This is a genomic window from Eubacterium sp. SB2, assembly GCF_001244405.1.
Taxonomy (GTDB): Bacteria; Bacillota; Clostridia; order Lachnospirales; family Lachnospiraceae; genus Faecalicatena; species Faecalicatena contortus_B.
Genome location: NZ_LN865149.1, coordinates 1 through 115,343, shown reverse-complemented (window position 1 = coordinate 115,343; position 115,343 = coordinate 1). Strand labels below are relative to the sequence as shown.

The 115,343-nt window shown below is 45.4% G+C and carries 111 protein-coding genes, 2 tRNA genes and 1 pseudogene; 98 read left to right on the top strand and 16 right to left on the bottom strand.

All coding sequences use genetic code 11. The annotated features are described in order from the left end of the window. Nucleotides 1-421: 421 nt before the first annotated feature. Entirely contained in the window at nucleotides 422-1,048 is a 627-nt protein-coding gene (locus BN1938_RS02405) for a helix-turn-helix domain-containing protein (protein ID WP_050639072.1), read from the bottom strand. Nucleotides 1,049-1,186: 138 nt separating this feature from the next. Between BN1938_RS02405 and BN1938_RS02400 the strand changes: the two genes are divergently transcribed. The 8 genes from BN1938_RS02400 (at nucleotide 1,187) to BN1938_RS23810 (ending at nucleotide 7,369) form a co-directional block, all read left to right on the top strand. Then, entirely contained in the window at nucleotides 1,187-1,390 is a 204-nt protein-coding gene (locus tag BN1938_RS02400; RefSeq protein ID WP_050639071.1) for a hypothetical protein, read from the top strand. A gap of 3 nt (nucleotides 1,391-1,393) precedes the next feature. Then, nucleotides 1,394-1,768 carry a hypothetical protein gene (locus tag BN1938_RS02395; protein ID WP_050639070.1) on the top strand — a complete coding sequence of 125 codons (375 nt, stop codon included), beginning with the start codon at nucleotides 1,394-1,396 and terminating at the stop codon, nucleotides 1,766-1,768. Then, nucleotides 1,769-3,610 (top strand): bifunctional DNA primase/polymerase, encoded by a 1,842-nt coding sequence (locus BN1938_RS02390; RefSeq protein ID WP_050639069.1) that lies wholly within the window; start codon nucleotides 1,769-1,771, stop codon nucleotides 3,608-3,610. A 192-nt stretch (nucleotides 3,611-3,802) separates the two neighbouring features. Beyond that, nucleotides 3,803-4,165 carry a hypothetical protein gene (locus BN1938_RS02385; protein WP_050639068.1) on the top strand — a complete coding sequence of 121 codons (363 nt, stop codon included), beginning with the start codon at nucleotides 3,803-3,805 and terminating at the stop codon, nucleotides 4,163-4,165. After that, nucleotides 4,134-4,484: a PDDEXK family nuclease gene (locus BN1938_RS02380; RefSeq protein ID WP_050639067.1), complete on the top strand. Its 351-nt coding sequence runs from the start codon at nucleotides 4,134-4,136 to the stop codon at nucleotides 4,482-4,484. The genes BN1938_RS02385 and BN1938_RS02380 overlap by 32 nt, the downstream gene beginning before the upstream one ends. Nucleotides 4,485-4,555: 71 nt before the next feature. Continuing rightward, nucleotides 4,556-5,656 (top strand): sigma-70 family RNA polymerase sigma factor, encoded by a 1,101-nt coding sequence (locus BN1938_RS02375; RefSeq protein ID WP_242843789.1) that lies wholly within the window; start codon nucleotides 4,556-4,558, stop codon nucleotides 5,654-5,656. Between the two features lie 427 nt (nucleotides 5,657-6,083). After that, complete coding sequence (locus BN1938_RS02370) at nucleotides 6,084-6,734, top strand: hypothetical protein (protein WP_050639066.1); 651 nt, start codon at nucleotides 6,084-6,086, stop codon at nucleotides 6,732-6,734. Between the two features lie 149 nt (nucleotides 6,735-6,883). Next, the gene (locus BN1938_RS23810; protein WP_242843788.1) at nucleotides 6,884-7,369 is read left to right on the top strand and encodes a hypothetical protein; all 486 of its coding nucleotides are present in this window, start codon (nucleotides 6,884-6,886) and stop codon (nucleotides 7,367-7,369) included. Between the two features lie 344 nt (nucleotides 7,370-7,713). On the opposite strand, the gene BN1938_RS02360 is transcribed toward BN1938_RS23810, so the two are convergent. Beyond that, complete coding sequence (locus BN1938_RS02360; protein ID WP_050639065.1) at nucleotides 7,714-8,259, bottom strand: Uma2 family endonuclease; 546 nt, start codon at nucleotides 8,257-8,259, stop codon at nucleotides 7,714-7,716. Between the two features lie 102 nt (nucleotides 8,260-8,361). Next, nucleotides 8,362-8,541, bottom strand: coding sequence for a hypothetical protein (locus tag BN1938_RS02355; RefSeq protein WP_148487109.1), 180 nt, complete (start codon nucleotides 8,539-8,541; stop codon nucleotides 8,362-8,364). Nucleotides 8,542-8,974: 433 nt separating this feature from the next. On the opposite strand from BN1938_RS02355, the gene BN1938_RS02350 reads away from it, so the two are divergent. From BN1938_RS02350 to BN1938_RS02120, 47 genes are all read left to right on the top strand, one after another. After that, entirely contained in the window at nucleotides 8,975-9,250 is a 276-nt protein-coding gene (locus tag BN1938_RS02350) for a hypothetical protein (RefSeq protein ID WP_050639063.1), read from the top strand. Nucleotides 9,251-9,361: 111 nt separating this feature from the next. Next, entirely contained in the window at nucleotides 9,362-9,601 is a 240-nt protein-coding gene (locus BN1938_RS02345; RefSeq protein WP_050639062.1) for a hypothetical protein, read from the top strand. Between the two features lie 177 nt (nucleotides 9,602-9,778). Continuing rightward, a complete protein-coding gene (locus BN1938_RS02340; RefSeq protein ID WP_050639061.1) occupies nucleotides 9,779-10,084 on the top strand; it encodes a hypothetical protein in 306 nt (101 codons plus the stop codon). A gap of 23 nt (nucleotides 10,085-10,107) precedes the next feature. Beyond that, nucleotides 10,108-10,479, top strand: a complete 372-nt coding sequence (locus tag BN1938_RS02335) for a hypothetical protein (protein ID WP_050639060.1) — start codon at nucleotides 10,108-10,110, stop codon at nucleotides 10,477-10,479. A gap of 84 nt (nucleotides 10,480-10,563) precedes the next feature. Continuing rightward, nucleotides 10,564-10,830, top strand: coding sequence for a hypothetical protein (locus tag BN1938_RS02330; RefSeq protein ID WP_050639059.1), 267 nt, complete (start codon nucleotides 10,564-10,566; stop codon nucleotides 10,828-10,830). Between the two features lie 164 nt (nucleotides 10,831-10,994). After that, nucleotides 10,995-11,240, top strand: a complete 246-nt coding sequence (locus tag BN1938_RS02325; RefSeq protein ID WP_050639058.1) for a hypothetical protein — start codon at nucleotides 10,995-10,997, stop codon at nucleotides 11,238-11,240. An 11-nt stretch (nucleotides 11,241-11,251) separates the two neighbouring features. After that, on the top strand, nucleotides 11,252-12,373 hold the full coding sequence (locus BN1938_RS02320) for a tyrosine-type recombinase/integrase (protein WP_050639057.1): 1,122 nt from the start codon (nucleotides 11,252-11,254) through the stop codon (nucleotides 12,371-12,373). A 461-nt stretch (nucleotides 12,374-12,834) separates the two neighbouring features. Further along, nucleotides 12,835-13,812 carry a Gfo/Idh/MocA family protein gene (locus BN1938_RS02315; protein ID WP_050639056.1) on the top strand — a complete coding sequence of 326 codons (978 nt, stop codon included), beginning with the start codon at nucleotides 12,835-12,837 and terminating at the stop codon, nucleotides 13,810-13,812. 53 nt (nucleotides 13,813-13,865) lie between these two features. After that, nucleotides 13,866-15,257 (top strand): asparagine--tRNA ligase, encoded by a 1,392-nt coding sequence (gene asnS, locus BN1938_RS02310; RefSeq protein ID WP_050639055.1) that lies wholly within the window; start codon nucleotides 13,866-13,868, stop codon nucleotides 15,255-15,257. A gap of 177 nt (nucleotides 15,258-15,434) precedes the next feature. Next, nucleotides 15,435-16,487 carry a metallophosphoesterase family protein gene (locus BN1938_RS02305; RefSeq protein ID WP_050639054.1) on the top strand — a complete coding sequence of 351 codons (1,053 nt, stop codon included), beginning with the start codon at nucleotides 15,435-15,437 and terminating at the stop codon, nucleotides 16,485-16,487. Between the two features lie 20 nt (nucleotides 16,488-16,507). Further along, nucleotides 16,508-18,157 carry an ATP-binding protein gene (locus BN1938_RS02300; RefSeq protein ID WP_050639053.1) on the top strand — a complete coding sequence of 550 codons (1,650 nt, stop codon included), beginning with the start codon at nucleotides 16,508-16,510 and terminating at the stop codon, nucleotides 18,155-18,157. A 45-nt stretch (nucleotides 18,158-18,202) separates the two neighbouring features. After that, the gene (locus tag BN1938_RS02295) at nucleotides 18,203-19,537 is read left to right on the top strand and encodes a CCA tRNA nucleotidyltransferase (RefSeq protein WP_050639052.1); all 1,335 of its coding nucleotides are present in this window, start codon (nucleotides 18,203-18,205) and stop codon (nucleotides 19,535-19,537) included. Between the two features lie 63 nt (nucleotides 19,538-19,600). Further along, complete coding sequence (locus BN1938_RS02290; protein WP_050639051.1) at nucleotides 19,601-20,611, top strand: CotS family spore coat protein; 1,011 nt, start codon at nucleotides 19,601-19,603, stop codon at nucleotides 20,609-20,611. Between the two features lie 48 nt (nucleotides 20,612-20,659). Beyond that, nucleotides 20,660-22,390, top strand: a complete 1,731-nt coding sequence (locus tag BN1938_RS02285) for a phospho-sugar mutase (RefSeq protein WP_050639050.1) — start codon at nucleotides 20,660-20,662, stop codon at nucleotides 22,388-22,390. A 229-nt stretch (nucleotides 22,391-22,619) separates the two neighbouring features. Beyond that, complete coding sequence (locus BN1938_RS02280) at nucleotides 22,620-22,895, top strand: HU family DNA-binding protein (protein WP_009004621.1); 276 nt, start codon at nucleotides 22,620-22,622, stop codon at nucleotides 22,893-22,895. Between the two features lie 157 nt (nucleotides 22,896-23,052). Continuing rightward, nucleotides 23,053-23,292 carry an RNA-binding S4 domain-containing protein gene (locus BN1938_RS02275; protein WP_050639049.1) on the top strand — a complete coding sequence of 80 codons (240 nt, stop codon included), beginning with the start codon at nucleotides 23,053-23,055 and terminating at the stop codon, nucleotides 23,290-23,292. 116 nt (nucleotides 23,293-23,408) lie between these two features. Next, the gene (gene yabP / locus BN1938_RS02270; RefSeq protein ID WP_025653684.1) at nucleotides 23,409-23,693 is read left to right on the top strand and encodes a sporulation protein YabP; all 285 of its coding nucleotides are present in this window, start codon (nucleotides 23,409-23,411) and stop codon (nucleotides 23,691-23,693) included. An 8-nt stretch (nucleotides 23,694-23,701) separates the two neighbouring features. After that, complete coding sequence (gene yabQ, locus BN1938_RS02265) at nucleotides 23,702-24,034, top strand: spore cortex biosynthesis protein YabQ (protein WP_025653683.1); 333 nt, start codon at nucleotides 23,702-23,704, stop codon at nucleotides 24,032-24,034. 150 nt (nucleotides 24,035-24,184) lie between these two features. Then, nucleotides 24,185-24,427 carry an FtsB family cell division protein gene (locus BN1938_RS02260; RefSeq protein ID WP_330377552.1) on the top strand — a complete coding sequence of 81 codons (243 nt, stop codon included), beginning with the start codon at nucleotides 24,185-24,187 and terminating at the stop codon, nucleotides 24,425-24,427. A 194-nt stretch (nucleotides 24,428-24,621) separates the two neighbouring features. Then, nucleotides 24,622-26,022, top strand: a complete 1,401-nt coding sequence (locus tag BN1938_RS02255) for a SpoIIE family protein phosphatase (RefSeq protein WP_025653681.1) — start codon at nucleotides 24,622-24,624, stop codon at nucleotides 26,020-26,022. A gap of 841 nt (nucleotides 26,023-26,863) precedes the next feature. Then, the gene (gene tilS / locus BN1938_RS02250) at nucleotides 26,864-28,267 is read left to right on the top strand and encodes a tRNA lysidine(34) synthetase TilS (protein WP_242843787.1); all 1,404 of its coding nucleotides are present in this window, start codon (nucleotides 26,864-26,866) and stop codon (nucleotides 28,265-28,267) included. Further along, nucleotides 28,224-28,751, top strand: a complete 528-nt coding sequence (gene hpt, locus BN1938_RS02245) for a hypoxanthine phosphoribosyltransferase (protein WP_050639046.1) — start codon at nucleotides 28,224-28,226, stop codon at nucleotides 28,749-28,751. Before tilS ends, hpt begins: the two co-directional genes overlap by 44 nt. 40 nt (nucleotides 28,752-28,791) lie before the next feature. Then, nucleotides 28,792-30,588 (top strand): ATP-dependent zinc metalloprotease FtsH, encoded by a 1,797-nt coding sequence (gene ftsH / locus BN1938_RS02240; protein WP_173020082.1) that lies wholly within the window; start codon nucleotides 28,792-28,794, stop codon nucleotides 30,586-30,588. Between the two features lie 59 nt (nucleotides 30,589-30,647). Next, nucleotides 30,648-32,693 (top strand): glycoside hydrolase family 13 protein, encoded by a 2,046-nt coding sequence (locus tag BN1938_RS02235; protein WP_050639044.1) that lies wholly within the window; start codon nucleotides 30,648-30,650, stop codon nucleotides 32,691-32,693. Between the two features lie 15 nt (nucleotides 32,694-32,708). Continuing rightward, on the top strand, nucleotides 32,709-34,517 hold the full coding sequence (locus BN1938_RS02230; RefSeq protein WP_050639043.1) for a glycoside hydrolase family 2 protein: 1,809 nt from the start codon (nucleotides 32,709-32,711) through the stop codon (nucleotides 34,515-34,517). A 498-nt stretch (nucleotides 34,518-35,015) separates the two neighbouring features. After that, the gene (locus BN1938_RS02225; RefSeq protein ID WP_050639042.1) at nucleotides 35,016-36,335 is read left to right on the top strand and encodes an ABC transporter substrate-binding protein; all 1,320 of its coding nucleotides are present in this window, start codon (nucleotides 35,016-35,018) and stop codon (nucleotides 36,333-36,335) included. A 132-nt stretch (nucleotides 36,336-36,467) separates the two neighbouring features. Beyond that, nucleotides 36,468-37,349, top strand: a complete 882-nt coding sequence (locus BN1938_RS02220; protein WP_050639041.1) for a carbohydrate ABC transporter permease — start codon at nucleotides 36,468-36,470, stop codon at nucleotides 37,347-37,349. Between the two features lie 3 nt (nucleotides 37,350-37,352). Then, entirely contained in the window at nucleotides 37,353-38,189 is an 837-nt protein-coding gene (locus BN1938_RS02215; protein ID WP_050639040.1) for a carbohydrate ABC transporter permease, read from the top strand. 48 nt (nucleotides 38,190-38,237) lie between these two features. Then, nucleotides 38,238-39,098 carry a ketose-bisphosphate aldolase gene (locus tag BN1938_RS02210; protein WP_050639039.1) on the top strand — a complete coding sequence of 287 codons (861 nt, stop codon included), beginning with the start codon at nucleotides 38,238-38,240 and terminating at the stop codon, nucleotides 39,096-39,098. Nucleotides 39,099-39,162: 64 nt separating this feature from the next. Next, nucleotides 39,163-40,374, top strand: coding sequence for an ADP-dependent glucokinase/phosphofructokinase (locus BN1938_RS02205; protein WP_050639229.1), 1,212 nt, complete (start codon nucleotides 39,163-39,165; stop codon nucleotides 40,372-40,374). Between the two features lie 24 nt (nucleotides 40,375-40,398). Then, a complete protein-coding gene (locus BN1938_RS02200; RefSeq protein ID WP_050639038.1) occupies nucleotides 40,399-41,253 on the top strand; it encodes a class II fructose-bisphosphate aldolase in 855 nt (284 codons plus the stop codon). 236 nt (nucleotides 41,254-41,489) lie between these two features. Then, nucleotides 41,490-42,338 carry a MurR/RpiR family transcriptional regulator gene (locus BN1938_RS02195; protein WP_050639037.1) on the top strand — a complete coding sequence of 283 codons (849 nt, stop codon included), beginning with the start codon at nucleotides 41,490-41,492 and terminating at the stop codon, nucleotides 42,336-42,338. A 75-nt stretch (nucleotides 42,339-42,413) separates the two neighbouring features. Beyond that, nucleotides 42,414-43,097 (top strand): D-lyxose/D-mannose family sugar isomerase, encoded by a 684-nt coding sequence (locus BN1938_RS02190; RefSeq protein ID WP_050639036.1) that lies wholly within the window; start codon nucleotides 42,414-42,416, stop codon nucleotides 43,095-43,097. 492 nt (nucleotides 43,098-43,589) lie between these two features. Then, nucleotides 43,590-44,456, top strand: coding sequence for a pyridoxamine kinase (locus tag BN1938_RS02185; protein ID WP_050639035.1), 867 nt, complete (start codon nucleotides 43,590-43,592; stop codon nucleotides 44,454-44,456). Nucleotides 44,457-44,527: 71 nt separating this feature from the next. Then, entirely contained in the window at nucleotides 44,528-45,046 is a 519-nt protein-coding gene (locus BN1938_RS02180) for a TIGR04002 family protein (protein WP_050639034.1), read from the top strand. 52 nt (nucleotides 45,047-45,098) lie between these two features. Further along, nucleotides 45,099-45,695 carry a TIGR04100 family radical SAM protein gene (locus BN1938_RS02175; RefSeq protein WP_050639033.1) on the top strand — a complete coding sequence of 199 codons (597 nt, stop codon included), beginning with the start codon at nucleotides 45,099-45,101 and terminating at the stop codon, nucleotides 45,693-45,695. 252 nt (nucleotides 45,696-45,947) lie between these two features. After that, nucleotides 45,948-46,688 (top strand): RraA family protein, encoded by a 741-nt coding sequence (locus BN1938_RS02170; RefSeq protein ID WP_173020080.1) that lies wholly within the window; start codon nucleotides 45,948-45,950, stop codon nucleotides 46,686-46,688. Between the two features lie 22 nt (nucleotides 46,689-46,710). Further along, on the top strand, nucleotides 46,711-48,117 hold the full coding sequence (locus BN1938_RS02165; RefSeq protein ID WP_050639031.1) for an ABC transporter substrate-binding protein: 1,407 nt from the start codon (nucleotides 46,711-46,713) through the stop codon (nucleotides 48,115-48,117). Further along, nucleotides 48,081-49,046 (top strand): carbohydrate ABC transporter permease, encoded by a 966-nt coding sequence (locus BN1938_RS02160; RefSeq protein ID WP_050639030.1) that lies wholly within the window; start codon nucleotides 48,081-48,083, stop codon nucleotides 49,044-49,046. Before BN1938_RS02165 ends, BN1938_RS02160 begins: the two co-directional genes overlap by 37 nt. A 10-nt stretch (nucleotides 49,047-49,056) precedes the next feature. Further along, the gene (locus tag BN1938_RS02155; protein ID WP_050639029.1) at nucleotides 49,057-49,893 is read left to right on the top strand and encodes a carbohydrate ABC transporter permease; all 837 of its coding nucleotides are present in this window, start codon (nucleotides 49,057-49,059) and stop codon (nucleotides 49,891-49,893) included. A 19-nt stretch (nucleotides 49,894-49,912) separates the two neighbouring features. After that, entirely contained in the window at nucleotides 49,913-50,971 is a 1,059-nt protein-coding gene (locus BN1938_RS02150; RefSeq protein WP_050639028.1) for a Gfo/Idh/MocA family protein, read from the top strand. Nucleotides 50,972-50,981: 10 nt separating this feature from the next. After that, nucleotides 50,982-51,872 carry an amidohydrolase family protein gene (locus tag BN1938_RS02145; protein ID WP_050639027.1) on the top strand — a complete coding sequence of 297 codons (891 nt, stop codon included), beginning with the start codon at nucleotides 50,982-50,984 and terminating at the stop codon, nucleotides 51,870-51,872. A 10-nt stretch (nucleotides 51,873-51,882) separates the two neighbouring features. Next, nucleotides 51,883-53,157: an ABC transporter substrate-binding protein gene (locus BN1938_RS02140; RefSeq protein WP_050639026.1), complete on the top strand. Its 1,275-nt coding sequence runs from the start codon at nucleotides 51,883-51,885 to the stop codon at nucleotides 53,155-53,157. Then, nucleotides 53,150-53,785, top strand: a complete 636-nt coding sequence (locus BN1938_RS02135; protein WP_050639025.1) for a bifunctional 4-hydroxy-2-oxoglutarate aldolase/2-dehydro-3-deoxy-phosphogluconate aldolase — start codon at nucleotides 53,150-53,152, stop codon at nucleotides 53,783-53,785. The genes BN1938_RS02140 and BN1938_RS02135 overlap by 8 nt, the downstream gene beginning before the upstream one ends. A gap of 1 nt (nucleotide 53,786) precedes the next feature. After that, complete coding sequence (locus BN1938_RS02130; RefSeq protein ID WP_050639024.1) at nucleotides 53,787-54,767, top strand: 2-dehydro-3-deoxygalactonokinase; 981 nt, start codon at nucleotides 53,787-53,789, stop codon at nucleotides 54,765-54,767. A gap of 292 nt (nucleotides 54,768-55,059) precedes the next feature. Then, nucleotides 55,060-55,965, top strand: coding sequence for a sensor histidine kinase (locus BN1938_RS02125; RefSeq protein WP_187376279.1), 906 nt, complete (start codon nucleotides 55,060-55,062; stop codon nucleotides 55,963-55,965). Then, entirely contained in the window at nucleotides 55,962-56,633 is a 672-nt protein-coding gene (locus BN1938_RS02120; protein ID WP_050639022.1) for a response regulator transcription factor, read from the top strand. Before BN1938_RS02125 ends, BN1938_RS02120 begins: the two co-directional genes overlap by 4 nt. 166 nt (nucleotides 56,634-56,799) lie before the next feature. Here the strand turns inward: BN1938_RS02120 and BN1938_RS02115 are convergent, their stop codons facing one another. Next, entirely contained in the window at nucleotides 56,800-57,663 is an 864-nt protein-coding gene (locus BN1938_RS02115; protein WP_050639021.1) for a methionyl aminopeptidase, read from the bottom strand. A gap of 47 nt (nucleotides 57,664-57,710) precedes the next feature. Then, complete coding sequence (locus tag BN1938_RS02110) at nucleotides 57,711-58,955, bottom strand: DUF1015 domain-containing protein (RefSeq protein WP_050639020.1); 1,245 nt, start codon at nucleotides 58,953-58,955, stop codon at nucleotides 57,711-57,713. Nucleotides 58,956-59,674: 719 nt separating this feature from the next. Between BN1938_RS02110 and BN1938_RS02105 the strand changes: the two genes are divergently transcribed. The 10 genes and pseudogenes from BN1938_RS02105 to BN1938_RS02065 all read left to right on the top strand — a co-directional run bounded on the left by BN1938_RS02105 (nucleotide 59,675) and on the right by BN1938_RS02065 (nucleotide 70,672). Further along, the gene (locus BN1938_RS02105) at nucleotides 59,675-60,295 is read left to right on the top strand and encodes a TetR/AcrR family transcriptional regulator (RefSeq protein ID WP_050639019.1); all 621 of its coding nucleotides are present in this window, start codon (nucleotides 59,675-59,677) and stop codon (nucleotides 60,293-60,295) included. 157 nt (nucleotides 60,296-60,452) lie between these two features. Then, complete coding sequence (locus tag BN1938_RS02100; RefSeq protein WP_050639018.1) at nucleotides 60,453-62,243, top strand: ABC transporter ATP-binding protein; 1,791 nt, start codon at nucleotides 60,453-60,455, stop codon at nucleotides 62,241-62,243. After that, nucleotides 62,240-63,970, top strand: coding sequence for an ABC transporter ATP-binding protein (locus BN1938_RS02095; protein WP_050639017.1), 1,731 nt, complete (start codon nucleotides 62,240-62,242; stop codon nucleotides 63,968-63,970). Before BN1938_RS02100 ends, BN1938_RS02095 begins: the two co-directional genes overlap by 4 nt. A gap of 1 nt (nucleotide 63,971) precedes the next feature. Continuing rightward, a pseudogene (locus BN1938_RS23805) lies at nucleotides 63,972-64,109 on the top strand (cysteine-rich KTR domain-containing protein); the annotation flags it as partial. Nucleotides 64,110-64,427: 318 nt separating this feature from the next. Continuing rightward, nucleotides 64,428-64,727, top strand: a complete 300-nt coding sequence (locus tag BN1938_RS02090) for a hypothetical protein (RefSeq protein WP_050639016.1) — start codon at nucleotides 64,428-64,430, stop codon at nucleotides 64,725-64,727. Between the two features lie 73 nt (nucleotides 64,728-64,800). Further along, nucleotides 64,801-65,793: a radical SAM protein gene (locus BN1938_RS02085; protein WP_050639015.1), complete on the top strand. Its 993-nt coding sequence runs from the start codon at nucleotides 64,801-64,803 to the stop codon at nucleotides 65,791-65,793. Between the two features lie 35 nt (nucleotides 65,794-65,828). Continuing rightward, nucleotides 65,829-66,854: an ABC transporter substrate-binding protein gene (locus BN1938_RS02080; protein ID WP_173020142.1), complete on the top strand. Its 1,026-nt coding sequence runs from the start codon at nucleotides 65,829-65,831 to the stop codon at nucleotides 66,852-66,854. Then, nucleotides 66,851-67,660, top strand: coding sequence for an ABC transporter permease (locus BN1938_RS02075; RefSeq protein ID WP_050639014.1), 810 nt, complete (start codon nucleotides 66,851-66,853; stop codon nucleotides 67,658-67,660). The genes BN1938_RS02080 and BN1938_RS02075 overlap by 4 nt, the downstream gene beginning before the upstream one ends. Then, a complete protein-coding gene (locus BN1938_RS02070) occupies nucleotides 67,657-68,421 on the top strand; it encodes an ABC transporter ATP-binding protein (RefSeq protein ID WP_050639013.1) in 765 nt (254 codons plus the stop codon). Before BN1938_RS02075 ends, BN1938_RS02070 begins: the two co-directional genes overlap by 4 nt. 1,168 nt (nucleotides 68,422-69,589) lie before the next feature. Further along, nucleotides 69,590-70,672 carry a PD-(D/E)XK nuclease family transposase gene (locus BN1938_RS02065; protein ID WP_050639012.1) on the top strand — a complete coding sequence of 361 codons (1,083 nt, stop codon included), beginning with the start codon at nucleotides 69,590-69,592 and terminating at the stop codon, nucleotides 70,670-70,672. Between the two features lie 370 nt (nucleotides 70,673-71,042). Here the strand turns inward: BN1938_RS02065 and BN1938_RS02060 are convergent, their stop codons facing one another. Both BN1938_RS02060 and BN1938_RS02055 read right to left on the bottom strand, forming a co-directional pair. Further along, nucleotides 71,043-72,347 carry a sensor histidine kinase gene (locus tag BN1938_RS02060; protein ID WP_050639011.1) on the bottom strand — a complete coding sequence of 435 codons (1,305 nt, stop codon included), beginning with the start codon at nucleotides 72,345-72,347 and terminating at the stop codon, nucleotides 71,043-71,045. Between the two features lie 128 nt (nucleotides 72,348-72,475). Beyond that, nucleotides 72,476-73,177 carry a response regulator transcription factor gene (locus BN1938_RS02055; protein ID WP_330581532.1) on the bottom strand — a complete coding sequence of 234 codons (702 nt, stop codon included), beginning with the start codon at nucleotides 73,175-73,177 and terminating at the stop codon, nucleotides 72,476-72,478. Between the two features lie 215 nt (nucleotides 73,178-73,392). Between BN1938_RS02055 and BN1938_RS02050 the strand changes: the two genes are divergently transcribed. From BN1938_RS02050 to BN1938_RS02005, 10 genes are all read left to right on the top strand, one after another. Then, the gene (locus tag BN1938_RS02050) at nucleotides 73,393-75,600 is read left to right on the top strand and encodes an ABC transporter substrate-binding protein (RefSeq protein WP_050639009.1); all 2,208 of its coding nucleotides are present in this window, start codon (nucleotides 73,393-73,395) and stop codon (nucleotides 75,598-75,600) included. Further along, the gene (locus BN1938_RS02045) at nucleotides 75,542-76,465 is read left to right on the top strand and encodes a carbohydrate ABC transporter permease (protein ID WP_050639008.1); all 924 of its coding nucleotides are present in this window, start codon (nucleotides 75,542-75,544) and stop codon (nucleotides 76,463-76,465) included. The genes BN1938_RS02050 and BN1938_RS02045 overlap by 59 nt, the downstream gene beginning before the upstream one ends. Further along, nucleotides 76,407-77,315 (top strand): carbohydrate ABC transporter permease, encoded by a 909-nt coding sequence (locus tag BN1938_RS02040; protein WP_330377700.1) that lies wholly within the window; start codon nucleotides 76,407-76,409, stop codon nucleotides 77,313-77,315. The genes BN1938_RS02045 and BN1938_RS02040 overlap by 59 nt, the downstream gene beginning before the upstream one ends. Nucleotides 77,316-77,322: 7 nt before the next feature. Next, a complete protein-coding gene (locus tag BN1938_RS02035) occupies nucleotides 77,323-78,762 on the top strand; it encodes an RND family efflux transporter (protein ID WP_050639007.1) in 1,440 nt (479 codons plus the stop codon). A 113-nt stretch (nucleotides 78,763-78,875) separates the two neighbouring features. Beyond that, on the top strand, nucleotides 78,876-79,793 hold the full coding sequence (locus BN1938_RS02030) for an ABC transporter permease (protein ID WP_148487107.1): 918 nt from the start codon (nucleotides 78,876-78,878) through the stop codon (nucleotides 79,791-79,793). A gap of 212 nt (nucleotides 79,794-80,005) precedes the next feature. After that, nucleotides 80,006-81,106 carry a TFIIB-type zinc ribbon-containing protein gene (locus BN1938_RS02025; protein WP_050639005.1) on the top strand — a complete coding sequence of 367 codons (1,101 nt, stop codon included), beginning with the start codon at nucleotides 80,006-80,008 and terminating at the stop codon, nucleotides 81,104-81,106. A 62-nt stretch (nucleotides 81,107-81,168) separates the two neighbouring features. Then, nucleotides 81,169-81,963 carry a TPM domain-containing protein gene (locus tag BN1938_RS02020; protein WP_050639004.1) on the top strand — a complete coding sequence of 265 codons (795 nt, stop codon included), beginning with the start codon at nucleotides 81,169-81,171 and terminating at the stop codon, nucleotides 81,961-81,963. A 99-nt stretch (nucleotides 81,964-82,062) separates the two neighbouring features. Then, nucleotides 82,063-83,160 (top strand): TFIIB-type zinc ribbon-containing protein, encoded by a 1,098-nt coding sequence (locus tag BN1938_RS02015; protein ID WP_050639003.1) that lies wholly within the window; start codon nucleotides 82,063-82,065, stop codon nucleotides 83,158-83,160. A 61-nt stretch (nucleotides 83,161-83,221) separates the two neighbouring features. Further along, the gene (locus tag BN1938_RS02010) at nucleotides 83,222-84,229 is read left to right on the top strand and encodes a TPM domain-containing protein (protein ID WP_050639002.1); all 1,008 of its coding nucleotides are present in this window, start codon (nucleotides 83,222-83,224) and stop codon (nucleotides 84,227-84,229) included. Between the two features lie 55 nt (nucleotides 84,230-84,284). Further along, complete coding sequence (locus tag BN1938_RS02005) at nucleotides 84,285-85,640, top strand: SPFH domain-containing protein (protein WP_050639001.1); 1,356 nt, start codon at nucleotides 84,285-84,287, stop codon at nucleotides 85,638-85,640. A gap of 166 nt (nucleotides 85,641-85,806) precedes the next feature. Here the strand turns inward: BN1938_RS02005 and glgD are convergent, their stop codons facing one another. Then, complete coding sequence (gene glgD / locus BN1938_RS02000) at nucleotides 85,807-86,922, bottom strand: glucose-1-phosphate adenylyltransferase subunit GlgD (protein WP_050639000.1); 1,116 nt, start codon at nucleotides 86,920-86,922, stop codon at nucleotides 85,807-85,809. A 1-nt stretch (nucleotide 86,923) separates the two neighbouring features. Then, nucleotides 86,924-88,063, bottom strand: coding sequence for a glucose-1-phosphate adenylyltransferase (locus tag BN1938_RS01995; RefSeq protein ID WP_050638999.1), 1,140 nt, complete (start codon nucleotides 88,061-88,063; stop codon nucleotides 86,924-86,926). A 378-nt stretch (nucleotides 88,064-88,441) separates the two neighbouring features. Between BN1938_RS01995 and BN1938_RS01990 the strand changes: the two genes are divergently transcribed. The 8 genes from BN1938_RS01990 to BN1938_RS01955 all read left to right on the top strand — a co-directional run bounded on the left by BN1938_RS01990 (nucleotide 88,442) and on the right by BN1938_RS01955 (nucleotide 96,093). Further along, nucleotides 88,442-89,527, top strand: coding sequence for a 6-phosphofructokinase (locus tag BN1938_RS01990; protein ID WP_050638998.1), 1,086 nt, complete (start codon nucleotides 88,442-88,444; stop codon nucleotides 89,525-89,527). A gap of 61 nt (nucleotides 89,528-89,588) precedes the next feature. Beyond that, nucleotides 89,589-91,166: a DNA polymerase III subunit gamma/tau gene (gene dnaX, locus BN1938_RS01985; RefSeq protein WP_050638997.1), complete on the top strand. Its 1,578-nt coding sequence runs from the start codon at nucleotides 89,589-89,591 to the stop codon at nucleotides 91,164-91,166. Between the two features lie 2 nt (nucleotides 91,167-91,168). Further along, nucleotides 91,169-91,522: a YbaB/EbfC family nucleoid-associated protein gene (locus BN1938_RS01980; RefSeq protein ID WP_050638996.1), complete on the top strand. Its 354-nt coding sequence runs from the start codon at nucleotides 91,169-91,171 to the stop codon at nucleotides 91,520-91,522. Between the two features lie 106 nt (nucleotides 91,523-91,628). Next, on the top strand, nucleotides 91,629-92,225 hold the full coding sequence (gene recR / locus BN1938_RS01975) for a recombination mediator RecR (RefSeq protein ID WP_050638995.1): 597 nt from the start codon (nucleotides 91,629-91,631) through the stop codon (nucleotides 92,223-92,225). Nucleotides 92,226-92,254: 29 nt separating this feature from the next. Beyond that, nucleotides 92,255-93,358: a LacI family DNA-binding transcriptional regulator gene (locus BN1938_RS01970; RefSeq protein ID WP_330377698.1), complete on the top strand. Its 1,104-nt coding sequence runs from the start codon at nucleotides 92,255-92,257 to the stop codon at nucleotides 93,356-93,358. 264 nt (nucleotides 93,359-93,622) lie between these two features. Then, nucleotides 93,623-94,276, top strand: coding sequence for a fructose-6-phosphate aldolase (fsa, locus tag BN1938_RS01965; protein ID WP_050638993.1), 654 nt, complete (start codon nucleotides 93,623-93,625; stop codon nucleotides 94,274-94,276). Between the two features lie 54 nt (nucleotides 94,277-94,330). Further along, nucleotides 94,331-95,167: a transketolase gene (locus BN1938_RS01960; RefSeq protein WP_050638992.1), complete on the top strand. Its 837-nt coding sequence runs from the start codon at nucleotides 94,331-94,333 to the stop codon at nucleotides 95,165-95,167. After that, nucleotides 95,155-96,093: a transketolase family protein gene (locus tag BN1938_RS01955; protein WP_050638991.1), complete on the top strand. Its 939-nt coding sequence runs from the start codon at nucleotides 95,155-95,157 to the stop codon at nucleotides 96,091-96,093. Before BN1938_RS01960 ends, BN1938_RS01955 begins: the two co-directional genes overlap by 13 nt. 65 nt (nucleotides 96,094-96,158) lie before the next feature. On the opposite strand, the gene BN1938_RS01950 is transcribed toward BN1938_RS01955, so the two are convergent. Beyond that, a complete protein-coding gene (locus BN1938_RS01950) occupies nucleotides 96,159-96,671 on the bottom strand; it encodes an HD domain-containing protein (protein WP_050638990.1) in 513 nt (170 codons plus the stop codon). Between the two features lie 315 nt (nucleotides 96,672-96,986). Between BN1938_RS01950 and BN1938_RS01945 the strand changes: the two genes are divergently transcribed. The 5 genes from BN1938_RS01945 to BN1938_RS01925 all read left to right on the top strand — a co-directional run bounded on the left by BN1938_RS01945 (nucleotide 96,987) and on the right by BN1938_RS01925 (nucleotide 101,989). Further along, nucleotides 96,987-97,778, top strand: a complete 792-nt coding sequence (locus BN1938_RS01945; protein ID WP_050638989.1) for a transposase — start codon at nucleotides 96,987-96,989, stop codon at nucleotides 97,776-97,778. Nucleotides 97,779-97,847: 69 nt separating this feature from the next. Continuing rightward, nucleotides 97,848-99,005, top strand: coding sequence for a LysM peptidoglycan-binding domain-containing protein (locus BN1938_RS01940; RefSeq protein ID WP_050638988.1), 1,158 nt, complete (start codon nucleotides 97,848-97,850; stop codon nucleotides 99,003-99,005). A gap of 52 nt (nucleotides 99,006-99,057) precedes the next feature. Beyond that, nucleotides 99,058-100,251, top strand: a complete 1,194-nt coding sequence (locus BN1938_RS01935) for a DUF5711 family protein (protein ID WP_050638987.1) — start codon at nucleotides 99,058-99,060, stop codon at nucleotides 100,249-100,251. Nucleotides 100,252-100,259: 8 nt separating this feature from the next. Next, entirely contained in the window at nucleotides 100,260-101,078 is an 819-nt protein-coding gene (locus tag BN1938_RS01930) for a CvpA family protein (RefSeq protein WP_050638986.1), read from the top strand. A gap of 293 nt (nucleotides 101,079-101,371) precedes the next feature. Beyond that, nucleotides 101,372-101,989: a class I SAM-dependent methyltransferase gene (locus tag BN1938_RS01925; RefSeq protein ID WP_050638985.1), complete on the top strand. Its 618-nt coding sequence runs from the start codon at nucleotides 101,372-101,374 to the stop codon at nucleotides 101,987-101,989. A gap of 59 nt (nucleotides 101,990-102,048) precedes the next feature. Here BN1938_RS01925 and BN1938_RS01920 read toward each other — a convergent pair whose 3' ends face one another. From BN1938_RS01920 to moaC, 5 genes are all read right to left on the bottom strand, one after another. Further along, the gene (locus BN1938_RS01920) at nucleotides 102,049-102,528 is read right to left on the bottom strand and encodes a GNAT family N-acetyltransferase (protein WP_050638984.1); all 480 of its coding nucleotides are present in this window, start codon (nucleotides 102,526-102,528) and stop codon (nucleotides 102,049-102,051) included. 103 nt (nucleotides 102,529-102,631) lie between these two features. Further along, nucleotides 102,632-102,703 (bottom strand) — tRNA-Asn (locus tag BN1938_RS01915). A gap of 43 nt (nucleotides 102,704-102,746) precedes the next feature. Continuing rightward, nucleotides 102,747-102,819, bottom strand: a tRNA-Ala gene (locus tag BN1938_RS01910). Nucleotides 102,820-102,984: 165 nt separating this feature from the next. Beyond that, nucleotides 102,985-104,034, bottom strand: coding sequence for a sulfate/molybdate ABC transporter ATP-binding protein (locus BN1938_RS01905; RefSeq protein ID WP_050638983.1), 1,050 nt, complete (start codon nucleotides 104,032-104,034; stop codon nucleotides 102,985-102,987). 1 nt (nucleotide 104,035) lies between these two features. Next, entirely contained in the window at nucleotides 104,036-104,524 is a 489-nt protein-coding gene (gene moaC / locus BN1938_RS01900; protein ID WP_050638982.1) for a cyclic pyranopterin monophosphate synthase MoaC, read from the bottom strand. 468 nt (nucleotides 104,525-104,992) lie between these two features. Between moaC and BN1938_RS01895 the strand changes: the two genes are divergently transcribed. The 8 genes from BN1938_RS01895 (at nucleotide 104,993) to BN1938_RS01860 (ending at nucleotide 113,047) form a co-directional block, all read left to right on the top strand. Beyond that, on the top strand, nucleotides 104,993-107,731 hold the full coding sequence (locus BN1938_RS01895; RefSeq protein ID WP_050638981.1) for a sigma 54-interacting transcriptional regulator: 2,739 nt from the start codon (nucleotides 104,993-104,995) through the stop codon (nucleotides 107,729-107,731). Between the two features lie 83 nt (nucleotides 107,732-107,814). Then, nucleotides 107,815-108,234, top strand: a complete 420-nt coding sequence (locus BN1938_RS01890; protein ID WP_050638980.1) for a PTS sugar transporter subunit IIA — start codon at nucleotides 107,815-107,817, stop codon at nucleotides 108,232-108,234. A 4-nt stretch (nucleotides 108,235-108,238) separates the two neighbouring features. After that, nucleotides 108,239-109,093, top strand: a complete 855-nt coding sequence (locus BN1938_RS01885; protein WP_129879030.1) for a sugar phosphate isomerase/epimerase family protein — start codon at nucleotides 108,239-108,241, stop codon at nucleotides 109,091-109,093. Further along, nucleotides 109,086-109,562, top strand: coding sequence for a PTS sugar transporter subunit IIB (locus BN1938_RS01880; RefSeq protein WP_050638978.1), 477 nt, complete (start codon nucleotides 109,086-109,088; stop codon nucleotides 109,560-109,562). Before BN1938_RS01885 ends, BN1938_RS01880 begins: the two co-directional genes overlap by 8 nt. A 17-nt stretch (nucleotides 109,563-109,579) precedes the next feature. Next, entirely contained in the window at nucleotides 109,580-110,356 is a 777-nt protein-coding gene (locus BN1938_RS01875; RefSeq protein WP_025653611.1) for a PTS mannose/fructose/sorbose/N-acetylgalactosamine transporter subunit IIC, read from the top strand. Next, nucleotides 110,337-111,158, top strand: a complete 822-nt coding sequence (locus tag BN1938_RS01870) for a PTS system mannose/fructose/sorbose family transporter subunit IID (protein WP_081732957.1) — start codon at nucleotides 110,337-110,339, stop codon at nucleotides 111,156-111,158. Before BN1938_RS01875 ends, BN1938_RS01870 begins: the two co-directional genes overlap by 20 nt. Nucleotides 111,159-111,182: 24 nt before the next feature. Next, nucleotides 111,183-111,878 carry a transaldolase family protein gene (locus tag BN1938_RS01865; RefSeq protein ID WP_050638977.1) on the top strand — a complete coding sequence of 232 codons (696 nt, stop codon included), beginning with the start codon at nucleotides 111,183-111,185 and terminating at the stop codon, nucleotides 111,876-111,878. 35 nt (nucleotides 111,879-111,913) lie between these two features. Then, nucleotides 111,914-113,047 (top strand): glycerol dehydrogenase, encoded by a 1,134-nt coding sequence (locus BN1938_RS01860; protein ID WP_050638976.1) that lies wholly within the window; start codon nucleotides 111,914-111,916, stop codon nucleotides 113,045-113,047. An 84-nt stretch (nucleotides 113,048-113,131) separates the two neighbouring features. Here the strand turns inward: BN1938_RS01860 and BN1938_RS01855 are convergent, their stop codons facing one another. Further along, the gene (locus BN1938_RS01855; protein WP_050638975.1) at nucleotides 113,132-114,031 is read right to left on the bottom strand and encodes an AraC family transcriptional regulator; all 900 of its coding nucleotides are present in this window, start codon (nucleotides 114,029-114,031) and stop codon (nucleotides 113,132-113,134) included. Between the two features lie 186 nt (nucleotides 114,032-114,217). Here BN1938_RS01855 and BN1938_RS23290 point away from each other — a divergent pair, with 186 nt between their 5' ends. Further along, on the top strand, nucleotides 114,218-114,370 hold the full coding sequence (locus BN1938_RS23290; RefSeq protein ID WP_156320694.1) for a hypothetical protein: 153 nt from the start codon (nucleotides 114,218-114,220) through the stop codon (nucleotides 114,368-114,370). Between the two features lie 341 nt (nucleotides 114,371-114,711). After that, on the top strand, nucleotides 114,712-115,290 hold the full coding sequence (locus BN1938_RS01845; protein ID WP_242843786.1) for an amidohydrolase family protein: 579 nt from the start codon (nucleotides 114,712-114,714) through the stop codon (nucleotides 115,288-115,290). Nucleotides 115,291-115,343: the final 53 nt, after the last annotated feature.

Here is a 115,343-nt window from a genome sequence, read left to right as displayed (position 1 = left end):
TTACGAGTGGAAGGTCTCGAACACTCGGTTTGAATCAGCCCATAAGACCTTATTTTTCAGGGCTTTGGAACGATTAGTAGTATAACATGGGAGGAGGGGAAAATCAAGCTGTACCCACAATTTACCCACAATGGAGAATGCAGCAGGAAATTATAAAATTAGTGCCGGGTAGTCGCTTATGTGGCTCCCGGCATGTATTATGATAAAGTTTACTTGATTTTGGTATGTTTATAGAGTATTATGGAGCCCCATTTTGCGGGCTTTTTTTCATGTTTTCTGTTTATCTGGTGTTACCTCTGATTATAAAATGTGGTGTAAAAGTGGTGCATGGACTTATTGGGAAAAGGGTTAACTCTATTTTAAATGCAGCGGCATGAAACCGCTGCAAATCCAGTTTTACGAGTGGGAGGGAATTTAAGTTCTATTTTGAGGGAGATTTTTGAGATTGGTAGTAGTTATAATTCCCATTTTTGGTGATTGTTCTACAAAGATGGTCTGCATAATCATCAAGAAAATATAAAGTATGAAAAAACAAATTTGTATCAATTAAAACTTCTTTATCTCCAGCCCCCTCTTTTGCATAGATCTTCATTTCTATAATATTTTCTTCTCTATTATTAAATAATTTTTTCCCTAAAAAGTTAGGATTTAAAGTATGATGATGAGCAAATAATGTAATAGGATCAATGCTAAACTCATTTCCCTCTTCCGATATTAAAATCACTTTAGTGATACAACAACCATGCATAGTCCAGTATGAGTGTTCTATTATGGAATCCTCCTGCACCTTATCTAAATAAAGTTTGTGCCCTTCATCTCTAGTTTTATAACTTCGTCTACCTAATAAGTATGACGGATAGACACCTAAAATATCCCCAAAAGTATCAGCAGCTTCATTGGACATGTTCCGCTTCCCTTGAACTATATTATTTATATGCTGTGGTGTATATCCTGTTAATTCAGCAAAATCTTTCTGAGACAAATTTGCTTCCTTTAAACATTCTATTAATCTTTTGCCTTGCTCTGGGTTTAATTCTTTTTTTCTCATAGCTTATTTCCTCCTTTATTTTAGCACTAATTAACATCAAAAATATATAACTGATGTTTGATTTTTAATATATCATAATGTTAACATTGGTTCAAGGAAAATAACAAATCATATCAAACAACGAAGGGAGAAATTAAAATGAGAAACAGGACAGTTACAGCAGAAGCAGGGAAAGCCAGAATGATGGACACTGAGGAATTGAGGGCATACACCAATCTCGGAAGGAACAGCGCCATGAAACTTGGTGAGGAGATCGGTGCAAAAGTCCAGATTGGACGTAGGGTTCTATGGGACAGGCGAAAGGTAGACGAGTATTTCAATTCACTAACGGGGGTAAAATAGGGGATGCAGAAAAATGAGCATAACAGAGTACATACAGGGAATCAGCCCGGCAAGGCAGAGTTTCCTATAACAAGTCTTCTTCCAATAGGAAAGGAAAATGCTATTCCCACGCAGGAGCTTGTGAAGCTGGCAGGATGCAAAACGTCACGGGAATTACAGCAGTATATTGCATTGGAGCGTAAAGCCGGGGCGGTTATATGCTCTTCCACTACAGGGGGCTATTTCATTCCTGCGAACCATGCGGAGATCGCGGAATTCTGTAAGTCACTGGAAAACAGGGCCAGCAATACGTTTGTAGCGATCCAGAGCGCAAGGCGGGCATTGCAGATGCCAGAGGGGCAGCAGGATTTTATAAGAGGACAAGGGGCGGGTGAGTAAATGGCAGAAACAATGAAGGACTGGGCCTTAAAGTATGCTGATATAGGGCTGGCAGTATTCCCGCTGAAGCCAAAGGATAAGCGCCCAGCAACAGAGAACGGATGTAAGGCGGCTACTACTGATAGTCGGCAAATCGAAACCTGGTGGAGCCGCTGGCCAAATGCAAACATCGGAATAGCAACGGGGAGTGTTTCAGGCGGCTTGGTGGTAATTGACTTGGATGTGGACAAGGACAAGGGCATTAATGGATATGAGAGCCTGGCTATCTGGCAGAAGGAAAACGGAGAACTGCCGGAAACCTGGACAAGCATCACTGGGCGGGGTGGGTACCACTACATTTATATAGATGGAGCCACTAATCGGAACAGAGCAGGGCTTTATGATGGCATCGACATTAGGGGAGAAGGCGGCTATATAGTAGCACCACCCAGCATACACCCAAATGGGCGTCAGTATGAATGGGAGCAGGGGCCGGGAGATTGTGAGATCGCTCAGGCAGACAATAGAGTTATGAACTTCCTTATGGGGCCTGTACCGGAGAGGTGGGAAAAGCAGACTTTCCAAGAACCGGAGATGATACCGGCTGGAGAGCGGACAAGCACTATGATACGGCTGAGTGGAAGCCTGAAAGCAAAAGGACTTGACGATGAAGCCATCAAAGCAGCGGTCAGAGCAGAGAATGAAAAGAAGTGCATCCCACCGCTCACCGATCAGGAGCTTGAAAAAACAGTATTTCCGGCATTAAAAAGAGGATGGAGAACAGAGAAACCTTATACAGCGGTACATGATACCGGGAAATTCCGTCAGCAGAAGAATCATAGCCTTGAAATGTTAACAATGGAAGAAGTAGAAGAGAAAAGCCCAGAGTGGTTGATTACAGATTACATACCGAGATATCAGATCACTACGCTTGCCGGAGATGGTGGCGCAGGAAAGACAACTATATGGTGCGACATAGCGGCAGCGGTTAGTAGCGGAAATCCTTGTTTTCTTGAGGCCGGAATCCCGGAAGACTTTTCCAAGGCAGATCCGGGAACAGTTCTTTTCTTTTCATCAGAAGATTCGGCAGAGTATACGTTGCGTAGCAGGCTGAGAAAGGCTGGGGCCGCATTGGAGAATATACATTCCATCAGCCTGAAAGATGAACGGTTTTCTGATGTAAAGTTCGATAGCCCGTTCCTGGAAAGACTGATTGAACATTATCGTCCAAAGTTGGTAATATTTGATCCGATTCAAAGTTTTATACCGCCAGACATCCAGATGGGACAAAGAAATGCCATGAGATCATGTTTAAACCCTTTGATTGGTTTGGGCGAAAAATACGGGACTACTTTACTTGTGATTGTTCATGCAAATAAACAGAGCGGTGTTTATGGTCGAAAAAGGATAGCTGATAGTGCTGATATCTGGGATATATCCAGAAGTGTATTAATGGTGGGAGATACCCCGGAAAAGGGTGTTCGCTATCTGTCACATGAGAAGTGTAATTATGGCATGACGGGTGATACGGTACTTTTCTCCATTGAAAATGGCAGTATTATAAACAAAGGATATACAGAGAAGAAAGACCGGGAGTTTGTGAGCGAGAATTCTTTTATTGTCCAGCAGAGGCCGCAAAAGGAAGAGGCGAAAGAGTTTATATTGTCATTCCTGGGTGATGGAGAAAAAGAGGTTGCGGAACTGGATGAGATGGCAGCGGCGCAAAGTATAACCAAGAATTCATTGAAAAATGCCAAAGCCGAATTAAGGAAAGAAGGTAAGATAAAATACCGTAATTTTGGCTATGGGAGTGACCGTAAATATTACATTTCTCTTATACCCAGTGAAAAAGTCAACGAGTAAATAAAAAACATAGTATTTATAAGGGTTTGAGATACTAGAGGGGGGTCAACGAGTAAAGCGAGTAAAGGCTATTTACTGGAGGGGGGCCTCTAGTAAATGGAGCCCTTGTAAACAGGGCGTTTGCCCTTTACTGGTTGACCGGTGGCCCGGGTATATGAGAATCAACGAGTAAGGAGAGGAGCCAACGAGTAAGTGAGCGTGAACATATTAGCAGATTTTAAGGAGAATGGTATTGATAAAAATGAGCCACATATTGTGCTGTATACAGATAATGAGTATGAGGCAGGCATGATTATAAAGGCGAAACTGGAGGAGAGAGGCTGTAAGGTTGAATCTCTGATTGTGGTTGAAGGAAAATGGACGCTGGTGCAACTTCATGATATGGCTAATTATGGTACTGGAATAGAAAAGGTACATCCCCGGCTGTTGTATGTGTCTGGCGACATGTTGCAGTATCTGAACGGATTAAGAAACAGGCCGGAAGAAGTGGCACAACTAAAAAATGAAATCAGGAGAAGGGCAAATGGACAGAAAGGAAACAGGGAAGCGCAGTAGGAATAAAGGTAAAGCAGGAGAACGCGAGCTGGCAGGAGTATTAAGGGATTATGGATATGATTGCAGGAGAGGGCAGCAGTTTTGCGGCAGCAATGGGGACGCTGATGTCGTTGGTCTTCCTGGAATACATATCGAATGTAAGCGGACGGAGCGGTTAAGCCTGTATGATGCAATGGGACAGGCTGAAAGGGATTCACGTAGAGAAGAGATACCAGTAGTTATGCATCGTAGAAACCATTGTGAATGGCTTGCGATCCTTCCTCTTGATAACTTCATGGAGATTTACAGAGAGTGGGAGGCAGGACAGATACAAAAATAAAAGAGCCTGCCACAAAGGACAAGCCCACAGCCTTAAAAACCTAACATTTATTGTAAAGGAGTGGGCCGTACATGTCAAATGAACACCGGGTGAACCCCGGCAATTTTCAAAACGAACTACGGAGGAACAACGGGGAATTTCAAAATAAGCAGAGAGGAAGCAGTGAGAACTTTCCAGTTGAACCATTGGTGAACAACACAAAATTACAGATTGAACCGCGGGGGAACGGCGAGAATATTCAGGTTGAACCCCGAACGTACCCCAGGAGTGGCGTAGCTGCGTGTACAGCGGAAAATTCCGTTGTACTATCCAACGAAATGATTGTAGAACAGCTTCAGAGGGGGATTAATGAGAATGATAATATGCTACAGCTATGGCAGCAGAACCAACGGTTCGTAAAAATGATGGCAGTGAAGTTTACGGGCCGTGCTGAATTGGAGGATCTGATGCAGGAGGGATATATTGCTTTGTGTGAAGCTGTTCGACACTATGACCCGGAGAAGGGAGTTGCATTTATCACTTATGCTGCGTTCTGGATCAGACAAGGTATGCAACGGTATATTGAGAATTGTGGCAATGTGGTGCGTATTCCTACACATGCCCGGGAATGGATGCACAAATATAAGAGGATGGAAGCAGAGTACCGGAAATATTATGGCGCGGTTCCAACAGATCAGGTATTGTGTGCGCTCCTGGGGATCAGCCAGGAGAAGCTAAAGTCCATCAGAGAAAGTATAGGAATGGGGCAGATTCGCAGCCTGAATGAACCTTTAGGGGATGAAGAAGGCGAACTGACTGTAGAGGACTCTGTTGGATCAGGTGAGGAGCTGGAAGGGGATATAATCGGCCGACTGGACTACCAAGGCATGAAGAAACAGCTCTGGGAAGCGGTGGACAGCCTGCCAGGGATACAATCGGATGTAATACGCTGCCGGTTCCTGGACAGCAAAACTCTACAGGAAATAGGAGAGAAGCATAATCTTTCACGGGAGGCAGCGCGGAGCTATCAGGACAAAGCCATGAGGGAATTAAGAAAGCCCAGCAGGAGCCGGAAGTTCAGAGGGTACTATGAAGAATATATTGCGGCTGCATCAATCCATCATATAGGACTTAAATCTTTCCGGCGTACATGGACAAGTGAGGTTGAGAGGGATGCCATTGGAATATGGTGACGTTCCGAACGTTCGCAAAACGACGAATGCGAATGGCATTTATTTGCTGGGATCTGGCAGCAGGCTACATTTTGTTGAATCCCCCCTAAAATAAAATGCAGGAAAGCCTATAGTAGGCCGGTTGTGGGGATTCAGATAATGCACGGGTCGCATATATGGGGGTGTGGTATCGAGGACGCAGAGAAGCCCCCCGACCCTTCCAGCACCGATTTAAACGTGATAGGAACCGGAGTGGGTAACTGTTTCCAATAGTGCAGCACTCTGAAAATATTTTTTCCATCTCAATCTAAGAATAAATATGAATACTATTTGAGGTGTTGCAATAATAGATTGGGGACAGGATCAAGACATTCGAGATCCCCTAAAAGGAACGTTACAATGTTGTATACTTAGTATTTCGTATATTTACAAAACAAAGGAGCGGAGAATGAGAAGCTATATTGATGTAAAGGATTGCATAAAGCTGGGCGCGAGGAACATGACTGCCGCCATAGCAAAGATAAACGGAAAAGAGTACAACATACAGTTCACGAAGCAGAGGACAGGATATGGTGAAAAGCTGTTTCTTGTTTGCCCGAAGTGTGGCAGCAGGCGTACAAAGCTGTATCTGTATGGAGATGGGCTTCTGTGCCGGGAATGCTATCCGTTTCCGGTTTATGACAGTATTAAGAATGTATCTATCGGCAGCTATAACTATATTTCCTACAGGATGCTCGGGCTTGTAAGACGTGAACGAATTCCGATTAAGTTCCCGTTCCATTATCTTGAGTATGAGAAACCAAAATATAAGCAATTTGATAAATGGCACATGACAATTACAAAGCTACAGGCATTGGAGAACATGAGGAACCAGGCTATATTTTTCGGTAAGAAGTATTCACGGGCGACCATTAACAGCATCTTTGAAGAACGGAACCTATATCTGTATGTTTGTGATCTGTACGATCTGGATTTGTATTTCTATGATTGGGATGTTGGTTTCTTGAAATATCCGGGAAATGAGCCAGAGGTCAAGCCAACCGGTGTAATGAGTCAGGCAAGTAAATACCAGAGAGCGGTGTTAGGACGGCATCGTTAAGCTGGATAGAGGTAATTCGGACATGGTTACGTTCATGTGGAAATAAATCACTTTTAGGTGAGGTTTTGGTGAGGTATGTGGAAGTGATCATCGTTATCACATAATATGAGCTGATATGGTATGGCTATGTCTGCATAAAGGAGGAAAACATGAGATTAAATGTGAATAGATATAAAGAACTATTGGAAAGTAAGAATTTGGATGAACTGGACATTGAGAGGAAAACAGGACTTTCTATGAGTACAATTAACTGGATATTTGAAAATGAGTATCTGGAGATAAGCGCATTGGAGCGGCTGGCTTCTGTTGTAAAGTGTGGTACAAAGGAGATTGCTCTGCCAGATCATAACAACATTGAGAATGTCATTGAATGGCAGCGAGACAGTAAGATCGCAACGGTGAGCCTTACCCAGGGTAGAACCATTACAAGGGTGATGAGACTGGCAGAGAGCCGCCCGGAGGAATGCCGGATCATTGCAGAGAATAAAGATGGCAGCATTTGTGCCAGGGTTCCGGTAGGATGGATAAGAATAAACCCGGGAATGAACTTGAATGAGGAACAGAGAGAAAAACGGGCTGATCGGATGCGCTGCAATATTTTGAACAACGATTATAATCGTGGCGAAACGGGATAAAATCAATTTAAATGCCTTTAGGGGAGAAATATAAGGGGAAAGGTTTAAAAAGGCTTTTTAATAAGAATTGCATGGAGTAGTGTTGGACATTAACAATTTACATATTAGTGGGATATGAAAGGCTGTTATATACTTGGTGGAACAGCGGCGGGATGCTTCCGCTTTTCATATCTTAAAAACATCCTTCATTTTCTGAGTCCCTAAAAAGGTTCTGGCTATTTTGGATACCCTAAAAAGAGTATCCCGACAAATGCGACACCCTAAAAAGGCTATGCGGACATTTCGGACATCCTAAAAGGAAAAATAATACCGCCCTCAATCCTGATGGATGGGGCGGCAGTGGGTTAAATATTCAGTTGTCCGAAGTCAATTGACAGGTCTTCATAGATGCCTGCTTTTACAGAATCGGAGAAAGTGTATTCGATAGTGTCTTCTGATTCAAAGTTATATACCATAATACGGTTTTTATCAGGGTCAACTATCCAATATTCCCGTACCCCGGCAGTGCGGTATTTGAATAATTTGGTGTAGTAGTCCATGCGTCTGCTGCCCGGGGAAACAATTTCAATGATCCAGTCCGGTGCACCAACACAACCTTTATCATTGAGCTTGTTTGGATCGCATATAACGCTTATATCAGGTTCCACATAGGTTTTATCATCCTCATTAAGGAAGACGGCGAATGGGGCAACATAGGGTTTACATGGGCCATCCTTTGATTTGATGTAGTTATTAATAATGGTTAATAGCTCAACAGCTATTTCCTGATGCCTCCTGTTTGGTGGGGCCATGTAATATATCTGCCCGTCAATTAGCTCGGCATGTTCCCCATCAGGCAGAGAATAAATAAAGTCAGTAGTGTATTCTTTCTTTTGGTTTGGTAATGACATGGTAACACATCCTCTCATGAAATAGTATTGACGGAGTGGCAGTGGTTATTCAGAGATTTCCGAGGCCCTAAAAAGGAATCTGGTTTCGCTCACTTTTGAGCTTTATTCAGTATCGCGTTCCATTCGTTCATCAACAGCCTTTTTAATGTAACCGTTGACTGATTCCCCTGTCATATCTGCATGTTGGCGCACTGTTTCTTTGTAACCTTTTGGGACAACGAGATTAATTCTTTCTCTATTTTCAGACTGCCATTTATTTTTATAGTCTGTTTTTCCTGCCAAAACTATCACCTTCTTTCATGGGGGCGCTCTGATAATGGAGACACCTTTTCTATTATGGTTAGATTATAACATTAATTTCAATCGTGCACAAGATACAAAATGGCCAAATCTTGCACACGATATTTGTGTATAATGTCAATTGAAATAATATCGTGTACACGATATAATATAATCAAGATAAAGGTAAGGCAAACGAACAGCCCGAAAAGCTGTGAAGCTGAAAACCATATACTGATGACCAAGCCAGGAAGAGCAGCGGAATAGTTCAGAAGATGATTCAGCCGGATGCCAGACCAGTATCAACAATAAATAAAAGCAATCGGGGAAGTCGAAAGCCCCCACAAACTTTGAGCCATATACTTGTGAACGGTCTGGAGACGCGGTAATAGTCAAGAAGATGCTCAAGGGATTGCACTGGAAAGGAGATTTTACAATGACAGAGAGAATGATTGTCAACCGCGTAAGAAAGCTGAAAGAGCTGGAAGCGCAGCAGAAGGAGATTGAGGAACAGATCGAGGCACTGAAAGCTGAGATCAAAGCAGACATGCAGAGGAAGGATTTGGAGGAGCAGAAGGCCGGGGATTACACGGTAAGGTTTACAACGGTTATCTCAAACAGATTCGATGGTAAAGCATTCAAAGCGGATCACTCAAAGCTGTATGACCAGTACATGAGGGCAACGGAGAGCAGAAGATTCTCCATCGCTTAAAGAAATAGCCCTTGCCAGTGCCGCAAACACTGACAGGGGCGGCATAGCCGGAGCTACACTATAAAACCAAATACATAGTAGCATAATCCCGACGGAAAGATCAAGAGTGCAATGGAAGAAAGATTCACTGATATAAGCAACCAAGTGTTAGAAATGGAAGTCCTGGCTGAAAGAATTCGTGTCCTTAGTAATGATTTAGATCAGGAATATTTTGGTCGGTGTATAGGAAAGGAGGAGTTGTGGAAAATCGCAGGGCATTACTATGAGCATGCAGGAATAAAGATGGACATGATATTATCGATGACTTGCGATATATGTAATATGTTGGGGGCATTACAAGAATCATTATAGCGGCCCTTGGGGGTTCGGCATCGATGCCGAAAGTGGCAACGTTGCTGTACGGTGGTCTAGAATGAACGTGACCATCCTTTAGGCAATATAATTGAAAGCATTTAAGGACATGGTAACTGATTTTCCCCTTGTTGGAAAAATGTTGTTACAGATTTAGCGGAAAGAAGGTATAGAAGTATGAAAAATGAAGGATATAGGCAATGTATAGTACAAATGCTTTATCTGATGGATAGTGAGGAGGATAACGAGGTTCTGAAAGAGATATATACCATTGCACGCTACAATTATATTAAAATGGCTCCTGATAGAAGGAAGCAAATTGATAAGTGTAGAGGTAAAGTATTCAGGATCATAGCCGGAATGGATAGAGAGCGCGTCAGGGAATTATATAACTTATTAGTTGGACATTACAGATTTTCAGGGGAACGGTGCGGCAACACCTGCCCCCTGGGAAGTAACAGCCATAAATTAAATTATGATTGATAAGTTGGTTGGAGGATTAATCTATGGTTAAATATATAAAACTTAAACCCGGCGAAGAGCTGCGGAAGGCTGAAATTCTGAATGAACAATTACTTTTTGAAATGCTGACTGATGAGCAATTTTCTGAGATTGAAGATGGTAAGTGCTTGGAATTGAAGGGCGAGTACTACATGCAGAAACAGCCATTATACGGAATATCCCCCCAGATAGACTTTGAAAAGAACATGCCCTATATAGAATTGATAGAGAGCTTTGATGCAAATTATCTTATGCAGGAAAGGGGGTGCGAAGCTGTCTTTAACAGCATTGATTATGCTGTTCAGGTTGTTGACATACATAAGATGATAGGGCGGTTTAACTCCCACATAGAAATTGTAAAAAAGATTAGTGGATAGGAGGGCGGGGAGTAATTCAGAAGAGCAATTTCTTACAATGGGAGTACGTAGAGCCCAATACATTAGAGAAAGAAGGTGAATTCTATGAAAGCGGATATTATCGAACAAATATACCGGTATTATGTACAGATGCCGCGCTATAAGGAGTTGCGGGAGATTTATGATTATGATATTCCTGCAGCCCGGTGTGATGATCTGGAAAACAGCATGGGAGCAGAAAACTATTCGAAAGCCCAGGAGATAGCCTTATCTATATCTGGCCAGGCTGAAAGGGTGGGATTCATACTTGGCTTCCAGATTGGGACAAAGCTCATGTGCGAGTCCATAGGAGAATGGGGGGTGGGCGAATGACCGGAAAAGCAAAAACCCCAAGGGTGCGGCAACACCGATGGGGCAAAAAATAAGCATAACCCAATACACACAGTACGGGCTATATTGATTATATACCGTCATATAGCCCAATTGCAAGACAAGATTACCTGCTGCCAGACAGCGGTGAGAGAAAGGACGGTTATATGTCAAGAATAGGAAATATATATACAGAATCATACAGTAAATCATCGGCTGCCATATCAGCGGATGGCGAATTGTCCGAAAGGATCCATGAAGAAATCATGGACATGATCGAGGAGCCTGCCAGCATGACAAAGGAATCCGTAGCAGATTTAATTTATGCCGGGAGCAGCTATGGACAGAAAGCAGGCTTTGAGAGCGGCTTTAACTATGCAATAGCCCTGATATTTGAAAGCCTAATGAGTTAGGCGGTGGTTACATGGCAGTCGATAAGAACGGGAAAAAGTTGCCACCAGGGATAAGGCAAAGGGCGAATGGTCGATATGAAGGCCGTATTAAGTATCAGTATAAAAGCTATTCTGTATATGCGGATACTATTACCGATACAAAAAAGAAAATGAATGATTTAAAGTATAAGCTGCAGCACGGTTTATATGTAGAAAGCAGCAAAACCACCCTGGATGAATGGTTTGAAACCTGGCTGAATGTGTATAAGAAGAACAAACTTAAAAAAGGAACTATTTCGACATATAAGAAACAATATAGTTACATGGTGAAGGGCAAAATAGGCAAAAAGTATATTACCGATATCAGAGGTGAGCACATTCAAACTCTTTACAATGATTTGGTTGAAGAAGATTATGCAGTCTCCAGCATCAAGATAATAGCGGCTATATTAAGTGGATGTTTTAAACAGGCATTCAAAAACGGTCTTATTGAACGTAACCCTGTTAAGCTGGCAGAGGTACCAAGTGAAAAGGACAAGAATGCTAGAAAAGCAATGACCAAGGAAGAACAGCACGTGTTTATGGAATACGCAAAAGACAGCTATCTTTTTAATTTCTATTCAGTGTTGCTGAGAACTGGATTGCGTAACGGGGAAATACGGGGACTCAAGTTTTCTGACATCGACAAGAAAAAAAGAGTGATTCACATTCGCAGGACATTAAAATATGAGGAGGGAGAAGGATATTATGAGGATACGCCAAAAACCAAGTCTTCCCGGAGGGACATTCCTTTAACACAGGATGTTGAAAAACTATTAGATGCACAAAAGCACTACTGGGGAGAGAAGATCGTAAATATAAGCAGGTATGTATTTTGTACATCAGATGGGAAGCCATTAAGCCGGGATCGGGTGCAGTATGAAATTGACCGCATTATAAAGCAGATCAACCAAAGCGGAAAGGAGTTTGAGCGTATAACACCGCATGTATTCCGACACACATTTGCAACACGTGCCATCGAGTCGGGAATGAAGCCGCAGACGCTCAAGGCGATCATGGGACACAGCTCACTGGCAATGACAATGGATTTGTACAGTCATGTAATGCCAGACACCAAGGCAACAGAAATGGAATTGATAGCGGTGGCATTTTAGGGCAGGAGAAATCCTGCTCTTTTATTTGTTTATGTACCCACTCTGTACCCACAATGGGGTAACAATTAATAAACTGTGATAAAAAATAACCCCGCACAAACCAGCGTTTTTGCGGGGAAATAAACAACGATAAACCTATATAAATAGGTAGCTTTATAAGTTTTGTTTTACGAGTGGAAGGTCTCGAACACTCGGTTTGAATCAGCCCATAAGACCTTATTTTTCAGGGCTTTGGAACGAGTAGTAGTATACCACATGGCATGGAGAAAATCAAGAAATACCCAGGACGAAAACCTGCTAGCACAATTTCGTACAACAGTGATTGATAATGCCGCATATATTTGCTACAATTTCATTGGTAGAACATGCAGAAAAAAGAATTAAATATATTGTGCTCATGCATGAAGCAGCAGGATCACTAACAGTAAAGACTTAAAGCAGGATTAGTAGGAGGCGGCATTATGAAATTAGGAATAGTAGGAAGCAATTTTATCAGCGACTGGCTGATTGAGGCAGCCGGACAGGTACCGGAGGCGGAGATTTGTGCGGTATACTCAAGGAAGCAGGAGACCGGGGATGCATTTGCAGGCAGGCACGGGATACCAAATGTATATACAGATTACGATAAATTTTTGGAATCGGAGATTGACGCTGTGTATATCGCCACACCAACGTATGCACATTGCGGGCAGGCTATTGAGGCGATGAAGCACAAAAAGCATGTCCTGTGCGAAAAGATTCTGGCTGTTAATGAGAGAGAAGCAGCGGCAATGTTTACCTGTGCAGAGGAAAACGGAGTCGTCCTTCTGGAGGCGATGCGCCCGGATTTTGACCCGGCTTATAACCTGATCAGGGAACATCTTCCGAAGATCGGAAAGCTGCGCAGGGTGACGGCAGAATACTGCCAGTACTCTTCTCGTTATGATAAGTTCAGGCAGGGAGAGGTTCTGAATGCCTTTAACCCGGAGCTGTCAAACGCGGCGATTATGGATATTGGGGTATACTGTATTCACACACTGGTCAGAATGCTGGGAATGCCGAAAGAAATAAAAGCGATTTCCACCAAATTAGAAAATGGCTTTGAGGGGAGCGGTATTGTCCTTATGCAGTACGATGACATGATGGCTGAGGCTGTTTATTCAAAGATTACCGATTCTGTGAATCCTGGTATATTCCAGGGAGAAGAGGGAAGTATTCTTATATATGGCATTGCGATGCCGCAGTCTATGGAAATTGTATACAGAGACGGGAAAAGGGAAGCGATTCCCTACACACCGGCTCCAAACAATATGGTATATGAAGTCAGGGAATTTGTAAGGCTTGCGCAGGAAAAATGCAGCGGGCATCCTTATCGAAAGTATTCACTGGATACACTGTGTGTTACGGATGAAGCCAGAAGACAGAACGGGATTGTATTTCATGCGGATTCAGTGTTATAATAGTACCAGTGTGTAATAAAAGGAAAAATTTGATGGAATAAGGAGTATTTGGTATGGATTTAGTTACAATTCGGGAATTATTTAAAAACAAAGAGAAATATCTGGACAAGAAAGTGACAGTTGGGGGATGGATTCGCAGTATTCGTGATTCAAAGACGTTTGGTTTTATTGTGGTCAATGACGGTTCCTATTTTGAACCGCTGCAGATTGTGTACCATGACAGTATGGAGAATTTTGAAGAAATCTCTAAGCAGAATGTAGGCGCAGCCATTATTGTTACAGGAACTTTAGTCGCTACACCACAGGCTAAGCAGCCGTTTGAGATTCAGGCAGACGAGGTGGAGATTGAGGGGACCTCAGCACCTGACTATCCGTTACAGAAGAAACGTCATAGTTTCGAATATCTCAGAACGATTTCTCATCTCCGTCCAAGGACAAATACATTTCAGGCGGTGTTCAGAGTGCGCTCTATGATTGCATATGCTATTCACCAGTTTTTCCAGGACAGAGGCTTTGTCTATGTGCATACGCCTCTTATTACGGGTAGTGACTGTGAGGGAGCGGGTGAGATGTTCAGAGTGACTACCCTGGATATGGACAATGTGCCGAAGAATCCGGACGGAACGGTAGACTACAGCCAGGATTTCTTTGGGAAAGAGACAAGCCTGACTGTTAGCGGGCAGCTGAACGGGGAGACATTTGCCCAGGCGTTCAGGAGCATTTATACTTTCGGACCTACTTTCCGGGCGGAGAACTCTAATACCACACGCCATGCAGCTGAATTCTGGATGATCGAGCCGGAGATTGCATTTGCAGATCTGGATGATAACATGGATCTGGCCGAGTCAATGTTGAAATATGTGATTTCTTATGTGCTGGAGAATGCGCCGGAGGAAATGAACTTCTTTAATTCTTTTGTGGACAAGGGGCTGCTGGACAGGCTGAAAAACGTGATAAACTCGGATTTTGCGAGAGTAACATATACCGAAGCGGTAGAACTTCTCGAGAAAAATAATGATAAGTTTGAATATAAAGTAAAATGGGGCACAGACCTGCAGACAGAACATGAGCGTTATCTGACAGAAGTGGTGTACAAGCGCCCGGTATTCGTAACAGACTATCCGAAAGAGATCAAGGCATTTTATATGAAGCTCAACGAGGACGGGAAAACGGTGGCAGCAGTTGACTGTCTGGTGCCGGGAATCGGTGAAATCATCGGAGGCAGCCAGAGGGAAGACGATTATGACAAGCTGATTCAGAGAATGAAGGAGATGAATCTTGAGGAAGAGGATTACAAGTTCTATCTGGATCTGAGAAAATATGGTTCCACCAGACATGCGGGGTTTGGCCTCGGATTTGAAAGATGCGTCATGTATCTTACCGGAATGTCCAATATCCGCGATGTTGTACCATTTCCGAGAACTGTAAATAACTGCGAACTGTAGATTTTATTTCCACAAGGGCTGGGGGCCGTCGATCCTATAGCCTGCCGGGATGCCAATATTAGATATTTATTGCCCAGCCGCCTGCGGCGGGGGAAGATGGATTGAGGACGTAACAGACCGGTCATTGTTACGTCCTCAAGTCACTTTTTAACAGTATGTTATTATATGGAGGTACCTATGAAATTTATCCACATTGCCGACACTCATCTGGGAGCGCAGCCCGATGCAGGGACTGCTTATAGTGCGGGACGCGCCCGGGAACTATGGGATACTTTTTCACAGGTGGTTACACTGTGTGAGGAAGAGCAGACAGATGTACTGCTTATAGCCGGGGATCTGTTCCACAGGCAGCCGCTTCTGCGGGATCTGAAGGAAGTAAACTATCTGTTCTCCACATTATCACATACAAAGGTAGTTCTTATTGCAGGAAATCACGATTTTATGAAAAAGGGCTCTTATTACCGGACTTTCCAGTGGAATGAAAATGTGTATCCACTGCTGGGGGAAAGGATGGGATATGTGCTGCTGCCTGACCTGGATCTGGCGGTGTACGGGTTCAGTTATCACGCCAGGGAGATCCGGGAAGAGCGCTGTAATGTGAGGGCCGGGGGACATGCACGATACGAGATTCTCCTGGCTCATGGCGGTGACGAGAAGCATGTTCCACTCAAAAAAGAGGACCTGGAGGCCTCCGGGTTTGATTATATCGCGCTGGGGCATATCCATAAGCCTCAGGCCCTGATCAAGAACTTTGCTGTATTCGCGGGAGCTCTTGAACCTGTGGATAAAAATGATACGGGGCAGCATGGTTTTGTGCGCGGAGAAATAACAGAACAGGGAGTCCGTGTGGAGTTTGTCCCGTGTGCGGTAAGGGAATACATCCATCTGGCGCTGCGCGTGAATGAGCGGATGACGAATGGGAGTGTGAAAGACTATATCCGGGAGACGGTGGAGAAAAGAGGTACGCAGAATCTTTATAAATTTATTCTCCGGGGCCTGAGGGATCCGGATGTAGAGTTTGAAACAGAATACATGGATTTTTACGGGAATATTATAGAGATTGAGGATGAGACTTGTCCTGCATATGATTATCAGGCGCTTTATGAGGAAAACAGGGATAATGTGCTGGGAAACTATATAGAAGAATTTTTAGGATGTGAAGAAGGAAGTGTGGAACATCAGGCACTACAGGCAGGTGTGCAGGCACTTCTGGAGAATAGTCTGTCCTGATCCGGAGAGAGTTGAAGAGTATGGTAATTAAAGAGTTGTATTTGGAGAATTTTGGGAAGTTTTCAGATAAGCATTTTTACATAGAGGAAGGAATCCATGTTTTTTACGGAGAAAATGAATATGGCAAATCTACGGTCTATGCATTTATAAAGGCAATGCTTTTCGGCATGGAAAGAGGGCGCGGACGTGCCGCTCAAAATGATGGGTTCAGCAGATACGAGCCATGGGTTAACCCCAATTACTATGCCGGATCTATGCGGTTTTCCATAGCGGGAAAAAACTTCTTTCTGGAACGGAAGTTTGACAGATATACAAAGAGTGCGGGCCTTGTCTGTGAAGATGATGGGGAAGAATTATCTGTGGATGACGGAGACCTGGACATGCTTTTGGGTAAAATGACGGCCGAATCTTTTGAGAATACTGCGGCCGTGGGACAGCTTAGCGCAAAGCCAGGGCAGGGTCTGGCAGAAGAATTGAAAAATTATGCGGCAAATTATTATGAGACAGGAAGCAGTACCGTTGACCTTGGAGGCGCCCTGGAGACTCTTCGCCGGCGCAGAAAAGCTGCAGAACAGGAAATCAGGTCCCTTGGGGAAATGCAGGAAACAAAAAAGGATACAATACGGCAGGAATGCCAGTATGTATCTGAGGATGCCGGGAAACTGCAGAGAGAACTGGAAGAAAATCAAAAGATATTGAAAAGTTTACTGGATGAAAACGCTGAAGATTACGAGGGTAGAGGGCATTTACGCAAAGAGCACCTCCCGGCTGATTCATTAGAAACGATTTCGTTTACGGAAGATGAAGCAGAGAATCACGAGGCAGACCAATATAAAAACTTGATAGCAGTGGGTGGATTAGGAATTGCTGCAGGGGGATTGGGACGGCTCTGGAGCGTACTTGCCGGCAGTGGAGAAGTATTTGCCGGAGGCGGGGCGATCTCCGTTCTGTCATGGATTTTTCTGGCCGCAGGACTGCTGCTTCTCGGTACCGGTGCTGTAAAGTATGGAAAGTACAGGATGCAGAGCAGCAAGAGGCGAAATGCCGGGCAAAGAGTGGTCACCCGCCAGGAGTATACGGAAAACGATTACGAAAAGAAACGCCAGATCGAAGAGAACAGGCAGAAACTGGAGTGGGAAAATCAAAGAATCAAAGCACAATGGAAAGAGAAGCAGGTAAGATTCCAGAATTTACAGGAGCAGCTGGCCGAGCTGGAAATGCCGGATAAAAGAATCAAAAACCTGCAGAACTGGGGCGCTGCACTGCTGCTTGCCGAGGAAAAGATGATTCAGGCATCCCGTAATATGACGCAGGGGTTTGGGAACATTTTAAATCAAAAAGCATCGAAGATATTAGAACAAATAACCGGCGGAAGGTATACAAAACTTCTTGCAGATGAAAATCTGAACCTGACCTTATTTGAAGGCGGGCGGCGGATACCGGTGGAGAGGGTATCGCGTGGAACCATAGAACAGGTATACTTCGCACTTCGTATGGCAGCCGTGGACATGCTCTATGAAGAACCGCTGCCTGTGATTTTTGACGACGCATTTGCATGTTATGACGAAAAAAGATTAAAATCTACTTTAAAATGGTTGAGTGAACAGCAAAGACAAGTTATAATATTTACTTGTCAAAAGCGTGAACAAGAAATTGTAAAACAATTCTGATAACGGAGTGCAAAAGGGTCAGACCCCTTTGAAAGGAAGATATAGATGAAGATAGAGTTGCCGAGAAAAGTGATTATGATTATCAATAATCTGCAGCTGCATGGCTATGAGGCTTTTGCGGTGGGCGGATGTGTTCGTGATTCTATTCTCTGCCGCAAACCGGAGGACTGGGATATCACGACTTCTGCCAGGCCGGAGGAGATTAAACGGCTTTTTAGAAGGACAGTAGACACGGGGATTGAACATGGTACTGTGACAGTGATGATTGGCAGGGAAGGGTTCGAAGTGACCACATACCGGGTTGACGGACTTTATGAGGACAGCAGGCATCCGAAAGATGTGACTTTTACGACCAGCCTGGAGGAGGATCTGCGGCGCAGGGACTTTACGATTAATGCGATGGCTTATAATGACGAGGTGCGTCTTGTCGATGTGTTCGGGGGGATGCGGGATCTGAACCACCACTTGATCCGGTGTGTGGGCGACCCGATGGAGCGGTTTACGGAAGATGCGCTTCGGATTCTGAGGGCGGTCAGATTTTCCGCCCAGCTGGCTTTTCCAATTGAGAAGAATACCGCGCAGGCGGTGCGAGAGCTTGCGCCTACTCTTCAAAATATCAGTGCAGAGCGGATCCAGGTGGAATTGGTGAAGCTGCTCATGTCCGATCATCCGGATCTGATTCAGGATGCATATGAATTGGGGATTACGAAGGTCATTCTGCCGGAATGGGATGCTATGGTCGGTGTGGAACAGAGAACACGGCACCATAAGTATGACGTGGCAGGCCACACCCTCCAAGCCCTGAAAAATGTTAAGAAGGATAAAATTCTCCGTCTGACTATGCTGTTCCACGATATGGGAAAACCTTCCATGAAGACAACCGATGAAAAGGGGGTGGATCATTTCAAGGGGCACGCGCTTGTCAGTGAGGAGATCGCGCGCAGTGTGCTGCGGCGCCTCAAGTTCGACAATGACACCGTGAAAAAGGTGACCAGACTCGTCTGTTATCATGATTACCGGATCGAAGCCACCCCGCCGAATGTCCGCCGGGCGATGAACCGGATCGGGGTAGAACTTTTCCCCTATTATCTGGCTGTGCGCATGGCAGACGTGAAGGCACAGAGCCCATACAAGCGCCGTGCCAAGATTGAAAATATTGTGGCTATGCGGGAAATATACCAGGAGACGCTCATCAATGATCACTGTGTGACTCTCAGGCAGCTTGCGGTCAGTGGAAGAGATCTGATGAATCTGGGGATGCAGCCGGGAAAGCAGATGGGAGATATGCTGAATGAGCTGTTGGAGCTGGTATTGGATGAACCGGAGATGAACGAAAAAGAAAAATTATGTAATTACGTCAAAGAAAAACAAGGCATATAGCATACTCGGGCTGTCCCTTTCATACATTAGAAAGAGTCAGAATCGTAGAATCAGGGGGCAGCCATGAGAGAGTATGAATTAGAAGTCTTGGAACAATATGATATAGAAGTGAAAGGCACCCGCAAAATAAGGGGTGCGTTTTTTTGCGACACGAAAGAGGGCACTATGCTGTTGAAAGAAGCGGACGTTTCAGACAGGCGTGCCCCTTTGCTTTATGCCGTTCTGAGCAGCCTGGAAAAGGCGGGATATCCCAATGTTGATATCCCGGTCTATAACAAAGAAGGCCAGCTGGTCAGCGTATCCCGGGATGGCTCCAGGTACATGCTGAAAAAATGGTTTTCCGGCAGGGAATGTGATGTTAAAAAAGAATTCGAGATCCTGCAGGCATCCAGGAACCTGGCAGATCTGCATTGCAGGATGCAGTGGCAGGAATTGTGTGATCCGGAAGAAGAAGCGGTGATACGGCCGCCAACGGGCCGGCATCTGCAGGAAGAGTTTGTGCGCCATAATAGGGAACTAAAAAAAGTGCGCGCATTTATACGCAATAAAGTTTCAAAAGGTGCATTTGAGTTTCTGTTTCTGGAATATTTTGACCGGATGTACTCGCAGGCGGAGCAGGTGGTCAAAAGACTGAAACATTCCGGATATGACAGCTTGTACCAGGAAAGCATAGAACATCACAGGCTTGTGCATGGAGATTACAATTATCATAACGTCCTGCTGACCTCAAACGGGCTGGCAACGACAAATTTTGAGCATTTCAGGATTGATGTGCAGGCCCAGGATCTCTATTATTTTCTGCGGAAAGTCATGGAAAAACATCAGTGGCAGGAAGCCCTTGGCCAGTCTATGCTGGATGCCTATCAAAGCATCAGGAAGCTGGACGCAAGAGAGTTGGAATATATCGCCCTGTGCCTAGCCTACCCGGAGAAATTCTGGAAGACTGCGAACACATATTACCATTCTAATAAGGCCTGGATACCTGAAAAAAATGTGGAAAAATTACAGACAGCTATCACCCAGACGGAAGAAAAACTGCGGTTTTTAGAAAATATATTTACTTTCATTTTATAGGCGCCTGTTGTATAATAAGGACATACTATTAAGGCAGGAGGTACCAGTATGGATTACAAAGAGAGATACAATGAGTGGTTGTCAAACCCATATTTTGATGCAGATACGAAGGCGGAACTGGCGAGTATCGGGGAAGATGAGAATGAGATAAAGGAACGTTTTTACACAGATCTTGAATTTGGTACGGCTGGCCTGCGCGGCATTATCGGCGCAGGTACCAACCGTATGAATATTTATACAGTAAGAAAGGCCACACAGGGGCTGGCGAATTATATTATGAAGAGCGGAAATGCCGCAAAGGGTGTGGCGGTTGCCTATGATTCCCGCCGGATGTCACCGGAGTTCGCGGATGAGGCAGCGCTCTGCCTGGCGGCAAATGGGATCAAGTCCTATGTATTTGAGTCCCTGCGTCCAACTCCGGAACTGTCTTTTGCAGTGAGGAAACTGGGATGCATAGCTGGAATCAATATTACAGCAAGCCATAATCCACCGGAATACAATGGATACAAGGTATACTGGGAAGACGGCGCACAGATTACGCCGCCTCATGACAAGGGAATTATGGATGAGGTAAAGGCTGTAGAAGACTATACAACCATGAAGACGATGACACTGGACGAAGCAAAGGCAGCAGGACTTTACGAAGTAATCGGTGCAGAAATCGATGATGCATATATTGCAGAGCTGAAAAAGCAGGTATTGCACCAGGATGCCATCGATGCTGTTGGCAAAGAACTAAAGATTGTGTACAGCCCGCTGCACGGAACCGGAAACATACCGGCGCGCCGTATTTTAAAGGAACTTGGATTCGAGAATGTTTACGTAGTAAAAGAACAGGAACTGCCGGACGGCGAATTCCCTACTGTATCTTACCCGAACCCGGAAGCTGCGGAGGCATTTGACCTGGGGGTGAAACTGGCCAAAGAAATCGATGCAGATATTGTGCTTGCAACAGATCCGGATGCGGACAGGCTTGGCGTCCGTGTGAAGGACAAGAATGGGGATTATCATACTCTGACAGGGAATATGTCAGGCTGTCTGCTCGCGGATTATGAGATCGGACAGCGCAGAGAATTAAAGGGACTTCCGGATGATGGATATCTGATTAAGACGATTGTTACCTCCAACATGGCAGACGCTATTGCTAACTATTACAACGCAGGCCTGATAGAAGTCCTGACTGGTTTTAAATTCATCGGACAGCAGATTCTCGGGTTTGAGACAAGCGGTAAGGGAGAATATTTATTCGGATTTGAAGAAAGTTATGGCTGCCTGATTGGTACCTATGCAAGGGATAAGGATGCAATTGTAGCTACAATGGCTCTCTGCGAGGCGGCAGCATATTACAAAACAAAAGGAATGAATCTGTGGGATGCGATGATTGCGATGTATGACCGTTACGGATATTACAAAGATGATATCCAGTCCATCACGCTTAAGGGGATCGAAGGACTGGCGAAGATCCAGGAGATCCTGGAGACGCTCCGCAAGAATCCTCCGACAGAGATTGCAGGTTATAAAGTCCTCAAAGCCAGAGATTACAAGGCGGATACCATAAAAGATATGGAGACTGGGGAAGTCACAGCAACCGGTCTGCCAAATTCCAACGTGTTGTATTATGATCTGACAGACGATGCATGGCTGTGTGTAAGGCCATCCGGAACAGAGCCGAAGGTGAAGTTCTATTACGGTGTAAAGGGGACATCTCTTGAAGATGCGGATGCTGTTTCAGAAAAAATGGGTAAAGAAGTCCTTGCAATGATTGACAAGATGATGTAACATATCGTGTCAGGGATAATTTTCCAACTAAAAACCGGGCCTTGGAAATGTTAAAAAAGCCTAAAAAAGTGCCCAAAAACGCGGGAATGCCGGAAAAATCCTTGACAAAAATATGGGAAACAGTTATAACAGTACATAAGGGCTGATCATGTGAACGCCAGTACATGAGCGCCTTTATTAAACTGTTAGAATATTATATTCTAGTACAATAAAGAGGAGGAATTTATCCATGAACAAAACAGAATTAGTAGCAGCTATTGCAGAAAAGGCAGAAATCTCCAAGAAAGACTCTGAAAAAGCACTGAAGGCATTCATCGATGTGGTATCCGATCAGTTAAAAAAAGGCGATAAAGTACAGTTAGTTGGTTTTGGTACATTTGAAGTAAGCGAAAGAGCAGCAAGAGAAGGAAGAAATCCTCAGACTGGCAAGACAATGAAGATTGCAGCTTGTAAAGCACCTAAGTTCAAAGCTGGCAAGGCTTTAAAGGATGAAGTTAACGCTTAATTGTAATGGATCAATAAGAGATAAACATACAGAGAGCACTTATGATGTACGCATTGTAAGTGCTTTCTTTTCTCTTTGAAGAGTAAGATGCATAAAGATGAATGAAAATAAAGTGAGATTACATGAAATCTATTCATAAGCAAGAAAGGAAAAAGAAATGCGGTTAGATAAGTTTTTGAAAGTGTCCAGGCTGATCAAAAGACGAACTGTGGCTAATGAAGCCTGCGATGCGGGGCGTGTGCTTGTAAACGGAAATGTTGCCAAAGCATCACTGCAGGTTAAGCCGGGGGACGTCATTGAGATCCAATTTGGCACCAAGACTGTGAAGGCGGAGGTGCTTCAGCTGCAGGATACGACAAAAAAAGAAGAAGCAAAAGAGCTGTTCCGGTATCTGTAAAAGGAACAGACGGCGAAAGCGCCAGGGATCTTCCGCGGGCGTACATATTTTGATACAACCCCTCATATATATAGTGAAGAGTTCTATAGAAAAGCAAAGTTGAAGGGGGAAAGTGTATGGAAGAGCGGCAAATGCCCAAGGCGCATAAACTCGTTGTAAATAACAGAAAGACAAGTATGGTCACAGGTGTCCTGGATGTTCTTTCTTTTGATTTAAATGAAATCCTGCTGGAGACGGAACAGGGCATGCTGATGGTTAAAGGAACCGATCTGCATGTGAACCGTCTCAGCGTAGAAAAGGGAGAAGTGGATCTGTCAGGCAATATCGACAGCATTGCATATTCCAGCGTAAATCAGGCCGGCCGGCAGAATGAAAATTTCTTTGCAAAATTGTTTAAGTAGGCACGCCTATGATGCTGGGAATCGGAAAAGAAGCGATTATATTTTTTTACGCGGGGCTGTCCGGGATAGTGATACTTTTCAGCTACCAGATACTTAGGTTGATGAGGCGTCTCATACCTCACCATATCGTGGTTGTAAATCTGGAAGATCTGCTGTATTGGCTTGGAGTGAGCGTGTATCTGTTCCGACAGATGTATATGACAACATATGGTAGTATAAGGTGGTTCTTCATACTAGGTGTGGTATGCGGAATAGTGCTGGCGAATTTCATACTCTCAATTGCGAAAAAAATATACGGGAAAATGAAGAAAAGCCTTGAAAAAAGAAAGAAAAACCGATAGAATGAATTTATTAAGCAGGGGTGTTTAATAAGATGATAAGTTGGGTGAGTATGAATGGCAAATAAGAAATCTACAGGGACGCATCGGCGCAAAAGCCGTAAGCGGAGCTCTGGTTTTGGTTATCATCGGCGCAGTGCAGCCTTAATTACTATGATATTAGTATTACTGGGATGTGTGCTGACGGTGAATGCAGTGACCCTGCAGGCCAAGAACAAGAGCTATAAGCAACAGGAGGCAGAGCTGAAAGCTCAGATCAATGAGCAGAAAGAGCGCGCCGAAGAGATAAAAGAATACGAAGAGTATGTTAAGACAGACGAGTACATAAAAGAAGTTGCTGAAGAGAAGCTGGGTCTTGTTGACCCCAATGAGATTATATTTAAACCGGCTCAATAACAATACTACGAAAGATAAGCTCCAGGAGAATTCCTGGAGCTTTTGTCGTGGTATAGAATATTCCGGCGGATATACCGTATTGCCACAAGCCGGCGGGGGAGATGCGCAATACGGCAGATACCACAGAGATTGGTTTCTGAAACGAAACTCATATTTATGTTTTACAGAAAATACGAAGAATAGGAGGGGAAAGCATGGAAGAAGGACAAGTATTACATTCCAGCCCCTATGTGGCCCAGATTGAAAAATTTGCAGATTCCCTGAAACAACTGTCCCACACATTTTTAAAACTGGAAGAAAAGAAAAAAACATTCAGCAGCGAAGAAATAGAAGAAATGTTCGAGAAAGTGAAAGGAAAAGTCTGCAAAAACTGTGAAAAGTGTTCCTGGTGCTGGGGAGAGAATTTTGTTCACACCTACCAGATGGGATACGAGATACTGTCGGCAGTGGACAGTTATGGCAATGAACTGAACACGGAGACAAAAAGAAAGCTGCAGCAAAGGTGTATTATGGCTCCCAGATTTCTGCGGGAGATGCTGGAGGCTTTCCATGAAGCGCGGCAGAATATGATCTGGATTAACAGGATTGCCCAGAGCCGGGAAGGGTGTGCCGTGCAGATGGATACATTTGCAGATATGATCCGCAGTACGGCAAAAGAGCTGGAGGACAGCATGTTTACGGATGAGCGTCTGGAGAAGAAGATCAGCGCGCACCTGAAACGGAAAGGAATACGGGTATTATACACGAACTTTTTTATGAACCGCGAAGGAAAGTATGAGGTGCATATAACCGCCCGGGCCATGCAGAATGAATGCGTCACAACAAAGGAGCTGGTCAGGGGCGTATCAGAAGTAATGGGGCGGCGGTTCGTATTGGACGGAGCCCACTGCCAGATGCTGGGGAGAGACTACACAACCGTAGTATGCATGGAAGGCCCCGCATTCTATACATTGCAGGGAGTTGCGCGGATTGGAAAAGGCTGCAGCCAGATATCAGGAGACAACTTCATGATGATGGAGCTGTCCGGAGGCCGTCAGGGAGTTGCCTTATCGGACGGCATGGGTTCCGGAGAAAAAGCGTGCCGTGAAAGCACGCTCGTAATTGAGCTTCTGGAGGAGCTGCTGGAAGCCGGATTTCCGGAAAAAACCGCCATCCAGATGATCAACACAACCTTGGTTATGGGGAGAGAAGAAATACATTTCTCCACAATAGATATGAGTGTATTTGACTTATACACAGGCACATGCGAATTAATAAAAGCAGGTGCGTCCTCCACCTTCATCAAAAAGAAGGACAAGGTAGAACACCTGAGTTCCACGAGTCTTCCAATCGGCGTACTGCACACCATAGAAATAGACTCCGTAAAACGTCAGCTGGAGGACGGCGATTTCGTCATCATGGTAACCGACGGCATCATGGATGCCCTCCCCGTAGGAGAGCAGGACATCCTGCTGGAGACAATCATACAGGGAACCGCCATGAATAACCCGAAAGAAATGGCACATCATATCCTCGAACAGGTACTGAATTGGAATGGGGACGCGGCGCCTATGGATGACATGACGGTCCTGGTAGTCGGCCTCTGGGAGTGCTAGGGGGCGAGCGGTATTAGGCGGAGGGGGGCGCCTTGGGAAGCGGACATAGTGTCGTCTGGAAGCGGGGGATGACTGTAAGCTGGCGTAGTGTAAAAAAGCAGGAAAACCGGGGCAACCTGGACACATCACGGGAAGCCCTGATGGCTTCCCGCGCTGGGTCCAGGAATTTTTGTGATTCGGAATCACAAAAATTACCCCGGTTTTCCTGCTTTTTTACTTTACGCCAGCTAACAGCCATCCCACGCTTCCAGACGACACTATGTCCGCTTCCCAAGGCTTGGTGCATCCGGCCGTAATAGGCGCCCGCTTCGCGGATTGCGCACGGATGGGGATGGCGGATGGCTGCAGCCTGCACGGGACGGTCCGGGCTGGGGCGGATTATTGCCGAGGGGTCAAGATGATTCACTGGCCCCGCCAGTGAATCCCCATCAAACTAATTTTCTTAGTAAAAGGATGAACATAGCCTGGCTGAAATGGGGAGGAGGATGCCGGGGAAGAAACGGGGAAGGGCACGGGAAGTGTAGAGCGCACGGTTTAGAAGTACTTACGCCAAAGACACCGCCCGCGGGGGATGGGAAGTGATTTTCCAAAATCACTTCCCAGTACATCCTAAGGCGAGAAAGCATCAGGCTTTCTCGCTGCATGATGTACGTGCCCCCGCGGGCGGTGTCTTTGGCGTTAGTACTTCTCCGTAAGCGGGTCACTTCCCGTGCCCTTCCCCGTTTCTTCCCCGGTATCCTCCTCCCCATTTCAGCCAGGCGTACTCCCCCTTGCATTTCCCCACAAAATTAGTTATAGTTTACTTATGGAAAAGGTTTTGGGGTTTATTGGGCGTTATCAGATGATTGTTAGTGGAGATAAGATTGTCGCAGGTATATCGGGCGGAGCGGATTCGGTATGCCTTCTTTTTGTGCTTCTGGAACTTCGTGAGAAGATGGGGATTGAGATTGTGGCTGTACATGTGAATCACGGGCTCCGCGGGGAGAATGCTAAGCGCGATGAGGTGTTTGTGCAGGAACTGTGCAGGAAACATGATGTAAAATGTGTGGTTTATCATGAAAATGTGGAATCAATTTCCAAAAAACGGAAACAATCTGTTGAGGAGGCCGGCCGTGTTGTGCGCAGGGAGGCTTTTGAGAGGACTTTGCTTGCGTGTGGGGGAACTAAAATTGCTATGGCTCATCATCAGAATGACAACGCGGAGACGCTCCTTATGAATCTGGCCCGGGGAACCGGGCTGAAGGGGCTTGGCGGGATTCAGCCTGTGGCGGGAAATATCATCCGTCCGCTGCTCTGCCTGAACCGCAGGGAGATCGAGCGGTTTGTGGAGGAGGTTGGCTGCGGGTTCTGCCAGGATGAGACGAACGAGGAGGATGACTATACGAGAAACCGGCTGCGCCATCAGGTGATCCCTGTTCTGGAAGAACAAGTTAATGCGCAGGCCGTGCGCCATATGAATGAGGCGATGGAGCAGATACGCGGACTGCAGGATTATATGGAGATGCAGACGGAGCAGGCTTATCAGGACTGCGCGGCCAAACAAAAGGACGGAGGCATTTGCATTTATGAAGCCGGATACCGGAAGCTTCACCGGGTGCTGCAGGGTCTTCTGATCAGAAGATGTTTGACTAGGGCCGCGGGCGCAGAAAGGGATATTACCATGGCGCATGTGGAAGCGGTGGCCGGACTGTTTGAGAAACAGACCGGCAGAAGCAGGGATCTGCCATATTCGGTGAAGGCCGTCAGGAATTATGACGGTGTTGTGCTGAAGAAGAAAACAGATGTGCAGAAAAAGGGTTTCTCCCCTATACAATTACGTGTACCGGGAATTACCCGGGTGCCGGAACTGAATCTGACGATATGCTGTAGTATACTGGAAAAATCGGTTGATTTTTCGGCAAAACAAGCACCCCAAAAAACCTACACGAAATGGTTTGACTATGATATAATAAAAGGTGACCTGATTATCAGGCCCAGACAGGGACGGGACAGCATCGTGATTGATAAAGACGGACGGAGCCAGAAGATCAAGTCCTATTTTATTAATGAGAAGATACCGTCCGAAGAGCGGGACTGCGTTCCGCTGATTGCAGATGAGAAGCAGATTATATGGATATTGGGGTATCGTATGAGCAGTGCCTGCCAGATAACCGTGCAGACGCACCGGGTGCTGGAGATAAAAGTAACGGAGGAAAAAAGTGATGTCAGAGAAGATTACGGTTTTAGTACCAGAAAAAGAAGTTGACGAAAGAATTGAATTTTTGGGGAAACAGATCAGCAAAGACTATGAAGGGCGGCAGGTGCACTTAATCTGCATCTTAAAGGGCGGCGCATTTTTTATGTGCGAGCTTGCCAAGAGGATTACCGTACCGGTATCCATCGATTATATGAGCGTAAGCAGCTATGGCAACAGAACATCATCCAGCGGAGTTGTACGTATTGCCAAAGACCTGGATGAGTCGATCGAGGGAAAGGATGTCCTGATTGTGGAGGATATCATTGATTCCGGAAGAACGTTGTACTATCTGATGGAAACTTTAAGACAGCGCCACCCAAAGAGCCTGCATCTGTGCACGCTTCTGGATAAGCCTGAAAGAAGAGAAAAAGACGTGAAAGTAGATTATGTAGGATTTGAGATACCGGACGAATTCGTAGTCGGCTATGGCTTGGACTACGCTCAGAAATATAGAAATCTGCCATATATAGGTGTGGTGGAAGGAGTAGAATAGGAAGGAGTACACACCATTGAACAACAAAAAGTATAAAAGCATGGGCGGTGCGACATTTCTTACATTTATTGTGATTGTCTTCCTTGCACTGTGGCTTACAAACAGATTCCAGGTGAAAGACCAGGAGATGACAAACCAACGCTTTGTACAGGAAGTAAAAGATAAAAATGTACAGGATGTTATCATTAAGCAGAATAAGACCGCTCCTACCGGTGTTGTGACCGTGACGCTCAAGGACAGCGGGGCTGTAAAACAAGTTACTACATCTGATGTAGAGAAGACGCAGGATATTCTGGATAAGGCGGGAATAGAGTATAAACTGCTGGATGTTCCCCAGGATTCATGGTTTACAACGATACTGGTACCGCTTCTGATCACATTTTTGGGAATCACGGTGATCTTTATGTTTATGAACCGTCAGGGGGGCGGGGCCAATGCCAAGGCGATGAATTTTGGCAAGAGCCGCGCAAAGATGACCACGGATACGGACAAAAAGGTGACATTTGCGGATGTGGCAGGTTTAAAAGAGGAAAAAGAGGAGCTGGAAGAGATCGTAGATTTCCTCAAGTCTCCTAAAAAATATATTCAGGTTGGTGCGAGAATTCCCAAGGGCGTTCTGCTTGAGGGACCTCCGGGAACCGGTAAGACGCTGCTTGCAAAAGCCGTTGCAGGGGAAGCAGGAGTTCCGTTTTTCAGCATCTCGGGTTCCGACTTTGTGGAGATGTTTGTCGGAGTCGGTGCATCCCGCGTGCGTGACCTGTTCCAGGATGCGAAGAAGAATTCCCCCTGTATTATTTTTATCGATGAGATTGATGCTGTTGCAAGGCGCAGGGGAAGCGGTCTGGGCGGCGGACACGATGAACGGGAGCAGACGCTGAACCAGCTGCTTGTGGAGATGGATGGTTTTGGTGTGAATGAAGGCATCATCGTGATGGCGGCAACCAACAGAAAAGATATTCTTGATCCTGCGATTCTAAGGCCGGGACGATTTGACAGGAATGTAATTGTTGGGCGCCCGGATGTGGGCGGACGCGAGGAGATCCTGAAAGTTCACGCAAAGAATAAACCGCTGGGAGACGACGTGGATCTGAAGCAGATTGCACAGACGACGGCTGGATTTACCGGCGCAGATCTGGAAAACCTGCTGAATGAAGCTGCCATCCTGTCTGCAAAAGAGGGACGCGTATTTCTACAGCAGTCCGATATCCGCCATGCTTTTATAAAAGTGGGAATCGGACCGGAGAAGAAGAGCCGTATAGTGTCAGATAAAGAGCGCAGGATTACAGCATACCACGAGGCCGGCCATGCGATTTTGTTCCATGTACTGCCGGATGTGGGGCCTGTCTACAGCGTATCTATTGTTCCGACAGGAGGAGCGGGCGGTTATACGATGCCTCTGCCGGAGAAAGACGATATGTTCAATACAAAGGGGCATATGCTCCAGGAGATTACCGTGTCACTTGGAGGCCGTGTGGCGGAAGAGGAAGTGTTTGATGATATCACCACAGGCGCATCACAGGATATCAAACAGGCAACGGCGATTGCCCGTTCCATGATTATGAAGTTTGGTATGTCTGAACGTCTGGGGCTGATCAACTATGATAACGACAGCGATGAAGTATTTATCGGCCGGGATTTTGGACACACATCAAGGGGCTACGGCGAGAAGGTAGCCAGCACGATTGATGAAGAAGTGAAGAGAATCATTGACGAATGCTATTTGAAAGCAAGATCTATTCTGAAGGAATACGATTCTGTATTACAGGCTTGCGCTAATTTGCTGTTGGAAAAAGAAAAAATTACGAGAAGTGAATTCGAAGCACTTTTTGGAGAGTAGAAGAGTAATGGGGCAAGTACTTCCAGAGGAGGGAGGGCTTGCCCCTAAGGAGGTTTTTTATGAATAAGGACGCACTATTTTGTGATGGAACGTCCAGCTATGTGATTCCTGCAGAGCCTGATGAGTATGAGAAAGTGAAGCTCAAGTTCAGAACGGCGAAGGATGATGCAGATGAAGTCTGTATTTTAACCAAGACTGGTGGGTATAAAATGAAGAAGACAGACTCCCGTGGGGAGTTTGATTATTATGAGATAGATTGGCAGCTGGGGAAAGACCCCTTTTCCTACAGCTTTGGGGTGAAAAAAGACGGGGAGACCTGCTATTATAACAGGTGCGGAGTGGCGAAGGAAATCGTGGATTTCTACGCCTTTGTTATAGTTCCGGGATTCTCTACGCCGGATTGGGCAAAAGGGGCTGTTATGTATCAGATCTTTGTTGACAGGTTCTGTAACGGCGATAAGTCCAACGATGTGGAGGACTGGGAATATATTTATATCGGGGAGCCGTGCCAGAAAGTTACGGATTGGGATCAGCTGCCTCAGGCCATGGATATCCGGAGATTTTACGGCGGGGATCTGCAGGGAGTCATGGATAAGCTGGATTACTTAGAGGATTTGGGCGTGGAGGTTATTTATTTTAATCCGCTGTTTGTCTCGCCGTCCAATCACAAATACGATATACAGGACTACGATTATATAGATCCACACTATGGGAAGCTGGCAAAAGACGGAGGGCTGGTTCTCCCTGAGTGGGCAGCGGATAATATTGAGGCCACCAAATACCAGAAGCGCACCGGTGATAAGGCAAACCTGGAGGCATCCAACCAGCTGTTTATCGATCTGGTGGAGGCTATGCACAGCCGGGGAATGCGTGTGATTCTGGACGGGGTATTCAATCACTGCGGTTCCTTTAACAAGTGGATGGACAAAGAACGGATCTACGAGCAGCAGGCGGGATATGAAAAAGGGGCGTTTGTCAGTGCGGAAAGCCCGTATCGCTCATTTTTCCATTTCTTTAATGAAAGCGACTCTGCCTGGCCGTACAATTATGCATATGACGGATGGTGGGGGCACGATACGCTGCCTAAATTGAATTACGAGGATTCTCCGCTGCTGGAGCAGTATATCATGGATATTGGGAAGAAGTGGGTTTCCCCTCCCTTTAATGTAGACGGCTGGCGTCTGGATGTAGCGGCAGACCTTGGGTACAGCAATGAGTATAACCACATGTTCTGGAAACGGTTCAGGCAGGAAGTGAAGAAGGCCAGGCCGGATGCGCTGATTCTTGCGGAGCATTACGGCGATCCTACGGAATGGCTGCAGGGGGATGAGTGGGACAGCGTTATGAATTATGACGCATTTATGGAACCGGTAACATGGTTTTTGACCGGAATGGAGAAGCACAGCGATGAGCGGAGGACGGATCTCTGGGGCAATGGAGACAATTTTGTGAAAACAATGCGGCATTTTATGGCGACTATGCTGACACCGTCGCTGCAGGTTGCGATGAACGAACTGTCCAACCACGATCATTCCCGTTTTCTGACCCGGACCAACCACATTGTCGGAAGAGTGGAGCATTTAGGCTCAAGAGCAGCGGAGGAAGGGGTCAACCATGCGGTTATGCGGGAAGCAGTTGTGATCCAGATGACATGGATCGGTGCGCCTACCATATATTACGGGGATGAGGCGGGCCTTTGCGGATTTACGGACCCGGATAACAGACGGACATATCCATGGGGAAAAGAAGACCGTCAGATGCTGGAATTCCATAAGGAAATGATCCGCATTCATAAGAGCGAGAAGCCTCTGAGGCAGGGTTCGCTGCGGATGCTGTACTGGGCGGATAATATACTGGCGTACGGCAGATTTCAGGGGGATGAGCAGATTGTGGTAGTCCTCAATAACAGCAAAGAGCTGCGGGAAGTGACGGTACCGGTCTGGATGGCGGAAGTGCCCGTGACGGGCAGGATGGAACGCCTGCTTTACAGTTACGAAGAGGGCTATACGGTGGAGCCGGATGTTTATCTGATCCACAGCGGGGAGGTCGTGCTGAATATGGGACGGCATTCAGCGCTTGTTATGAGAACAAAACGTGAAGATTAAAACGAAAGGATGTTTATGAAACAACTTTATACCAAGTGGGGAAGGGAACTTGACAGGGAGCATGTGCTGGAGGAGTATCCGAGGCCCCTTATGGTAAGGGACAGCTATATAAATCTTAACGGGGAATGGGAATACGCTTTTACAAAAGCTTTTTCCAGGCCTTCGGAATATGACGGACATATCCTGGTGCCTTTTTCTCCGGAATGTGTTCTGTCCGGTGTGGGGAGGCAGCTTCAGCCGAATGAATATCTTTGGTACCGGAGAACCTTTGCTATGCCGCAGCCGGATGACTGCCGGGTTAGCGAAGAGACAAAAAACGGCGGGAAGGGCGGTAGACGGCTGCTTCATTTTGGAGCGGTGGATCAGTCCTGTGTAGTTTTTGTTAACGGCAGGAGGGCGGCGCGGCATACAGGCGGTTATCTGCCTTTTGAGGCGGATATCACGGCATATTTAAAGCCGGGAGAAAATGAAATCGTGCTGGCCGTGAAGGATCTGAGCGATACTTCCTACCACGCCAGGGGAAAGCAGAAGCTGGACAGAGGCGGCATGTTCTACACGGCGCAGAGCGGGATCTGGCAGACCGTTTGGATGGAGGACGTGCCAGAACAGTATATACAGAGTATTCATGCGGAACCGGATTTTGACGGAGGAAAGGTGCGGATTACGGTGGAGGCAAATGCGCATATTCCGGTTGAAATCCGTGTCAGGAAGCCAGGGGTATATAGCAGTCCTATGTGCGCGCCCGTCGACGTGGCAGATGGGAAAACCCAGGAAATACAGGATTGGAGCAGTGCGCAGGGGATGCCGGGAGAGGGCATCGAGGTTTCTCTGCCCGCGGTATGTCCGTGGACGTGTGAGGAGCCTTTTCTCTACTATTTTACAGTGGAATTGGGGGAGGACAGGGCAGAGAGTTATTTTGCCATGCGTACGTTTACGATTGAGCCTGACCGGACCGGGTGCCCCAGAATCTGCCTGAACCATAAGGTGCAGTTCCAGAAAGGCGTGCTGGATCAGGGGTACTGGCCGGACGGACTTTACACGGCGCCATCCGACCAGGCGATTATATTCGATATACAGTCTATGAAGGATATGGGCTTCAATATGATACGCAAACATATTAAGATTGAACCTCAGAGATGGTATTATCACTGTGATCGGCTGGGGATGGTTGTGTGGCAGGATATGGTGAATGGGGGCGGAAAGTATAAACCGTGGTTCGTGACTTATGCAGCCACCATATTGTCCTGGAGGAGCCGGAGGATCAGGGATGTGTACACCAGGCTACTGGCCAGAGAAAAAAAAGAAGGGCGCCTGGAATTTATAAAGGAGATGAAAGAGACGGCAGAGCGGCTGAAGGGGCACCCAAGCATTGCCGTATGGGTGATATTCAATGAAGGATGGGGGCAGTTCCAGACTGAGGATATGACGCAGATTTTGAGAAAATCAGATCCCTCCCGACTGATCGACCAAGCCAGCGGATGGTTCGACCAAGGAGGTGGAGACTTACAGAGTCTGCACAATTATTTTTTTAAGCTTCGGATAAAACCGGAGGAGAGAAGGGCTGCGGTTCTGTCTGAATACGGCGGATATTCGATGAGACAGGAGGGCCACAGCACCTGCCTGACTCAGTATGGGTATGGAATATATACGGATAGAGGAAAGCTCAACCGGGCGTATAAAAAGCTGGAAAAAGAGGTAGAAGCGTTGATACCCGAAGGACTGTGTGCAAGTGTCTATACACAACTTTCGGATGTGGAAGAAGAAGTGAATGGGATATTTACGTATGATCGTGAGGTTAAGAAGATAGGGGCACGCTCTATATAAGTGCAAAACATATTTGTGGTCTATTGTGTTTTGGAAAATAAAATGTCTGGTTAAGAAATATAGCATGTGAAAATTGTTTTCATATTAGAAATAATGTACAAGGGAATATCACGAAGAAACATTCGTGCGATATTCCCTTGTTTGTCATTTTTGAGACTTTTTTAGAAATTAAGGCATTGAGATTGTGTTAAAAGAGGGAAAAACAGGGGGATTGTCTGGCTAATAAATCTAAGTCGTGAAATAAAATTTCCAAAGAGAGAAAAAAATATTTCATGAGATATTGTTAAATATATAACGAAATTGTGAATAATACACAAAAATAAAGTAATCAATCTGCTTAATATTGACTTATTGTGAAATGGTGGTAAAATAAAATTACACAATATAACAGCCGAACATGCATGATGAAAGAAAGCTGGCACTAAAAGAAATGAAACCCAGCAGTTCATGAAAATAAATTACATGCATAGAGGCGCAAATATTAAAGGAGGAGTCATTATGAAACTGAGTACGATCATGAAAAAGGGGCTTGCCGTTGGTATGATGGGCATTATGGTGGTAAGTCTGGCAGCATGCGGCGGAGGCAAGGAAGAAGCAAAAACAGATGCCAAGACAGAAGCAAAAGCTGATGAAGGCGGATCCGACGCTAAAAGTGATGTGACACTGAAGTTCCAGCAGTGGTGGGGGGCAGAGCTCCCGGACGGATATTTGGATGATATTTGTGCCAAATATGAAGAAGAGACAGGTGTGAAAGTAGAATTATTAACAGCACCCTGGGCCGACACCAAGACAGCGATTACAGCAGGCGCAACGAACGGCACCATCGCAGATATTATCAGTGTAGACGGCGCATGGCTTTCAGAATTTGTTGATATGGGTATTCTGACTGCTGCTGAAGACGCTGGCGTAGACAGCAGTCTTGCAAGCGATACATGGAAAGTTGACGGCACCAGCTATGTTGTCCCGGTTCTGAATTTTGCATATCCAATGTATGTGAACATGGACATCCTGAAGGAGGCCGGAGTTGAAGCGATTCCAACTACATGGACCGAGCTGAGAGATGCCTGCAAGAAGATTACAGCAGCAGGAAAATCCGCATTTGCATTGAACCTGGGTACAACAAACGCAAACGGTATCCAGAATGTCTTCATGGGAACCGGCTGGGGATCAGGAATCAGCCTGAAGGACGACAGCGGCGCGTACAAGACAAAAGACAACGCGGATCTGGCGGCACTTGCTGAGATGTTCAAAGGACTTTATGACGACGGTTCCTTATATCCAGGTATGAGCACACTGGAAGAATCCGAGATGACAAGTAACTTTGCAGCGGGCAACTGTGCATTTACAGTAGCATCTGCAGCTACTATGAGCCAGTTTACGGACATCAATTTTGAAGCTACTACGATTCCGGTAAAAGATGATTACAAAGACCAGAGCGGTATCTGCTATGCCAGCTGGGCTGTAGGTATTACAGAAAACAGTGAAAATAAGGAAGAAGCAGCTAAATTTGTAAACTACCTGCTTGGCGGTATGGACGGAAAAGATGGTTCCGCATCTGCAGGACTGGCAGCTACTATGTCAGCATTCCCGAACAGTACGGTTGCTGAGCCGGATTACAGCGAAGCGCCAAAACAGTTCCAGTCTTACTATGAGTTATATAAGAAGAACTATGTAATTAATGAATTCATTGGCCTTCCTAACGCATCAGATGTTATGACTTCTATGACAAACGATCTGACTACATATCTTGAGGGTGAAATTGACAGCGCTACACTGCTTTCAAATTGGCAGGGGTACCTTGACGAAGCAGGAAAGTAAATAACTTAAAGGTAAATAAGAGTGGGGAGCAGGGGGGAATTCCCTGCCCCCCATTTCTAAAAAGAGGTTTTAACTTTTTTATAAAAGATTTTTGCGTATGAAGTTAGAACAGGATAATAGGAGGGACTGATTTTGAAGTTAACAGCAAAAAAAACTGCACCATACAGATATCTTGCCCCAACAATACTGTTAATGATTGTTTTTATGGTTATCCCTATCTGCATGGTAATCGGTTACTCTTTTGTGGATGGGGCTGTCGTCTCAAAGAATACGGATTTTGTCGGATTGGCAAATTATAAGGCCATATTTGCAGACAGCGAGTATTTAGGCGCAATATCGAACACCATCATCTTTGTGGTGGTAAGCGTTGTTGCACATTTGGTTCTGGGTATGTTATTTGCGATGCTGCTGAATACCAAATATTTTGGGACCAGAACCAAAACAATTGCCCGTGTTATTTATATTCTTCCGTGGGTATTTACGGCATCAGTTGTTGCGATTCTGTGGAAGTTAATGTTACAGCCATCGGGTATTGTTAACTATCTTCTGTCCGTTTTTCCGCAGATATCCCAAAATACGGAGTGGCTGAGTAATAGAGAGCTCGCGTTGGCGGTGATCTGCTTTATCAACATCTGGTGCGGCTATCCGTTTTATATGATTAGTATTCTTGCAGGCCTGCAGGGAATTTCCGGGGATTTGTATGAGAGTGCGGCAATTGACGGGGCAACAGGTGTTAAGAGTTTTCTGCATATTACCATACCACAATTGAAACCAATTTTGATTAGTATCGCAATGTTGGATTTTATCTGGACGCTGCAGTCCTTCAATGTTATCTGGATGTTGACAGGCGGCGGCCCGGTAAATGCAACAGAGACGGTGAGTATATATATTTACAAAAAAGCGTTCCAGAAGGTTGATTATAGTATGGCGGCAACGGCAGCCACAATATTGCTTGTAGTCTGCATATTCGTTGCAATCTTCTATGTGAAACAGCAGAAGAAAGTGAGGGAATAGGAGATGGTTGGAAGTTATAAAAAATCGACGAAGGTCATAGTTTCTATTCTTTTGGTTTTGGGAGGTTTATTTTCGGCATTTCCGATCTTGTGGATGATCTGCTCTTCACTGAAATCCAATTCGGCTATTTTTTCGTGGCCGCCCAAATTTATTGACTCATCAGCCAGTTTAGCGTCCTACATAGCAGTGCTGACGGATTCCACGAAGGTAAGATTCTTCATTAACAGTTATATTGTAGCGGGCTGCGTAGTTCTGCTGACATTGTTTGTGGGAATACTTGCGGCATATGCATTCAGCAGGTTTGATTTTCCGGGAAAAGAGATTTTTAATTCCCTGATAGTCAGCGTACAGGCGATTCCGCCGATTGTACTGCTGATTCCGTACATGGGCATGATTGTTGCAATGAAGCTTTTTAATACATATCTGGCATTGATTCTAACCTATTTGATTACGACACTGCCGTACTGTATCCTGATGATGACGGGTTATTTTAATACCTTGTCCAAGGAGCTGGATGAGGCGGTAATGATTGACGGCGGGTCCAGATGGAAAGCTCTTTGGTCTGTATTAGTGCCCATCTCGATACCTGGAATGGTCTCTGTAGGGATGTACACCTTTATGCAGGCGTGGAATGAATATCTGTTTGCGCTGGCATTGACACAGACAACGGAAATGCGTACGGTTCCGATCGGGATCAACTTATTGATGGGACAGCATGCATATGACTGGAGCCAGATGATGGCTATGAGCGTACTCGGATCCATACCGGTACTGATTCTGTTTATCTTTTTCCAGAAATACTTTATTGCCGGCATGTCTTCCGGCGGTGTAAAGGGCTAATGGAAAATGGATATATTATATTAATTTGAAGAAAAGAGGAGAATGACTATGTTAATGAACATGAAAGAATTACTTGCTGTAGCGAATGAAAATCATTTTGCCGTACCTGCATTTAACATTAGCGACTATAATATGTTTAACGGCATCATGGAGGCGTCTGAGGAGAAGGATGCACCTGTGATTATTGCGATACATCCGGATGAATTAAGCCATATCTCAACGGAGATGGTGAAGGGAATTGTAGAGAGAATACATAATTCTTCCATACCGGCGGTTATCCATCTGGATCACGGCGGAACTTTCGATCAGGTAATTACGGCAATCCGCGCAGGATTTACCTCTGTTATGATCGATGCTTCCAGCCAGCCCTACGAAGGAAATGTTGCAACATGCCAGAAAGTCTGCGAGGCCGCACATGCGGTGAATGTATCCGTAGAAGGTGAACTTGGTACCATTGGAAATACGGATTCCGTAGAGACAACGGCACCTGATGAGATCTTATATACAGACCCGATGCAGGCAAAGGATTTTATTGAAAAGACAGGAATTGACTGTCTGGCAATTGCGATCGGAACATGCCATGGCATTTATCCGAAAGATATGAAACCGGAACTTCGTATTGATATTCTGGATGAAATTAAAAAAGTAGTGGATGTACCGCTTGTACTTCACGGCGGATCTTCTAACAAAGATTCGGAAATCGCAAAATCTGTAGAGCACGGCGTGAATAAGATCAATATTTCCAGCGATATTAAGGCGGCTTATTATGAGAAAATGAGAGAGGTTCTTCAGGATGCATCTCTGCGCGAGCCAAACCAGATTCAGCCGATCTGTGTGGAAGCGATGAAGAAAGTGGCTTTTGATAAGATTGACCTGTTCCAGGCAGCAGGCAAGGCATCATTATACTAAAAAGTTATCCGTTTCAGGATAATTTATGAAAGAAACATTTTATGAGACCGAAGGAGACTGCAGAATGAATGAGAGAATTGCACTGGGCTTTCATACATGTGTAGATTATGAACTGAAATGGGATACACAGGTGGTAGAAGAGCAGATTAAAGCATTTGATATTCATGCGGATGAGCTGAAGCTGGATATCGAGGTTGATTCGGAACGCGCAATTTGGATTATGAGCCTTGCGCATTTGCAGGCGGGAATCGGATGCGAGATGGTTCCTTCCACGTCGGAGGTGTGCATTGCGTTTGCGAATCATTTTGAATATGAAGTGACGCTGGGGGGAACCCCTACCCGCGCGGGAATTATTCTGGACCGATTGGGGTATTCAAGCGTATTGCAGACCAGCTGCTACAATGATCATGTAAAACGGCTGCTGCCGTCAAAGATCCGGGCTCTGCCGGGGGTGGGGCCGGATCAGAATAAGATATATCCGCACGTTGTATTGCAGTGCCATAAGGGCGTGAGGATTCAGGCAAACGACATCGATTTTGTGACTCCCAGAGAGAACCGTATCCTGATCTCGCGGGATGAAGACAGTCTGAATATGCCTGTTCTGCCGGATGAATTCGGTAAGATGATCGGCGGGTGTGAAGTGTTCCTGCTGGGTTCTTTTTCGGAGCTTTTGGATCCGGACGTGCTGAAAGACAGGATGGAGAAGACGAAAAAACTCTTATCCTATCTGCCGGATGATGCAGTTGTAGTCATGGAGGATGGGTGTTATGTGAAGAAAGATTTCCGCAGCTATGTCCACCGGCAGCTGGCGCCTCAGATCGATGTGCTGAGTATGAATGAAGACGAACTGCAGCAGTATATTGGGAAGTCGATTGATATACTGGATCCAAAGGCAGTTGAGGAAGCCGTAAAATATGTTTATGACAATTCGGGCATCAAGCTGATTCTGGTTCATTCTGCCGCGTGGGCGCTGGTCTACGGGGAGAATGCAGGCACAATGAAAGCATCTCTGGAGGGCGGGGTCACGATGGCGTCAACACGCTTCCGGATCGGTGACAATTTTACGCCGGAAGACTATGAACAGACCAAAGATATACCGGTTAAAACAAAAAGCGCAGCATTTTGTGATTGTATGGGAGAGAGGCTGGGAGAGAAGATCTACTGTATCCCCTGTAAAGATTTGAGCTATGTGGAGAATCCCACGGTAGTCGGCCTGGGCGATTCTTTTGCAGGCGGGCTTCTGCCGGGCCTGTTGAAGGAAAACAGACGAAATTAGACATCATTTGAAGGAGAAAACACAATGTATGAAAAAACAGAAAATATATTAAAGATGGCGAAGGAAAGCAACACTGCGGTGATCTCATTCATCTGTATGGATTATACGATGGCAAGATCAGTCGTATATGCTGCAGAGGCAGCCAACACACCGGCAATGGTGATGCTGTACCCGGAGCATGTTACGGTTCAGCACACAACCGGATTTGCCAATTATGCGGCTATGGTAAAGGAACTGGCAGGCGAGGTGAAGGTGCCGATCGGGCTGCATGCGGACCACGATTTTACGTATGATGCCATTATGAATACGATAGGGGCCGGTTTTGAGTCGGTTATGATTGATGGGTCTATGAACGATCTGGAAACTAATATTGCACTGACCAAAAAAGTGGTGCTTAAGGCCCATGAGTCAGGCGTATGTGTAGAGGGCGAGATCGGACATGTGGGAGCTGCCGCTGCTTCTGATAATGCAAATGAGGATCTGTTTACAAAAGCGGATGCGGCAGAAAAATTCTGCAGGGAGACGGGAGTGAATTCCCTGGCTGTTTCTATTGGAAATGCACATGGTGAATATAAAGACACTCCGCATCTGGATATTGCGCGGCTGGAGGAGATCCATGCGGCTACAGATGTATCGCTGGTACTTCATGGAGGAAGCGGTATACCGGACGATCAGCTGCTGACGGCATTCTCAAAGGGAATCAACAAATTCAACCTGGGGACGGAATTTTTAGGCAGATATTATGATGCGGTGGCGGCATTTACCCAGGAGAATGCAGGCAATCCGGATCCGGTTAAGATTATCAATTTGCCGGAGTATGTGCAGTCCAGGTTACAGCCTTACTTAGAGGAACGTCTGAAGACCCTTTGTCACTTTTAGGTGAAAATAGGGAGCAGTCCGGGCAGGCCTGGACTGTTACCGGGAGAGAATCTCAAGGTGCTGTGCGCAGCAGAATATTAGTGACAGAGGGCGGCATATATGATACTATAATAACGGAACACTCTCGGAAACTCTAACGATAGTTATGAGGTCAATATGCACATCTATATTGGATGTGGCCGTCCTCTGTGAAATTGCCGGGCGTGGATCGAAACAAGTATATGGAGTAGAGAGCTTTGAAAAATGATAATATTTTACAGAGGGAAGTCCTTGATGTCATAAAAGAAAAGTATGGGGAAATATTTGCAGCAGAAAAAAAGGTTGCGGATTTTGTTTTGCAAAACCCACAGAAAACAGTGGACTCCAATGTATCGGAGATTGCAAAACAGAGCGGGGTAAGCGATGCTACAGTTGTGCGTATGTGCCATCATATCGGATATACAGGATATTATCAGTTTCGGATTACTCTGGCAAGAGACTTGGGGAAAAAGCAGTACGAAGGCATCGTGATTCCGAAGAGCAGCGGGGCAATAGAAAAACTGTTCCACGATTATGCAGAGAAGCTGATAGCGATTGGCAGGAGAATAGATGCCGAAACCATGTGGAACTGTGTGAACCTCTTAAAAATATGCAATGTGGCACATATTATAGCAATCGGTAATACCTGTTCTGTATCAAAGTATATGGGGTTCCGGCTGGGAAGGCTTGGAATAAGAAGTACCTTTGAAGCCTCAGCGGAATTTTTTATGAACCATATCAACCTCGCGGATCCGGGAGATATTGTGATAGCGATCTCAAAATCCGGCACGTCAAAACCCGTAGTTTTGGGAATGGAACTGGCCAGGGAAAAAGGGCTTAAGATCATTGCTATTACAGACCATGTGGAATCTCCGGTCTCGGAGCTTGCAGATTATGTACTGCTGTCCAGCGGGGAAGAGGAACCTTTCAACTACTACAAAGACTATGCGCAGACTAACGTAATGGCAACGATTGACGCACTTTTGAATTTTGTTACGAATGAAGACTGGATAAAGATAAAACAGGCAGACAGGCCTGAGATGATTCTATCAGAGTATAAGATATAAGTTTGCTATATTTAATAACAGATAGCAGGGACCAGGTGCCCTGCTATTTGGATATAGAAAGGATGGGGTTATAGTATGAAACGTTCAAGAATCAATGCAGTGATCAAGGACATGGAGGCGTTAATTGCAGAACACAGGTTCGAGATTCCGCCGTTCGCAAAGCTGACTGCGGAGGAGTGGCAGGACATTGGCCATGAATACGATGAAATCCGTGACAACTGTCTGGGCTGGGATATTACGGATTATGGCCTTGGTAATTTTGATAAGGTGGGATTCTCTCTTCTTACGATTCGAAACGGGAATCAAAAGATGCCGGATAAATATCCCAAGCCGTATGCGGAAAAGCTTTTAATGCTGTACGAGGGGCAGACTGCTCCGATGCATTATCACTGGAACAAGATGGAAGACATCATAAACCGCGGTGGAAACGACATCTATATCACTGTGTACAATGGAGCGGAAGACAAATCTATGCTGGATACAGATGTTGTCGTACATACGGACGGAAAAACAGAAGTGGTTCCTGCGGGGACGAAGATCTGTTTAAAACCAGGCCAGAGCATTACGATTACTCCATATATGTATCATGATTTCATTGTTCCGGAGACCGGCGGTTCCGTATTACTGGGAGAAGTATCCATGTGTAATGATGATGAAAATGATAACTGCTTCTATGAGCCGATCGGACGTTTTCCGGAAATAGAGGAGGATGAAAAGCCTTACCGCCTGCTCTGTACGGAGTATCCAAAGGCGCGGTAATTGGGATGATCGGGCTATAGAAGCCATATGCATCGCACCTAAGCGGCCGAAATACGGCCACTAAGTGCTCGCAGCTATAAAAAAATAAAACAGGTTCTTCTGACACAGGAACGGGGGAAATCCCGTACCCGGGAGTCGGAGGAACCTTTTTTGGTGATACAGTAAATTCCGATGGGATTTCCTATACATAAAACCATTCGGGAGATGCAGACGGTGTTCTGAGAATTTAAGTGGCCTGGTTAAAATATGCATAACTGGACATTTAGAGTAAACCAGTCATGTGCTATCATGGCATGTAGAGCCTGGAGCGTGTCTGAAAATTCATTGCCGCAATATGCCGCCCCACTTCACGGTCTATTTACTGCCAAATACAGAGGGCGTAGCCCACTACGCCTCCTGAATTTGGCAGTAAATACCTCGTAAACTGGGAGAACATCTTGCAACAAGCAATTTTCAGACACGCTCTGGGGCAGAAAGGAATGAGGGAATATTATGACTAAGAAAATTGCAGTCATCAATGATTTGTCGGGATTTGGGCGCTGCTCCCTTACGGCCGCCATCTCTGTGCTATCGGTCATGGGAGTACAGCCATGTCCGCTTCCTACGGCGGTTCTGAGCGCACAGACAGGATATCCCAGTTACTATTGCGATGACTATACCGATAAGATGCAGTATTTCCGGCGGGAGTGGAAAAAGATGGACGCCCGGTTCGACGGAATCTACACAGGATTTGTGGCCAGTGAGCGGCAGATTGAAAATATATTTGAATTTTTGGATACGTTCAGGAGGAAGAAGACCTTTCTTCTGGTAGACCCGGTGATGGGGGATAATGGGAAAGTGTATACCATGTTTACAGAAAAACTGTGCAGCCTCATGAAGGAGCTGGTTTTCCAGGCCGATGTGGTGACGCCCAACCTGACAGAGCTTTGTCTCCTGACAGATACGGACTTCAGAATGATCCGGGAATTAACCGATGAGAAGCATCTGCTTGTTGTAGTTGAGCAGATGGCCGCAAATCTGATGAAGAGGGGACCGAAGAACGTAGTGGTGACGGGCATACATTTCCGGGACGCAACGGACGGTGTTGTGAAAATGGGAAATCTGGCGGTAAGCGGAGGAAAGAAGAGTTTTTCCGCGTTTCCATATATCGGGGGAAGTTATTCCGGGACGGGTGATCTCTTCGCGTCCGTTGTTGCGGCGGGGATGGCGAGAGGAGACGAGATATCCGCCAGTATAGAACTTGCCGGAGCTTTTATTGAACGGGCAATCACAGATTCTGTGAGGGAAGGCATCCCGCGCAATGATGGTGTGGATTATGAACAGTACCTTGGTATGCTGCTTCCCGAGCAGTGCTCATAAATGAAAAACAGTATTTTTAATGAGTTTAGAACATACAGAGAGAATTAGTTTAATTAAGGAGAGTGGGACACATGAGGAATAATACATTAAAAATAACGGCAGCCGGTCTGTTTGCAGCTATGATTACGATTATGACAGCCTACATCTGCCATATCCCTTACGGGGCAAACGGCGGATACATTCATTTTGGGGATGCGCTGATCTATCTGGGGGCGGTATTCCTCCCCAGGCCGTACGCGTTGGCTGCCGCAGCGATCGGTGGGGGAATGGCGGATCTGCTTACCGCACCGATGTGGGCGCCTGCCACAATTATTATAAAAATGCTGATTACACTGCCATTTACAAGCAGGGAAGGCCGGATTATGGCTCCCAGAAATATCGCGGCCCCATTTATTGCTGCGGTCATCTCCGCGGCGGGATATTATCTGGCAGAGGGGATTCTGTTTGGTTCCTTTGTGGCTCCGCTGGCATCGCTGGCCGGAAGCGCGGTGCAGTCCGGCGGAAGCGCGGTGATCTTCCTTGCGCTGGCAGCAGCGATGGATAAGGCGCGCGTAAAGGATAAGACGCAGAAATTACTGCATCTGTGCTGATGGCGATAACAGTTATTAGGTTTGAAAATATTTAGATTAAGAGGTAAATGAGATGGCTGATATTTTATATACGTATAAGAACCAGGTGTATGCCAATATTACAAATTTATGTGACTGCCGGTGCGAATTCTGCATTCGCAGCCACGAGGACGGAGTAGGGGATGCGGAGACCCTCTGGCATAAAAAGGATCCCTCTTTGGAAGAAATCATTGCGGCTATGGATGAGTTTGATTTTCAGGGTTATAAAGAGCTGGTATACTGCGGGTATGGAGAACCGACCTGTGCGCTGGAGAATCTGGTAAAATCCGCGAAGTATGCAAAAGAAAAATATGGCGTTTTGGTACGGATTAATACTAACGGGCTGGGTAATCTGTACCATGGAAAAGATATAGTCCCCATACTGGCGGAGGTGGCGGATTCCATATCCATAAGCCTAAATGCGCCTACAAAAGAAGAGTATACCCGGGTTACACGGCCTAATTTTGAAAATGCATTTGAGGCCTTGCTGGAATTTGCCGGGGAGTGTGAGAAAATGATTCCTCAGGTAAAGATGACTGTAGTGGATGTACTGCCGGAGGAGGAGATAGAGGCAAGCAGGGAACTGGCGGAATCCATAGGGGTGGAGCTTCGGGTTAGAAGATATGCGTGAGGGAGCGGAAAGGCACTGTGGTGGATATGTGAATTATGTGAGATTAGAAGAATGGGGGTAACAAAGACACAAAAAGATTTTATTTGATATAGACTTCCAATCAAAAAGAAGCAGGTCTTTATGACTTGCTTTTTTTCAGTACTTTTGTACTCTAAAGCTTCTTACTTTAGTTATCTTGTACAAAAATGAGGTGATCCATATAATTTGTTATATAAAATAATGCCGGCAAAAAAGAAAAAGGAGGAGATTGGAATGGAAGAAGAGAAAAGAGGATTCAGTCAGGAGGAGATTGATCACTTCTGTGAAGAGCTAAAACGGTTCAATTCGCCCCTGGTCTATGACGCATTGTTTTTTAAATATGGCCTTAGAAACCAAATATTAAGGAAAGAGGTCAAGCCTGTCTTAAGAGATATGAAGATGGCAGGGCCGGCTTTAACTGTCAGGGGGAATGTGAAAGCCGTTTCTTTGGATGAAGAATTTGACAGAGCAGGCCGCGGGCCCTTGGGTGGCATGTGGGTGCGCGTGGCAGACATGGTAGAGGAACATCCCAATTGTATTGTATGCGTACAGCCGGGGTATACGGAGGTTTCCGTGCTGGGGGATATTCTGGGAATGACTTGGAAATACGCTGGAATGCAGGGACTGGTCTGTGATGGACCCGTTCGGGATACACAGGGATTTTTAGAAGAGAACATCCCTGTCTTTTGTACAGACACTTTTCCGATTTGTGCAGAAGGGCATTGGCAGATGCTGGAGGGAAATGAGCCTCTGTGGATGCATGGCCAATTGGGAGAAGTATTGGTGAATCCGGGTGACTTCATTTTTGGCGACTCGGACGCGGTATTAATAATTCCGAAGGAATGCGTTGAGGGAGTTATTGAAGATTGTTTAAAACGCGCAGGCAACGAGACGGTTACTAAACAGTCTATTAGGGAAGGTATGAAAGCACGGGAACTGTGGGGAAGAGACGGCCACGGCGGCCAGATCGGATAGGGAGAGTAAAGGAGAAGATCATATGAGAAAGCAAGTTATATCAATTTTGCTGACAGCGGGTTTGATACTGGGACTGGCTGGCTGTGCCGCTACACCCGAGAATAATAGCAGCCGTAAAGAAAGCGGTTCAAACAATACTGTAGATCTTGTAATTTGGCAGCATGAGGCAACGGATCAACGAATCGAAGCGTTTCAGGCTGTGATCGACAGGTTTATGAAGGCGAATCCGGGAATCACGGTTACACAAGAAGTGGTTCAGTGGGATGATGACCAGATGAAAATGTTAAGCGCCATTAGCAGCGGTGAGACGCCCGACATGAATGTCACAAAGGATACGAACTGGCAGGCGGCATACCAAGCAGGCGGGCTATATCCGATGGATGAGATTGTCGGGGCTGTAGATGAGAAAGAAACTATTTACGACGTATCTTTGAAGAGTTTTAAGGCCGATGGAAAGTACTGGGCTCTGCCCTTTCAGAAGATTTCTCATGTATTAATGTACCGTCCGAGTATGTTTGAAGCAGCAGGAATTGAAGAAGCGCCAAAGACCTGGTCTGAACTGCTGGAGTGTGCTGAAAAACTGACGGTTGATAAAAATGGAGATGGACAACCGGAGGTATATGGCGCCGGAATTACCACCGGGCGGGTATCGCTTACAACAGATATGTTTGCTTCATTTTTAGTAAAATCAGGTGGAGATATTTTTGATCAGGATGGAAAGGTTGATTTTGACACAGAAGAGACGAAGGAGACATTAGAGTTTTATAAAGAGCTGGCCCAATATTCTCCGGAGGCGAGCAGTTCCTGGTCCTGGGGAGAATTGGAAAACAACTGGGCGGCAGGAAAGCTTGCAATGATTAATTATGCTTCTCCGAACTTATCAAAATTCTTTGAAAGTGAAGACTTTGATATTGCCTCTGTTGCCATGCCTGTTCCAGACGGGCTGGAAAATCAGGAAACAGATACATTAGTTACGAATCTCGCCATACTCTGCTTTAAGGATGCGATGGAAAAAGAGGGGCATTACGAAGCAACAAAGAAGTTTCTGGAATTCTGTATGGAGCCGGAAAACAACTGGCTTCTGACTGTAGCGATGGAGCCTGCATTCTTCCTGCCAGTAACAGAAACAGGGGCCGAATTAGTTCAGTCCGGATATTTTGAAGAGGAATATTTCCCGTTAAAGAACTTTGATTTTGCCGAGGGAGCAGAGAGCAGAGACGTATACGAGCAGTTTGCCAAGACCGCTTTGGATAATACAAAGAAGGGGTATGCGTTGGGAAATAAATATGGTGCAGTAAATTCTAACCTGGCAGAAATCTATAATTCGTTAATTATTTCAGATATGGTTCAAAAGGCCGTTTTGGAGGACGTACCAGTTGATGAAGCTGTGGATTGGGCACAATCCGAAATGGAGAAACTGTCAAATTAAAAATATGGGATTTGCTGGAAGCCTTCTTCCAGCAAATTCTGTTTCCGGAGGTGACTGGTTTGAAGAATAATCAAAAAATTGGATATCTATTCTTGCTGCCTATATTTATTATGGTATGTATTTTCTTGCTATATCCGTTTTTGAAAGGGTTTTCATTATCTTTTTTTGAGACTAAATATGGGTTTGGTGAAATGAGCTTTGTCGGATTGAAGAACTATAAAACAATATTTCAAGACGAACATTTTCTCATTGCTTTAAGAAATTCAATGATATGGGTTGTCGGCGTAATCGTTTTAAACACCATTGTGCCGCTTTTTATAGCGATTCTTCTAAACAGAGAATTTTTGGGGAAGGGAATAGCAATGGGACTTTTACTTATTCCCTGGCTTACACCGGTTGTTGGAGCGGCAATGCTAAGCAAATGGCTATTAGAACCGGAGATCGGCGTTATAAATGGTATTCTGCATTCCTTGGGTATGATAGGAAGTATTAACTTTTTAGGCTCGCCTGCCACAGCGCTGATTACAACGATTATTGTTAATTTTTGGCAGTTCTGCCCTTTTGGGGTACTTCTGTCTTTGGCAGCGCTGAGTACGATCCCAGAAGAGCTGTATGAAGCAATGCGCGTGGATGGAGCGGGAAGATGGACAATTCTAAAAAGGCTTATTATGCCTTTAACAGGGAAAATAGTGGGCTTTCTGGGCTTTTTGGGTTTTGTTTGGACATTCAGCAACTATTCTCTGATTTATATGCTGACGAAGGGCGGGCCATCCTTTTCCACATATACCATTCCGCTGATGATTTATGAAAAAGCATTCAGCGAGTTTAATGTCGGACAGTCGGTTTCGTTGGCAAGCGTTGTTGGCTTTGTTCTGATTGGACTTGGAATGATTTTTTTCCGGTTTGTTTACAAATCAAATGAGGATTAGGGAGGGGTCTATGAGAAAGAAGAAAAATACGCTGCAGAATGTAATTGTCTGGCTGATTGTAGCCTGTACGGTATTCCCATTCCTTTATGTAATTCTCGGATCTTTTCAAAATGAAAGAACCATCATGGTTGGCGAAGTGAGCCTTCTGCCGACGAATGTCACGCTCCGTAATTATGTTGGATTGTTAACCAGCAAGAGTGGAGCAACGGCGTTTGGAATGAACTTGAAGAATAGTTTCATTGTTTCTCTGGGAGTTGCTTTTCTGTCGCTTGTAATTGCAATATTTGGAGCATATGGATTATCAAGATATCAGTTTAAGGGCAAGGAGCTTATTGCTAAGGGCATGCTGTTTATGTATGTTTTTCCAACAATCTTAACAATTGTGCCGATTTATAATGTGGTTACGCAGATGGGGCTGATTGATACACACCTGGGTCTGATTCTAGTGGAAACTACCTTAGTAGCACCATTCTGTACATGGTTGCTCCGTTCGTTTATCGATGCTATTCCAAGGGAGATAGAAGATGCTGCAAGGGTAGACGGAGCGAACCGCATTCAGATTATTGTGAAGATTATTCTTCCACTTTGTGCGGCAGGATTATTGGCGGCGGGGATGTATGCACTGATTTATTCATGGGGCGAATATACATTTTCTGCAATCCTGCTTAACTCGTCTTCTAAAAAGACAATACCCCTAGCATTGGCGGGATATATGTCTCATACTGATCAGCAGTGGGGAAGGCTTTTGGCCGGATGCTCACTGAATTTTATTCCGCTTTTAATTATATTCGTGCCGTTTAGTAAAATATTCTTAAAAGGATTTATGGCAGGAGCGGTAAAAAGCTAAAGGAAAGGAGAACAAGCTTATGAAAACAATAAAAACAGGCGTAATCGGTTGCGGGTTAATTGCTCAAATGGAATGGCTGCCGTATTTACATGAATTAGAAGAATACGAAGTGGTGGCGGTACAGGATATCTCAAGAAGGGCTGCAGAACATTGTGCAAAACAATATCAGGCGCCATATGTTTTTGATGACTGGAGGGAACTGATCCGGCATCCAGAAATTGAGGCAGTTGTAATTCTGAATCAATGTCATACGGAAGTCTGCATAGAGGCAGTTAGAAATAAAAAGCATGTTATTGTTGAAAAACCATTATGTGAGAATGTTAACCAGGCAAAGAGAATAGAAGAAGCGGTATGTGAGGAGAATATTGTCTTTATGATAGGCGAGATGAAAAGATATGATCCGGGATTTCTGTATGCGGCCGATATCATTGCTCAGATGAAGTCTATCAGAATGCTGCGTTTCAGGGACTATTGCGACGGTCTTGTCAGATCTCAAAATGAAATATTAGAAACGGTAAGAAGAACAGATGTAGATGCGGATTTAAAAAACAAACTGAACCAGGAGTTTTGGGAGGGTATGGATGCGGCAACAGGAGATATACCAACAGAGTATTACTACCATTTGTTGACAGGAGGAGCACACGACATTGCAATGCTGCGCGCGATTATGGGCGATCCGGAACGTGTTTCGTATTGTGACATCTGGAACGGGGGCAATGAACTGGAAGCAGCAATGGTATATGGTGACAAGACGCGGGCGTTTCTGGAGGTGGGGTATACAAATCACAAATGGTTTGACGAAGAGTTTGTAGTTTACGGAGAGGATCAGACCGTCCATGTACAATTTCCGAATCCATATTTAAAGAATGCCCCCACGATGATTACTGTAAAAAGGATGGAGGGGAATATGGTCGTCGAAGAAAAAATAGAGACTTCTTACCAGGAGGCATTTCGAAATGAACTATTACATTTTTATAATTGTATCTGTAATAATTTGGAGCCTGTCACAAATGTGCGCGAAGCAAGAATGGACTTAGAGCTTATGGCCGGTATCTTAAAAGCATATCAGAAAGAATGAGGAAATAATAATGGATCACAGTATCAGATTAACCACAATAATAGATGCTCATGCGCATCCCCTGCGGGATGAGAAAATGACGGCAAATGAGCTGCCTTCAAATTTTGAGGAAGAACAGCGGCTGCTTCACAGGCAGGCAGAGCATATTATTTCCAAAATGCAGCAGCTGCAAATTCAAAAAAAGGTTATGATGGCCATGCCGCCGGATGTTGAGAGTGGGTTCTATTATGGGGCGGTATCACCTGTGACTGGGTATAAAAATCGTACCTCGCAGGAATGGATCAAAGAAATTATAAAATTATATCCGGAGCATTTTTATGGAATTGCATGCCTGAACCCATTGGGGGAAAGGGCAGTTAAGGAATTAGAGTCACTTGTAGTTCAAAATGGCTTTAAAGGAGTAAAGATCCATCAGGGGCATTATAACATCAGTGCCGATGATCCCAGACTGATTGATTTCTATAAGAAATGTATTGACCTGGATATTACAGTTGCATTCCATACAGGATTTTCACCGGTGCAGCACATTGACCGATACATTACAACAATGCCGCTGACAATTGATGAATTGGCACATAGGTTTCCAGAATTAAGGATCATGATGTGTCATGCGGGCGGAAATTGGTTCCAGGATGGTATTATGATAGCACTTCGGAATAAAAACGTATACGTGGATCTTGCAGGAATTCCATGGCTGTGTTCATTTCTGGTTTACCCGGAAGTTGACTGGAGAACACTGATATGTAGAATGGTAAAAGTCCTGGGAGCAGACAGGATAATATATGGAACGGATAACATGGATGACATGATGACTCCGGAAATGATAATGGAATTAGATATCTTAGAGGAAGAAAAACATATGATCTTAGGCGGCACGGCGAAAAGGGTTTATAATTTATAGGAGAAAATCTATGAAAATTGCAGTTAATTATGGAGAATTTGATGATTTACCGATTCTTGACAAGAGCCGTGAGTTAGAAAATTATCTCGGTGAAGAAATATGTGTTGAAAGTCTGAAGTCAGAACCTTTTCTCTTAACAGTAACACAGGACATGAAAAAAAGAGCCTCTACTTATGATGTTATTTCCTTTGCGCCGGTTTGGATCCAGCAGGTAGTAGAAAAAAGAGGAATATTAGATTTGGGTGGGCTAATTGAAAACAAGGCAACAACCTATGACACGATAGAAGGGTTAAACGGAGATTTCTTTGAAAATTATTTGGGGTATAATGCCTGGTACAATGAAAAAACACAAATGCCGGGGCAAGCACGGGGCTCCGGATTGATTGCTATACCGGGCGCACATTCGGGAGGTGCTGTCTTGAATTATCGGCAGGACATATTAGACAAATACCATATCCCGGTGCCTCAGACGTGGGAAGAGTTTAATGAAGCTGCAAAAAAAATCACTTCCTCAGAAAGTGGAGTTTATGGAGCAACAATTTATGGAAATACAAAAGGATTTTTCCCCATATTCGATTGGTACAATCGGCTGGTTTCATTAGGGGGGAAACAGTTTAGGGGGACTGTCGGGGGACGTAGCATAACCTCTTGTGCAAATAGCACGGAAGGAATAAAAGCTTATAACTTAATCAAGGATTTACTGCCATTTATGCCAAAGGATGCGTTGGATACGACATTAGAAATCGGAAAAGAAAAAATGCTCCAAGGTGAAATCGCTATGCAGATCAATGTAACTTCATTTACTATGCCGGGAGACTTTTATGATAGAAATTCCTCTAAAGTATACGATACTATCGAAACGGAACAGATTCCCGGAGAAAAGGGATTCCGCGGCGTTGGTTATGGCGGTGGGCTGTCATGGTCTATTCCTAGAAATGCAAAAAATATTAATAATTCCTGGAAATGTATACAATTTTTAGCCTCTAAGACATTCGACAAATACAGATGTATGAAATACGGAACCACCCCGATGAGGAGGTCGACTGTCCAAGATACAAACGTGCAAAAGGCTCAGCCCTGGATTAGATGTATGGAACCGATTATAGACCGTGCTGTTGAACCTGAATATTTTTATATACCGGAGGCATTCGAAATAGCTGCAATTATAAATGATATCATAAGGACTGGTTTACAGAATGAACTGGAAGCTTCACTTGTCATGAAAGAGTTGGATAAAAAGATTAATGAGGTATTAATCCGGGGAGGCTGGAAATTGAATGGATGATAAAAGAAAATATGTGCTAAAACAATTAGAAAAAGAGAAACTCATAGCAATTATTAGAAATATAAAAATTGCAGAATTTCTAGATGTAATAGAAGAATTACGGGAAGGCGGAATCAATTGTGTAGAAATAAGTGTGAATACAACGAATTATGCGGATATGATAAAAATAGCAAAATCGAGAGGTTTTATTACCGGGGCGGGCACTATTTTGAAAGAAGAGCAGTTCAATTGCACTTCAAAATTGGGAGTGGATTTTATATTGTCTCCTGTTTTAGACATCAATCTTATCAAAGCCTGCAGCAGGCATCATATTGTGTCGGTTCCCGGTGCGATGACTCCGACAGAGATATATGAGGCTGAAAAGAACGGTGCGGATATGGTAAAAGTATTTCCATGTTCAGCACTGGGATCACGCTATATTAAGGATATTCTGGCTCCGCTGTCAGGACTGAAAATTATGGCAGTTGGCGGTATTTCAGAGGTAAATGCAAAGGAATTTTTAGCTGCTGGAGCGAGCTGTCTGGGAATCGGGTCATTATTAGTTAACAGGGAAAATGCTTCGTTACATAAGAGAAATACGATTAGAGAAAAAGCGATTGCTTTAAAGGCGATGTGTGGAGGTGTTTAAGATGATAGCATACTTTGACTGCGGTACTACAAATACCCGTATATACATCATCAACAATGGACATATTATCTATGAAAAAAAAGTTGAAAAAGGGACGCGGGATGCTGTGCACGGCGAATTGCAATATGAAAAGCTCCTAAAGGCATTATATCAAACTGCATTGAGTAAAATAAAAATTTTAAATAAGGATATTTACAGGGTATATGCATCAGGAATGATTACAAGCAGATCAGGTCTGTATGAAGTACAGCACGTTTCATTGCCGGCAGGCATAGAAGTGCTTAGAAATAACATGGTCACTTACAATCTTAAAAACGAAATTGGAAAAGATCTCACTTTAATCCCTGGAATGAAAACGTGCGGTCAAAACTTACGTGTGAGTCCGGATGAGTGTGTTGACGTTAACAATATCCGTGGTGAAGAGATGGAAATATTTGGGGTAAACAAATGGGCGGTTATGAATAAGATATATAATTATGCTCTCGTACTTCCAGGTTCACATACGCAGACTGCATTTGTTAAGAATGGGACAGTAAATGACCTTTTTTCTTGCATATCGGGTGAATTGTTCGATGCAATTACAAAACATACTTTTATAGGCGCATCTGTCTGTGAAAATGACTGTCAGATAAACGTGAATGAAGTCGGAATGGGCGCACGGCTGCTGGAAAAATATGGATTAAACCGAGCATTATACCTAGTTAGAACGTTGGAGATTTTTTCCGATACATCGGCTTCAGAAAGGATGAACGTATTAGAAGGAATCATTCATGCGGATATCGTTAAGGGTGTGCTTGCAAAGCTGGATGAATTGAAGGATATTACAAATATTATAATTTATGGTAATACGACGCAGGCATCAATCTTGGAAAGCCTATTTGAAATGTATGCCAGAAAAGGGTATAATATTTTTGTCCTGGATTTACCCGTTCAGGCATCTGTTATGGGTGTGTGTGAACTGGATAAAAGAGAAGGGGTTTAATGAAAAAAGACCAGAATATTATTTATTATCTATTCAGCATAAGCCTAGTTATTGTACAAATTGTTTTTTTCATAATAAAAAAGAAGCACTTTTTGGAATATATCTGGGGAAGCTCATTTATTATTTTGTCAATCGTTGTTTTCGTATTGATTTTAATTATCCCGATAACAAAAAAAATACCAGAAATGCCTTGACTGCTATTGTTTTAGTAATGATAACGGTTGTAACATATCCCCTTGGCGATGAAATATTTCCTTTGCTGGTATTCTTAGCGGCTGGCAGTACTTGTGGGATGCTGGCAAGTGAAAATTGGGGGTTAAAAATTTGTACATTTGTGTCCTGCATTATTATATGCGCCCGGCAGTATCCGCATAACAGATGGGATAACAGTATTGCAGAGATGCCTGTTGACGAAGTGGGGGTACTGTTTCTTTTCATATTGATTTATTTTGCATGCCTTCACATTATAAGCCTCTATCTTCAGATCTTCGAAAGAAATATGGACCTAATAAAAAATCAAGAACAAAATATTGCAAGGCTAAGCTCTGCAAATCTGGAATTTCAATGCCATGCTACCAGCCTGGAAAAGAAGTCCATAGACAGGGAACGAAAAAGAATAACCAGAGAGCTTCATGATTCTATCGGTTACACGCTTACAAATATTACCATGATGATGGAAGCGGCCTTAAGAAAAAACAATAACAATAAGGAGTTGGATCAGCTGCTGGAGCTTACAAAGGAGCAGGCAAAGGAGGGTTTGCGGGAAACCAGAAAAGTGTTGTACTTTCTCCGGGAAGAGAATATTGAGACAAGCGGATTGATTGCGGTAACACGGATGCTGGAAATATTTGAGGAAAGCACGGGTATCCATATAGAACAGACGTTTATTGATATTCCAAAAAGTATGTCTAAGGAATCGGAAGATTTTATTTACCGCTTTGTACAGGAAAGCGTAGTGAACTCTTATAAACATGCACATGCTAATAATATTCATATTATTTATTCATACATTGACGGCATTTTGTATATCCGGATTGAAGACGATGGCAAGGGATGTAAACAGTTAAAAGAAGGAATTGGAATAACAGGTATGCGGGAGAGGCTCAGGTATCTCGGCGGCAGCCTGAGTATATATAATCAAACGGACTGCTTTGCGGTTGTAGCAAGTATTCCTATTGATGCGGGAGGGAAGGCATGATAGACATATTGATTGTTGACGATCAAATACTATTTGCAGAGAGTCTAAAGCAGGTGCTGGAAGGAGAGCTCGATTTTAATGTCGTTTTTGTTGCTTTACATGGGCAGGAAGCACTTGACTATTTGCAATGTCATTCTGTAGATATCATTTTAATGGATGTCCGTATGCCGATAATGGATGGTATAGAAACCGTAAAGCAGATACGAGAGAAAGATGCAGATACCAAGATTGTCATGTTAACAACTTTTGATAATGATGATTATGTTTATCAGGCGATTAAATTTGGTGCGAATAGTTATCTCTTAAAAGATATGGCGCCGGAAGTATTTTTTGAATCGATACGAGCAGTGCTAACAGACAATGTCATGATGTCGGAAAAAATACTGAAAAAAATTACGAACAGGCTTACTAATGGTGAATATGAGAAGGAAGATTTGAAATGTGCCGAAAAGATAGGGAGGCTGAATCCAAGGGAAAAAGAGATTTTATACTTAATATCATGCGGAAAAGAAAATAATGAAATTGCAGATATAATATTTGTGGGGCCGCAAACAGTGAAAAATTATATAAGTATAATATATACAAAATTAGAAGTAAAAAATAGAGTACAAGCTGCTAAATTAGCGTTTGAGTATGGTTGTGACAGGCTTAAGGATAGTATTAAGTAATAGAAAGGCCAGGATTAAGGGGTGATATGAGACTCCTTTTCCTGGCTGTCTTTGTTTAAAACAATATTGGATTTCAAATTATCATCTTTTCCATGCAATAAGGTTTACGAAGTAGAGTAATCAAAGCAGTACTTCTTTTTACTGACTGGCTTTTCTAACGCGTTTCTTATTTTGCTAATACTTCAACCCCGTCCTCGGTGATCATGACCATATATTCGATCTGTGCGGATAGCCCGTCATCAATAGTATAAACGGTCCAGTCATTCTCTTCATCGATAAAGAAATCAGGACTGCCCTCATTAATCATCGGCTCAATGGTGAACATCATACCAGGCACAAGAAGCATCTCGCTCCCCTTAGGCGTTACATAGCTGACAAATGGATCTTCATGGAACTGAAGCCCAATGCCGTGTCCGCCGATCTCTTCCACAACGGAATACCCGTTGGCCTGGGCGTGTGTGTTGATTGCATCTGCAATGTCGCCCAGATGTCCCCAGGGCTTAGCAGCAGCCAGGCCCAGTTCTACGCATTCTTCAGTTACCTTTATAATGCGTTCGGCGCGCTCGGAGATTTTCCCCATTTTAAACATACGGGAGGCATCTGAAAAATAGCCGTTCAGAATGGTTGATACATCCACATTGATGATATCGCCCTCCTGGAGAATGATATTCTCATCCGGAATTCCGTGGCATATCTCATTATTTAATGAAGTGCATACACTTTTCGGGAATCCCTGATAATGCAGGGGAGCGGGGATGCCGCCATTCTTTGTTGTTACATCATAAACGATCTTGTCAATCTCCTCGGTACTCATTCCAATGTGGATCTGCGCTGCGACCGCATCCAGCACCGCGGTATTCAAAGCGGCGCTTTCTTTGATCTTTTCAATCTGGAATGGGGTTTTTAACAGCTTGCGGTTCGGGACGATCTCGCCTCTGTCCGCATGAAGCTTTAATTTTTCTTCAATTGCCATGTGGCATTTTTTATATTTCTTTCCACTGCCGCACCAGCAAAGGCCATTTCTTTCCATTTAATACATCTCCTTTTTTAATCATATAATGGAACTGTACCTGCAATCTATCTTTCGAACTGATGGATAAAGAATCCGCTTCTGAGTTTGGGCTCAAACCAGGTGGACTTGGGCGGCATAAGCAGCCCGGCGTCTGCCACTGCAAGCAGCTCCTCCATAGAAGTCGGATACATGGCAAATGCAGCGCCGTCACCCGCCCTGTCTACTGCCTCTGCAAGTACATCAAGCCCCCGTATACCGCCTACAAAGCGGATCCGGCTGTCTGTTTTGGGATCGCGGATATTCAGCAGCGGACCAAGGACTACATTTTGCAGGACGGATACATCCAGCCTGTTCACGGGATCTTCCGAAAAAAGATGCGGATTTGCCGTCAGCCGGTACCAGCGTCCGTTTCCATAAAGTCCGATCTCGCCCTTACAGGAAGGGCGACAGACCTCGTGCCCCATATCGGTAATGTCAAAACCGCTTCTGAGCAGATCCAGAAAATCGTCAAATGCATAACCGTTCAGATCCGCCACCACCCGGTTATAATCGTAGATGTGCAGCTCTTCTGCCGGAAACAGGACGGAAAGGAAGTAATTGAATTCCTCCTCACCGCTGAAGCCGGGATGTTCCTTGCGGCGCTTCAGTCCGGCCTTTACGGCGGATGCAGCACGGTGATGGCCGTCTGCTATATAGATATTATCAATTCCCTCGAAAATATGAGCGATTTGGGTGATATATTCCGGACTGCTGATCTTCCAGACCTGATGCCTGACGGAATCTTCGCTTGTAAAATCATAGAGAGGAGCAGTCAGTTTTACTGCTGCTATCATAGTATCCAGCTCAGGGCGGGCATGGTAGGCCAGGAAGATCGGCCCGGTCTGTGCGCTTAATGTGTCCACATGACGCGTCCTGTCCAGCTCCTTGTCTTCCCTGGTATTTTCGTGCTTCTTGATTCTGTTCTCCATATAATCATCGATCGAAGCGCAGCCCACAAGCCCGGTCTGGGTCCGCCCATTCATCGTGAGGGCGTAGATATAGTAACAGGGATCTTCATCTCTGACGAAAGAACCGTCCTGAATCATCTCCTCCAGAGTGTCTCTTGCCCTGTCATATACAGGCTGTGAATACATATCCGTATCCGGTGCAAACTGCGTCTCGGCTCTGTCAATTTTTAAAAAAGAAAGCGGGTTCTTGTCCACTACTTCCCGGGCTTCTTCCCGGTCATATACATCGTAAGGCAGTGCGGCAATAGATGAAGCCAGTTCTTTTGCGGGCCGCACGCCCTGAAAGGGTCGGATGACTGCCATAATTGTTCTCCTTAATATTTAATCTAAATTTGGTGAAAAGGGTCTGGCAAAGAGTGCCAAAACCCTTTTTATTCTAGCACAAACATAATAAATTTACTATAGGAATTTAAATGTGGCTGTAGTACGAAGGAATCTAAATCGGGATTTAGTCGGCAAGCTTTAGACTTGTCGACGGACGGGGACGCTTCATGACAGGGAGGCTGGAAAGGTGCTGGGGCTGTATATGCCGTTGTGATATGTACCCATGCTGCTAAGTAATTCTTGAACACCCGATGCCGGATAGGCGGGTACGCTGAACATATTACGGGAAATCTGATGATTTTTATGAGCCGTTTCATCTTATCGTAGAGCTGTTCAGAGCCGCCGCAAGAGGCAGACACTTCATAAAATGTTGCGCCGATTTTGTAAATGACTGTTTCATTTGCCGGATTGTCCTGTTTCTGCTTATAATCTGCTGTTTCCTGTTCTTGTTTCCATTCTATTCCTTTTCCGTCCTTCCTTTACTTTGTAATGTGATAAGTTTCTTAGCAAGCATAGGAAAAGGGTACCCTTTTCCGAAAATGCCCTGCATTTTCTTACTCCTACTACGGAAAGCAAGGAGAAAATGCCAAACTCATAGAAAAAATCAAAAATCTATTTTAAAATATTGACAAAGTTTTTGATTTGCAGTATCATATAACAGTGATATATAACAGTGTTACAAACAAGGAAGTGAGACAATGAGCGAAGCAGAACAAACAGCAACACTACACCTAATTCTATCAGCAGCCATGCAGGAATTTCTTGAAAAAGGGTATAAGTCTGCTTCTTTGCGAAACATTGTCAAAGCAGCAGGCGTGACAACGGGTGCGTTCTATGGCTACTACGACAGCAAAGAGGACTTGTTTGAAGCACTGGTAGGCGAACACTACAACTTTTTACTGGAACGATTCTGCAAGGCTCAAAAAGAATTTGCTGAAATCCCGCCAGAGGAACAACCCGACAATCTTACTTCTACTTCCGGCGAGTGTATGTATGAAATGCTCTTGTATGCCTATGAACACTTGAATGAATTTAAGCTCATACTTTGCTGTGCGGAGGGAACACGTTTTTCAAAATTGATTGATGAAATGGTAGAAATTGAAACAAAAGGAACGCATGATTATTTAGCGGTTCTTGAAAAAATAGGCAGAGCTGCACCGCCTATTGATGAACGATTAGAGCATATCTTGATTACAGGAATGTTTAATACTTTTTTTGAGCTGATTATACATGAAATGCCGCTTGAAGAAGCAAAGCATTACTTGAAAGAAATGAGAGCTTTCTATACTGCTGGGTGGATGAAGATTATGGGGCAATAAAAAACGAATAAATTCGTTAGGGCAATCTGCCCTATAATTTTTATAAGAGAGTTAGTTACAACTAACCTCATAAGGTCCCTACTAACCAAAATGAGGATATTCGAGGGCAAACATTCTGTTCTCATATCATAAAAATTTTTCAAGGAGGTTTTTTTCAATGAAAAAACAGTCAAATCTATCAAGATTGATGGGCTATGCCGGAGCGCATAAGATTTTAACCTATCTTTCTTGGGTATTGTCCATAATGAGTGCGCTGTTGGCTCTTGTACCTTTTTGGTATATATGGCGTATCATTCACGACATACTGGAAGTTTCCCCTGACTACTCAAAAGCAGGGAATGTTACAAGCTACGGTTGGTCTGCGGTATTGTTTGCGGTTATCTCTATTGCTGTCTATATAGCCGCTTTGATGTGTTCGCACATAAGCGCGTTCCGGGTTGCCGCAAATATCCGAAAAGAGCTTATGCGCCATATTACAGCCCTGCCACTTGGAGTAACGGAAAAGTATGGAAGTGGAAAACTGCGGAGAATCGTAAATAGTTCCAGTGCTGCTACGGAAACGTATCTTGCACATAGACTCCCCGACAAAGCGGGGGCGATCGCCACCCCCATAGGTCTGCTTTTCCTGTTGCTTACCTTTGACTGGCGGTTAGGACTTTTAAGCCTTGTTCCTGTTATACTTGGTTTCTTGATTATGATGAAGATGACAGGATCAGGAATGGAACAAAAAATGAAAGAATATCAAAACGCACTTGCTGATATGTCAAATGAAGCCGTTGAATATGTACGAGGCGTACCCGTAGTAAAGACTTTCGGACAGACAATTTTTTCTTTCAAACGCTTCAAAAACGCGATAGATAATTATGAAACATGGGTAATCGCATACACAAAAGCGTTGCGTCTGCCTATGATGTTCTATACAACGGCAATCAACGGCGTATTCGCATTTTTGATTGCCGGAGGTATTCTCTTTACAAGGGGCGGTGTAACAAATGAACTGTTGCTAAACCTTATCTTCTATATTGTGATTACGCCTGTTATCGGTACGACACTCACAAAGATTATGTTTATGAGTGAGGACGCAATGATTGTAGGGGACGCAATTAACAGGATTGATGAAGTGCTGAACGAAAACCCATTGTCTGAAAGCAAAGTGAATAATATCCCTAAAGATAATGGGATTACATTAGAATACGTTAGTTACAGCTATGACGGAGAGAAAAACGCGCTCAATGATGTATCACTTTCAATAAAGCCGGGACAGACAGTGGCATTAGTAGGAGCGTCCGGCGGCGGCAAGACGACACTTGCAAATCTTGTCACAAGATTTTTTGACCCGCAAAAAGGACGCATACTGATAGGGAATATCGACATACGCGACATTCCGAAAGAAACATTGATGAATAAGGTATCTTTTGTATTTCAGAACAGCCGCCTTATCAAAGCGTCCATATTGGAAAATGTGCGTATGGCAAAGCCTAACGCTACACGAGAAGAAATCGCCCATGCTCTGGAAGCTGCACAGTGCTTGGATATTATCGAAAAATTACCGAATGGCATTGATACGGTTGTCGGCACAAAAGGCGTGTACCTATCCGGTGGCGAACAGCAAAGAATAGCGATTGCCCGCGCAATTTTGAAAAATGCGCCTATCCTGATTCTTGATGAAGCGACCGCATTTGCCGACCCCGACAATGAGGTGCGCGTACAACAGGCGCTATCCGCGCTCTCAAAGGGAAAGACAGTAATTATGATTGCGCACAGGCTATCGTCAATCACAGACGCGGATTGCATTTATGTATTGCAAGACGGCGAGGTTGTAGAAAGTGGCACACATAGCGAACTGATAGAGAAAAACGGCATATTCACAAAAATGTGGAAGAATTATTCCGAAGCGGCAGAATGGAAAATTTTGAATGAAAACAAAGGATTGGAGGTAAATGCATGATTAAGACATTACAAAGACGCTTTGCGTTATCAAGACAGGGGGCTGTCGATTTGATAAAAGGCTGTATTGCTTGTGTGGCACAGGATATATCCTTTATGCTCCCTGTTGGACTACTCTATAACTTTGTTATTGATACCATGAACGGGAATGTAAATGGAAACCGTATTGCTTTCTATATAGTTGGTGCTTTGGTTTGCCTTTCCCTTATCTTTGTTGTGACTTGGTTTCAATATAACGCCACTTATTTAGCTACTTATGTGGAAAGCGGTGTAAGGCGTATCTCCTTAGCAGAACAGCTTCGTAAAATCCCGTTATCCTTTTTTGGAAAAAAAGATCTTGCCGATTTGACAAATTCAATTATGGGCGACTGCGCCACACTGGAAACAGCGTTTTCCCATTATGTACCTGCATTGGCAGGCTCCCTTATTTCAACAACGCTGATTGCAATCTGCCTTTTTGCTTATGACTGGCGTATGGCTCTTGCGGCGGTTTGGGTTTTACCGATTGCATTTACAATCACATTCTTTTCAGCACGCATACAGGAATACTTTAACCGTAAATCCGTAGAGGCAAATGTTGCGCTTGAAAGCGGCGTACAGGAGTGTATCGAAAACTTACAGGACTTGAAATCAAACAATGCGGAAGAAAGTTATCTAAAAGGGCTTGACAAAAAAATTGACTATGTAGAAAAACGGCACATTATCACAGAACTTGGGACAGCACTTTTTGTTGTTTCCTCAACACTGATATTAAAGTTTGGGATTGCTACGGTTGCTCTTGTAGGTTCTGCGTTGCTTATTCTTGGGGAGATTGATATTCCGCTGTTCTTTATGTTTTTACTTGTAGCTTCGAGACTGTATGCCCCGCTTGAGGGTGCATTACAGAATCTTGCTGCGATAATTTCTACCAAAACGAACATAAACCGTATGAATGAAATTCTTGACCACCCGATTCAGACAGGAAGCAATGCAATGACAAATAAAGGCTATGACATTGTATTCGACCATGTAGGATTTGCCTATAATACGGGGGAAACTGTATTGCAAGATGTTTCCTTTACGGCTAAACAAGGAGAAGTTACCGCCTTAGTCGGACCGTCCGGCGGCGGCAAAACTACGGTGTCACGCCTTGCCGCGCGGTTTTGGGACATAAACAAAGGAAAAATCACTGTTGGCGGTATGGATATATCAAAAATAGAGCCGGAAACATTGTTGTCGCTGTACTCTATCGTATTTCAAGATGTGACGCTGTTTAACAACACAATTATGGAGAATATCAGAATAGGCAGAAAGGATGCGACCGACGAAGAAGTGATTGCAGCGGCAAGACTGGCAAATTGTGAAGAATTTACGTCAAAGCTACCTGATGGTTATAACAGCATGATTGGGGAAAATGGTTGTGAACTTTCCGGCGGCGAAAGGCAGCGTATTTCAATCGCTCGCGCTTTCCTTAAAAATTCTCCGATCATCTTACTTGATGAAGCAACAGCAAGCCTTGATGTGGAAAACGAAACATTGATACAGGCTGTTTTATCAAGGCTGATAAAGGATAAGACCGTACTTGTTATCGCCCACCGTATGCGTACCGTAAGCGGCGCGGATAAAGTAGTTGTGCTTTCAGACGGTTCTGTTGCTGAACAGGGAGCGCCGGAAAAACTGCTGAATACAGGCAAGATTTACCCGCATATGGTAAAGCTGCAAATGATTAGTCAAGATTGGGGCATTTAGTATGAATATCGAATGGATAATATGTCCTATAGGTCAAAGAAAAACAAGATGGAAGATACGTGGCGATACCGAACTGAAGAACTTTCCTCTGTACTGCCCGAAATACAGGCAGGAAACCCTTATTAACGTCCAACAACTGTTTCCTGTAACGGGCTTTTACGACCATAGAGATGAATACACAAATCATTATAATTGCTTAAATAATTCATATTACCAAAATGCCTATGCGGCTTTATGCTGCGTGGGCATTTTTTATGATATAGGAAATTCCTCTGGAATTTCCTATATCATAAAAACCCTCAAGGGGATACACACGCCGCGATAAGGTATATAGCCGCAAGGCGGCATCGCGGCGGCGCCAAAGCGTGCAAGCCCCTCATGAGTGAGGGGGGAGCTGAGGTGGGCTTGCCCACTTTGTTCTAATAACCCCCTACTGGGAAGAAAGGGGGTGAAAAAAATGAGCTATTTCAAAGAATATAAAGAGCATATAGAATATACTTTTGCTGCCTTTTGTAAAGTCGAAAGCAAATACCCTTTGAAATCATTGAAAATATATATCAGGTTATGGCAGAAGAAAAAATCAAACACGGAACAGAGAGTCGGATCAGGATCGCCCAGCTATGAACATGGGGATGTTTTCGTGAGAGAGAAACTTGTCCCGTATAAAATACAAAACATTCTTGAGAAATTACCAGAAACAATACCTGTGCTGTCTTATCCTAGTTTATATAGACGCTGCAGAAGCAGCGGCTTTTGAAGAGAATAACTTGGGCCGCAAGAGACTGACCGGGGTCTGCGTGGGCGCATGAGAAGGAAGGCGGTTATTGATAATGTTGGACTTGGAATTGATTGAGTATGCGGAAAAACGAATTCACAGCAAGGAGGTCTTAAGTAAGGAGCAGATTGTTCAGCTGCTTAGTATTGAGCCTGGAAGCCGGGCATGGGAGGCTCTGGGGCTGGCAGGGCGCAGGGCGGCTAAGGAGCTTACAGGGGAACGGGCCTATCTTTGGGGGGCAATTGGTGTGGATTTTGTTCCCTGTTCTATGAACTGTGACTTTTGTTCGTTGGGAGAAAAATGGGGGATTGTTGGTGAACGGCGGGAATATAATGCAGAGGAGACGGTTCGTCAGGTGCGTGAGTATGCAGAGAACGGTGTGAGGTGGATCGTTCTGCGCACTACGGAGTTTTATTCCCAGGCTCAGCTGGGGGAGATGATCCGGTATATACGGGAACAGGTACCGGGAGCTTACGAGATCGGACTTAACATCGGAGAGTTTGGAGTTGAGACGGCCTACTGGCTTGCAGAATGCGGAGTAGATTTTATTTATCATTCCCTGCGTCTGGGTGAAGGGCGTGACACTCGTTTTGAGCCGCAGACACGTATTGATACGCTGAGGGCGGTACAGGCTTCCCCTTTGAAGCTGGTATTTCTTGTAGAGCCCATTGGAGTGGAGCACACGAATGAAGAGATTGCGGATCTCTGCCTGCTGGCAGCGGACTGTGGGGCGATTGTATCGGGCGCTATGGCCCGGATCCCCGTGCAGGGCACGCCTCTGGGCGTACATCTCCAGGTCAGTGACGAACGTATGGCTCAGATCATTGCCGTGACGCGGCTGGCCTGCGGCGCCTGTGTGCCCGATATCTGCATCCATCCCGGAACTCAGCTAGCTATGGAGTTTGGGGCAAATGTGACCGTGGTGGAGACGGGGGCCATTCCCAGGGATACCTGCTGCTGTTCCGGGGGCAAATGGAATCAGTTTGATACGGTACGGGCCAGGGAATTATTTGAAGCGGCGGGATATACGGTCCATCAGACTGCATAAATGGAATACGATTTTGGAGAGGGAGGAATAAAAAGATGAAAATCGGGAAAAAAGTGATTTCACTGCTCATGACAGGCGTGCTTCTGGGCGGGCTGTGCGCTGGGTGCAGCCCGGTAAAAGAGGGGACAAAAGAACAGAAGAAAGACCCGGCGGCAGCGCAGGGGGCAGAACCGGCTGCCGAAAACATGAAAGCTACGGTGGGTACCTGGAAGACGGCACAGACGCTGACACCATATTTTTATGAGGAGGCACTGGGGGACGGCGCGGTGATTGAGGTGAAGCCGTTTACCAATCCGGGCGATCAGAAGACCGCGCTTCTGGCCGGCAGCCTGGATATGACCGGTACGACTATCCCTACCGCGATTACTGCAGCGTCAAAGGGGGAACCTGTCAAGGTTGTGGTCAGCCTGTGCAATAAATGCTCTGCCCTGGTGGTGGGAGCAGAATCCAAAATAGAGAGTGAAGCGGACCTGAAAGGGAAGACCATTGCCTATGTCCCGGGTACGATGCACCATGTTCTTTTGCTGGATGTGCTGAAGCGGGCAGGGCTGGATCCGGATAAAGACGTTACCTTGGTGCGGATCGACTTTTTCGATATGGGACAGGCATTGTCTGACGGTACGATCGATGCCTTTCTAAGCGGTGAGCCATACCCCTCACAGGCGGTAAAGGACGGCTACGGCAGGATTCTCAGCTATCCATACTTTGACGACAGTATCGGAACCATTAATGCGGGGATGATCGTGACAGAAGATACCATTGAAAAGAACCCTGGGCTGGTTCAGAGTCTGGTGAATGCACATATTAAAGCCACCCAGCTGATGAACAGCGATACGGATGCGTGGCTGGAAAAAGCGGCGTCTTTTGGCACGGACAAGGCTCTTCTGGAGGCATCGGCTAAGAACATAGAGTTGTGTTGGGATATTGATGAACAGTACATTCAGAATACAAAAAACCTGGCTCAGCAAATGCTGGAGCTGGGCATGATCGATACTGTTCCGGATATCGACGCCATGTTTGACCTGAGCTTCCTGGAACAGGCAAAAGAGGGGCTCCAGTGAAACGGGCGTCCCGCAAGGCCGGAGGTTTTGATCCCGCAGGGCTGATTCTTCCGGCTCTGATTCTGATCGTCTGGTTCGCCGCGACGACCTGGGGCGGGATGCCGGCGTATAAGCTGCCCTCGCCTCAGAAATTGCTCTGCGTGCTGGTTGATTTTGCTACGGGGCAGCTTGGGATTACCCCCTATTCCGGAACGCTCTGGGGACATCTGCTCCACAGCCTGAAACGAGTGGCCAGCGGGTTTGGCCTGGCCGCTGTCTTTGGCCTGATTCTGGGTTTTCTAAGCGGAGGAATTCCGTTGGTGCGGCGGCTGGTGGATCCGCTGATCCATCTCGCACGGACGATTCCCGGTATAGGCTGGCTGCCGGTTGCGATCGTCTGGTTTGGCATCGGAGAAGGCAATACACTGTTTCTGATCGCACTGGCCTCTTTCTTCCCAATCTATATGAATACCGCACACGGCACCTCCCAGGTGCCGGAGGTAACCTTGCGCGCCGGGCAGATGCTGGGCGCTAAAGGATTTAGCCTTTTTCGGACGGTCATTCTGCCCGCTGCTTTTCCCGATGTGGCAGTCGGTCTGCGGCTGGGACTGGGAGTTGCCTGGGCATATCTCGTGCTGGGAGAAGTGACCGGGGTGACCGAAGGACTGGGCGCGGTTATGACGGATGGCCGGATGCTGGGGCATGTGGACATTGTCCTGGCAACGATGATTGTCATTGCCTGTGCGGGAAAGCTGACGGATCTGCTGCTGCTGGCAGTATGCCGTGCTGTCAGCCCCCAGATGCGTAAAGGAGGAAATAAGTCATGAATGAACAGGGCCTGTTAATCGATCAGATCTGCCAGAACTTTCAAAATGAAAACGGCACGCATACAGAGGCACTGGATCATATCTCCCTGCACATACGTCCAGGAGAGATCGTTTCCTTGCTGGGACCCAGCGGCAGTGGAAAGAGTTCTCTGCTGAACATCATTGCCGGTTTTGATGAGCCGGTATCCGGAGAAGTGCGGCTGGACGGGGAAAAGGTCACTGCACCCTCAGCTCAGCGGTGCGTCGTATTCCAGACTCCGGCGCTTTTTGAGTGGCTGACCGCCCGGGAAAATGTGGCGTTCGGCTTGAAACGCCGCGGGGCTGCCCCGGGCAGGCAAAAGAAAGAGGCTGATGAGATGCTGCGTCTGGTGGGCCTGCAAGGCTCTGAAGACAAGTATCCCCATGAACTGTCAGGCGGTATGCAGCAGCGCGTGGCGCTGGCAAGGGCATTTGTGCTCCATCCGCGGCTCCTGCTGATGGACGAACCATTTGCAGCCCTGGACGCCCAGCTGCGCTGCCAGATGCAGGACCTGTTACTTCACCTCTGGGAGAGCCGGAAACAGACGATTCTCTTTGTAACCCATGACGTAGAAGAGGCCATCCGTATCTCCCACCGTATCGTCGTCCTGGAACGCAGTCCAGGCAGGATCAGGGAAGAATTCACGGTTCCTTTCCCCATGTCCTTCCGGGCAGGGCTGCTGGGAGACTCTGCGTTTCAGGCACTGCGGAAACAGATTCAGGAGTTCATGTTTACACTATGATCCACAGAAAAAGATTACTTTTATTATTATGAATCGCTTCACGGATGGGGGGACGCTCCATAAATGGATAGCCGAAAACCTCCCGGAGAACATCCATGTCCTTTCAAAAACGCGGCCGCGGACCTAAGAAATTCTAGGCGGGAAACAGCCCTGAAAATGGAGCACCACTGACACATCACGAGAAATCCGATGATTTCTCGCGCTGGGTCAGCTGATTTTTGGATTCGGAATCCAAAAATCTCTCCATTTTCAGGGCTGTTTCCCACCAAGAATTTCTAAGGTTCGCTTTGAGCGTTTTTGAAAGGACATGGATGTTCTCCGGGAGGTTTTCAGCTATCCCTTCATGGAGCTGGTGCATCCGACCGGCAGGAAAAGGATTCGTTCCTAAGGTGGAGCCTCAAACGGGGGCAGCGTATGGATATAGAATTGGCGGGACTTTTATGTCCCCATTAGGTGTACATAAGCAAGGGGATACGGTTCCAGTATCAAAATAATTCAATACGCATCTTGAAGATGAAAAGACACGCATAGCCAATCCACATCCGCTGCCCTGGTCCGGGATCCCACCTGGTTGGCGAGTTTTCCTGCCGATTGGATGAGCCAGCTTCATGACAGGGAGGCCGGGGAGGCGCCGGGGCTGTATATGCCGTTGCGAAATGCTGGAGTGCGCTTAGTGATTCTTGAACAGCCGCTGCCGGATAGGCGGGGAACAACTTGATCTCCAAATCAAGTTGTTGCTGAACCCAGCGCGGGAAATCATCAGATTTCCCGTGATGTGTTCAGCGTACCCGCCTATCCGGCAGCGGCTGTTCTAGAAACACTTAGCAGCATGGGTGCATATCGCAACGGCATATACAGCCCCGGCACCTCCCCGGCCTCCCTGTCATGAAGCGTCCCCGTCCGTCGACAAGTCTAAAGCTTGCCGACTAAATCCCGATTGAGATGTTGGCTGGGGGATTAACAGTAACGTTTAAGTGGATACATTATATTATTCAGTTACAAACTGTTTGCTTAGTTATGCGAAGTATGGTATGCTGAATTCATCTTGAGTGGCCGGTATTCATATCGATTTCAAGCCACGGGATTTCTTTTTTATTCCGGTACTTCATTTTCGAAGTGTTATCCGCAATTAGAACAATTTAACTTTTTACAGAGGAGGAGTCTGCTTATGGCAAAAACACTGAAAGATTATTTTACGATGATTCGGACAAGAAGGGAGGTGCTCGATGAGATTGGAAGCCGTGAGAAGCAGCTGGCTGTTTTTAAATCCTGGAGAGAAGGGCAGCAGGAAGAATTTCTGAATTTTTGCACAGGAGTAAAAGGCGTAAAGATATTGTATGATTCTTTTTTTAAGGAAATTTTTAGTCCGGAATATCATCCGGAAAGAATAGAACGTTTGCTTTCTGCCATTTTAGGGAAGTGGGTGAAAATCCGCTCTGTACTGCCCAATGATTCAGTTAGGATTGCCGATGAGCAGAGTCTTTTAATTACAGATATATTAGTGGAATTGGAAGATGGTAGCTTTGCCAATATTGAGATTCAGAAAATAGGGTATGCTTTTCCGGGACAACGGGTTGCATGTTATTCTGCAGACACGTTGCTGAGACAGTATAAAAGAGTAAGAAGTGAACGGAAGAAGAAGTTTACATACCACGATATAAAGACTGTATACACAATAGTATTTTTTGAAAATAGTACACGTGAATTTCAGAAGATAAAAGATAGCTATATTCATAGATCACGGCAGATTTTTGATACAGGGCTGGAACTAGAAACGCTGCAGGAGTATGTTTTGATTCCACTTGACATCTTTAGAGAAACGCTGCACAATAAAATAGTAGAGAATGAATTGGAGGCCTGGCTTTCATTTCTGACATTTGATGAACCGGAACGTATTATGCAGTTGATTGAGCGATTTCCTCAGTTCAGGGTTCTTTATGAGGATGTTTATGAAATGTGCCGTAATATCGAGGGAGTGATGAATATGTATTCAAAAGAATTGGCTGAGCTTGACCGGAATACGGTGAAATATATGATTGAGGAACAGGAAAAGGTAATTAAAGTACAGACAGAGGTGATACAAAAGAAAGAGGAGCAGCTGGATATGACAAAAGAACAATTAGAAGCTGCTAAGATATCATTAAAAGAAAAAGATGACCAGCTCAGCAATAATGAGGAAAGGTTAAATATGCAAGCCAGGGAAATTGCAGAGCTGAGAAAAAGATTGGAAGAATTAATAAAGAAAAGTTAAGCATTCTCAAGAAAGTACAGTAACTTTCAGACTGCCGTTGGGTATCAACAAAACAGAAAATAAAGATTAAAACATGATCTCTAAAGAGAGTGAAGAGGGACGATATCGAAAATGGATATCGTTCCTTTTCGTTTACATTATTTTAATGTTTCTGCCAGTACAGCATTGCACTAATAATTCAGCAATAAGCACCTGCTCTCTACACCATAGCTGTACCTGCTTACGCTAGACGTAGGAACCACTACGCCGTCGCGAAAGCAGGCACAACTCTGACGCAGATATCAGGCACTTATTACTGAAAGATTAATGCACTGCTGTACTAGTTATCTGATCACTGCCTACAAATAGACATCCATATCCGTCCGCTCGGTTATCCCTGAGCAACATGAAATCTGACAACAAAAGTGCACCCGCCCCCCGGTGTATCCTGTACGTCCAGATCCAGCCCCTGGGCATTTGCCAGTTCTGCTGCAATGGACAGACCCAGCCCAAAATGTTCTTTGTGGCTGCGGGATCTGTCGCCCCGATAAAAACGGTCAAATATCTGCAGTTTATTATCGTCGGGGATACCCACGCCGTAGTCAGTTACTGAGACGCACACAGAGCCGCTGCAGTAGTCTGCCTTCAACAGAACCTTCCGGCGGGAATTCTGTTCCAGTCCATACGCAGCCGCATTATCCAGAAGAATCGTGAATATCTGCAGACAGAGCTGCGGATCACCCTGGACGTAAGGCAGCGTCTCTTCGGGAAGTTCCAGCAGCAGCCTGGCGTTTTTTGCAAGGAAGACTGGTTCATACAGTTCCAGCAAATGCAGAAGCAGGTCGTCTATTTCCAGGTTTTGCTTATGCAGGGACAGACTTTTGCTGTCTGCAGTAGCAAGAAGCAGCAGGTTTTTGATGAGGGCGCTTCCACGGTCGCATTCACTTTGAATCACAGCCAGAAGCCGGGGGCTTTCCCAGGGCGCATCCTGTATGGCCGAGGCATTTGCCTGTATGACGGCCAGAGGCGAGCGCAGTTCATGTGAGGCTGCTGAGACAAAGTCTCTCTGTTTTTCGTAAGTTTCTTCCAATGGCTGTGTAGAGCGGAGGACAAACCGCCTGCCGCTTAGATACAGCAGGAAGATCCCGATTAGATCCATTAGAAGGTAAAGCAGCCCTGTTTTTAAGATACTTCTGCGGTTTTGGGTTTCATCGGATAATAGGATCATTTTCTTATAACCTGAATCTGTACGGATAATCAGCACATTACCAAGCCAGGTATCATAGTGTGCACCCTTAATACGAAAGACAGAACTCTTCAGCAGGTCTGAGGAAATGGGCTGGGAGCCTTCATAGATGCCCTCTTTTTTGGCTTCGGCAGCCGCACGGTCCAGCAGGGCATCCCGCCCGCCGTCCGGCTCCCAGGCACCGGGAAAAAAGAGCGGGTGCCCGTTTTCTTCTATGTATATCAGCAGGCTGTTCCTCAACTCCATTTCCGCCAGATAAGCGTCTGTAAACTGGGAATCGGTCTGCAGTTTGGATGTCAGAGAAAATAAATTGTTCTGAAATGCAGCCTCCCGGCGGTTATTCTGGGAAAAGGCAGAAAATAAGAAAGCCATAAAAACAACCAGCGTCAGGATCAAACCCGTGGTCAGTGTATATAAAAAGATAAGGTTTTGTTTAAATTTATGAAACATGATGTGCCTCCAGTGCTGCTATTCACGATGCCGTGCACCACGTTGCACGGCATCCGGGCCAGTAAGGTGATGGGGCCGGGCATCTGGCTCTTCGCCGCTGGCGACTTTAAATGAGCCAGATGCGGTTACTATGTACGGTTCACAGGCTGTGCATAGTAACCCTCCAGGCGGTAGCCAAGGCCATGTATGGTAGAAATGACACTCCGGCTGTGCAGCGTTTTCAGGTGTTTTCTTAAGAAATAAATGTAAGTATCCAGATTGCCGTCCTCCACTGCGGCATCCGATCCCCACACGCGTGCAAAGATCTGTTCCCGTGCAAGAACCATTTCCGGATTGCGCAGAAAGTATTCCATCAGCAGCGCTTCACGTCCGGACAACTGCGCTTCTCTTTCCTGGCACCGCAGTGTACGGCTCTCTGGTGTGAAACTCAGGTCAGAAAAGTGAAGCTCCTGATGTTCCTGTAGCACACCCGGACGGCGGGACAGCGCACGGATGCGTGCCATTAGTTCTTCAATTGCATAGGGCTTGACCAGATAATCATCAGCGCCGCAGTCAAGGCCATCGATCCGGTCGTTTACCGTATCCAGTGCCGTAGTCAGGATAACGGGGACGTTTATATGGTTCTGCCGGATAGAACGCAGAATGGAGAGCCCGTCAATCTCGGGAAGCATCCGGTCCAGCAGAATCAGGTCATAGGAATTCTTCATAGCAAAGTATAAAGCCTCACTTCCCTTATAACAGCAGTCAGAAGTGTGGTTTCTGGCCTTGAGCTGTAATTGAAGGGCCTGGCTTAATTCTTTATCATCTTCCACGATCAGTATATGCATCATAATACCTCTTTTCAAAACATTTTGGTGTGTATTAAATATAGTATAACAGATAAATCTCAAAAAAATCTTTAAGAAATAATTCCAGGCTTTCAAGATTTTTTGAGATTCTGTCTGTATGATTAAGAGTATTGATGGAGCATTCTTGGAAATCATCTCACAAAGCCGGGCACAAAGAGTTTCCGAGAGTACTCTGATATAGAAAGGGAGGTACAGCAGTGAAAAACAGAATAAAACAAACACTGGTATTTATACTGGCGCTGGCTCTTACGGCCGGTTTGCTGACAGGGTGCGGCAAAGGGGATACAAAAGATGATAATGCGGGAAAGGGGCGGTATATAGAAAAGGATATTGAACTGCCTTTTAAAGACGGAGAAGGCGGGATCAGCTTCTCCAAATCCAAAGACGGGAACCCCCTCTTGTTTGGGTCCAAAGGATCGGAAATAAACCGGTACGAATATAAAGATGGAGAATGGAAGGAAACTCCGGTTAAATGGATAGCGGAGTTATACCAGGATCATCCCCCGTATCTGGTTGATATGGAGGAGACAGCGGATGGCACACAGGTACTTTTGAGTGTAAATATGGAGACACAGCAGTTTCAGCTGGCCCTGGGAAAAGAGGGCGGTGCAGGGGAAGCGCTGGATGCAGCCTATTTTAAGCAGGAGACGGAGTACGGTACGTCTATGATAGCGGATCTGCTGGTCGATGATGCGGGGAATTACTGGCTGCAGGATATGTACCAGGAGAAGATCGTGATCCTTTCACCGGATACACTGGAAACTGTAAGCGAGATCCAGACGATCCAGTCGGTCAGCAATACACAGAAGCTAATGGCAAAGGGAAGTGACGGGATCGTGGCAGTGAACACAGAGGAAGGAATCTATACTTTATACCAGAGCGGCAGCCTGGCTAAGAAAGGGACACTGAAGCAGGAAAACGGCGAACAGGGACAGCTTTGCAGTGACGGCAGCAACTGGTATACAGTTTCAAAAGACGGAATCAGCAGAAAACAGAGTGGAAATGACATCAGCGAGATAGTGATGGAGGGAAGCATGGGCGCTATGGGCTCCCCTGTAAATAGTCCTGTCTCGGTGGTTATGGGCAATAAAGAAGACTTCTATGTACTATACAGTCAGGACAAAGTGGGAACAAACATCCTGGAGTATTATGTTTTTGACCCCAGTATTCCTTCTGTCCCGGAGAAAACACTGAAAGTTTTCGGCCTGTCAGAAAATGATACTGTGCGGCAGGCAATCATACGGTTCCAGAAAAAACATACCGATGTGAAAGTAGAGTTCCATACTTCCGGTAAAACAGCAGGCGAGGTGAGCACAGACGATATCCGTACTTTGAATACGGAACTGCTTAGCGGGAACGGAGCTGATGTGCTGCTGCTGGATGGCCTGCCGGTTGATTCCTATATTGAAAAGGGAGTGCTGGAAGATCTGACAGACCTTGCTGCTGACCTGACGGGACAGGATTCTTATCTGGAAGAGATTTTGAAGAATACTGCCCAGAGTGGAGGAAAGATTTACGGGATGCCGTTAAAGTTCAAGATACCGATCCTGTTCGGCGACGAAGAGGTAAAAGCAGCTCTGGAATCCATCGATACACTCCAGGCCTATATGGATGCCAATCCGGATGCATCCGTGTTTGGAGTTGCAGACTATGATTATATCCGTAATTTCCTATTCCAGCTGTACCAAGGCGAAATTGTGGATCCTGACGGTAAAATTGACCAGGCCAGGCTGGTGCAGCTTCTGGAGTTGGAATCAAAAATCAGCGTGAATGCACGGGCAGCAGAATTTGAGGGAGAAGAATACAACACTTCTTATGAATATGTTCCTGGGCCGTTTGACAATATTATGGGCGCGGGCATCATGAAATATCCGGACGCAGTGTCCGCAGAAGAGATATCCAGTGTGCAGAATATGATACTGCCATACGCAATGATGCGGGAGCTGAACGTGAAGCCGTCCGCAGTTCAGAATATGTATAATCCGGTTGGTGTTGTGGGGATTAACGAGAGCAGCGGTGCGAAAGACCTTGCGGAAGATTTCGTAAAATATTTATTCTCCGAAGAAATACAGTCTGCACAGCTTGACGATGGATTTCCGGTTATGGAAAGCGCGATGGAGGGGCTGGCCGCCGAGGTGGACAGTGAGTATGCAAATTCATTTACAATGATGTCCAGCACGAAGATCGGAGATGATATCGTTGAAATATCCGCAACCTACCCTTCAGCAGAGGAAGTGGACCAGTTAATGGAGCTTGGCCAATCCCTGACAAAACCGGTTAATCAGGACCGGGTCGTATGGAACATTTACCAGGAGACAGCGGACAAATATCTGGAGGGAAGTATTGATGCCACAAAAGCGGCGGAGACAATCGCGCAGAAGGTGGATACCTATCTCGCAGAATAGAAAAAAAGAAATAAGAACGGCATACCTGTTTCTGCTCCCAAGCCTTTTGGGAGTAGGAGGGTTTGTCTTCCTGCCGTTTCTGGATGTGATCCGGCGGTCTTTTCTTCAGGCTTCCGGAAAGGGGTTTGTAGGAGCTCAGAATTATCAGTCGGTGCTGCTAAACGAGGCGTTTAAAAGGGCTGCGGGGAATACTGCACGGTTTATGGTGATCTGTATTCCGCTGCTTCTTTTACTATCACTGTGCACGGCGTTGGCGCTTCGAAATACCGGTGTGTTTCAAAAAGCGGCAAAGACCGGAGTGCTTCTGCCTATGGCTATGCCCGTGGCGTCTGTGGCAGTCTGTTTCCAGATGATTTTTGACAGGCATGGCTGGCTTAACCTACTGCTTCAAAAGTATGGAGGCGGGGGACAGGACTGGCTGGCATCGGACCAGGCGTTCTGGGTGCTGACGGCATGCTATATATGGAAGAACCTGGGATATGACATGGTGCTGTGGCTGGCAGGCTTGAGCGCCATACCACAGGAACAGTATGAGGCTGCCCAGGTGCAGGGCGCGGGCAGGTGGAGCTGTTTTCGGTATATCACAATGCCCCAGATGAAAGAAACGGTATTCGTGACAGCACTTTTGTCTTTTATCAATGCATTCCGCGTGTTCCGGGAAGCATATCTGATTGCAGGGGATTATCCCCACGACAGTATATACATGCTGCAGCATTTATTTAATAATTGGTTTACAAATCTGGACATCCAGAAAATGACAGCGGCGGCGGTACTGCTTATGCTGGGAATAGGAGGTGTCTTGGGCGGTGAGGAATTGTGGAGAAATCACAGAGAAAAGCGGGAGAGGCAGCTCGGTCAGTTATAAATCAGCCTCCGTGAGAGGAGCCGTTGTCCGGCTGTGTCTGATTCTGGTGCTGGCGGTCATTCTGCTTCCCTTGTTCCTGCTGGTTTCCTACTCCTTCATGGGAGTGCAGGAATTGAGAGAACTGTGCGGGCCGGTGCTTTCCGGCCTGGAAGGGATGTCTGGCTTCCGGCTGATCCCGGCTTACCCCACACTGCGTGCATATGTGCGGCTCCTGCTGGATTCGCCGGAATTTTTTACGGCGTTTTGGAACTCGTGTATCCAGACCGGCGGCATACTGGCTGGACAGCTTCTGACGGCAGTTCCTGCAGCATGGGCATTTGCCAGATTCCGGTTTCCGGGAAAAGGGTTGCTGTGGTTTCTCTATATGCTTTTGATGGTTCTTCCCTTTCAGGTAACTATGGTATCCGGCTATCTGGTGCTGAGTGCGGTACATCTGATGGATACGCCGGCAGCAGTGATTCTGCCGGGAATGTTTTCCACTTTGCCGGTATTCATATTGCGAAAGAGTTTTTCCGCCATACCAGGGGAAATGATTGAGGCTGCTAAGGTGGATGGCGCGGGGAGCCTGCGGATCTTTCTGCATGTGGGCCTGCCGCTTGGAAAAGCTGGAATCTTTGCAATATTGATTCTGGGATTTCTGGAGAGCTGGAATGCAATCGAGCAGCCGATGACTTATCTCAAGACAAAGGCATACTGGCCGCTTTCGCTTTACCTGCCGCAGATAACAGCCTCAAAGGCAGCCCTTGCATTTGCTGCGTCTATTATCATGCTGGCTCCGGCGTTGTTATTGTTCTTTTTCGGACAGGATTATCTGGAACAGGGAATTGTTGCATCAGGGATTAAGGAGTAGATCATAGATGGATAAGAATAAAAAACGGGCCATACGGATATTGGCAGTATTCCTGGCCGTGATGGCGCTTTGTACTGTAATTTCCAGAGCCGCTGCATCCGTACTGGTTGCACAGGTAAAGGTGGAGAAAATAAAAAAGGGACGCCTGACTTACACCTGGGAAGGGAAAGGGCAGATCGTACCGGCACAGGAGACAAAACTTTTTCTCTGGCCCCAGCAGCAGGTCGAGAGCGCCGCGAAGGAAGGCAGTACGGTAAAAGCAGGAGACTGTCTGGTACAGTTCAGGGCGGAATATCTCCAACAAACCATTGACAAGAAACAGGCCGAAGTAGAGAGACTGCGCCTGCAGAGGGAACAGCAGCAGGTTTCCGCCCGCGGGAGCCAAAGAGTATCCTCGGCTGCAGGGGCGGCCCTGACGCTGCAGTCTGCGCAGAACAGACTGGCAGAGGCAGAACAGAAGGCGGCAGAGGCACAGGCTGCATACGACGGGGCAGAAGCCGGCGGGCAGGGAGAAGAGGGGACCGGCGGACAGCCAGGTGCGGAAGAAGACCCGGGAATCCAGGAACAAAAACAGGCACTTTATCAGGCGCTCCAGAGTGCACAGGCAGAAGTGCAGTCTGCGAATCAGGCCCTGGAGGACGCCCAAAATGCCTATGACCTGGCATGCCGGGAAGATGCCGCCCAGGAGGCAAATGATGCCAATGCCCGGGAAGCGGCCGAGCTGGGGGTACAGGACCTGAACGTTCAGACAGAGCAGGCGGAGAGTGAGCTTCAAAAGCTCCGTGAGTATCAGGATTCCGGAGGGAAAATTTGTGCGGAACAGGACTGTGTGGTACTGCGGTCAGGAATCCAGGAAGGCGCTGTTACCACCGGATCGGAAATACTGGTTCTGGGAAGCGGAGGCTGGCGGCTGCGTGGAAGCGTAAGCGGGGAAGATAAAGAGCAGTTATCGGCAGGGAAAGAAGTAGAGATTACGCTGCCATCCTCGGAAAAGAGAATCCTAAAAATCGAGTCTGTGGAAAATGCGGACAGCAGCCAAAGCAAAGAAGAGGGACAGAGCCAGAGCGAAGGGCAATCCGGCAGCGGTGCGTCCGGCGAGACAGGAGCATTCTGGTATGCGCCGCTTCCAGAAAGAGTCGAGGGCGTATATAACAAGGCATTTACCTGGACGGCAAAGACCGAGTCTCAGGAGGAATATGAGCAGATGATACCGCTGAGTGCACTGCGCGAAGGCACTGACGGTACGTACTGTCTGATCCTTACCGAAAGTTCAGGCATGCTGGGGACGGTACAGAGCTCTAAAAGAGTTCCTGTAAGCGTACTGGAAAAGGACAGCCAGAACGCCGCTGTTATAGCAGAGCTTAGCAGAGAAGATCAGATTATAGTTTCATCGGAGAAATATGTGGAAGAAGGTGACCAGGTACGGATAATAGAAAACGCAAACTGACATTCTATCTATTGCTTGCCGCAGCGCTGATTCTGGCGGATCTGTGGCTACTCGGCCGCACACAGGCTGCGGAGACGTATTCCGGTTATCTGTCCCTGAGGTACCAGGAGGGGATGGTCCCGGAGGAATCCTTTGACCAGCTGATGGACAGTGAAGAAGCAAAAAAGCTTGCCTCAGCCGCGGTGTGGAAGAATCATGGCCGGAAGGAGATATCCGCAGAGCAGACGGGCAGGAAGCAGCAGGCAGACTGTTACAGTATCAAGGGACAGCCGGAGGCAGTGTTTGGAAAGACACTGCAGTCCGGCAGGTATTTTCTGAGCAGTGAAACCGATGTCTGCCTGCTGGATCAAAAGACTTCTATAGCCCTGTTTGGCGTCAAAGATGCCTCCGGAAATGTAATTCAAACAGGCGGGAAGACCTACCGCATAACCGGAATATTATCAGGAGAAGAGGCTGTCTGTATGATCCCTGCGGAAAAGGGAAGCGCATTTGACGGCATTTCTGTCCAAAGAAAAACGGACAGCAAGTCCGTGCAGAGTATTGTCAGCATGATGGAAGTATATCTGGGAGGATCCCATAAAGAAATCATAGACGGGCAGTTCTACTCGGCCACGGCAAAAATCATATTTGCAGTCAGTCAGGCTATGCTGTGCGCCGCCCTCTGTATTGCCGCTGGGGTATACGCAAAAAAAACCAGGAAACCGGCAGTTCTGTCCAGGTGCCTGGTGGCAGCAGGCTGGATCATGCTGCTGGTAATTGTAATTCTGGGAATCATGTTCTCCGGCCTGGGAAGAGACTATCTGCCCACTTACTGGTCGGATTTCGAATTTTTCAGCAGTCTTTGGAAAACGAAAACAGAGGCTGTCAGACAATTTGCAGCCTTTCAGCAGTTCTGGCCGGAACAGGAGCTGTACAATAATTGGAGGTTGGTTATGGGGGGCGGGGCAGCGATGACGGCAGTGGCTGCAATTGGAACATTATATGGAATCGTAGGCTTACGCCAATATAGAACTGGACAGACTCAGATATAAAAGAGAATATATTCCAACCGGGCAGAAATCCTTTCGGATGACTGCTCGGTTTTGCGTTTTTATCATATAAAATATAAAAATACTATGATATAATAAACGCAAAGTGAAAGCGGCATTTTTACTATAATGATAGGAGTACATCGTAAATGCGGCCTATTGAAAGGTGCCGCTGTTTGATTGGCGGTGTACAAGAGAGCAGAGGAGTGTGAACTATGAGTACAAGAGGCTATAAGTGCCCGTGTTGCGGCGGCAGCCTGGTGTTCAGCAGCGATACCCAAAAGCTTCAATGCCCGTCCTGCGATCATGAGATTGATATGGAAACAGTCCGTCAATATGCGGAGATCGTAGAGTCAGTAGAAGCGCAGGGGGATACATTCGAGTGGGGTGATGATGCCGGGGAGAGCCAGACTGAATGGGGAGTGAAAGAAGAAGAGGGAAGGAAACTTTATATCTGTCCTTGCTGCGGCGCGGAGGTGGATACCGACGAGACCACCGCATCTACCACCTGTCTTTATTGTGACAGCCCCGTAATACTGCCGGGGCAAGTATCGGGGGAATACCACCCGGATCTGATTATACCTTTTCAGATGGATGAGGAGGGGGTAAAAGAGATATTTAAAGAGTACTGTAAAGGAAAGAAGTTTTTGCCAAAAGCTTTCCGGTCCGGGCGTAAAATACAGGAGGTAACCGGTAGTTATGTTCCAGTTTGGCTGTTCAGCTGCCGGGCAAAGGGAACTTTTATTTATGATGCTCAAAAGATAAAAAAATGGCAGGATGATGATTTCGAATACACCCAGAGAGATTTATACCTGGTGACCAGAAAAGGAGATATGTTCTTCGAATACCTTCCTGTAGGCGGTTCCTCTGAGAAAGATGAAAGTTATATGGAATCCATAGAACCATATGGGATTGATAAAGCGGTTCCTTTTGAGGAAGGTTACCTGTCCGGTTATGAAGCAATTCGGTACGATGTGTCTAAAGATGAGTGCCGTAGCGTGGCAGAGGAAAGGATAAAGAGCTCACTTCAAAGAGCTATGAGCAAGTCAGTCAACCATAATGAGTATTATTCTATCTTTCAAAAAAGCTCCAGCATTGCCTGTACGAAAGGGAAGGTGCAGTATGCCTTGCTGCCGCTCTGGACGTTTCATGTGAAATATAAAGACAAAATATACCCCTTTGCAGTGAACGGACAGACCGGAAAACTGTCAGGTGATCTGCCGACTGATAAGGGGATGTACAGGAAAAATATGCTGGGAGTGTTTGCGGGAAGTACTCTGATTGTATATCTTCTTTTGCTTCTTATATTTTTCTAAGTCATAGACTTGCAGCGACATTAGGAATATGAAAACTACATATTACGGAAGAGGGACTGAGAATGAAACAAATACGGTTTATGGCAGTACTGCTTATCCTGTTTCTGGTAAATGGAATGCCTGTTTCTGCGAATGAGGAGAGTAGCCCGCCGAAAGTGATTGATGAAGCGGAGCTTCTGTCCGAGGCAGAAGAGGCAGCACTGACAGAACAGATTTATGGCATTGGTGAAGAATATCAAATAGATGTAATTCTGGTAATGAAAAGGCAGATACAGGAAGCTGATTTAAATGCCGAGGCAAAAAATCTGTATAACCAGAATGGATATGGGATCGGGAACGACAAGAACGCAATTATGCTCATAATTGAATTGAACAGCGGCAATTGTAGAGTTGTTCAATTTGGAAATGAAAATACGTTTCTGTCCGGTGGTGATTTAACGCAGCTGCTTAAGAATGTGGCTGCCAATTATCTAAGCCCGGGTCAGTACAGCGAGGGCTTTCAGATTTATCTGGAGGGGATTGCAGAACTATATGGAAAAAAGCAGCCGGCAGACGGAGGCGCGGCCAAAGATACAAGCCAGACTCAGGAGGATGTGAAAACTGCTCCGAAGAAAAAATCCCCCTTAATTTACCTGATTCCCGCAATGATATGCGGAGGGATTATCACCTTAATTTGGAGGGGATTTATGAACAGAAAACCTGAGTCGGAGTATGATCAGAGTAATGCAGATGCATACCGGAACACAGATGCGTCGTTTCATACTCGTAAAACGGCGGTATTCTTAACAAGCGATATCACGAAAAAACCTATTGAAAAGGAAAAGGATCAGTCCGGAGAAGAAAAGAAGAGAGGGTAATATCAAATTCTCAATGGCTATGATATAATAAATGCAAAGCAATATAGCGAAAACGATATTTCTACTAAAATAAGACGAATGAGAATAGGAGTGTGGAAGATGAGTACAAAAGGCTATAAGTGCCCATGTTGTGGGGGGAGCCTGGTGTTCAGCAGTGATACCCAGAAGCTTCGGTGCCCATCCTGCGGCAATATGATTAGTATGGACGCAGTTCGGCAATATGCGGAGACCGTAGAGTCAGTGGAAGAGCAGGGGGATACATACGATTGGAACGAAGGTTCCAAGAGAAGACAGGGAGAATGGACGGTAAAACAAAAGGATGGCAGGAAAGTCTATACCTGTCCGTCCTGCGGCGGAGAGTTGGATGCGGCAGAGACTACGGCAGCTACGAAATGTCCATATTGTGACAGTCCTGTAATACTTCCTGGACAAGTATCGGGGCAATTCCAACCAGATTTGGTTATTCCGTTTCAGCTGGATGAGAACGATGCAAAAGAGGTATATAAAGATTTCTGTAAAGGAAAGAAACTTATACCGAGGGCGTTCCATTCTGAGCACAATATAAAGGAAATGACAGGGGTTTATGTTCCGTTCTGGCTGTTCAGCTGTCATACAAAAGGTACTTTGGTTTATGATGCGGAAAAGATGAAAAGATGGAGAGATGATTACTACGAGTACACTCAAAAGGACTTATATTTAGTTACCAGAGAAGGCAGTATGTTTTTCGAAAATATTCCGGTAGATGGTTCTGCTGAACTTGACGACACCTATATGGAGTCTCTTGAACCATTTGATATGAGTAAGGCAGTGCCGTTCCAAGAAGGTTATCTGTCTGGTTATGAGGCTCTTAAGTATGATGTACCTAAAGAAAAATGTCGACGGCGAGCAGAGGAACGGATAAAAAGTACATTTATAGATGTTATAAACAGTTCAATTAACAGAGGGGAGTATTATAGCATTAGGCAGAAAAGTTCAAGAGTTGCCTGCAATAGGGGTAAAGTCCGGTATGCTTTGCTTCCGGTATGGACATTTAATGTAGAGCATAAAGATAAGACATACCGCTTTGCAGTGAATGGGCAGACAGGAAAACTGGTAGGTGAACTGCCTGTTGATAAGGGACTGTTTTGGAAACATGCAATAGGAGTATTTGTAGGAAGCAGTGTGATTCTAAATTTACTTTGGCTGATTTTTCGTTAGGCTCATGCAATTATGGAGCGATTAGATATTGAGACGACATAAGATGGAAGAGGGATAGACAATGAAAAAAATACGATTTATGGCAGCACTGCTTTGCATGTTTCTGGTAAATGTATTACCAGTTTCAGCTACTGAAGAAGCAAGTCTGCCGAGAGTGGTTGATAATGCAGAAATTTTATCTGATGCAGAAGAATTGGAGTTGACATCGCTGGTCAACGATATTGCTACAGTATATCAGATTGATGTAGTCCTGATAACTGAAAGCCAGAGACAGGAAGCCGATATCCAAGCGGAAGCGGATATGTTGTTTGACACGAATGGATATGGCATAGGAGAAAAGAAAGATGGAGTGCTGTTTGTATTGGATATGGGGAATAGGGAGTGGGCGATTTCTACACACGGAGATACGATTACGCTGTTTTCTGACTACGATTTGAATTCGCTGGGCCAAACTGCAGCACAGAATTATTTTGCCAATGGCCGGTACCGAGACGGATTTGTGAGCTATGTGGCTGGGATTGTAAATATATGTGAGAAAAAAATGAATGTTCAAGGGAACGGACAAAGTGCTGGAAATGAGAGTACAGAGGAAAATGGAGCACCAGCTGCAGAAACGAATGGGGCAACAGATGGAGAAACAAATGGGACAGCAGATAAGGATGAGAAAAATCAGTCATCAAACAGTGCGACAGCAGGTACTAACCAGGATCAGACAGAGATGGAAACCTCATCAGAGTCATCTGAAAATAATGGCTATCCGGGCTTTGCAGGCGCATTAATTATAACCATCATATACATGATCAGAATGAAGAAAGGGATGAAAAAGGCACGTAAGCAGCAAAATGCAGATGTATATCAGAGTAGAGATGCATCAATGCAGATACGTAAAAGCGATGTATTCCTAACTACCAGCATCACGAAAACTCCGGTGAAGCAGAAGGATCCAGATCCACCGAGACGCCCGGATCCGCCGCGCGATTCTGATTCACAGAGATACAGCAGGACAACAACGACAGTTCATACAAGCGATAACGGCGAAACACATGGTGGCGCCAGCGGTAAGTTCTAGATTCAATAAATATACGTCGGGACGTACTCAAATATAAATCAGGAGGTATCTAACTATGGGCTTATTAAAAGCAGGAATCGGAGCAGCATCAGGAGTGCTGGCGGATCAATGGAGAGAGTATTTTTACTGCGAATCCCTGGGGGACGGCATCATCGCTGCAAAGGGGATGAAGCGCACATCCAGGAGAAGTTCTAATAAACGCGGAGAGGATAACATCATCAGCAACGGTTCAATCGTAGCAGTGAATGAAGGCCAATGCATGATGATCGTTGATCAGGGTGAGATTGTCGCATTCTCTTCGGAACCGGGAGAATTTGTATGGGAGAACTCCACGGAACCCTCTATTTTTTATGATGGATCTGAACAGGGAGTAGAAGAGGCATTTAATACCTTTAAAAAGCGTTTTACAATGGGCGGAGACACAGGAAAGGATCAGCGAGTCTATTTCTTCAACACAAAGGAACTCATGGGAAACAAATACGGCACACCGAATCCTGTGCCATTTCGTGTAACAGATAAGAATATAGGCCTGGATATGGATATTTCAGTCCGCTGTTTTGGAGAATATTCTTACCGCCTGAGCAATCCGATATTATTCTATAAAAATGTCTGTGCAAACTTTGAATACGAATTTACCGTTCGGGATCTGGAAAGCCAGCTGAAAAGTGAGCTGTTGAACGCCTTGCAGCCCGCATTTGCACGGATATCAGAAATGGGTATCCGCTACAGTTCACTGCCCGGGCATACAATGGAGCTCACCAATGCATTAAAGGACATCCTGTCCGATAAGTGGAACGGTACAAGAGGAATCGAAATGGTATCCATCGCCATCAGCAGCATCCGGGCATCCGAAAAAGATGAGGCATACATAAAGGAACTGCAGAGATCCGCAGTCTTCAGAGACCCGACTATGGCAGCGGCGTATCTGACAGGAGCTCAGGCAGCTGCCATGCAGTCCGCAGCCAAAAACGAAGGCACAGGTTCAGCCATGGCATTTATGGGGATGGGGATGGCAAACAATATGGGCGGAATGAACAGCCAGAACCTTTACCAGATGGGACAGCAGCAAAAAGCCAGCCAGCAGCACACAAACCAGGCAGGCCAGCCTTCAGGGGCGGTCAGCCAGGCTCCGTCAGCAGACGGCTGGACCTGCAGCTGCGGCTGTGCAGGCAATAAAGGGAAGTTCTGCGCAGAGTGCGGCGCCCCAAGGCAAGTGCCGACAGAAGGCTGGAATTGTTCCTGCGGTACTATAAACAAAGGCAAATTCTGTACAGAGTGCGGTGCGAAAAAACCCGCGGGCGTCCCCCAGTACCGCTGCGATAAATGTGGCTGGGAGCCTGAAGACATGGCCCATCCACCGAAATTCTGTCCCGAATGCGGAGACCCCTTTGATGACGGGGATCTTATATAGAAAAATCATATGAACATCTTCTGCTTACCAGGCAAGAGATAAGACAACTGGGGCTGTCGGGAAATGATATTTACTAACTACATATTGAGGCGGACTATGAAGTCAGGCTGCAATATATAGTATGAATCAATCATTTCCCGACGGCCCCATTCTCTTACTAACTCCGCTAAATGGTATCTCCCCGTCTGATATACCCCGGCCTCTCCGGCGGCGCAATCAGTTCCTTTGCATGGATCAGGTTCGCTCCCTTATCCACAACTTGATTTTCAATATGCACATCCCTCCCAATCACCGCCCCGGGCAGAATCACACAGTTTTTAACAACAGCGCCCTTTTGGATGGTGCATCCCCGTCCGATCACCGAATTCTCTACAGTTCCTTCTATCAGACATCCGTTAGACACAACAGAGGTCTTAACGGCAGCCGTCTCGAAATACTGCGTCGGACAAGAGTCATTCGTCCTTGTATAGATCGGCCATTCCTCGTCAAACAGATTCATGGCATTCTTATAATTTATCAGCGACATATTTGCGTCATAATAGCTCTTAAAGTCAGTAATTGACGCAAAATAACCTCTGTGGGATACCCCGCGGATATCCAGTTCATTACACTGGTTATTTACAATCTGTGCAAGCGTATACATGGAGGAAAGGCTTTTCGCCTTATGGATCAGCTCAATAAACAGCTCCTTTTTCATGATATAGGTATCCATAAAAATATTTCTGCTCTTTGCTGTTCCGCGGTTTTTCTCTATAGAAAGAACGCCCTTCTGGCGGTTCAGGTTTAACAGGTCACAATTCAGGAATGTTTCCTTGGCATTGTCTGTGGAGTGATACAAGAGCGTAATGTCAGCGCCTGAATTTATGTGCGTATCCAAGAGCTTGTCATAATTCTCCGTATACACCATGTAGTTCGGTACAATCACCACATACGGATAATGCATTCTCTCAATGCACTCCAGGTTCTCGAGGAAAGCGGCAATATCCGTATTGTAAATATCATTGTCAGAGCTGTTTTCAGAGAAAAGGACACGCAGCTTACCCCGCTTGGAGTTGATGTTATAGTGCCGCCCTGTTCCCAGGTGTTCCACAAGCGAACGCGGTTTACTGCGGGCATAGACCTGGATCTGGTCGATTCCGCTGTTGCTCATATTCGAGATTGGGAAGTCGATAACGCGGTATCTGCCCAGGAATGAAAATGCCCCGATGGTGCGGTATGACTGAAGCCCTTCTACTGAGATGTGGTTTCCGGCAGGATTTACGATTCCAAATGCTTTATCCATATTATTCTTCCCCCTTTACATTTTTAGAAACGAGTTCGATATGCTCGCTTCCTGCGCTGCCTACAACAGCATTCTTACCGACCTTAACGCCGTCGGCGATGAGCGCCCTCGTAATGCATGCGCCCTCCTCAACATCAACGCCCGGCATAAGCACGCTGTCTATGACCTTTGCCCCGGTTCTGACCGTGGCGCCTGTGAACAGGACGGAATTCTTTACCTCGCCGTTGATCTTGCAGCCCTGTGTGATGAAAGCGCGGTTGATATCGGCGTCCGGCCCGACATAATGAGGAAGGGTATATCCGTCTTCCGTGTAAATCTTCCAGGTGGAATCATTGAGATCCAGCTCATTATTCTTGTCCAGGAGATCCATATTGGCTTCCCACAAAGAATCAATGGTTCCCACATCTTTCCAGTAACCCTTGTATTTATATGCGAACAGCTCTTTCCTGTCGTTCAGAAGCGTTGGGATGATATCCTTTCCAAAGTCATGGCTGGAATCCGGATTCTTCATGTCTGCAAGAAGCATTCTGCGCAGCAGCTTCCAGTTGAATATGTAAATGCCCATGGAAGCCAGGTTACTCTTGGGCTGCGGCGGTTTTTCCTCAAACTCTACAATACGGCCGCTTTCGTCCGTATTCATGATCCCAAAACGGCTGGCCTCTTTCATCGGTACCTCGATTACCGCGATTGTTGCGTCTGCCTGGTGTTCCTTGTGATAGGACAGCATCTTGGCATAATTCATTTTGTATATGTGATCGCCTGACAGTATAAGGACATATTCCGGTGAGAAGCTGTCGATAAAATCAATATTCTGGGAAATTGCATCTGCGGTTCCGCGGTAGACGTCCAGATTGGCATCTGCTTTTTCACGCGGCGGAAGGACATATACTCCACTGTCCTGGGCATCCAGCCCCCAGCGGCGGCCGGCAGCAACATAGCTGTTTAATAAAATGGATTCGTACTGTGTCAACACCCCTACGACATCAATCCCGCTGTTGGCACAGTTGCTCAAAGGAAAATCGACAATGCGGTATTTGCCGCCATATGAAACTGCCGGTTTTGCCACCTTATTGGTCAGTTCGTGCAGGCGTGAACCCCGGCCTCCGGCTAAAATCATCGCTAACATATTATTCTGTTTCATAGTGTGTCCTCTCTTTCGTATTACTTGTTCATATTGTACAATTTTTTGGAAGATTTTACAATCCCTTTGTGCAAAAATGAGATAAATATAGACATTTTTTGTTGGAGATAATTTAGGTTTGTCGGCGAATGGAGCGCATAATGAAGGGATAGCATCCAGTCTCCAGGGACTTCTTAGGTCCGGGGCTGAATTTTTGTACAGCCAGTGTGCATTTGGACGAGTCGAATCGAACCCGTGAAATGAATATTTTCTTGTTACGGTATCCAAAATGGGGTATAATCATAAGAGTAAGAGCAGCTTCACCTTACGGTGGAGCTGATTGTAGTTTATAAGATCTGCAGCGGAAGCGGCAGAAGCTTAAATAAGGAGGAATCGATTATGTTGAGGATTGGTATGCTGACGAGCGGCGGAGACTGCCAGGCATTGAATGCCGCAATGCGCGGTGTGGTGAAGGGCGTATGTTCCAAACGTGATGATGTAGAGATATATGGATTTAAAGATGGCTATAAAGGTTTAATCTATGCAAATTTTGAGATGCTGACTTCCAAAGACTTTTCGGGAATTCTGACCCGGGGCGGTACGATCCTGGGGACATCCAGACAGCCGTTTAAGCTGATGCGGGTACCGGATGAGAACGGGTTGGATAAGGTTGCGGCTATGAAGCATACATACCATAAGCTGAGCCTGGACTGTCTTGTGATATTGGGCGGCAATGGTACGCATAAGACGGCCAATATGCTGAGGGAAGAGGGGCTGAACGTGATCACCCTTCCCAAGACGATTGACAATGATCTCTGGGGAACGGATATGACCTTCGGATTCCAGAGCGCAGTGGATATTGCTACAGATACAATTGACAGAATCCACACAACGGCTACCTCACACAGCCGTGTATTTATTATAGAAGTAATGGGACATAAGGTGGGTCATGTAACACTGCATGCGGGGGTTGCGGGGGGCGCGGATATTATTCTGCTTCCGGAGATTCCTTATGATATTGACGTCATTGCTGATGTGATTCAGAAGCGTTCTGCGGCGGGCAAGCCATTTACCATACTGGCGGTTGCCGAGGGAGCGATTTCTAAGAAGGATGCTCAGCTGAAAAAGAAGGATTATAAGGAAAAGCTGGCTAAGAGAAAGTACCCGTCTATTGCCTATGAACTGGCCGAGCAGATTCAGCAGAAGACAGATAAAGAAGTGCGCATTACGGTTCCGGGACATACCCAGAGGGGTGGTTCTCCATGCGCGTACGACCGTGTATTTTCCACAAGAGTGGGTGCCGCGGCAGCAGAACTGATTCTGAAAGAAGAGTTTGGCTATATGATCGCCATGAAAAATGGAGAGACGACTAAGGTGCCGCTTCAGGATGTGGCAGGGAAGCTTAAGACAGTGGATCCGAATTGCAGCCTGATTAAAGAGGCGAAGATGACGGGGATCAGTTTCGGGGATGAAGTGTTCCGGTAACTGGTGAACCGGGGTAACTGGTAAGCTGCGGGATAAATAAGATTAGACAGAGGTGTGATTCATGTCGTATACGGCGCTTTACAGAAAGTTCCGTCCCACCTCATTTGAGGATGTAAAGGGACAGGACCATATTATTACAACATTGCAGAACCAGATTAAGGCAAACCGGATCGGCCATGCCTATTTGTTCTGCGGAACCCGGGGAACCGGGAAGACTACGGTGGCGAAGATATTTGCCAAAGCAGTTAACTGCGAGAACCCGGTGGATGGCAGTCCCTGCGGGGAATGCGCGATGTGCCGATCAATAGCGGCGGGAACGTCGATGAATGTGATTGAGATTGACGCTGCTTCCAACAATGGTGTGGATAACATCCGGGAGATCCGGGAGGAGGTGGCCTACCGCCCCACGGAGGGCCGGTATAAGGTATACATCATAGACGAGGTGCATATGCTTTCCATAGGCGCTTTTAATGCGCTCTTGAAGACGCTGGAGGAGCCGCCGGAGTATGTCATCTTTATACTGGCAACGACAGAGGTGCATAAGATACCCATTACGATCCTTTCGAGGTGCCAGCATTATGACTTTAAGAGGATCAGCATCGAGACGATATCGGCCAGACTCCAGGAGCTGATGGTGACAGAGCAGGTGGATGTGGAAGATAAGGCGATCCGGTATGTGGCCAAAGCTGCGGACGGTTCCATGCGTGACGCGCTGAGCCTCCTGGACCAGTGTATTGCATTCTATCTGGGGCAGAAACTGACCTATGACAATGTGCTGGAAGTACTGGGGGCAGTGGACACGGATGTGTTCAGCCAGCTGCTGCGCAATATCATAAAGCGGGATATACCAAGGGTATTGGACACGGTGGAAGACCTTGTGATGCAGGGGCGGGAACTGACCCAGCTTTCTTCAGATTTCACATGGTATCTCAGGAACTTGCTTCTGGTGAAAACATCTGATAATATAGAGGATGTGATTGATGTATCTACGGAGAATATGCTGCAGCTGAAGGAGGAGGCTCAGATGATTGAGCCCGATATGCTGCTCCGCTATATCCGTATTTTTTCCGAGCTGTCCGGGCAGCTCAAATATGCAACGCAGAAGAGGGTTATGCTGGAAGTTGCGCTGATTAAGCTGTGTACACCAGCCATGGAAGTGGAGCAGGATACGTTGCTGGACCGCATCCGCGCTGTGGAAGAAAAGTTGGAGAAGGGAATTCCAGCAGGCGCAGTTACGGAAAAGGTTGTTTATGTCAGCGGCGACGGCGGTACGGCTGGCCGGCCTGAAAAGCAGGCAGAACCGGAGCTGCCCAACGCAATTCCTGAAGATATCCAGGAAGTTGTGAAGAACTTCAGACCTATTGCAGATGAGGCCTCCGGAATGCTCCGCACCTTTCTCAAGAAGGCCAGGCTGAGCCTGGGGGGAGACAACCGGCTGATGATTGTGATGCCGGGAACACTGGAGGCAGAGGTGGTTGGCACAGAAGGGCACCGTAAGGAGCTGGAAGAGCTGATTGAGAACCGGATCGGAAAGAAAGTGGAAGTGGAGGTCCGTCATGTAGAAGAAGGGCGGCACTTTGAGGATACATTTGTAGACATCGAAAAGAAAATTAATATGGAAATCATAGTGGAGGATTAGTCATGGCAAAAAGAGGTGGATTTCCAGGCGGCGGAATGCCTGGCAATATGGCAAACTTAATGAAGCAGGCGCAGAAGATGCAGCGCCAGATGGAGGAGCAGGCAAAAGAGCTTGAGACAAAAGAATACACGGCAACAGCCGGTGGCGGCGCAGTAGAGGTAACGATGAACGGTAAGCGTGAGGTACTGCGCGTGAAACTGGAGGAAGAAGTAGTGGATCCGGAAGACATCGAGATGCTTCAGGATCTGATCGTAGCGGCAACCAACGAAGCCCTGAGAAAAGTGGATGAAGAGTCCAATTCAGCAATGAGCAAGCTGACGGGAGGACTTGGCGGCGGAATGCCGGGAATGTTCTAAATATTCTGACAATGGTGCTCAAAAGGGTCAGACCCCTTTGCAGAAGGGTCTGACCCTTTTGGACTACTTTGTTAAGGATGTAACAAAGAAACAGGAGTGATACGAAATGGATTATTACAGTAACCAAATCAGCCGGCTAATCGAAGAGTTTTCCCGCCTGCCCGGGATCGGGACTAAGTCTGCGCAGCGCCTGGCTTTTCATATTATTAATATGCCAAAGGAACAGGTGGATAATCTGGCTAAATCGCTAGTTGATGCGCGCAATAATGTGCGGTACTGCGCACAGTGCTGCACGCTGACGGACCGGGAACTCTGTCCGATCTGCAATAACCCGGATCGGGATCAGAAGACAATTATGGTGGTGGAGACGCCCCGGGATCTGGCGGCCTATGAGAAGACAGGAAAATACAACGGCGTTTATCATGTCCTTCATGGAGCAATATCCCCCATGCTTGGTATCGGGCCGGGAGATATCCGGCTTAAGGAGCTTATGGAGCGTCTGCAGGGGGAGGTCGATGAGGTGATTATAGCCACCAACTCCAGTCTCGAGGGTGAGACGACGGCTATGTATATCAGCAAGCTGATTAAGCCCACAGGGATTAAGGTCAGCAGGATCGCCAGTGGTGTTCCGGTGGGCGGCGATCTGGAGTATATAGATGAAGTGACCCTCCTTCGGGCTTTGGAAGGCAGAACTGAACTGTAAGCAGATGAATCAGGTACGAAGGAAGTGGGATGATGTATAAGAAAAAGGTGACATCTTCAGATGTGGCGCGCAAAGCGGGGGTATCACAATCCACCGTCTCCATGGTCCTTAATAAGAAGTATAACGTTTCCTTTTCAAAGGACGTGGTGCACAAGGTCGAGGAAGCGGCCCGGGAGCTGGGATATGAACTGCCTAAGAGAAAACGGAAAAAGGAAAATAAGCGGGAAAAGCTGCTGGTTGTGCTCTGTCCTAATCTGACAAACCCCTATTATGTGATGCTGCTGCAGGGAATCGAATCCCGCGCGACAGAGCAGGGATTCGGGCTGTTTGTCTGCAATACACAGAGGAACCTTGAGCTGGAAGAGCGTTATTTGAAAATGATGCCGTCGCTGAACCCACAGGGCGTGATCTATACCTGCAACCCAAGCAGATGTTTTATGCCCATTGTGGAGGAAATGTCGGAGCGGATTCCATTTGCCATCATTAATAATCAAAATGAAAAGCTGGATGTGGACGCCGTAGAGCTTGACAATTCCAAGCTCGGCAGAATTATGGCCCGGCACCTGTTGGAACTGGGGCACAGGCATGTGGCATATATAGCGCCGCCTTTAACAGTAAGGCAGAAGCAGCGCTCAAAGCGGGTGGAAGGATTTCTTAAAGAATTTAAAGATGCGGGCCTGGGGGAAAACGTGATTATCAAGGCTGCCAATGAGCAGATTGATAAGGATATTCCGGGAATTGATTCTGAGTACAGAATCGGGTATGACCTGACTAAGGAGCTGCTGGCGGAATATCATAATCTGACGGCCATTGTAGGGCTGAACGACATGATTGCCTTCGGCATCCTGGATGCTCTATATGATGAAAAGTACAGAGTACCCGGCGATATGTCTGTAATGGGCTGTGACAATACACTGTTTGCAAGAATGCATAACATATCCCTAACGACGATAGAGCACTTTGTAATTTATAAAGGCCGGGATGCCTGTGATATTATTATGAAGAAAATAAAGACGCGGGACAAACAGTATTCCGAGATGGAGCCTGTCAGCATTTATCATGTAGAGTATGAACCCCGGATCGTTACAAGAGGGACGACCTCATATCCCCGAAGCAGAAAAAAGAAAAATTAATGCGGTGGAAAAAATTATTATTAATAATTCAATTAGAAAACAATCGTGTTCATAAAAGCTCGCCTTATAAACAACTGTAAAAGGCGTGTATGAATTTTACAGGGGTATTATAGAGGAACAATAACCACTTAAAGACAATTAATATTTTGATTATATTAATAGAATAAAATTATTAATAATTTTCGGGCTATTGACCCGCCCTATACGAGCGCTTATAATTATAATATAGAAACTAAGGGATTTTCGTTCAAGGAGGAACAAATCATGAAATTTTTTATCGACACAGCAAAAGTAGAGGATATTAAGAAAGCTAACGATATGGGCGTTATCTGCGGAGTAACAACGAACCCTTCACTGATCGCAAAAGAAGGACGAGTTTTTGAGGAAGTAATCGCAGAAATCGCCTCGATCGTAGACGGACCGATCAGCGGCGAAGTTAAGGCTACCACAACAGATGCAGAAGGCATGATTGCAGAAGGCAGAGAGATTGCGAAGATTCACAAGAACATGGTCGTTAAGATTCCGATGACAGTAGAAGGCCTGAAGGCATGTAAAGTCCTTTCTTCTGAAGGGATTAAGACAAATGTAACATTAATCTTCTCCGCAAATCAGGCTCTTCTTGCGGCGAGAGCCGGAGCCACATACGTATCTCCGTTCCTGGGACGCCTGGATGATATTTCGGTACGTGGAACAGATCTGATAGCAGAGATCGCACAGATATTTGAAGTTGCAGGCATCAAATCAGAGATCATCGCAGCAAGCGTGCGTAATCCGATCCATGTAACAGACTGTGCACTTGCAGGAGCAGATATTGCAACCGTTCCATACAGCGTGATCGAGCAGATGACACATCACCCATTGACAGACGCAGGAATCGAAAAGTTCCAGGCAGATTATAGAGCGGTATTTGGTGAATAATTTAACAAACAGGGGCAAAGGGGTCAGACCCCTTATGAAGCAGGAGGAATTTCAATGAATAAGTTAGAATTGATGAAGACTGCAAATGAGGTCCGCAAGGGCGTTGTAACAGCAGTCCACAGCGCAAAATCAGGCCATCCAGGCGGTTCTTTATCCGCAGCCGATATTTTCACATATCTGTATTTTGAAGAAATGAATATTGATCCGAAGGATCCTAAGAAGGCGGATCGTGACCGTTTTGTATTGTCTAAAGGGCATACGGCTCCCGGATTATATTCCGCACTGGCTAACAGAGGATATTTTCCGGTTGAAGATCTGAAGACACTGCGCCACACCGGCTCTTATCTTCAGGGACATCCGGATATGAAGCACATTCCGGGTGTCGATATGTCATCCGGTTCTTTGGGACAGGGAATCTCGGCAGCAGTAGGTATGGCAATCGCAGCCAAGCTTTCAGGAGATGATTACAGGGTATATACCCTTGTCGGTGACGGCGAGATCCAGGAAGGACAGGTATGGGAGGCTTCTATGCTTGCAGCACACAGAAAGCTGGACAATCTGGTTGTAATCGTGGACAATAATAACTTGCAGATTGACGGAGCAATTGATGAAGTTAACTCACCATACCCGATCGATAAAAAGTTTGAGGCTTTTAATTTCCATGTAATTAACATTGATGGAAATGATTTCGATCAGATTGATGCTGCATTTAAAGAAGCGAGAACTGTAAAAGGGCAGCCGACTGCAATCATCGCGAAGACGGTAAAAGGAAAGGGCGTTTCCTTTATGGAAAATCAGGCTTCCTGGCATGGAACGGCTCCTAATGACGAGCAGTATGAGGTTGCCATGAAAGATTTAGAGAAAGTGGGTGAAGCATTATGTCAGAAGTAAAGAAGATTGCAACAAGAGAAAGTTATGGCAATGCTTTGACTGAACTTGGTAAAGAACATGAAGATGTGGTAGTACTGGACGCAGACCTTGCAGCAGCGACAAAGACAGGTGTATTCAAAAAGGCATTTCCTGAAAGGCATATCGACTGTGGTATTGCCGAGAGCAATATGATGGGAGTTGCAGCGGGGCTGGCGGCAGCCGGGAAAGTGCCGTTTGCCAGCTCATTTGCCATGTTTGCGGCAGGGCGTGCTTTCGAGCAGGTGCGCAATTCCATCGGATATCCGAAGCTGAATGTAAAGATCGGCGCTACACATGCAGGGATTTCCGTAGGAGAAGACGGTGCGACGCACCAGTGCAACGAAGATATTGCCCTGATGAGGACGATACCGGGTATGGTTGTGATTAATCCGTCCGACGATATAGAAGCAAAGGCAGCCGTGAAGGCAGCATATGAACACGTTGGGCCGGTATACATGCGTTTCGGAAGACTGGCCGTGCCGGTGATCAACGATAATCCGGACTATAAATTTGAGATCGGAAAAGGGGTTGTGCTTCGTGAGGGAAAAGACCTCACAATTATCGCAACGGGCCTTCCTGTAGCAAACTGCCTGGAAGCAGCGGAAATGCTGTCGGCAGATGGAGTCGATGCAAAAGTGATTAACATTCATACCATTAAACCTTTAGACGAGGATTTGGTAGTTGCAGCTGCGCAGGAAACCGGCAAAGTCGTTACAGTTGAGGAACATTCCGTAATTGGGGGACTGGGCAGTGCTGTGTGTGATGTACTCTCAGAGAAGGCGCCCACAAAAGTTATGAAGATCGGCATTTATGACACTTTTGGAGAGTCAGGGCCGGCAGTAGAACTGGTTAAGAAATATGGACTCGATGCTGAAAGTATATATAAGAAAGTAAAAAGTTTCCTTTAGGTTCGAAAGAATAGCAAATGGGTCAGACTCCTCCGCAGAAGAGTCTGGCCCATTTGCACTTTGAACTACCGCTGGCTTGTCTCCAGAGTCCCGCAGTACTTATCTGTGAAGGTGGTGATCCATCCTTCTTTTGTCCGGGGAATACGAAAAAGTGTTACCGGCCACATGTGGCTCAGTATAATATCTTCTTCCTTATGGTTAAGTTCAAAAAATTTTTTGGCATGCTTAAACGCACATTTTGGATGTGTCATTCCATGAAAATGGTCTCCGGTCCGGGCAGCATGTGTATGCCAATCATATAGAAACAAGTCGTGAAGCATACCTCCACGGGCGGCCGACCGCGCATCAAGCTGAAAAAATCTGCACCAGACATAGTTGTAATAAGCGACATGAAGGCAGTGCTGATAGCAGCTGGTATGGCCATGGTGAGGATACAGCTTCATACGTAATACAACGGGATGTTCGGCAATATCCTTAATGCATTCATAAAATTCATCCCCCCAGTCCCGGCGCAGGTCTTCCTTCTTATAGGAAGCCTCACGGCGGAGGTTATGCAATAATTTATTTTTAAATCTCATGACAGACACCTCTAAGTATTTATTTATGTGTAAACATTATCTATAATTTATATCCAAATTTATATCCATAATAACACTTCATATATTCAGTTTCAATTTTTCATAGAAAATTTAAGAAAAATATGATATTCTATTTTTAATCTGATTCTATTCTTTAATGCAAAAAAAATAAACCGTTCGGGAGAATATCCGATCATCAGCGGCGAAAGCCATTCCCATTATTTTCAATTCCATTTCGGAACAACAATTCACAGTAAGCATATTTAAAAATTTACTTTAGACAATTGTTTCAGGCAAAGACAGAGGAGGAGTTATATGCCGAGAAAGAACAGAAGAGAGAGCAGAACAGAAGTCTACCATATTATAGCCCGCGGCAACAACAAAGAAAAAATATTTGAAAAGAACAGTGACAAAATAGCATTTATGAATATTTTGAAAAAAAGGCAGGCAGACTATTTAACTGAAATATATGCCTACTGCGTTATGTCTAATCACATACATATCATGATGAAAGCCAGGTATGACATCCTGCCCAGGTTCATGCAGCGCATCAATTCGACATATGCTGAGTACTATAATGCCAAATACGACAGAACTGGACACGTATTCCAGGGACGTTATTACAGTGACTGCGTAGAAACAGAAGAATATTACTGGTGCTGCCTGCGTTATATCCACAATAATCCGGTCAAAATTAACCTGGCAGCACACCCTTTTGACTATGAATTCAGTAGTGCAGCGGAATATCGCGCGGGAACTGCAGAGCTCATAGATGAGGGCTCATACAACATGTTAAGAACCCGATTTCCCAACCCGGAGGACTTCTGGGGATTCCATCGCCTGTTTGAAGAAAAATCATTTCTCGACACCGTTGAAGATGAGAGGATTCATAACTATGAACGAGTTAGAATTTTAGTTCAGAAATACATGTTCGAAAAACAAATTGAAGATATTCAGATTGTATTAACAGTCAGGAAGATAAGGCGGGAATTCCTTGAAACATGCATGCTGGATACAGGACTTTCAGAGCGGAAAATTGAGAATATTCTGAAAACGGAGTGCAAAGGGGTCAGACCCCTTCACAGTATTTTTGTCGAACGCACCTGACACCAAGCGATAAATTCAGCCTTTTCGTTATGCTATGCTTATGAAAAATTTTATTCAGAGGTGAGTGTAATGGAGAGACAAATTCCTAAAAATGTGCGTCAAATCGGGAATGTCAGTGACAGCCCGAAGATTTATGTAGAAGATTATGTAGATACATTTTTCGCCCAGTTGTGCGAAAAAGCGGGGGAGGGACCGATCGGTGCATTCCTGGTAGGAGATATCCAGAAAACAGATGATGAGGAGTATGTATACATATATGGAGCGATCCAAATGCACGATTTAAAATTATCGGGCAGCGATTATGTAATAGACGAGGATACATGGAAAACAGCCTACGAGGACTGCAAACAATATTTTGAAGACGGAGAGATGCTGGGCTGGTTTGTTGCGCATCAGGGGGTACCGCTGACGCCGGAACACAGTACGGTGAAGCTCCACAGAAAATCGTTCCCGAAGAAAAACACGGTGTTTATCATGAAAGATCCTGTGGAGAAGGACGAGGTGTACTTTGCACTGAAGTTCAATGATCTGATGGAAATAGGCGGACACTATACATATTATGAAAAAAATCCATGTATGCAGAACTATATGATCTCGACTAGAAAGAAGAATGGGGTGTGTCCCTCGGAAACTGTTGAGGATAGAGCTGCGAAGGACTTTCGCAGTCTGGTTAGAACCCGCGAGGAACAACAGCAGCAGAAAAGAAGCAACCACCTGATGTACGCTGTCAGTGCGTGCCTGGTGCTGATCGTCATTATCATGGGTGTCACCACGATCAACAATTTTGACAAAATGAAATCGGTGCAGACCGCTTTGAACAATCTCACGAGTACCACGTCTTCGGACAAGCAGCCTGTGGAGGCGAAGGAGACCAGTGGGAATGTAACAGCAGTTACCAATGAACCGTCGGGTGAACCACTGCAGCAGGAGGCCGGGCAAAAGGATGCTCAGGAGGATACCGGGCAGAAAGACGATGAAGGACAGGCTCCCGCCGATTCGGATCAGCCGCAGGATACTGACGAAGGCGGTCAGGATGCCGATGCGGCGAAAACAGACGCGGGTGTCAACGGCAGCGATGGCGTATATATCGTGGAACAGGGCGATACACTGGCAATAATAAGCCGGAAAACATATGGAGATGTCACCCATGTGGATGCGATCTGCAAAATGAACGGTCTGACGGATGGAAATCTGATTTACGTCGGGCAGAAATTGCTATTACCATAAAATGATGTTATAATCTTTTGGTAAGACGAAAGAATGCATTAAGGGGACAGACATGACGCAAAAGAAAAATCCATATTTGAAACTGGCCGGCCCGGTGGATTTGGAGAAAATAAAACAGTCGGCAAAGCGGCACAGAAAAGATGCGGTAAAGCGATGGAGCATAGCCGCTCTGCTGATCATCATGATCGTAAGCGGATCGTACCTGCTGGTAAAAAACCGGTCCTACACCAGTGTACGTACGGCTGCATCATACGAAGAAGAAACCTCGGACACCAACCGGTATGCCCAGTTCGGCGACGGAATCGTGCGTTACAGCCGGGATGGTATCGTATATTTGAACAGAAAGAATGAAGAGCAGTGGATTCAGCCATGCCAGATGAAGAATCCGGTGATCGATGTCAATGAAGAAACATTTGCCGTGGCAGACAGTGGAGGCAACGCCATATTGGTATTCACGGAAACGGGCCTGAAAGGCGAGATGGAGACGACGCTCCCAATTGAAAAAATGTCGGTATCCAGCCAGGGAATTGTAAGTGCAATCCTGAAAAATGAAGGCGCCCCAATGATTGTATCATACGATGCCACGGGAAATATTCTCGTAGAACATCAGGCCACATTGAACAGCACGGGGTATCCGCTTGCTCTGGACCTGTCACGGGACGGCATGACACTAGCCGTTTCCTACTTGTCAACGAAGGACGGAACTGTGAAGTCCAGAGTTGCCTACTACAATTTCGGCGAGGAAGGCAAATCCAGGACCGATTATGAAGTGAGCATGGAGGAGTACGACGGGAGTATCATCCCGGAGGTATATTTTATGGACGATACCACATCTGTTGCGGTCAGTGACAGTTCCTTTATCATATATGAGGGAAAGGAAACGCCGCAGAAGAAAAAGGAAGTGGAGATTAATCAGGAAATAAAAAGTGTATTTCATACAGACAAATACATAGGCTTTGTGCTATTGAATAAGAATAAGTCGGGCTACGAGGCCCGCCTGTATAATAAGTCAGGCAAACAGGTCATGAACAAAGCATTTACCGGAGAGTACAGCAACGTCAGAATGCATGAGGATGAGATCATCATGTTTGAGGGAACCAAGTGCTGTATTATTACAAAGAACGGAATCATGCGGTTCAAAGGCGACCTGCAGACCAATGCATTGGAAGTCATCCCTGCGAGGGGAATAAACAGATACCTGGTGATGAGCGCCGATGAACTGAGAATCGTTTATCTGGTGAAATAGGAGAAGATATGAATAACTGGTTATTAATCATGGTCGGCGTTATATTTATAATCTGCATGGCAGTGGGATATCTGAGAGGCTTTTTCAGAATAGCGCTTTCTTTGTTATCCGTTGTGCTTACAATCGTACTTATGATTGTACTGAACCCTTACGTAGCTCACGCACTGACCAAATATACACCGATTTCTGAAATGATAGAAACAAAATGCACTGAGGCATTCATGCCTGAGATCTCGGCAGATGAACTGTCAAAAGTGGATTTAAGCGGTACCCCCCTTGCCGGGCTGAGCGGAGACGATCTGGCGAACCTGAAAGAACTGGACTGGGAACGGCTGGGGATTACTGCAGAGGATGTCCTTAAGGTAGTGGGGGAGATTCCAAAAGACGCACAGATAAAGCAGATCGAGAATTCGGCGCTGCCATCCTTTATGAAAAACATCATTCTGGAAAATAATAACTCAGAGATATACAGCGAGCTCAATGTATCCAGCTTTCCGGAATACGTGGCCTCCTATATATCCAGAATGGTTATAAAAATAGTATCATTTCTGGTGACATTCCTGCTTGCCATCATCATCGTAAGGGCATTGATGGCCGCTGTGGATATCATCGGAGAACTTCCGGTCGTGGGCCTGCTCAACCGTTTTGCGGGTGCACTGGCAGGAATTTTTGTGGCGCTCCTGATTGTGTGGATTGCGTTCCTTATCCTGACTCTCGTATATACGACGGCAGTCGGTAAAATGTGTTTTGACCTGATCGAGGACAGTGCAATACTGACGTTCTTGTATGATAAAAATATCCTGCTTCAGAAATTACTGAAGTTTTAATATAGATGCAACAAAGTTTTTTGGTGTTTTAATATATGGGGTGCTGTAAAATAACTGGGGAACCAGTTGTTTTATGGCGCCCTTTTATTGGAACTGAATGTAACAGCTAAGGTTACTATATCTGATATAAAATATATAAGAAGATTCATTTACAAACTTGAAAAAAATGGATATAATGAAAATTGTCGTAACAGTTCAGCCAAGCCTGAATTGTTACAAAGTGTCAGCCTGTTTCAAATATTTTGCTGATTATGATACAACTTAGAGCATAATAAATTATTGGGAGAAATAATATGGGATTTTATCAAAATGCATGTAAGCCCGAAGGATTAGACGGGAAAAAGATGATTCATCAGATGAACAGCCGCCACATCGCTATGGCAGAGTGGGGCTTCAGCCATATTACAATACACGAAGGTGACGCAGCTTTAGATATTGGCTGCGGCGGCGGGGTAAATATAAAAACGCTGCTTGAAAAAAGCGTTTATGGCAAAGCAAAAGGGATTGATTACTCGGAAGTCAGTGTAGAAGAGTCCAGGAAGATGAATGAAGAGGCAGTTAGATCCGGACGATGTGAAATCCTGCATGGAGACGTGATGGACCTTCCGTTTACGGACGCATCGTTTCATGTGGTAACCGCATTTGAGACGATATATTACTGGCCTGACCTTTCCAAAGCCTTTGCACAGGTATATAGGGTTCTAAAAGAGAGTGGAATTTTTATGATCTGTAATGAGTCCAACGGTGAAGATGAAGAAGGGGAACAATGGGCGGAAATCATCGAAGGGATGACGGTATATAATTCTGAGCAGATTCAGATTTTATTGCAGCAGGCTGGATTCGCAAACATCAAAATAGATAAAAATGATAAGGGCTGGCTCTGTGCAGTTGGCGAGAAAAACAGCAGATAGGTTATCGCGGACGTATCTGCGGCCTCTGTTGGGGAATAGGGGGGATCCGGAGTGTGCGGTCAACACTCCAGATATTTTACCATAATATATTCCTCCTGATTCTCACGTACAACCTGAAAACCTAGATCAAGATACATTTTTGCGGCATAATTGGCCTTCTGAACAGACAGGGAAACCTGTCTGTAATTATTTTCTTTTAGTAGAGAACACATGCTTTTCATCAGAGCGGTTCCGATTCCAATACCCCGGTACTCTTTATAAACAGAGACGGCTAATGACGGAGTTTCATCATCTATATGCCCATAGTCGTTCATAATACGTACCCAGACTGCCCCCACGATTCTACCGCCGGCTTCTGCCATCAGGCATTTATCAGCCTCCTGTGTGCCGAAGCCAGAGACATAAACCTGGAGATCAGGCGATGCTGTAACGGATCTTGGCGGCGCTTCTGTTCCATCCGGAATAAAGATTGCTTCGTACAAAAAAGTATCTAATAAAGGGTATTCTGAATCAGTTATTTCACGTATCTGGTAATTCATATCCATCCTCCTGATTAGTGAATTCATTGTAATGTTAACAGCCTGAATACATTTTAGTATAACTAAAAAACTCGTAAACAATCATGCTTACGAGTTTTTTCAGCTCCCCGAGTTGGGCTTGAACCAACGACCCTTCGGTTAACAGCCGAATGCTCTACCACTGAGCTATCGAGGATTATAATTTAATTGTCTCCCAGTGCCTTTGCACTGAGTGATAGTGGAGAATACGAGAGTCGAACTCGTGACCTCCTGCTTGCAAGGCAGGCGCTCTCCCAACTGAGCTAATCCCCCATGAAATGTTATTGTCCCCAACAACTTTTATAAAATACCATATTCCATGGGAGCTGTCAATATATTTTATGATATTTTCTCATTTTTATACATAAAGTTCTCAATATAATTTTAAAATGGAAGTTCGGCCGCCGTTAGTCTTTGTAAAACAAACGGCAGTCATCCTTATTTTAACAGTAATATCTTCTCTTCCGGAACCTGCAGATAATCAGGAATTCCCTTTTCGTCCAGCATATTCCAGTCATTCCTCTGCACAAACCAGCACACTTCCTCCGCGCAATCTTTGGCGCCTTTTAAAAAATATTTTCTTTCAAACTGCAGTTCCGCCATGCTGTTTACCTTTACGGGAAGACAGTTTTCGGCAGTATCGCCCCACCGCGGTATAAAATCGTGAGCGCGGATACCGATGTACCGGATGTCTGCGGGAACTTCCCGATGTAATTCCAGTGCCACCCCCCAGTCAGGGGCCATAAGGGTGTTTGTTCCCAGATGTGTGACCTGCGTGATGTTTTTACAGCCGGTAAGCCGGGCTGCTTCTTTCCACTGTGGATTTGCAAATATTTCTTTTGTATTCCCGCAGCAGATGACCTGGCCGCTGTCCATAATCAGGAGTTCTTCGCTGAACCGGTAGATCTCATCCCTGCTGTGGGATACCAAAATAACAGTACCCTCATAATCGGCCAGTATTTCGATCATTTCCTGCTGGAGTCTGTCCTTTAAAAATACATCCAATGCGGAAAATGGCTCGTCCAGCAGGATCATATCCGGCTCGTAGGCCATGATTCTTGCCAGAGCAGCTCTCTGCTGCTGACCGCCTGACAGCTCGCCCGGGAGCCGGTCCCCCAGGCCGCTCAACTGGAACTTTTCCAGCATCTCCTCCACTCTCTTTGACTGTTCAGCCTTCGTCCCTTTTAACCCGGCCGCAATGTTAGACCTTACTGTCATGTTCGGGAACAGGGCATAATTCTGAAACAGGTATCCAACATTCCTCTTCTGAGGTTTCCAGTTTACTTTCTTTTCTGAGTCAAAGATTTCTTTTTGATCTATTATAATTCTGCCTTCATCCGGTGTAACAATTCCTGCAATACTTTTAAGCGTCATACTTTTTCCGCACCCGGAGGCTCCCAAGATACCGATGCGGCGGCTGCAGCTTCTCAGGTGCATGTCCAGTGTAAAACTTCCCAGCTTCTTTTTAAAGGTCATTTCAACAGCCATGTCAGTGATCTCCCCTGTCCGCTTCCCAAAGCCCGCTTTTTCCTCCTGTTTTCCTCAGTAAACGTATCTCGCCCAGCTCCATGCCCTTATCAACTGCCTTACACATGTCATAAATGGTGAGCAGTGCGACGTTTACCCCTGTCAGCGCCTCCATCTCCACGCCGGTCTTACCGACAGTCTTCACAGTGCATATGGCTTCTATTGCACAGCATTGGTTGTGATATGCAAACTGAAGCTCTGCATTTGTCAGATTCAACATATGGCACAGAGGGATCAGTTCGGAGGTTCTTTTAACGCCCATAATTCCTGCAATCCGGGCCACCCCCAGGACATCTCCCTTTTTAATATCTCCGGTTTTTACCAGTTCATAGCATTCCCTGGACATCCATATCATTCCGCTTGCAGCTGCTTCCCGTTCAGTATCCTGCTTTTGGCTGACATTTACCATGATGGCATTGCCCTGGGTGTCAAAATGTGTAAACTCTCCCATATATTGCGCCTTCTTTCCCGCCTTATTCTATCATGCCGCCCGTATTTCAGCCGTGCGGCTTTTCTTTGTTAAATCATACCTTACTCTATTCGAAATGTCCAGACGCTATTACTGTTATTACTGTGCACGCCCGTAGGGGGTGCACAGTAACCAGGACCGTGCATAGTAACAATAGTACCCCAGTTTTTCGGTTCATGGCAGGGAACCATCCTCCGGCAGATCAGTCACTACTTCCTCTCTCCATGAGAGGGACTGGATATTTTGAACCACATAAAGCAGGGGACTGAAACGCTCTTCATACAGTTACACTCTAGTGTTAAAAATCATTTAACACTATTTTTTTTATCCTGGGGAGTGTCGAAAACAGAAAAAGTTTCGTATTTAGTGTTATAATTTTTTAAAAGAAAAGAAGTGAAAAAGGTTTTGAAGTATGATTGTGCCATAAGGAAAGTAAAGGAGGTGATAAATATGGTACATGTAAGTTCAAAAGAACAAGTTTATGAATATCTTGAGAAACAGACAAAGAAATTTGATATGAAATATGTATCATCCTATACAACGGTAGATATCTGCAATCAACTGCATATGTCGAGGTCTCTTGTTTCCTTATACTTGAATGAAATGGTAAAGGAAGGAACCGTTATCAAAGTGAATTCCAGACCGGTATATTATCTCAACCGTCTGGTATTGGAACAAAAGTACCACATGCAGATTGAAAAAAATGAATATCTAAGTATTTTAGAACTTACAAAAGAAATTGAAAAATTTGTTTCAAAGGAAAGTGATTTTGACAAGGCAATTGGAAACGAAGGGAGCCTTAGTTACTGTATTGCACAAATAAAGTCTGCGCTGCTGTATCCGGGCGGGCTTCCGATTCTTCTGAAAGGGGAAATGGGGAGCGGAAAAACATTTCTGATGAAGTTAATCCAGGAGTACTGCGTCAACCATAAGATTTTAAAAAATCCTCAAAACTTTCAAAGAATCAAATTCAGTTCCAGGGAAAATGCACTTTATTATGAAGAATTACTTTTTGGAAGTGAAGACACGGAAGGCGGCCTTAAGGCCGGACTGCTGGAGAAGCTGGACGGAGGGATTTTGTACTTGGAAAACATCCCGGAGCTGGATGAGCGGCTTCAGGAAAGGCTTGCGGATTATATTACGACAGGGGGGAAGAACAGAGACGGAGAAAAAAAGAGTGCAAAGAGAGTTGGTGTCCGGATGATTTTAAGTATGGACATCAAATCAGGCAGACGGATGTCGCCCGGTCTCCTGGTGAATATCCCCGTGGTTTGTGAAGTGCCCTCATGGATTGAAAGGAATGAGGACGAGAGGAAAGAATTTATAGTCCGCGCATTCAGGGAAGAGCAGGACCGGTTGAACCGCATGATTTATATTTCTGAAAAGCTGATTTTCAAGCTTGTCAACTACCGGTTTGAAAATAATATTACGGAACTTAAAAAATGTATCAAAATGATCTCGGCAAATGCATATGCACAGTGCAATTCACCCCAGGAAATGAGCATCTACCAGTATCATCTTCCTGCCGGTATGCTGGAAATATTAAGCCCGGATGAGAAAGATTCCGCTATGGTCCGGCTGGATATGATTCAGGCAGACTCTTCGGGGGACAAGATTTTGGAAATGTGGCAGAATCTTGCGGACAATTATAAAGAGACAATAGAAGTGGAAGGTTCTTTTTCAGAATTTTTAGAACGAAGCAAAAGGACGCTGAAACACTATTACGATATTTTGATTTTTCAGGAGTCCTTTCTGGATACCCGGCTGCATCCTTTGGAAAATATTGTGGCAGGTATGATTGCAAATATCAGAGGAACATATCATATCAATTTTCCGGCCAATTGTTCGTATGTGATTGCCAGAATGCTGATTGCCCAGCAGAATCACAATTCAAAGCTCAAAATCTGGGAGAGGGAGAACCAGGAAAGAATTCAGAAGATGTATCAATTTCTGGTAGAAAATATGCCGGATCTCCATTATTTGGCTGATTTGCTTGAAAAGCAGATTTTATCAAATATTAACATGGTGCTCTCTCCCATGAACCGGGTATTTATTATGATTAATATTCACTCGTACAATAACAAATTAAAACTCATGGATACAACAGGGATTGTGCTCTGTCACGGGTATACCACAGCAAGTTCCATTGCCGATGTGGTGAACACAACACTCCAGGCGCAGCTTTTTGAGGCGATTGATATGCCGATGGAGAGCTCCATTGATGAAGTGATTCAGAAATTATCCGTATTTATTAATGAAAATAAATATTTTAAAAATATTATCCTGATGGTAGATACCGGCTCTCTCGAAGGGCTGGGCGATATGATAGACAGAACGGTGAATTTAGGAGTCATTAATAATGTGTCCACGATCCTGGCCCTGAATATCGGAAATATGATTCTGGCAGGGGACAATATGCAGGATATACTGGAGACAGCCTGCCGGGAAAATCAATGCCGCTTTAATATTATCTCCAGAGAAAAAAAGGAGAAGGCGATTGTTTTCACAAGTGAAGTAGGAAAGAATATTGCGGAAAAGTTAACTCGAATGTTTCGCGGAAGCCTGCCCAAGTCTATTCCTTTGGAAATGATAGCATATGATTTTGACAAATTGGAGCAAAATGGAAGCAGTGACCTGCTTTTCGAAAAATACGAAGTAGTGCTGCTTGTAAAAACACTCAGCCTAAAGATAGAAGAGGTCAATTCAGTTTCTTTGGAGGAAATCATTAACTTCAAAAAGATCCATATTGTGGATCATGTACTTTCAGACTATCTGAATCAGGAGGAGATTGAAAAGTTTGACCAGGCGCTTTTAAAAAACTTTTCGCTGCAGTCCGTAATGGAAAATCTAACAATCTTAAATGCCCAGAAGTTACTGGATTATGTCAGTGATGCCACTATGCTGCTGCAGCACATGCTGAAACGAAAGTTTCTGAGCAAGACAGTTGTGGGGATCAATATGCATATCTGCTTTTTGATTGAACGGCTTGTGACAAAGACACCGATAGAAAAATACAAAGAAATTGAAAAATTTAAGGGAGAACAACAAGAGTTCATCCGGATTGTAAATGAAAGTTTTCGGACACTTCTGGAACAATATAATGTGAAACTGCCGGACAGTGAAATTGCGTATCTGTTTGAATATATAAAAAATGATGTGGAAGTGGAAGAAAACGACAATAATTTTTGATAACAACTCTATAAGGCAGGAAAAGGCCGGATTCATGAAGTTCCTGTCCCCAGAGATGTTGAATATAAAGGAAAGGAGCTCACATGCTTAGATTGGTGCTGGCATCCCACGGCAGACTTGCTGAAGGGATGAAAAATAGTGCGCAGTTTATTGCCGGTAAAACGGCAGAGATATATACAATCTGTGCATATTTAGAAGATAAAGTAACTTTGGAGAGTCAGATAGATGAATTATTCAGCAGATTTGCTGATACGGATGAAATCATCGTAGCGACGGATATTTTTGGGGGGAGTGTAAATAATGAATTTCTTGCCCGTATTCGGAAACAAAACTTTTGGCTTGTATCCGGCATGAACCTGCCAATGATTGTACAGCTGACGATGATCAAAGAAACGGATGATATCCAAAGTAAAATAGAAGAGGCCGTGGAAGGCGGAAAGGAAATGACCTGTTTCTGCAATCCAATGGTGGAGGATATGTCTAAGGAAAAGGAGGAATTTTAAAGGAGTGATATACAGGGAACAACTATACGCCATGAATATTCATTACCGGTATTATGATTTGGAGTATTTTTTTGAAAAATGCCAGAATATGCAGTTTGTGAATGCAGAATTATGGTTGTGCCCCCAACATTTTTACATAAACAGTTATTGGAGTGAGAGTTCTGATAAGCTGAAAAAACTAATGGAAAAGTATGGCGTAAAAATTGCCTGTCTCTGTCCGGAGCAGAATAATCCAAAACCAAACAATATCGCAGCCAGATCAGAGCTTTTGGTTCATAATACGGAAATGTATTTTAAAAAGGTCATCAGTCTGGCCGGTGAAATCGGCTGCAGAAAAGTGCTGGTGACGCCTGGGTGGAATTATCATGACGAAGAGGCAGAAACAGCAAGGGCCAGATCTGTAAAAATGCTGCGGCGGCTGTGTGATTACGCTGCGGATCTGGGGATAGAACTGGCGTTGGAAAGTATCTGGAATAAGTCTTCGGAAATTGCTAATACAAGGGAGAAGATTCAGGTACTGAAGGAAGCGGTAAATCGAAACAATCTGAAGCTGACCATTGATCTTGGAGCATTGGGAGCTGTGGGAGAATCCGTGCAGGAGTGGTTTGATCTGTTTGGAAAGGACATCATTCATTGTCATTTTACAGATGGAAACCCGACCGGACATATGCCATGGGGACTGGGGCAAAGAGATATGAGGTCGGTTCTGAAGAGCTTTGATAAAAATAAATACAAGGGAGGCTTTTCAATGGAATATGTGGATTCCAGGAGTTTTAAAGAGCCGGAAAAATGGGATGATCAGACGCTGAAAAAGTTTGAAGAGTGTACTGAAAGAATGGGAGGTTATGCAGATGATTAAATTATGCAGGGTGGACCATCGTCTGCTGCATGGACAGGTAGCCTACGTCTGGTGCCGTTCGCTGGACGCAGATGCGATATTAATTGTGTCAGACGCAGCCGCTAAGGATGAAATGCGGATGGCAACAATGCGGCTTGCAAAGCCGTCAGGAATAAAGCTTGTCATTAAAAGTGTGGAAGATTCTATTAAAGCGATTAACAGTGGAGTAACAGATAAGTATAAACTGCTGGTTGTTGTAGAGAGCGTGCGGGATGCACACTGCCTGGCAAAACAATGTGAGGCCGTGAAATCAGTCAATTTAGGCGGCAGTAAAATCAAGGAAGATTCGAAAAAATTAGATGTTGCCTTTTATGTGACAAAAGAAGAATGCACGCTGCTGAGAGAAATGCTGGATGATTCGGTCGAGCTTGAAATCCGGCAGGTGCCGGAAGATAAGAAGAAAATGGTTACAAAAGAAATGTTGGGCTAATAAGGAGGGAAAAACAAATGTTACAGGCACTTTTGGTTGGTCTTGTAGTATTTATCGGAAAAGCGGATTATTTTGTGGGGACCGCGATGCTTGGCAGGCCTCTGGTACTGGGGGCGCTGGTTGGAATTATCCTGGGAGATGTCAAGACCGGCGTCATGATCGGCTTCCAGTTGGAACTGGTATTTATGGGAATGTATGCCATTGGGGCTTCCATTCCTCCGGATATGATCGTTGGTTCTGTACTGGGTACTGCTTTTGCAATTACAACAGGGAATGGAATGGAGACTGCAATTACGATTGCCATGCCGGCAGCAATTTTATCCGCATTTGTTGTCAATCTGTTTTACGGAGTCATTACACCGATAATGGCAAGGGCGGCAGACCGGTTTGCAGAAGAGGGAAAGTATAAGAAAATAGAAGCAATTTTCCTGTCCAATGGTTTCCTCTTTGATCTTACATTTGCAGTGATTGCGTTTGTTGCATTTTTGTTCGGAGGGGATGCTGTACAGGCAGTAGTATCTGCGATTCCGGGCTGGCTGACATCTGGAATTACCATTGCAGCAGGAATTCTTCCTGCACTTGGTTTTGCACAGCTGATCAGCATGATCATGTCCAGAAAGGTTGCGGTATTCTTCCTGTTTGGATTTTTATTAAGCGCATATTTGGGTGTGTCTACGGTAGGTATTGTATGCTTTTCAGTTGTAATAGTAGGTATTTTACTGATTGCAAAAGATTTTATGCCGGCTCAGAAATCAGCAGTACAAGGAGGGATAGATGATGACAACGAATTCTAGAAAAACATTGACAAAGAAAGAACTGAAAAAGGGGTTCTTTCGAACATTTACCACTTCTCACGCATGGCATTATGAAAGGCAGCAGCACATGGCATTTGAGTATGCCATGATTCCTGTAATCAATAAACTGTATGACAAGGAAGAGGACAGGATTGCGGCATATGAGAGGCATATGGAATTTTATAATTGCCAGACCACAATGCAGCCTTTTATCTTTGGTATCACTGCCGCCATGGAAGAAGAGAATGCAAATAACGAAAATTTTGATACCTCTTCCATCAGCGCGATGAAAGTATCTTTAATGGGGCCGCTGGCAGGTATCGGAGACTCCCTGATCGCCGGGACTCTGCGTATTATTGCAACAGGAATTGCGGCAGGGCTATGTATGAGCGGGAGTATTCTGGGACCGATTTTGTTCCTGCTTATCTATAACATTCCGACAATTGCATTGCGTTATTTTGGTATAAAGTTCGGGTATGGTCTTGGAAATAAGATTATCAGCAAATTGTCAGAATCCGATTTAATGAATAAGCTGACCCTGTCAATGTCCATTGTAGGGTTGATGGTGATTGGAGCCATGGTGGCGTCCACAGTGGCGGTGACAACTCCCATTGCATTTAATATCAGCGATACAAATTTTTCGCTGCAGGAGACATTGGACAGTATTTTCCCGAGTTTGCTCCCGCTTGCCGTCACGCTTGGCTTGTACAAGCTGAATAGAAAACATGTGAATGTTTTAGTGCAGGTGATTGGAATTATGATATTGGCAGTTATATTGGGCGCTCTAAAAATTTTAGGATAACATAATAGTGGAGGGAGACAAGACATGGAATATTGTTTAGATACGGGTGATTTGGAAATGGTAAAAAAGGTGGTGGATCTATACCCGGTCCGGTGTTTCAGTATGAATCCGAGTATTGCTGTCCGCTGCCTGAAAGGGACGGGGAGAACATTTCTGGAAAATGCCAGAATGATACGCGAAGTCATCGGAGAGGAATATCCCTTTTATCTCGAAGCGATGGGGGATACGGCTGAGGAAATGATAGAAGATGCGCATAGAATCCGGGAAGAAATCAAGGGGAATACGTTCATAAAGATTCCGGCATGCCCGCAGGGGTATAAGGCGATCCGCCTGTTAAAAGAAGAGGGGATCTTATGTTCCTGTACTGCTATTTATGATTTTAACCAGGCAATGCTCGCGGCAGAAGCGGGTGCTTACTGCGTCGCAGTATATGTCAGCCGTATTGACAATGCCGGAGGAGATGGAATCGGAGTCGTGAAAAAAATAAAAGATGCCTTTGTGCTGGAGGGACTGGAATGCAAGGTGTCGGCTGCATCTCTGAAAAGTGCAGTTTATTTGGAAAAAGCAGCTTTGGCCGGTGCAGATAATGTTACGGTTACTCTGGAAATGCTGGATACAATGGCGGTTCATCCTATGACACAAAAGACGCTTGATACTTTTAAAGAAGACTGGGAAGGGTTATTTGGAAAAGGAATCCGGGTAGCAAATATGGAGAAATAGGACGCGGCCGGTAGAAATGGCAGGATAAAAAAAGAATGAGAAGAAATACAAATTACCGGGCATGGGGGTCCGTAGGACATTACATACAGGGCCCCGGCCTTTTGGAAGAGATTGAAAGTTACGCGAGTGAATTTGGACAAGCACACTTTTATATTATTGATGTATTTTTTTATGATGAGTGGAAAGAAAAACTGAAAGCTTTGTACCGGAACAGTAAAAATACGTTCAGCTGCAAGGTGTATGAAGGAGAGATTACACACCGCAAAATAGCAGAATTCCAGGAACAGGCAGTAGGGACTGAGATTGATACAGTGATTGCAATCGGAGGCGGAAAATCCATTGATGCTGCAAAGGTGATCGCGGCCCGGATGGACTGTGCGCTTCTGATCTGCCCGACAATTGCATCCACAGATGCGCCGACCAGTGCGATGTCGATTCTTTACAGTGAAGACGGTAAAATGAACGAGATAATGCTTCATAAAAGGAATCCGGATCTGGTACTTGCAGACAGCAGGATAATTGCACAGGCTCCGGCAAGATTCCTGACTGCGGGAATGGGCGATGCGCTGTCAACCTATTTTGAAGGTTTGTCAAATATACAGAGCGGACATGAAAATTATGTATGGTGTGATAAAAAACCGTTTGTTTCAACAGTAAGCGGGCGGGCCATTTCGAAATGCTGCTATGATACACTGATTCGGGATGGATATGCGGCTAAACTGGCATGTGAAAGACATTTGTGCGTTCCCGCATTGGAAAATATCATCGAATGTAATATTCTAATGAGCGGGCTGGGGTTTGAGAATGTAGGATGTTCGATTGCCCACGCGATAGGAAATGCCATCACCGTGCTTCCGGAGGGGGAAAACCTGATGCATGGAGAACGTGTGGGATTCGGTGTAATATGCCAGTTGGCTGCCGAGCATCATGACAATAAAACGCTGGAAGAAGTTCTTGACTTTTGTATTATGATTGGAATACCGGTCTGCTTTGATGATATGCCAATTGAACTTACGGAAGAAAATTTACAGAAGATTGCAGAAGAGTCTCTGGAAGCAGACTCATGGCAGGCATGCAGCAGAACTTTCGGAAAAGAGGATATTGTTCAAATCATGAAGATTGCAGATGCGCTTGGAAGTGATTATAAAAAGAAGCGCGCCTTGAAATGAAATTGAAGAGAGTAAAAAGGAGCTGCTGCAGGGATATCCTCTGCAAGAAGCAGCCTGTCTGCCTATGGAGCAGTATTAAAAAATTTACTGGTAATAACGATTTCGATACTCAAAAGGCGTGCAGCCTATGTGTCTGCGGAATACTTTGCCAAAATAACTGCTGGATGCAAAGCCGCATCTGAGTGCAATATCTGTTATTTTGTCTGAGGTATTGCGCAGCAGGCCGCATGCTGTCTGTACTCTGTATTCACCCAGGTAAACAAACGGTGACGTATGGAGGCCCCCCTGAAAACAGCGCAGCGCCTCACGCTCACTGATGTTTGCGGCGTTGGCGATGTCTGTTAATGAAAGTTCGTCCATGTAGTGCTCCTGAATATACAGGAGCATTTTTTTCAGTCTGTCTTCCCGGAGCGCAGAGGAGGCTGAGCTCGGATCGGGCGCTGTATTACTAATCTCTGCCATGTGCAGCCAGATGTCGGACATGAGATTTCTGGATTTCATGTCATATCCAAAGGGCCTTCTCTGATTCAGTTCGGATAGCTCAAGCAGCTGCTCCAGAATCTTTTTCCGGGCAGGATCAGACCGGGACAGCAAAAGGGAGGAAGCGGCATTCGACTGGAGCAGAGGACTGACATACTTTTTATCGAGATAACTTCCTTCTTCTGCTAGAAAATTTCTGCGAAACATAAATACTTCATAGAAGATTTCTGAATCGGGTTCAGAGGAAAGAACCTGGTGCAATACGTTGCTGTTTGTGAAAAGGCCGTTTTTTTCTTGGATCTGCAGACTCATCTGTGGAGTATGATAAGTCACGGCTCCCTTTTGGACATAAATCAGCTCCAGTTCCTCGTGCCAGTGCCACGGGGCGATTATGGATTTTCCGCGCTGCGGATAGACATGCCTGATAATAAAAGGATATTCTGTCCTCATTTCAAATATTTTTTCTTGTTTATTCGAAGTAAACATTAAGTCTTCAGGAAACATCCGATTTCTCCTTATGGTTTATTCCGGCAGCCGCTTTACGGTGACGGATTTAAAGATGGGCCTTTCATTATGGCGATATTTTACCATAAAACAGTCGTTAAGGGAATATATTTTACGTGTACTGTGCGGTAAAATTATAATCAGAAAAAAGCAAAACCGGATCTGATTGTGAAAGGAGGCGCTGAAATGCAGAATGTAATATTTGAAATGCTGAGGTATATTGAGCAGAACAGTGGGAATGAGTTTTGCGAACAGCTGCCTCAACTAACGGAAGAAGAGGCTGTGAGGATATATGAGGAAGAGTTTCAACAGAAAATATTTCTTTCGCAGAAGGTTTAGAAGAGGGGAATTGCGGAAGAATACAGGGACGATTCAAAGAAAAAGTAAATATTGAACAGGAATATTTCCAGGGCCTTACAGCGTTTTCTTAAGAACTGCGTAATGTAAGGTCCTTTTTGCATGAAAGACAGGCGGGAGAGTACGCAGGCATCGGACAATTTTATCAAAAATGTTTGTTATCACATCCTTCCCGAACACTCCTCCTGAAAATGGAGGAATCCCTACAAAAATGGGGATTCTGAGGCTGGTAATTCAAAAAATCCATTGCTATAATGTACCCATAAACAACAGAAATCGGGCGCGCAAAAGATTTCCCCAAAAACTTTCAGGAGGTATTGAATATGAGTTTTGAATTCAGAAAAGAATATATAAAAGACTATGTTGCTCCTTACGGACAGGAAATCATGCATGGCAAGATTGCTCTGGAAGAACACTACGAGTCCCCTCAGTGGGAAGCTACGGGCGATCCACAAAATGAGACCGCCAGAAATAAAGAGGATTATTTTGAGGCCGTTAAGGCAAGATTACACTCTGCAGATATCCGCATTGCGGATATGGACCGCAACGGAGTTGAAATGTTTATTATGTCCCTGACACAGCCGGGTATTCAGGAAGTACTGGAAACAAAAGAAGCGGTAAAACGTGCCCATGAGATGAATATCTGGATTTATGAAAATTACATACAGAAATATCCAAAACGATTTAATGCTTTTGCAGCAGTAGCAATGCAGGATCCCGAAGCTGCCTGCGAAGAGCTGGAATTCTGTGTCAAAGAACTGGGATTCGTCGGGGCGCTGATTAACGGCTATACCATGAAAAACGACAAGAATAACGTAGAGTATCTGGATTGTTGGTGTTATTATCCTTGGATTAGGATTGATGGCATATTTGGAAGCAGATATTATGGCTATTCCGCCTGATGCTTTGGCGGTTGCATTTGCTTGGCTGGTTAAGAAACCTTTGGGCAATGTAA

What these genes read in the sequence shown, in the direction of transcription:
- BN1938_RS01875 (WP_025653611.1), top strand. Translation starts at nt 109,580, where the DNA reads ATGTTACAGGCACTTTTGGTTGGTCTTGTAGTATTTATCGGAAAAGCG.
- BN1938_RS02390 (WP_050639069.1), top strand. Translation starts at nt 1,769, where the DNA reads ATGGCAGAAACAATGAAGGACTGGGCCTTAAAGTATGCTGATATAGGG.
- moaC (WP_050638982.1), bottom strand. Translation starts at nt 104,524, where the DNA reads ATGGGAGAGTTTACACATTTTGACACCCAGGGCAATGCCATCATGGTA.
- BN1938_RS02145 (WP_050639027.1), top strand. Translation starts at nt 50,982, where the DNA reads ATGGATCACAGTATCAGATTAACCACAATAATAGATGCTCATGCGCAT.
- BN1938_RS01845 (WP_242843786.1), top strand. Translation starts at nt 114,712, where the DNA reads ATGAGTTTTGAATTCAGAAAAGAATATATAAAAGACTATGTTGCTCCT.
- BN1938_RS01970 (WP_330377698.1), top strand. Translation starts at nt 92,255, where the DNA reads ATGATGTATAAGAAAAAGGTGACATCTTCAGATGTGGCGCGCAAAGCG.
- BN1938_RS01995 (WP_050638999.1), bottom strand. Translation starts at nt 88,063, where the DNA reads ATGAAACAGAATAATATGTTAGCGATGATTTTAGCCGGAGGCCGGGGT.
- BN1938_RS02035 (WP_050639007.1), top strand. Translation starts at nt 77,323, where the DNA reads ATGGATAAGAATAAAAAACGGGCCATACGGATATTGGCAGTATTCCTG.
- BN1938_RS02295 (WP_050639052.1), top strand. Translation starts at nt 18,203, where the DNA reads ATGAAGATAGAGTTGCCGAGAAAAGTGATTATGATTATCAATAATCTG.
- glgD (WP_050639000.1), bottom strand. Translation starts at nt 86,922, where the DNA reads ATGGATAAAGCATTTGGAATCGTAAATCCTGCCGGAAACCACATCTCA.
- BN1938_RS02370 (WP_050639066.1), top strand. Translation starts at nt 6,084, where the DNA reads ATGAGAAGCTATATTGATGTAAAGGATTGCATAAAGCTGGGCGCGAGG.
- BN1938_RS02275 (WP_050639049.1), top strand. Translation starts at nt 23,053, where the DNA reads ATGCGGTTAGATAAGTTTTTGAAAGTGTCCAGGCTGATCAAAAGACGA.
- BN1938_RS01870 (WP_081732957.1), top strand. Translation starts at nt 110,337, where the DNA reads ATGATGACAACGAATTCTAGAAAAACATTGACAAAGAAAGAACTGAAA.
- BN1938_RS02085 (WP_050639015.1), top strand. Translation starts at nt 64,801, where the DNA reads ATGTTGGACTTGGAATTGATTGAGTATGCGGAAAAACGAATTCACAGC.
- tilS (WP_242843787.1), top strand. Translation starts at nt 26,864, where the DNA reads ATGATTGTTAGTGGAGATAAGATTGTCGCAGGTATATCGGGCGGAGCG.
- BN1938_RS02400 (WP_050639071.1), top strand. Translation starts at nt 1,187, where the DNA reads ATGAGAAACAGGACAGTTACAGCAGAAGCAGGGAAAGCCAGAATGATG.
- BN1938_RS02180 (WP_050639034.1), top strand. Translation starts at nt 44,528, where the DNA reads ATGAGGAATAATACATTAAAAATAACGGCAGCCGGTCTGTTTGCAGCT.
- BN1938_RS02280 (WP_009004621.1), top strand. Translation starts at nt 22,620, where the DNA reads ATGAACAAAACAGAATTAGTAGCAGCTATTGCAGAAAAGGCAGAAATC.
- BN1938_RS01890 (WP_050638980.1), top strand. Translation starts at nt 107,815, where the DNA reads ATGCTTAGATTGGTGCTGGCATCCCACGGCAGACTTGCTGAAGGGATG.
- BN1938_RS02165 (WP_050639031.1), top strand. Translation starts at nt 46,711, where the DNA reads ATGAGAAAGCAAGTTATATCAATTTTGCTGACAGCGGGTTTGATACTG.
- BN1938_RS01865 (WP_050638977.1), top strand. Translation starts at nt 111,183, where the DNA reads ATGGAATATTGTTTAGATACGGGTGATTTGGAAATGGTAAAAAAGGTG.
- BN1938_RS02350 (WP_050639063.1), top strand. Translation starts at nt 8,975, where the DNA reads ATGACAGAGAGAATGATTGTCAACCGCGTAAGAAAGCTGAAAGAGCTG.
- BN1938_RS02360 (WP_050639065.1), bottom strand. Translation starts at nt 8,259, where the DNA reads ATGTCATTACCAAACCAAAAGAAAGAATACACTACTGACTTTATTTAT.
- BN1938_RS02175 (WP_050639033.1), top strand. Translation starts at nt 45,099, where the DNA reads ATGGCTGATATTTTATATACGTATAAGAACCAGGTGTATGCCAATATT.
- BN1938_RS01960 (WP_050638992.1), top strand. Translation starts at nt 94,331, where the DNA reads ATGAATAAGTTAGAATTGATGAAGACTGCAAATGAGGTCCGCAAGGGC.
- BN1938_RS02315 (WP_050639056.1), top strand. Translation starts at nt 12,835, where the DNA reads ATGAAATTAGGAATAGTAGGAAGCAATTTTATCAGCGACTGGCTGATT.
- recR (WP_050638995.1), top strand. Translation starts at nt 91,629, where the DNA reads ATGGATTATTACAGTAACCAAATCAGCCGGCTAATCGAAGAGTTTTCC.
- BN1938_RS02095 (WP_050639017.1), top strand. Translation starts at nt 62,240, where the DNA reads ATGATTAAGACATTACAAAGACGCTTTGCGTTATCAAGACAGGGGGCT.
- BN1938_RS02330 (WP_050639059.1), top strand. Translation starts at nt 10,564, where the DNA reads ATGAAAGCGGATATTATCGAACAAATATACCGGTATTATGTACAGATG.
- BN1938_RS02290 (WP_050639051.1), top strand. Translation starts at nt 19,601, where the DNA reads ATGAGAGAGTATGAATTAGAAGTCTTGGAACAATATGATATAGAAGTG.
- BN1938_RS01935 (WP_050638987.1), top strand. Translation starts at nt 99,058, where the DNA reads ATGACGCAAAAGAAAAATCCATATTTGAAACTGGCCGGCCCGGTGGAT.
- yabP (WP_025653684.1), top strand. Translation starts at nt 23,409, where the DNA reads ATGGAAGAGCGGCAAATGCCCAAGGCGCATAAACTCGTTGTAAATAAC.
- BN1938_RS02025 (WP_050639005.1), top strand. Translation starts at nt 80,006, where the DNA reads ATGAGTACAAGAGGCTATAAGTGCCCGTGTTGCGGCGGCAGCCTGGTG.
- BN1938_RS02335 (WP_050639060.1), top strand. Translation starts at nt 10,108, where the DNA reads ATGGTTAAATATATAAAACTTAAACCCGGCGAAGAGCTGCGGAAGGCT.
- BN1938_RS02005 (WP_050639001.1), top strand. Translation starts at nt 84,285, where the DNA reads ATGGGCTTATTAAAAGCAGGAATCGGAGCAGCATCAGGAGTGCTGGCG.
- BN1938_RS01990 (WP_050638998.1), top strand. Translation starts at nt 88,442, where the DNA reads ATGTTGAGGATTGGTATGCTGACGAGCGGCGGAGACTGCCAGGCATTG.
- BN1938_RS02045 (WP_050639008.1), top strand. Translation starts at nt 75,542, where the DNA reads ATGCCACAAAAGCGGCGGAGACAATCGCGCAGAAGGTGGATACCTATC.
- BN1938_RS02205 (WP_050639229.1), top strand. Translation starts at nt 39,163, where the DNA reads ATGAATGAGAGAATTGCACTGGGCTTTCATACATGTGTAGATTATGAA.
- BN1938_RS02375 (WP_242843789.1), top strand. Translation starts at nt 4,556, where the DNA reads ATGTCAAATGAACACCGGGTGAACCCCGGCAATTTTCAAAACGAACTA.
- BN1938_RS01925 (WP_050638985.1), top strand. Translation starts at nt 101,372, where the DNA reads ATGGGATTTTATCAAAATGCATGTAAGCCCGAAGGATTAGACGGGAAA.
- BN1938_RS02325 (WP_050639058.1), top strand. Translation starts at nt 10,995, where the DNA reads ATGTCAAGAATAGGAAATATATATACAGAATCATACAGTAAATCATCG.
- BN1938_RS02030 (WP_148487107.1), top strand. Translation starts at nt 78,876, where the DNA reads ATGGTCCCGGAGGAATCCTTTGACCAGCTGATGGACAGTGAAGAAGCA.
- BN1938_RS02120 (WP_050639022.1), top strand. Translation starts at nt 55,962, where the DNA reads ATGATAGACATATTGATTGTTGACGATCAAATACTATTTGCAGAGAGT.
- BN1938_RS02150 (WP_050639028.1), top strand. Translation starts at nt 49,913, where the DNA reads ATGAAAACAATAAAAACAGGCGTAATCGGTTGCGGGTTAATTGCTCAA.
- BN1938_RS02185 (WP_050639035.1), top strand. Translation starts at nt 43,590, where the DNA reads ATGACTAAGAAAATTGCAGTCATCAATGATTTGTCGGGATTTGGGCGC.
- BN1938_RS02115 (WP_050639021.1), bottom strand. Translation starts at nt 57,663, where the DNA reads ATGGAAAGAAATGGCCTTTGCTGGTGCGGCAGTGGAAAGAAATATAAA.
- BN1938_RS01920 (WP_050638984.1), bottom strand. Translation starts at nt 102,528, where the DNA reads ATGAATTACCAGATACGTGAAATAACTGATTCAGAATACCCTTTATTA.
- BN1938_RS01940 (WP_050638988.1), top strand. Translation starts at nt 97,848, where the DNA reads ATGGAGAGACAAATTCCTAAAAATGTGCGTCAAATCGGGAATGTCAGT.
- BN1938_RS01905 (WP_050638983.1), bottom strand. Translation starts at nt 104,034, where the DNA reads ATGGCTGTTGAAATGACCTTTAAAAAGAAGCTGGGAAGTTTTACACTG.
- BN1938_RS02020 (WP_050639004.1), top strand. Translation starts at nt 81,169, where the DNA reads ATGAAACAAATACGGTTTATGGCAGTACTGCTTATCCTGTTTCTGGTA.
- BN1938_RS02080 (WP_173020142.1), top strand. Translation starts at nt 65,829, where the DNA reads ATGAAAATCGGGAAAAAAGTGATTTCACTGCTCATGACAGGCGTGCTT.
- BN1938_RS02345 (WP_050639062.1), top strand. Translation starts at nt 9,362, where the DNA reads ATGGAAGAAAGATTCACTGATATAAGCAACCAAGTGTTAGAAATGGAA.
- BN1938_RS02225 (WP_050639042.1), top strand. Translation starts at nt 35,016, where the DNA reads ATGAAACTGAGTACGATCATGAAAAAGGGGCTTGCCGTTGGTATGATG.
- BN1938_RS02215 (WP_050639040.1), top strand. Translation starts at nt 37,353, where the DNA reads ATGGTTGGAAGTTATAAAAAATCGACGAAGGTCATAGTTTCTATTCTT.
- BN1938_RS23290 (WP_156320694.1), top strand. Translation starts at nt 114,218, where the DNA reads ATGCAGAATGTAATATTTGAAATGCTGAGGTATATTGAGCAGAACAGT.
- BN1938_RS02255 (WP_025653681.1), top strand. Translation starts at nt 24,622, where the DNA reads ATGGAAGAAGGACAAGTATTACATTCCAGCCCCTATGTGGCCCAGATT.
- BN1938_RS02395 (WP_050639070.1), top strand. Translation starts at nt 1,394, where the DNA reads ATGCAGAAAAATGAGCATAACAGAGTACATACAGGGAATCAGCCCGGC.
- BN1938_RS02380 (WP_050639067.1), top strand. Translation starts at nt 4,134, where the DNA reads ATGGACAGAAAGGAAACAGGGAAGCGCAGTAGGAATAAAGGTAAAGCA.
- BN1938_RS02135 (WP_050639025.1), top strand. Translation starts at nt 53,150, where the DNA reads ATGGATGATAAAAGAAAATATGTGCTAAAACAATTAGAAAAAGAGAAA.
- hpt (WP_050639046.1), top strand. Translation starts at nt 28,224, where the DNA reads ATGTCAGAGAAGATTACGGTTTTAGTACCAGAAAAAGAAGTTGACGAA.
- dnaX (WP_050638997.1), top strand. Translation starts at nt 89,589, where the DNA reads ATGTCGTATACGGCGCTTTACAGAAAGTTCCGTCCCACCTCATTTGAG.
- BN1938_RS02300 (WP_050639053.1), top strand. Translation starts at nt 16,508, where the DNA reads ATGGTAATTAAAGAGTTGTATTTGGAGAATTTTGGGAAGTTTTCAGAT.
- BN1938_RS02190 (WP_050639036.1), top strand. Translation starts at nt 42,414, where the DNA reads ATGAAACGTTCAAGAATCAATGCAGTGATCAAGGACATGGAGGCGTTA.
- BN1938_RS02010 (WP_050639002.1), top strand. Translation starts at nt 83,222, where the DNA reads ATGAAAAAAATACGATTTATGGCAGCACTGCTTTGCATGTTTCTGGTA.
- BN1938_RS01980 (WP_050638996.1), top strand. Translation starts at nt 91,169, where the DNA reads ATGGCAAAAAGAGGTGGATTTCCAGGCGGCGGAATGCCTGGCAATATG.
- BN1938_RS02015 (WP_050639003.1), top strand. Translation starts at nt 82,063, where the DNA reads ATGAGTACAAAAGGCTATAAGTGCCCATGTTGTGGGGGGAGCCTGGTG.
- BN1938_RS02140 (WP_050639026.1), top strand. Translation starts at nt 51,883, where the DNA reads ATGAAAATTGCAGTTAATTATGGAGAATTTGATGATTTACCGATTCTT.
- BN1938_RS02100 (WP_050639018.1), top strand. Translation starts at nt 60,453, where the DNA reads ATGAAAAAACAGTCAAATCTATCAAGATTGATGGGCTATGCCGGAGCG.
- BN1938_RS01955 (WP_050638991.1), top strand. Translation starts at nt 95,155, where the DNA reads ATGTCAGAAGTAAAGAAGATTGCAACAAGAGAAAGTTATGGCAATGCT.
- BN1938_RS01880 (WP_050638978.1), top strand. Translation starts at nt 109,086, where the DNA reads ATGATTAAATTATGCAGGGTGGACCATCGTCTGCTGCATGGACAGGTA.
- BN1938_RS01945 (WP_050638989.1), top strand. Translation starts at nt 96,987, where the DNA reads ATGCCGAGAAAGAACAGAAGAGAGAGCAGAACAGAAGTCTACCATATT.
- BN1938_RS01930 (WP_050638986.1), top strand. Translation starts at nt 100,260, where the DNA reads ATGAATAACTGGTTATTAATCATGGTCGGCGTTATATTTATAATCTGC.
- yabQ (WP_025653683.1), top strand. Translation starts at nt 23,702, where the DNA reads ATGATGCTGGGAATCGGAAAAGAAGCGATTATATTTTTTTACGCGGGG.
- BN1938_RS02055 (WP_330581532.1), bottom strand. Translation starts at nt 73,177, where the DNA reads ATGATGCATATACTGATCGTGGAAGATGATAAAGAATTAAGCCAGGCC.
- ftsH (WP_173020082.1), top strand. Translation starts at nt 28,792, where the DNA reads ATGGGCGGTGCGACATTTCTTACATTTATTGTGATTGTCTTCCTTGCA.
- BN1938_RS01855 (WP_050638975.1), bottom strand. Translation starts at nt 114,031, where the DNA reads ATGTTTCCTGAAGACTTAATGTTTACTTCGAATAAACAAGAAAAAATA.
- BN1938_RS02155 (WP_050639029.1), top strand. Translation starts at nt 49,057, where the DNA reads ATGAGAAAGAAGAAAAATACGCTGCAGAATGTAATTGTCTGGCTGATT.
- BN1938_RS02260 (WP_330377552.1), top strand. Translation starts at nt 24,185, where the DNA reads ATGATATTAGTATTACTGGGATGTGTGCTGACGGTGAATGCAGTGACC.
- BN1938_RS01895 (WP_050638981.1), top strand. Translation starts at nt 104,993, where the DNA reads ATGGTACATGTAAGTTCAAAAGAACAAGTTTATGAATATCTTGAGAAA.
- BN1938_RS02320 (WP_050639057.1), top strand. Translation starts at nt 11,252, where the DNA reads ATGGCAGTCGATAAGAACGGGAAAAAGTTGCCACCAGGGATAAGGCAA.
- BN1938_RS02125 (WP_187376279.1), top strand. Translation starts at nt 55,060, where the DNA reads ATGCTGGCAAGTGAAAATTGGGGGTTAAAAATTTGTACATTTGTGTCC.
- BN1938_RS01860 (WP_050638976.1), top strand. Translation starts at nt 111,914, where the DNA reads ATGAGAAGAAATACAAATTACCGGGCATGGGGGTCCGTAGGACATTAC.
- BN1938_RS02285 (WP_050639050.1), top strand. Translation starts at nt 20,660, where the DNA reads ATGGATTACAAAGAGAGATACAATGAGTGGTTGTCAAACCCATATTTT.
- BN1938_RS02070 (WP_050639013.1), top strand. Translation starts at nt 67,657, where the DNA reads ATGAATGAACAGGGCCTGTTAATCGATCAGATCTGCCAGAACTTTCAA.
- BN1938_RS02110 (WP_050639020.1), bottom strand. Translation starts at nt 58,955, where the DNA reads ATGGCAGTCATCCGACCCTTTCAGGGCGTGCGGCCCGCAAAAGAACTG.
- BN1938_RS02170 (WP_173020080.1), top strand. Translation starts at nt 45,948, where the DNA reads ATGGAAGAAGAGAAAAGAGGATTCAGTCAGGAGGAGATTGATCACTTC.
- BN1938_RS02305 (WP_050639054.1), top strand. Translation starts at nt 15,435, where the DNA reads ATGAAATTTATCCACATTGCCGACACTCATCTGGGAGCGCAGCCCGAT.
- BN1938_RS01950 (WP_050638990.1), bottom strand. Translation starts at nt 96,671, where the DNA reads ATGAGATTTAAAAATAAATTATTGCATAACCTCCGCCGTGAGGCTTCC.
- BN1938_RS02090 (WP_050639016.1), top strand. Translation starts at nt 64,428, where the DNA reads ATGAGCTATTTCAAAGAATATAAAGAGCATATAGAATATACTTTTGCT.
- BN1938_RS02130 (WP_050639024.1), top strand. Translation starts at nt 53,787, where the DNA reads ATGATAGCATACTTTGACTGCGGTACTACAAATACCCGTATATACATC.
- BN1938_RS23810 (WP_242843788.1), top strand. Translation starts at nt 6,884, where the DNA reads ATGAGATTAAATGTGAATAGATATAAAGAACTATTGGAAAGTAAGAAT.
- BN1938_RS02200 (WP_050639038.1), top strand. Translation starts at nt 40,399, where the DNA reads ATGTATGAAAAAACAGAAAATATATTAAAGATGGCGAAGGAAAGCAAC.
- BN1938_RS02340 (WP_050639061.1), top strand. Translation starts at nt 9,779, where the DNA reads ATGAAAAATGAAGGATATAGGCAATGTATAGTACAAATGCTTTATCTG.
- BN1938_RS02210 (WP_050639039.1), top strand. Translation starts at nt 38,238, where the DNA reads ATGTTAATGAACATGAAAGAATTACTTGCTGTAGCGAATGAAAATCAT.
- BN1938_RS02230 (WP_050639043.1), top strand. Translation starts at nt 32,709, where the DNA reads ATGAAACAACTTTATACCAAGTGGGGAAGGGAACTTGACAGGGAGCAT.
- BN1938_RS02060 (WP_050639011.1), bottom strand. Translation starts at nt 72,347, where the DNA reads ATGTTTCATAAATTTAAACAAAACCTTATCTTTTTATATACACTGACC.
- BN1938_RS02235 (WP_050639044.1), top strand. Translation starts at nt 30,648, where the DNA reads ATGAATAAGGACGCACTATTTTGTGATGGAACGTCCAGCTATGTGATT.
- BN1938_RS02405 (WP_050639072.1), bottom strand. Translation starts at nt 1,048, where the DNA reads ATGAGAAAAAAAGAATTAAACCCAGAGCAAGGCAAAAGATTAATAGAA.
- asnS (WP_050639055.1), top strand. Translation starts at nt 13,866, where the DNA reads ATGGATTTAGTTACAATTCGGGAATTATTTAAAAACAAAGAGAAATAT.
- BN1938_RS02105 (WP_050639019.1), top strand. Translation starts at nt 59,675, where the DNA reads ATGAGCGAAGCAGAACAAACAGCAACACTACACCTAATTCTATCAGCA.
- fsa (WP_050638993.1), top strand. Translation starts at nt 93,623, where the DNA reads ATGAAATTTTTTATCGACACAGCAAAAGTAGAGGATATTAAGAAAGCT.
- BN1938_RS02065 (WP_050639012.1), top strand. Translation starts at nt 69,590, where the DNA reads ATGGCAAAAACACTGAAAGATTATTTTACGATGATTCGGACAAGAAGG.